At 71.5% G+C, this 114,762-nt stretch carries 100 protein-coding genes, 2 tRNA genes, 5 pseudogenes and 1 riboswitch (1 of these 108 only partly in view); of the genes and pseudogenes, 55 read left to right on the forward strand and 52 right to left on the reverse strand.

Annotated elements, in window-relative coordinates:
* Positions 1-97: 97 nt before the first annotated feature.
* From QSK30_RS19320 to QSK30_RS19330, 4 genes and pseudogenes are all read right to left on the reverse strand, one after another.
* Positions 98-1,372 (reverse strand): annotated as a pseudogene (locus tag QSK30_RS19320) (IS30 family transposase).
* A pseudogene (locus QSK30_RS19325) lies at positions 1,300-2,034 on the reverse strand (IS3 family transposase); the annotation flags it as partial. The pseudogenes QSK30_RS19320 and QSK30_RS19325, both read right to left, overlap by 73 nt.
* Before the next feature lie 122 nt (positions 2,035-2,156).
* Positions 2,157-2,378, reverse strand: a pseudogene (locus QSK30_RS36930) (transposase); the annotation flags it as partial.
* Between the two features lie 109 nt (positions 2,379-2,487).
* Positions 2,488-4,827, reverse strand: a complete 2,340-nt coding sequence (locus tag QSK30_RS19330) for a DEAD/DEAH box helicase (protein WP_285504607.1) — start codon at positions 4,825-4,827, stop codon at positions 2,488-2,490.
* Between the two features lie 255 nt (positions 4,828-5,082).
* Here QSK30_RS19330 and QSK30_RS19335 point away from each other — a divergent pair, with 255 nt between their 5' ends.
* The 7 genes from QSK30_RS19335 (at position 5,083) to QSK30_RS19365 (ending at position 15,741) form a co-directional block, all read left to right on the forward strand.
* Complete coding sequence (locus tag QSK30_RS19335; protein ID WP_285504608.1) at positions 5,083-7,380, forward strand: sodium-translocating pyrophosphatase; 2,298 nt, start codon at positions 5,083-5,085, stop codon at positions 7,378-7,380.
* A gap of 146 nt (positions 7,381-7,526) precedes the next feature.
* Entirely contained in the window at positions 7,527-8,168 is a 642-nt protein-coding gene (locus tag QSK30_RS19340; RefSeq protein ID WP_285504609.1) for a hypothetical protein, read from the forward strand.
* Between the two features lie 11 nt (positions 8,169-8,179).
* Positions 8,180-8,695, forward strand: a complete 516-nt coding sequence (locus tag QSK30_RS19345) for a hypothetical protein (RefSeq protein ID WP_285504610.1) — start codon at positions 8,180-8,182, stop codon at positions 8,693-8,695.
* Between the two features lie 53 nt (positions 8,696-8,748).
* Positions 8,749-9,345 (forward strand): hypothetical protein, encoded by a 597-nt coding sequence (locus QSK30_RS19350; RefSeq protein WP_285504611.1) that lies wholly within the window; start codon positions 8,749-8,751, stop codon positions 9,343-9,345.
* Between the two features lie 139 nt (positions 9,346-9,484).
* The gene (gene topA, locus QSK30_RS19355) at positions 9,485-12,271 is read left to right on the forward strand and encodes a type I DNA topoisomerase (protein ID WP_285504612.1); all 2,787 of its coding nucleotides are present in this window, start codon (positions 9,485-9,487) and stop codon (positions 12,269-12,271) included.
* Between the two features lie 231 nt (positions 12,272-12,502).
* Entirely contained in the window at positions 12,503-14,557 is a 2,055-nt protein-coding gene (locus tag QSK30_RS19360; RefSeq protein ID WP_502871854.1) for a bifunctional MFS transporter/dTMP kinase, read from the forward strand.
* Positions 14,554-15,741 (forward strand): DNA polymerase III subunit delta', encoded by a 1,188-nt coding sequence (locus QSK30_RS19365; RefSeq protein WP_285504613.1) that lies wholly within the window; start codon positions 14,554-14,556, stop codon positions 15,739-15,741. Before QSK30_RS19360 ends, QSK30_RS19365 begins: the two co-directional genes overlap by 4 nt.
* A gap of 766 nt (positions 15,742-16,507) precedes the next feature.
* Here the strand turns inward: QSK30_RS19365 and QSK30_RS19370 are convergent.
* On the reverse strand, positions 16,508-18,145 hold the full coding sequence (locus QSK30_RS19370) for a hypothetical protein (RefSeq protein ID WP_285504615.1): 1,638 nt from the start codon (positions 18,143-18,145) through the stop codon (positions 16,508-16,510).
* Positions 18,146-18,245: 100 nt separating this feature from the next.
* Between QSK30_RS19370 and QSK30_RS19375 the strand changes: the two genes are divergently transcribed.
* The 3 genes from QSK30_RS19375 (at position 18,246) to QSK30_RS19385 (ending at position 19,566) form a co-directional block, all read left to right on the forward strand.
* Positions 18,246-18,322, forward strand: a tRNA-Thr gene (locus tag QSK30_RS19375).
* 146 nt (positions 18,323-18,468) lie between these two features.
* A complete protein-coding gene (locus QSK30_RS19380) occupies positions 18,469-19,098 on the forward strand; it encodes an MSMEG_1061 family FMN-dependent PPOX-type flavoprotein (protein ID WP_285504617.1) in 630 nt (209 codons plus the stop codon).
* Between the two features lie 33 nt (positions 19,099-19,131).
* Complete coding sequence (locus QSK30_RS19385; protein WP_285504619.1) at positions 19,132-19,566, forward strand: hypothetical protein; 435 nt, start codon at positions 19,132-19,134, stop codon at positions 19,564-19,566.
* 3 nt (positions 19,567-19,569) lie between these two features.
* On the opposite strand, the gene QSK30_RS19390 is transcribed toward QSK30_RS19385, so the two are convergent.
* The 5 genes from QSK30_RS19390 to QSK30_RS19410 all read right to left on the reverse strand — a co-directional run bounded on the left by QSK30_RS19390 (position 19,570) and on the right by QSK30_RS19410 (position 24,079).
* On the reverse strand, positions 19,570-20,310 hold the full coding sequence (locus QSK30_RS19390; protein WP_285504621.1) for a thermonuclease family protein: 741 nt from the start codon (positions 20,308-20,310) through the stop codon (positions 19,570-19,572).
* A gap of 103 nt (positions 20,311-20,413) precedes the next feature.
* The gene (gene phnE, locus QSK30_RS19395; RefSeq protein WP_285504622.1) at positions 20,414-21,226 is read right to left on the reverse strand and encodes a phosphonate ABC transporter, permease protein PhnE; all 813 of its coding nucleotides are present in this window, start codon (positions 21,224-21,226) and stop codon (positions 20,414-20,416) included.
* Complete coding sequence (locus tag QSK30_RS19400; protein ID WP_285504624.1) at positions 21,223-21,996, reverse strand: phosphonate ABC transporter ATP-binding protein; 774 nt, start codon at positions 21,994-21,996, stop codon at positions 21,223-21,225. The genes phnE and QSK30_RS19400 overlap by 4 nt, the downstream gene beginning before the upstream one ends.
* Before the next feature lie 53 nt (positions 21,997-22,049).
* On the reverse strand, positions 22,050-22,949 hold the full coding sequence (locus tag QSK30_RS19405) for a phosphate/phosphite/phosphonate ABC transporter substrate-binding protein (protein WP_285504626.1): 900 nt from the start codon (positions 22,947-22,949) through the stop codon (positions 22,050-22,052).
* A gap of 11 nt (positions 22,950-22,960) precedes the next feature.
* Complete coding sequence (locus QSK30_RS19410) at positions 22,961-24,079, reverse strand: TIGR03364 family FAD-dependent oxidoreductase (protein ID WP_285504627.1); 1,119 nt, start codon at positions 24,077-24,079, stop codon at positions 22,961-22,963.
* A 145-nt stretch (positions 24,080-24,224) separates the two neighbouring features.
* On the opposite strand from QSK30_RS19410, the gene QSK30_RS19415 reads away from it, so the two are divergent.
* Both QSK30_RS19415 and QSK30_RS19420 read left to right on the forward strand, forming a co-directional pair.
* A complete protein-coding gene (locus QSK30_RS19415) occupies positions 24,225-24,971 on the forward strand; it encodes a GntR family transcriptional regulator (RefSeq protein WP_285504629.1) in 747 nt (248 codons plus the stop codon).
* Positions 24,968-25,627, forward strand: coding sequence for a phosphonatase-like hydrolase (locus QSK30_RS19420; RefSeq protein WP_285504631.1), 660 nt, complete (start codon positions 24,968-24,970; stop codon positions 25,625-25,627). Before QSK30_RS19415 ends, QSK30_RS19420 begins: the two co-directional genes overlap by 4 nt.
* 717 nt (positions 25,628-26,344) lie before the next feature.
* Here QSK30_RS19420 and QSK30_RS19425 read toward each other — a convergent pair.
* Together QSK30_RS19425 and QSK30_RS19430 are read right to left on the reverse strand one after the other, a co-directional pair.
* Positions 26,345-28,075, reverse strand: a complete 1,731-nt coding sequence (locus QSK30_RS19425) for a serine/threonine-protein kinase (protein WP_285504632.1) — start codon at positions 28,073-28,075, stop codon at positions 26,345-26,347.
* Complete coding sequence (locus QSK30_RS19430) at positions 28,072-28,911, reverse strand: hypothetical protein (RefSeq protein ID WP_285504634.1); 840 nt, start codon at positions 28,909-28,911, stop codon at positions 28,072-28,074. Before QSK30_RS19430 ends, QSK30_RS19425 begins: the two co-directional genes overlap by 4 nt.
* A 136-nt stretch (positions 28,912-29,047) precedes the next feature.
* Here QSK30_RS19430 and QSK30_RS19435 point away from each other — a divergent pair, with 136 nt between their 5' ends.
* Entirely contained in the window at positions 29,048-29,986 is a 939-nt protein-coding gene (locus QSK30_RS19435; protein ID WP_285504636.1) for a hypothetical protein, read from the forward strand.
* Here QSK30_RS19435 and QSK30_RS19440 read toward each other — a convergent pair.
* A complete protein-coding gene (locus QSK30_RS19440; protein ID WP_285504638.1) occupies positions 29,969-30,955 on the reverse strand; it encodes a TIGR03617 family F420-dependent LLM class oxidoreductase in 987 nt (328 codons plus the stop codon). The genes QSK30_RS19435 and QSK30_RS19440 overlap by 18 nt on opposite strands.
* 24 nt (positions 30,956-30,979) lie before the next feature.
* Between QSK30_RS19440 and QSK30_RS19445 the strand changes: the two genes are divergently transcribed.
* The 3 genes from QSK30_RS19445 to QSK30_RS19455 all read left to right on the forward strand — a co-directional run bounded on the left by QSK30_RS19445 (position 30,980) and on the right by QSK30_RS19455 (position 34,078).
* Positions 30,980-31,558 carry a gamma carbonic anhydrase family protein gene (locus tag QSK30_RS19445; RefSeq protein WP_285504640.1) on the forward strand — a complete coding sequence of 193 codons (579 nt, stop codon included), beginning with the start codon at positions 30,980-30,982 and terminating at the stop codon, positions 31,556-31,558.
* Between the two features lie 177 nt (positions 31,559-31,735).
* Positions 31,736-32,737, forward strand: coding sequence for a LysR family transcriptional regulator (locus tag QSK30_RS19450; protein WP_285504641.1), 1,002 nt, complete (start codon positions 31,736-31,738; stop codon positions 32,735-32,737).
* 228 nt (positions 32,738-32,965) lie between these two features.
* Entirely contained in the window at positions 32,966-34,078 is a 1,113-nt protein-coding gene (locus tag QSK30_RS19455; RefSeq protein WP_285504642.1) for a transporter substrate-binding domain-containing protein, read from the forward strand.
* Between the two features lie 4 nt (positions 34,079-34,082).
* Here the strand turns inward: QSK30_RS19455 and QSK30_RS19460 are convergent, their stop codons facing one another.
* Complete coding sequence (locus tag QSK30_RS19460; protein ID WP_285504644.1) at positions 34,083-34,535, reverse strand: DUF4442 domain-containing protein; 453 nt, start codon at positions 34,533-34,535, stop codon at positions 34,083-34,085.
* 49 nt (positions 34,536-34,584) lie between these two features.
* Positions 34,585-34,674: riboswitch (ZMP/ZTP riboswitch) on the forward strand.
* Between the two features lie 30 nt (positions 34,675-34,704).
* Between QSK30_RS19460 and glyA the strand changes: the two genes are divergently transcribed.
* From glyA to QSK30_RS19475, 3 genes are all read left to right on the forward strand, one after another.
* Positions 34,705-35,958 carry a serine hydroxymethyltransferase gene (gene glyA, locus QSK30_RS19465; RefSeq protein ID WP_285504646.1) on the forward strand — a complete coding sequence of 418 codons (1,254 nt, stop codon included), beginning with the start codon at positions 34,705-34,707 and terminating at the stop codon, positions 35,956-35,958.
* 160 nt (positions 35,959-36,118) lie between these two features.
* Positions 36,119-36,646 carry a MarR family winged helix-turn-helix transcriptional regulator gene (locus QSK30_RS19470; protein WP_285504648.1) on the forward strand — a complete coding sequence of 176 codons (528 nt, stop codon included), beginning with the start codon at positions 36,119-36,121 and terminating at the stop codon, positions 36,644-36,646.
* Positions 36,646-38,307 carry an MDR family MFS transporter gene (locus QSK30_RS19475; protein WP_285504649.1) on the forward strand — a complete coding sequence of 554 codons (1,662 nt, stop codon included), beginning with the start codon at positions 36,646-36,648 and terminating at the stop codon, positions 38,305-38,307. The genes QSK30_RS19470 and QSK30_RS19475 overlap by 1 nt, the downstream gene beginning before the upstream one ends.
* Before the next feature lie 67 nt (positions 38,308-38,374).
* On the opposite strand, the gene QSK30_RS19480 is transcribed toward QSK30_RS19475, so the two are convergent.
* Positions 38,375-39,190 (reverse strand): intradiol ring-cleavage dioxygenase, encoded by an 816-nt coding sequence (locus QSK30_RS19480; RefSeq protein WP_285504650.1) that lies wholly within the window; start codon positions 39,188-39,190, stop codon positions 38,375-38,377.
* Between the two features lie 84 nt (positions 39,191-39,274).
* Between QSK30_RS19480 and QSK30_RS19485 the strand changes: the two genes are divergently transcribed.
* Positions 39,275-39,943, forward strand: coding sequence for an SMI1/KNR4 family protein (locus tag QSK30_RS19485; protein ID WP_285504651.1), 669 nt, complete (start codon positions 39,275-39,277; stop codon positions 39,941-39,943).
* Between the two features lie 88 nt (positions 39,944-40,031).
* Here the strand turns inward: QSK30_RS19485 and QSK30_RS19490 are convergent, their stop codons facing one another.
* The 3 genes from QSK30_RS19490 to QSK30_RS19500 form a co-directional block, all read right to left on the reverse strand.
* The gene (locus QSK30_RS19490; RefSeq protein ID WP_285504653.1) at positions 40,032-40,529 is read right to left on the reverse strand and encodes an inorganic diphosphatase; all 498 of its coding nucleotides are present in this window, start codon (positions 40,527-40,529) and stop codon (positions 40,032-40,034) included.
* 328 nt (positions 40,530-40,857) lie between these two features.
* Positions 40,858-42,201: a hypothetical protein gene (locus QSK30_RS19495; protein WP_285504654.1), complete on the reverse strand. Its 1,344-nt coding sequence runs from the start codon at positions 42,199-42,201 to the stop codon at positions 40,858-40,860.
* Positions 42,202-42,309: 108 nt separating this feature from the next.
* Positions 42,310-42,615: a hypothetical protein gene (locus QSK30_RS19500; RefSeq protein WP_285504656.1), complete on the reverse strand. Its 306-nt coding sequence runs from the start codon at positions 42,613-42,615 to the stop codon at positions 42,310-42,312.
* A gap of 75 nt (positions 42,616-42,690) precedes the next feature.
* Between QSK30_RS19500 and dacB the strand changes: the two genes are divergently transcribed.
* From dacB to QSK30_RS19585, 17 genes and pseudogenes are all read left to right on the forward strand, one after another.
* On the forward strand, positions 42,691-44,280 hold the full coding sequence (dacB, locus tag QSK30_RS19505; protein ID WP_285504658.1) for a D-alanyl-D-alanine carboxypeptidase/D-alanyl-D-alanine endopeptidase: 1,590 nt from the start codon (positions 42,691-42,693) through the stop codon (positions 44,278-44,280).
* 30 nt (positions 44,281-44,310) lie between these two features.
* The gene (locus QSK30_RS19510; protein WP_285504659.1) at positions 44,311-45,390 is read left to right on the forward strand and encodes an Rv3626c family coenzyme F420 biosynthesis-associated protein; all 1,080 of its coding nucleotides are present in this window, start codon (positions 44,311-44,313) and stop codon (positions 45,388-45,390) included.
* Positions 45,387-46,346, forward strand: coding sequence for a tRNA lysidine(34) synthetase TilS (gene tilS, locus QSK30_RS19515; protein ID WP_285504660.1), 960 nt, complete (start codon positions 45,387-45,389; stop codon positions 46,344-46,346). The genes QSK30_RS19510 and tilS overlap by 4 nt, the downstream gene beginning before the upstream one ends.
* A gap of 10 nt (positions 46,347-46,356) precedes the next feature.
* Positions 46,357-46,905, forward strand: coding sequence for a hypoxanthine phosphoribosyltransferase (hpt, locus tag QSK30_RS19520; RefSeq protein ID WP_285504661.1), 549 nt, complete (start codon positions 46,357-46,359; stop codon positions 46,903-46,905).
* Positions 46,906-47,132: 227 nt separating this feature from the next.
* Positions 47,133-49,469, forward strand: a complete 2,337-nt coding sequence (gene ftsH, locus QSK30_RS19525) for an ATP-dependent zinc metalloprotease FtsH (protein ID WP_285504663.1) — start codon at positions 47,133-47,135, stop codon at positions 49,467-49,469.
* A gap of 43 nt (positions 49,470-49,512) precedes the next feature.
* Positions 49,513-49,788 (forward strand): annotated as a pseudogene (locus tag QSK30_RS19530) (GTP cyclohydrolase I); the annotation flags it as partial.
* 489 nt (positions 49,789-50,277) lie between these two features.
* Positions 50,278-50,625 (forward strand): annotated as a pseudogene (gene folE / locus QSK30_RS19535) (GTP cyclohydrolase I); the annotation flags it as partial.
* Positions 50,622-51,452 (forward strand): dihydropteroate synthase, encoded by an 831-nt coding sequence (gene folP, locus QSK30_RS19540; protein WP_285504682.1) that lies wholly within the window; start codon positions 50,622-50,624, stop codon positions 51,450-51,452. The pseudogene folE and the gene folP, both read left to right, overlap by 4 nt.
* On the forward strand, positions 51,452-51,817 hold the full coding sequence (folB, locus tag QSK30_RS19545; protein WP_285504683.1) for a dihydroneopterin aldolase: 366 nt from the start codon (positions 51,452-51,454) through the stop codon (positions 51,815-51,817). The genes folP and folB overlap by 1 nt, the downstream gene beginning before the upstream one ends.
* Positions 51,814-52,299: a 2-amino-4-hydroxy-6-hydroxymethyldihydropteridine diphosphokinase gene (gene folK, locus QSK30_RS19550; RefSeq protein ID WP_285504684.1), complete on the forward strand. Its 486-nt coding sequence runs from the start codon at positions 51,814-51,816 to the stop codon at positions 52,297-52,299. Before folB ends, folK begins: the two co-directional genes overlap by 4 nt.
* Positions 52,296-52,760 carry a DUF3180 domain-containing protein gene (locus QSK30_RS19555; protein WP_285504686.1) on the forward strand — a complete coding sequence of 155 codons (465 nt, stop codon included), beginning with the start codon at positions 52,296-52,298 and terminating at the stop codon, positions 52,758-52,760. Before folK ends, QSK30_RS19555 begins: the two co-directional genes overlap by 4 nt.
* A 56-nt stretch (positions 52,761-52,816) precedes the next feature.
* Positions 52,817-54,688: a DUF6779 domain-containing protein gene (locus QSK30_RS19560; protein WP_285504687.1), complete on the forward strand. Its 1,872-nt coding sequence runs from the start codon at positions 52,817-52,819 to the stop codon at positions 54,686-54,688.
* A gap of 36 nt (positions 54,689-54,724) precedes the next feature.
* Positions 54,725-55,876 carry a PrsW family intramembrane metalloprotease gene (locus QSK30_RS19565; RefSeq protein ID WP_285504688.1) on the forward strand — a complete coding sequence of 384 codons (1,152 nt, stop codon included), beginning with the start codon at positions 54,725-54,727 and terminating at the stop codon, positions 55,874-55,876.
* Between the two features lie 198 nt (positions 55,877-56,074).
* On the forward strand, positions 56,075-56,965 hold the full coding sequence (locus QSK30_RS19570) for a Rossmann-like and DUF2520 domain-containing protein (protein WP_285504689.1): 891 nt from the start codon (positions 56,075-56,077) through the stop codon (positions 56,963-56,965).
* Positions 56,962-57,849, forward strand: coding sequence for a pantoate--beta-alanine ligase (panC, locus tag QSK30_RS19575; RefSeq protein ID WP_285504690.1), 888 nt, complete (start codon positions 56,962-56,964; stop codon positions 57,847-57,849). Before QSK30_RS19570 ends, panC begins: the two co-directional genes overlap by 4 nt.
* A 12-nt stretch (positions 57,850-57,861) precedes the next feature.
* Positions 57,862-58,347: an aspartate 1-decarboxylase gene (gene panD / locus QSK30_RS19580; protein ID WP_285504692.1), complete on the forward strand. Its 486-nt coding sequence runs from the start codon at positions 57,862-57,864 to the stop codon at positions 58,345-58,347.
* 7 nt (positions 58,348-58,354) lie between these two features.
* Positions 58,355-59,131, forward strand: a complete 777-nt coding sequence (locus tag QSK30_RS19585; RefSeq protein ID WP_285504693.1) for a type III pantothenate kinase — start codon at positions 58,355-58,357, stop codon at positions 59,129-59,131.
* 8 nt (positions 59,132-59,139) lie between these two features.
* Here QSK30_RS19585 and QSK30_RS19590 read toward each other — a convergent pair whose 3' ends face one another.
* Positions 59,140-59,889: a class I SAM-dependent methyltransferase gene (locus QSK30_RS19590; protein ID WP_285504694.1), complete on the reverse strand. Its 750-nt coding sequence runs from the start codon at positions 59,887-59,889 to the stop codon at positions 59,140-59,142.
* Positions 59,890-60,016: 127 nt separating this feature from the next.
* Here QSK30_RS19590 and lysS point away from each other — a divergent pair, with 127 nt between their 5' ends.
* On the forward strand, positions 60,017-61,471 hold the full coding sequence (gene lysS, locus QSK30_RS19595; protein WP_285504787.1) for a lysine--tRNA ligase: 1,455 nt from the start codon (positions 60,017-60,019) through the stop codon (positions 61,469-61,471).
* Positions 61,472-61,605: 134 nt separating this feature from the next.
* Positions 61,606-61,953 (forward strand): histone-like nucleoid-structuring protein Lsr2, encoded by a 348-nt coding sequence (locus QSK30_RS19600; RefSeq protein ID WP_285504696.1) that lies wholly within the window; start codon positions 61,606-61,608, stop codon positions 61,951-61,953.
* Positions 61,954-62,156: 203 nt separating this feature from the next.
* Here QSK30_RS19600 and QSK30_RS19605 read toward each other — a convergent pair whose 3' ends face one another.
* Entirely contained in the window at positions 62,157-62,996 is an 840-nt protein-coding gene (locus tag QSK30_RS19605) for a (2Fe-2S)-binding protein (protein ID WP_285504698.1), read from the reverse strand.
* A 376-nt stretch (positions 62,997-63,372) separates the two neighbouring features.
* Between QSK30_RS19605 and QSK30_RS19610 the strand changes: the two genes are divergently transcribed.
* On the forward strand, positions 63,373-65,946 hold the full coding sequence (locus tag QSK30_RS19610; protein WP_285504700.1) for an ATP-dependent Clp protease ATP-binding subunit: 2,574 nt from the start codon (positions 63,373-63,375) through the stop codon (positions 65,944-65,946).
* Positions 65,947-66,042: 96 nt separating this feature from the next.
* Here the strand turns inward: QSK30_RS19610 and QSK30_RS19615 are convergent, their stop codons facing one another.
* Genes QSK30_RS19615 through QSK30_RS19625 form a run of 3 tightly spaced genes read right to left on the reverse strand, consistent with a single transcriptional unit; the run spans position 66,043 to position 67,365 of the window.
* Positions 66,043-66,237, reverse strand: a complete 195-nt coding sequence (locus QSK30_RS19615) for a DUF397 domain-containing protein (RefSeq protein ID WP_285504702.1) — start codon at positions 66,235-66,237, stop codon at positions 66,043-66,045.
* 24 nt (positions 66,238-66,261) lie between these two features.
* A complete protein-coding gene (locus QSK30_RS19620) occupies positions 66,262-66,456 on the reverse strand; it encodes a DUF397 domain-containing protein (protein WP_285504704.1) in 195 nt (64 codons plus the stop codon).
* Between the two features lie 24 nt (positions 66,457-66,480).
* Entirely contained in the window at positions 66,481-67,365 is an 885-nt protein-coding gene (locus QSK30_RS19625; RefSeq protein ID WP_285504705.1) for a helix-turn-helix domain-containing protein, read from the reverse strand.
* Positions 67,366-67,491: 126 nt separating this feature from the next.
* On the opposite strand from QSK30_RS19625, the gene QSK30_RS19630 reads away from it, so the two are divergent.
* Both QSK30_RS19630 and QSK30_RS19635 read left to right on the forward strand, forming a co-directional pair.
* Positions 67,492-67,797 (forward strand): hypothetical protein, encoded by a 306-nt coding sequence (locus tag QSK30_RS19630; protein ID WP_285504707.1) that lies wholly within the window; start codon positions 67,492-67,494, stop codon positions 67,795-67,797.
* A gap of 91 nt (positions 67,798-67,888) precedes the next feature.
* A complete protein-coding gene (locus QSK30_RS19635; RefSeq protein ID WP_285504709.1) occupies positions 67,889-71,059 on the forward strand; it encodes an AfsR/SARP family transcriptional regulator in 3,171 nt (1,056 codons plus the stop codon).
* 81 nt (positions 71,060-71,140) lie between these two features.
* On the opposite strand, the gene QSK30_RS19640 is transcribed toward QSK30_RS19635, so the two are convergent.
* Entirely contained in the window at positions 71,141-71,938 is a 798-nt protein-coding gene (locus tag QSK30_RS19640) for an ABC transporter permease (protein ID WP_285504710.1), read from the reverse strand.
* A complete protein-coding gene (locus tag QSK30_RS19645; protein WP_285504712.1) occupies positions 71,935-72,894 on the reverse strand; it encodes an ATP-binding cassette domain-containing protein in 960 nt (319 codons plus the stop codon). The genes QSK30_RS19640 and QSK30_RS19645 overlap by 4 nt, the downstream gene beginning before the upstream one ends.
* A gap of 125 nt (positions 72,895-73,019) precedes the next feature.
* Here QSK30_RS19645 and QSK30_RS19650 point away from each other — a divergent pair, with 125 nt between their 5' ends.
* Together QSK30_RS19650 and QSK30_RS19655 are read left to right on the forward strand one after the other, a co-directional pair.
* The gene (locus tag QSK30_RS19650; RefSeq protein ID WP_285504713.1) at positions 73,020-73,229 is read left to right on the forward strand and encodes a hypothetical protein; all 210 of its coding nucleotides are present in this window, start codon (positions 73,020-73,022) and stop codon (positions 73,227-73,229) included.
* Positions 73,222-74,232, forward strand: a complete 1,011-nt coding sequence (locus tag QSK30_RS19655; protein WP_285504715.1) for an endonuclease/exonuclease/phosphatase family protein — start codon at positions 73,222-73,224, stop codon at positions 74,230-74,232. Before QSK30_RS19650 ends, QSK30_RS19655 begins: the two co-directional genes overlap by 8 nt.
* Before the next feature lie 600 nt (positions 74,233-74,832).
* On the opposite strand, the gene QSK30_RS19660 is transcribed toward QSK30_RS19655, so the two are convergent.
* Genes QSK30_RS19660 through QSK30_RS19670 form a run of 3 tightly spaced genes read right to left on the reverse strand, consistent with a single transcriptional unit; the run spans position 74,833 to position 77,384 of the window.
* A complete protein-coding gene (locus QSK30_RS19660) occupies positions 74,833-75,630 on the reverse strand; it encodes an SIR2 family NAD-dependent protein deacylase (protein WP_285504717.1) in 798 nt (265 codons plus the stop codon).
* Positions 75,627-75,935: an antibiotic biosynthesis monooxygenase family protein gene (locus QSK30_RS19665; protein ID WP_285504718.1), complete on the reverse strand. Its 309-nt coding sequence runs from the start codon at positions 75,933-75,935 to the stop codon at positions 75,627-75,629. The genes QSK30_RS19660 and QSK30_RS19665 overlap by 4 nt, the downstream gene beginning before the upstream one ends.
* A gap of 9 nt (positions 75,936-75,944) precedes the next feature.
* Positions 75,945-77,384 (reverse strand): M1 family metallopeptidase, encoded by a 1,440-nt coding sequence (locus QSK30_RS19670; RefSeq protein ID WP_285504719.1) that lies wholly within the window; start codon positions 77,382-77,384, stop codon positions 75,945-75,947.
* 86 nt (positions 77,385-77,470) lie between these two features.
* On the opposite strand from QSK30_RS19670, the gene QSK30_RS19675 reads away from it, so the two are divergent.
* Positions 77,471-78,235: an alpha/beta fold hydrolase gene (locus QSK30_RS19675; RefSeq protein WP_285504721.1), complete on the forward strand. Its 765-nt coding sequence runs from the start codon at positions 77,471-77,473 to the stop codon at positions 78,233-78,235.
* Here QSK30_RS19675 and QSK30_RS19680 read toward each other — a convergent pair.
* The 3 genes from QSK30_RS19680 to QSK30_RS19690 are packed head-to-tail and all read right to left on the reverse strand — an operon-like array spanning position 78,232 to position 80,135.
* Positions 78,232-78,744 carry a 2'-5' RNA ligase family protein gene (locus QSK30_RS19680; protein WP_285504722.1) on the reverse strand — a complete coding sequence of 171 codons (513 nt, stop codon included), beginning with the start codon at positions 78,742-78,744 and terminating at the stop codon, positions 78,232-78,234. The two genes, QSK30_RS19675 and QSK30_RS19680, sit on opposite strands and share 4 nt — an antisense overlap.
* A gap of 23 nt (positions 78,745-78,767) precedes the next feature.
* Positions 78,768-79,634: an HhH-GPD family protein gene (locus QSK30_RS19685; RefSeq protein WP_285504724.1), complete on the reverse strand. Its 867-nt coding sequence runs from the start codon at positions 79,632-79,634 to the stop codon at positions 78,768-78,770.
* A 9-nt stretch (positions 79,635-79,643) separates the two neighbouring features.
* Positions 79,644-80,135, reverse strand: a complete 492-nt coding sequence (locus tag QSK30_RS19690; RefSeq protein ID WP_285504789.1) for a beta-class carbonic anhydrase — start codon at positions 80,133-80,135, stop codon at positions 79,644-79,646.
* Between the two features lie 175 nt (positions 80,136-80,310).
* Between QSK30_RS19690 and QSK30_RS19695 the strand changes: the two genes are divergently transcribed.
* Positions 80,311-81,039, forward strand: coding sequence for a hypothetical protein (locus QSK30_RS19695; protein WP_285504725.1), 729 nt, complete (start codon positions 80,311-80,313; stop codon positions 81,037-81,039).
* Positions 81,040-81,070: 31 nt separating this feature from the next.
* On the opposite strand, the gene QSK30_RS19700 is transcribed toward QSK30_RS19695, so the two are convergent.
* A complete protein-coding gene (locus tag QSK30_RS19700) occupies positions 81,071-82,171 on the reverse strand; it encodes a LacI family DNA-binding transcriptional regulator (protein WP_285504727.1) in 1,101 nt (366 codons plus the stop codon).
* A gap of 171 nt (positions 82,172-82,342) precedes the next feature.
* Between QSK30_RS19700 and QSK30_RS19705 the strand changes: the two genes are divergently transcribed.
* Genes QSK30_RS19705 through QSK30_RS19715 form a run of 3 tightly spaced genes read left to right on the forward strand, consistent with a single transcriptional unit; the run spans position 82,343 to position 85,034 of the window.
* A complete protein-coding gene (locus QSK30_RS19705) occupies positions 82,343-83,311 on the forward strand; it encodes a metal ABC transporter solute-binding protein, Zn/Mn family (RefSeq protein WP_285504728.1) in 969 nt (322 codons plus the stop codon).
* On the forward strand, positions 83,308-84,189 hold the full coding sequence (locus QSK30_RS19710; RefSeq protein ID WP_285504729.1) for a metal ABC transporter ATP-binding protein: 882 nt from the start codon (positions 83,308-83,310) through the stop codon (positions 84,187-84,189). The genes QSK30_RS19705 and QSK30_RS19710 overlap by 4 nt, the downstream gene beginning before the upstream one ends.
* Positions 84,189-85,034, forward strand: a complete 846-nt coding sequence (locus QSK30_RS19715; protein WP_285504731.1) for a metal ABC transporter permease — start codon at positions 84,189-84,191, stop codon at positions 85,032-85,034. Before QSK30_RS19710 ends, QSK30_RS19715 begins: the two co-directional genes overlap by 1 nt.
* On the opposite strand, the gene QSK30_RS19720 is transcribed toward QSK30_RS19715, so the two are convergent.
* The 8 genes from QSK30_RS19720 to QSK30_RS19755 form a co-directional block, all read right to left on the reverse strand.
* Complete coding sequence (locus tag QSK30_RS19720; RefSeq protein WP_285504732.1) at positions 85,021-86,250, reverse strand: DUF445 domain-containing protein; 1,230 nt, start codon at positions 86,248-86,250, stop codon at positions 85,021-85,023. The genes QSK30_RS19715 and QSK30_RS19720 overlap by 14 nt on opposite strands.
* Before the next feature lie 909 nt (positions 86,251-87,159).
* Positions 87,160-88,119 (reverse strand): 23S rRNA (guanosine(2251)-2'-O)-methyltransferase RlmB, encoded by a 960-nt coding sequence (rlmB, locus tag QSK30_RS19725; protein ID WP_285504734.1) that lies wholly within the window; start codon positions 88,117-88,119, stop codon positions 87,160-87,162.
* A gap of 1 nt (position 88,120) precedes the next feature.
* Positions 88,121-89,512, reverse strand: coding sequence for a cysteine--tRNA ligase (gene cysS, locus QSK30_RS19730; protein WP_285504736.1), 1,392 nt, complete (start codon positions 89,510-89,512; stop codon positions 88,121-88,123).
* A 102-nt stretch (positions 89,513-89,614) separates the two neighbouring features.
* Positions 89,615-90,307, reverse strand: a complete 693-nt coding sequence (locus QSK30_RS19735) for an HAD family hydrolase (protein ID WP_285504737.1) — start codon at positions 90,305-90,307, stop codon at positions 89,615-89,617.
* A gap of 17 nt (positions 90,308-90,324) precedes the next feature.
* Positions 90,325-90,720, reverse strand: a complete 396-nt coding sequence (locus QSK30_RS19740) for a PPOX class F420-dependent oxidoreductase (protein ID WP_285504739.1) — start codon at positions 90,718-90,720, stop codon at positions 90,325-90,327.
* Between the two features lie 100 nt (positions 90,721-90,820).
* A complete protein-coding gene (gene ispF, locus QSK30_RS19745; RefSeq protein ID WP_285504741.1) occupies positions 90,821-91,288 on the reverse strand; it encodes a 2-C-methyl-D-erythritol 2,4-cyclodiphosphate synthase in 468 nt (155 codons plus the stop codon).
* The gene (ispD, locus tag QSK30_RS19750) at positions 91,285-91,974 is read right to left on the reverse strand and encodes a 2-C-methyl-D-erythritol 4-phosphate cytidylyltransferase (protein ID WP_285504743.1); all 690 of its coding nucleotides are present in this window, start codon (positions 91,972-91,974) and stop codon (positions 91,285-91,287) included. Before ispD ends, ispF begins: the two co-directional genes overlap by 4 nt.
* 101 nt (positions 91,975-92,075) lie before the next feature.
* Positions 92,076-92,567, reverse strand: coding sequence for a CarD family transcriptional regulator (locus tag QSK30_RS19755; protein ID WP_285504744.1), 492 nt, complete (start codon positions 92,565-92,567; stop codon positions 92,076-92,078).
* A 317-nt stretch (positions 92,568-92,884) separates the two neighbouring features.
* Here QSK30_RS19755 and QSK30_RS19760 point away from each other — a divergent pair, with 317 nt between their 5' ends.
* Together QSK30_RS19760 and radA are read left to right on the forward strand one after the other, a co-directional pair.
* Positions 92,885-93,646: a copper chaperone PCu(A)C domain-containing protein gene (locus tag QSK30_RS19760; protein ID WP_285504746.1), complete on the forward strand. Its 762-nt coding sequence runs from the start codon at positions 92,885-92,887 to the stop codon at positions 93,644-93,646.
* Between the two features lie 77 nt (positions 93,647-93,723).
* Entirely contained in the window at positions 93,724-95,094 is a 1,371-nt protein-coding gene (gene radA / locus QSK30_RS19765) for a DNA repair protein RadA (protein WP_285504748.1), read from the forward strand.
* A 36-nt stretch (positions 95,095-95,130) separates the two neighbouring features.
* On the opposite strand, the gene QSK30_RS19770 is transcribed toward radA, so the two are convergent.
* From QSK30_RS19770 to QSK30_RS19795, 6 genes are read right to left on the reverse strand one after another with little or no spacing between them, the layout of a single operon-like run.
* On the reverse strand, positions 95,131-96,204 hold the full coding sequence (locus QSK30_RS19770; protein ID WP_285504750.1) for a hypothetical protein: 1,074 nt from the start codon (positions 96,202-96,204) through the stop codon (positions 95,131-95,133).
* Positions 96,201-96,761: an RNA polymerase sigma factor gene (locus QSK30_RS19775; protein ID WP_285504752.1), complete on the reverse strand. Its 561-nt coding sequence runs from the start codon at positions 96,759-96,761 to the stop codon at positions 96,201-96,203. Before QSK30_RS19775 ends, QSK30_RS19770 begins: the two co-directional genes overlap by 4 nt.
* Before the next feature lie 48 nt (positions 96,762-96,809).
* The gene (locus QSK30_RS19780; RefSeq protein WP_285504754.1) at positions 96,810-97,421 is read right to left on the reverse strand and encodes a hypothetical protein; all 612 of its coding nucleotides are present in this window, start codon (positions 97,419-97,421) and stop codon (positions 96,810-96,812) included.
* The gene (locus tag QSK30_RS19785) at positions 97,408-99,030 is read right to left on the reverse strand and encodes a substrate-binding domain-containing protein (RefSeq protein WP_285504755.1); all 1,623 of its coding nucleotides are present in this window, start codon (positions 99,028-99,030) and stop codon (positions 97,408-97,410) included. Before QSK30_RS19785 ends, QSK30_RS19780 begins: the two co-directional genes overlap by 14 nt.
* On the reverse strand, positions 99,027-100,190 hold the full coding sequence (locus QSK30_RS19790) for a toxic anion resistance protein (protein WP_285504756.1): 1,164 nt from the start codon (positions 100,188-100,190) through the stop codon (positions 99,027-99,029). The genes QSK30_RS19785 and QSK30_RS19790 overlap by 4 nt, the downstream gene beginning before the upstream one ends.
* Complete coding sequence (locus QSK30_RS19795; protein WP_285504757.1) at positions 100,187-101,263, reverse strand: hypothetical protein; 1,077 nt, start codon at positions 101,261-101,263, stop codon at positions 100,187-100,189. The genes QSK30_RS19790 and QSK30_RS19795 overlap by 4 nt, the downstream gene beginning before the upstream one ends.
* 125 nt (positions 101,264-101,388) lie before the next feature.
* On the opposite strand from QSK30_RS19795, the gene QSK30_RS19800 reads away from it, so the two are divergent.
* The gene (locus tag QSK30_RS19800) at positions 101,389-102,201 is read left to right on the forward strand and encodes an amidohydrolase family protein (RefSeq protein WP_285504759.1); all 813 of its coding nucleotides are present in this window, start codon (positions 101,389-101,391) and stop codon (positions 102,199-102,201) included.
* Here the strand turns inward: QSK30_RS19800 and QSK30_RS19805 are convergent.
* The 6 genes from QSK30_RS19805 to QSK30_RS19830 form a co-directional block, all read right to left on the reverse strand.
* Positions 102,194-102,916 (reverse strand): ESX secretion-associated protein EspG, encoded by a 723-nt coding sequence (locus QSK30_RS19805; protein WP_285504761.1) that lies wholly within the window; start codon positions 102,914-102,916, stop codon positions 102,194-102,196. The genes QSK30_RS19800 and QSK30_RS19805 overlap by 8 nt on opposite strands.
* Before the next feature lie 1,401 nt (positions 102,917-104,317).
* A complete protein-coding gene (locus tag QSK30_RS19810; protein ID WP_285504762.1) occupies positions 104,318-104,914 on the reverse strand; it encodes a DUF3558 domain-containing protein in 597 nt (198 codons plus the stop codon).
* A 2-nt stretch (positions 104,915-104,916) separates the two neighbouring features.
* Complete coding sequence (locus tag QSK30_RS19815; protein ID WP_285504763.1) at positions 104,917-105,321, reverse strand: hypothetical protein; 405 nt, start codon at positions 105,319-105,321, stop codon at positions 104,917-104,919.
* Positions 105,322-105,477: 156 nt separating this feature from the next.
* The gene (gene otsB, locus QSK30_RS19820) at positions 105,478-108,006 is read right to left on the reverse strand and encodes a trehalose-phosphatase (protein WP_285504765.1); all 2,529 of its coding nucleotides are present in this window, start codon (positions 108,004-108,006) and stop codon (positions 105,478-105,480) included.
* Positions 108,007-108,049: 43 nt separating this feature from the next.
* Positions 108,050-109,480, reverse strand: coding sequence for an alpha,alpha-trehalose-phosphate synthase (UDP-forming) (locus QSK30_RS19825; protein WP_285504767.1), 1,431 nt, complete (start codon positions 109,478-109,480; stop codon positions 108,050-108,052).
* A gap of 121 nt (positions 109,481-109,601) precedes the next feature.
* Positions 109,602-110,957, reverse strand: coding sequence for a threonine/serine exporter family protein (locus tag QSK30_RS19830; RefSeq protein WP_285504791.1), 1,356 nt, complete (start codon positions 110,955-110,957; stop codon positions 109,602-109,604).
* Between the two features lie 182 nt (positions 110,958-111,139).
* On the opposite strand from QSK30_RS19830, the gene QSK30_RS19835 reads away from it, so the two are divergent.
* The 3 genes from QSK30_RS19835 to QSK30_RS19845 form a co-directional block, all read left to right on the forward strand.
* Positions 111,140-111,212, forward strand: a tRNA-Thr gene (locus tag QSK30_RS19835).
* Positions 111,213-111,763: 551 nt separating this feature from the next.
* The gene (locus tag QSK30_RS19840) at positions 111,764-112,516 is read left to right on the forward strand and encodes a PP2C family protein-serine/threonine phosphatase (protein WP_285504769.1); all 753 of its coding nucleotides are present in this window, start codon (positions 111,764-111,766) and stop codon (positions 112,514-112,516) included.
* Between the two features lie 244 nt (positions 112,517-112,760).
* A protein-coding gene (locus QSK30_RS19845) for an Ig-like domain-containing protein (protein WP_285504770.1) crosses the window boundary here: on the forward strand, positions 112,761-114,762 show its 5' end (the start). The gene runs 4,163 nt beyond the window's last position; 2,002 of the gene's 6,165 nt are visible here — the first part of the coding sequence; it begins with the start codon at positions 112,761-112,763; the stop codon falls past the right edge of the window.

Here is a 114,762-nt window from a genome sequence, read left to right on the forward strand (position 1 = left end):
CCCTTGCGCGCGACAGCGACGACATCGTCGCGGAACTCCCTGGGGTATGGCTTGGGCACAGAGACATCCTTCCAGCGAGGACGCGAGCCCTCACAGGTCAGGTGTCAACCAATCTCGGAGCAGTCCCGACGGTCTCGAGGTCTTCAGCTGACCAGCGCGACAGGTCGGTGTCTTTGGGGAAGTACTGCCGTAGCAGGCCGTTGGTGTTCTCGTTCGTCGGGCGCTGCCAAGGTGAGTGCGGGTCGGCGAAGAACACCCGCGTCCCGGTCTCCAACGCGAACTGCGCATGGCTCGAAAGCTCCTTCCCGCGATCCCATGTCACGGTCTTGCGCAGTTGCTCGGGCAGATGGGTGATCGACGCGGCCAGCGCCGCGTTCATCGCGAGAGCCCCGTAGCCGCCGAGCGAGGGCCCGTTCTTCACCGGTGGTTTCTCGCCCCAGCCCTCCAACCGCGGGAAGTGCACCAGAAGCGTGGACCTGCTGCGCTCGACAATGGTGCCGATTGCCGACCTGCCCGTCCCGATGATCAAGTCCCCTTCCCAGTGGCCGGGGACGGCTCGGTCCTCGGCCTCGGCGGGGCGCTCGCTGAGGACGACATCGGCGGTGATGTGTCCCTGCGGCTTGTTCCGCGACCGGGCCCTAGGCTCTCGCAGCGCTCGACCCGTGCGCAGACACGTGACCAGTTCACGCTTGAGCGCGCCACGCCCCTCGATGAACAGGGACTCCTAGATCGCCTCGTGGCTGATGCGCATGGACTCATCATCGGGGAAGTCGACCTTCAGACGATGCGCGATCTGCTCCGGACTCCACGCTGTCGACCAGCGCCTGTCTTGACGATGGGGCTTGTTCAACCCCCTCCACGGCGGTGTCTCGGGGCCCGCGACGACCGTGCCGTCAGGGCGACGGACATCGCCGGCAAGCCGGTCCTGCACGTACTCACGCAACCGCTTGTCACTCGCCAGCTTCGCCGTCTTCGGGCGCTTGGCTGCCTGCTGTGCCTTCCACTGCGCCACCACGGCGCGGTAGACCGGCTTGCCACCCCTGGTCGCGGCATTGCGCCGCAGCTCACGAGATACGGTCCCAGGGTCGCGGCCGATCGTGCGGGCGATCTCACGCACACCCTTGCCCTGAGCCCTCAGCAGCCCGATCTCTTCCCTCTCAACAAACGACAAGTACCGGCCAGCGGGATCGTCGAGGCTCAGCGGCGTCATCCCGCCAGCGTGTCGAAACCAGCGGATCCCGACCGGTGACGACACGCCGACTCCCTCCGCGGCTTGGACCGTCGTGACCCCGGAAGCGATCAGCCGCCAGAAATCCCGCTGAACCGCTCGCGACGGCTCCGGCCGCCCCGGTGAGCGCATCGGCGCCCGCATCGCCCTGTCCGCAGCCCACTGACGTCGAGCCCCGTTCGGTGCCTGCGGCACCTGTTTCCTCGGCCATCCCATCCAACACCTCCGTCATCGAGGTGTTGCGACGACCAGTTGAACTCACCTTGTGTGCCGCGGTCGGTGTGGAAGATCGCGTCGTCGTCGGTCAGATCGCGTCGGACGGCGAGGTCGAGGGCGTCGCGGACCAGTTGGGCGCGCCTGTGCTCCGCCATGGAGTGTCCGATGACCTCGCGGTTGTGCAGGCCGATCACCGTGGCCGGGTAGAGCCAGCCCTCCCGCGTGGGCAGGTAGGTGATGTCCCCGACCAGCCGCCGGCCCGGCGCCGGGGAGGTGAAGTCACGACCGGTCAGGTCCGGAATCGGCACCGGCACGACATCGGGTCTGGTCAAAGACCTGCGCTGTCTGCGGGTGAGACCGGCCACCCCGTGCTCGCGCATGACCCGCGAGACCCGTTTGTGGTTCACCCGCCGGCCGCGGCGGCGCAGCGCGACGACGATCCGCGGACGCCCATACGCGCCCCGGTGACCCGCGTGGACCTCGCCGATCTCGGCGGCCAACCCCTCGTCGTCCGCGGCCCGCTCCGCCCTGGCCAACCACTCGTGGAAGCCCGGACGCCGCACGCCCAGGACCCTGCACAGCCGGGCGACGCCGAAGACGGCGGTGTTCGGAGATGAACCGGTAGCTGCGGGTCAACGACCGATCCCTTGGCAAAACACGCGGCCGCCTTGCGCAGGATCTCCTTCTCCAACCCCAACTCGGCCACCCGCTTTCGCAGTTCCCGCAGCTCCTGGCGCTCGTCGGCCGACACACCGCCCGCCGGCGCAGCGGCCCGGTCCTGTTCGTCGGTGCGGACCCAGTTACGCAGGGTCTCGTGGTTCACCCCCAGCTCACGGGCGACCCGCCGCAACGGCCGATCCGACGAACGGACCAGCGCGACGGCGTCCCTGCGGAACAGCTCGGGGTACCTCGACTTGCCTGACACGGGGAACATCCTTCCCCAGACCGCTGTCTGGGATCAGGGCGTCCGATTCAAGGGGACAACCTCAGTTTGTCTTGGTGGGACTGCCATCCCATCGAGGAATCGGTTGGTGGGTGCGGTGTCAGCGCTCTTGCCGCTGTCGCAGGGCGGTCAGGGTGGTGGTGAGGACCTTGATGGCGCCGTCCTTGTCCAGGGGCTCGTTCCCGTTGCCGCACTTGGGGCTCTGGACGCAGGACGGGCAGCCGCTCGGGCACTCGCAGGCCGCGATCGCCTGGCGGGTGGCGTGCAGCCAGGGGATCAGGGCCGCGTGGCCCCGGTCGGCGAAGCCCGCGCCGCCGGGGTGGCCGTCGTGGACGAAGATGGTGGGGGCGCCGGTGTCGGGGTGCAGGGCTGTGGAGACACCGCCGATGTCCCAGCGGTCGCAGGTGGCGAACAGCGGCAGCAGGCCGATCGCCGCGTGCTCGGCCGCGTGCAGGGCGCCGGGGACCGCGCCCGCGTCCACGCCCGCCGCCGCCAGGGCGGCCGGGGGGATCGTGTACCAGACCGCTCGGGTGTGCAGCGTTTGCTCGGGGAGGTCGAGGGGGATCTGGTCCAGGACCTCGCCCGAGGGGAGCCTGCGAAGGTAGCCGACCACCTGGGAGGTGACTGCCACCTCACCCAAGCAGACCTGGATCTCCCCGCCGGTCGCGGTCGGGTAGCCGGCGCTGGACAGGGTCGAGAGGACCGAGATGTCCACGACCTCGCGCGGTGAGGTGGACCAGTCCGGGTTCTCCGCGTGCACGAGCGCCAGGCCCGCCGCCAGGTCGAGTTCGTCTACCACGTAGGACTTCCCCTGGTGCAGGTACAGCGCGCCCGGGTGCACCGACGAGCACGCGCTGCCCGGGTTGACCGTGCCCAGCATCCGCGCGGAGTCGGCCTCCACCACCGCGATCTGGTCGCCGCCCGAGCCCCGGATGTCGACCTGGCTGTGCGGGCGGTCGCGGGACGTCCAGTACCAGCCCGTCGGCCTCCGGCGCAGGACACCGTCGGCCACCAGGTCGTCGAGCACCGCCTCGGCGCCGTCGCCGAACGCCGCGAGGCAGGACGGGGTGAGCGGCAGCTCGGCCGCCGCGCACGCCAACTGGGGGGCGAGCACGTACGGGTTGCCGGGGTCGATGACCGTCGCCTCGATCGGCTTGTCCAGCACCGCGGCCGGGTGGTGCACCAGGTAGGTGTCCAGCGGGTCGTCGCGGGCCACGAACACCACCAGGGCGCCGTCGCCGGCCCGGCCCGCGCGGCCCGCCTGCTGCCAGAACGACGCCAGTGTGCCCGGGAACCCGGCGACCACCACCGCGTCCAGGCCTGCGATGTCCACGCCCAGTTCCAACGCGTTCGTGCTGGCCACGCCCAGCAGCGAGCCCGAGGCCAGGGCGTGTTCGAGGGCGCGGCGCTCCTCCGGGAGGAAGCCCGACCGGTAGGCCGCGACCCGGGCGCCGAGGTCCGGGTCGACCTCGTCGAGGATCCGGCGGGCGCCCATCGCGGTGAGCTCCGCGCCGAGCCGGGAGCGGACGAACGCCAGCGAGCGGGCGCCCTCGATCACCAGGTCGGCCAGGATGCGGGCGGTCTCCGCGCCCGCCGAGCGGCGCACCGGGGCGCCGTTCTCGCCGGACAGCTCGGTGAGCGGCGGTTCCCACAGCGCCACCGTGCGGGCCCCGCGCGGGGAGGCGTCCTCGGTGACCGCCGCACAGTCCACACCGGACAGTCGGGACGCCGAGGTGGCCGGGTCGGACACCGTGGCCGAGGCGAGCACGAACACCGGGTCGGCGCCGTAGCGCGCGGCGACCCGGCGCAGCCTGCGCAGCAGCAGCGCGACGTGCGAGCCGAAGACACCGCGGTAGGAGTGGCACTCGTCGACGACGACGTAGCGGAGCCTGCGCAGGAACGTGGTCCAGCGGCCGTGCGCGGGCAGGATCCCGCGATGGAGCATGTCGGGGTTGGTGAACACCCAGCGCCCGTGGGCGCGGACCCAGTCGCGCTCGGCCATCGGGGTGTCGCCGTCGTAGCTCGCCGCGCGCAGCTCGGACAGCTCCAGCGCGCGGACCGAGCGGAGTTGGTCGGCGCCCAGTGCCTTGGTGGGCGAGAGGTACAGCGCGGTCGCCCGCGGGTCCTCGGTCAGCGCCGTCACGACCGGGAGCTGGTAGGCCAACGACTTGCCGGACGCCGTACCGGTGGCGATCACCACGCTGCGCCCGGCGTGGGCGTGCTCGGCCGCCTCGACCTGGTGGGCCCACGGCGCGGCCACCCCGCTGGCGGCGAACGCCTCGCGGACGGACGCGGGCGCCCAAGCGGGCCAGGCGACGATGGTGGCCGCGCGCTCCGGCAACTGGGCCACGTGGGTCAGCGGGTTCTCGCCGCTGGGCACCCCCGCCAGCACCCGTCCGAGCAGCACGGCACCACGGTCGGTCGCCGCGTCGACACTCACCCGGCGAGCTTCGCACACCGCACCGACAGCCCCGGCACCCGGCAAAATGATCATGAGATATCGGTCACAGTCCGCCCGCGTAACGTCACCCACCGTGCACGGTATGGGACGGCTCGCGTATGTGATCCGCTTTACCAATAGACTCCGCCGACATCCCACCGATTGTGGTGGCGCACACGCGAAAACGGGGTCGGTAGACGTCGTCTGGTAATGGCGGATGTCGGCGCTGTAACAGGCAGATCATCAGGAGGACGGATGTCCGGGCAGTTCCTCGCGGAGGGCCTGACGCTCACCGGCGGGGACCGCGGTGTAGTCGCCGTGGTCGCCGTGATCGCCCTCGCCGCTCTTGCCGTCGGCTATGTGCTGCTCAAGGAGGTCTTGGCCGCGGGCCAGGGCACCGTGAAGATGCAGGACATCGCCAAGGCGGTCCAAGAGGGTGCTGCGGCTTATCTGAAACGGCAGCGAAACACACTTCTCATCTTCGGTACAGCCGTGTTCCTGCTGCTGTTCCTGCTACCCGCCGACAGCTTGGGCGAGCGGGTAGGCCGGTCCCTGTTCTTCTTGGTGGGCGCGGTCTTCTCGTTCACCATCGGGTACCTGGGCATGTGGCTGGCCACCCAGGCCAACCTGCGGGTCGCCGCCGCGGCCAACGAGGACGGCGGTCGGGAGAAGGCCACCCGCATCGCGTTCCGCACCGGCGGCGCGGTCGGCATGGCCACCGTCGGCCTCGGCCTCTTCGGCGCGGCGATCGTCGTGCTGGTCTACACCGGCACCGCGCCCAAGGTGCTGGAGGGCTTCGGCTTCGGCGCCGCGCTGATCGCGATGTTCATGCGCGTCGGCGGCGGCATCTTCACCAAGGCCGCCGACGTCGGCGCCGACCTGGTCGGCAAGGTCGAGCAGGGCATCCCCGAGGACGACCCGCGCAACGCCGCGACCATCGCCGACAACGTGGGCGACAACGTCGGCGACTGCGCGGGCATGGCGGCCGACCTGTTCGAGTCCTACGCGGTGACCCTGGTCGCCGCGCTCATCCTGGGCAGCACCGCGTTCGGCTCGGCCGGGCTGCTGTTCCCGCTGATCGTCCCCGCCCTCGGCGTGATCACCGCGATCCTCGGTGTCTACATCACCAAGGCCCGCCCGGGAGAGGGCGGCCTGGCCGCGATCAACCGGTCGTTCTACATCTCCGCGCTGGTCTCGGCCGTGTTGTGCACCGCGGCCTCGTTCATCTTCCTGCCCGGTTCGTTCTCCGAGCTGACCGGCAGCACCCAGACCGCCGAGCCGGGCAGCCCGGCGGTGATCGCCGCCATCGCGGTGATCATCGGCATCGTGCTGGCAGGCGTGATCCTTTGGCTCACCGGCTACTACACCGGCACCGAGCACAAGCCGGTCCAGGAGGTCGGCAAGACCTCGCTGACCGGTGCGGCCACGGTGATCCTGTCCGGCATCTCGGTGGGTTTCGAGTCGGCGGTCTACACCGCGATCGTCATCGGCGGTGCCGTCTACGGCGCGTTCCTGCTCTCCGGCTCGGTGGTCGTGGCGCTGTTCGCCATCGCGCTGGCGGGCTGCGGCCTGCTCACCACCGTCGGCGTGATCGTGGCCATGGACACCTTCGGCCCGGTCTCGGACAACGCCCAGGGCATCGCCGAGATGTCCGGTGACGTCACCGAGGAGGGCGCGCGGATCCTGACCGAGCTCGACGCGGTCGGCAACACCACCAAGGCGATCACCAAGGGCATCGCGATCGCCACCGCGGTGCTCGCCGCGACCGCGCTGTTCGGCTCCTACCAGGACGCGATCGGCAAGGCGCTGGCCAAGGTCGGCAAGACGGCCGAGGACGGCGGCAACGCCTTCCTCTACCTGGTCTTCAGCCCGAACGTGCTGGTCGGCATCGTGATCGGCGCGGCGGTCGTGTTCATGTTCTCCGGACTCGCGGTCAACGCGGTCACCCGCGCGGCGGGCGCCATCGTCTTCGAGGTGCGCCGCCAGTTCCGCGAGATCCCCGGGATCATGGAGGGCACCGCCAAGCCGGAGTACGGCAAGGTCGTCGACATCTGCACCCGCGACTCGCTGCGCGAGCTGGCCACCCCCGGCCTGCTCGCGGTGCTCGCCCCGATCGCGGTCGGCTTCGGCCTCGGGGTCGGCCCGCTCGCGGGCTACCTCGCGGGTGCGATCGCCACCGGCACGCTGATGGCGGTCTTCCTCGCCAACTCCGGTGGCGCGTGGGACAACGCGAAGAAGCTCGTCGAGGACGGCAACCACGGCGGCAAGGGCTCCGACGCGCACGCGGCGACGGTCATCGGCGACACCGTCGGCGACCCGTTCAAGGACACCGCGGGCCCGGCGATCAACCCGCTGATCAAGGTGATGAACCTGGTCTCGGTGCTGATCGCCCCGGCGATCGTCACGTTCTCGGTCGGCGCCGACGCCTCCACCGGGCTGCGGGTCGGCATCGCGGTCGTGGCGCTGGTGCTGATCATCGCCGCGGTCGTGATCTCCAAGCGGCGCGGCACGGCGATCACCGACACCCCGGCCGAGGCCAAGGCCAACGCCTGATCCGCACGCTCGTGCCCGACGACGAGGCCGGTCCCGCGCACAGCGGGACCGGCCTCGTCCGGTCCGCGGTCCACTTGCCGCCTGTGCGAGCATCGTGACCATCGCCCGGCTGGTCCCGGGACAACCAATTGCAAGGAGAAGTCGACATGCTCCGTCGTCTCGTCGCGGTCACCGCGACGGCCAGTGCCCTCACCCTCGCCCTGGCGGGCTGCGGTGGCGGCAACTCCGGGACGGGCAGCAGTTCGTCCGGTGCCGCGCCCGCCTCGACCACCGCGAGCTCCGCGGGTGGCGCCAACGCCGGCGCCGTCGCGTGGGCGGAGAAGGTCTGCTCCACGGTCGCCCCGCAGGTGGCCCAGCTGAGCCAGGCGCCCAACCTCGACCCGAGCGACCCGGTGAAGGCCAAGACGAACCTGGACGCCTACTTCGACAAGCAGATCAGCGCGCTCGACACCATGGCGAGCGGGTTCCAGTCCGCGGGCGCCCCGCCGGTCGCCGACGGCGACCAGCTGGTGGAGAAGGCCACCGCGGGCATCAAGCAGGCCAAGACGGTCGTGGAGAGCGCCAAGACCGAGCTGGCGAGCGTCGACACCTCGACCCCCGAGGCGTTCCAGGCCGGCTTCGTCAAGGTCGCGGAGAACCTGCAGAAGCTCTCCGAGAGCGACGACCCGACCGCCTCGCTCAAGGGCAACCAGGAGCTGGACGCGGCCTTCCAGCAGGCGCCGACCTGCAAGAAGCTCGACGGCGACGCGGGCGCCTCGGCGTCCAACAGCAGCTCCCCGACCTCCTGAGCCGATCCGCGTTGACCGTGGCCGCGGCGGGCCTCGTGCTCGCCGCGGCGTGCACGGCCGCGCCCGAGCCCGACGCGCGGACCAAGACCGCGTGGGCCGATCGGGTGTGCGGCGTCGTGGTCGCGGCGGAGGCGGCGCTCGCCGCCCCGCCGCCCGCGTTGGACCCCGCCGACCCGGCGGCGCTCAGGACGGCGCTCAGCGGCTACCTGGGTGGCCTTTCCGACAGCCTGAGCACCGCGGTGAGCGCCTTCTCTTCCTTAAGGCCCGCTCCCATCGAGGGCGGCGATCGCATCGTGCAGATCGCCGAGGAGACCTACCGCGGGCTGCGGGCACCGCTCTCCGAGGCCAAGACGGCGCTGGACGGCAGCACCGCCCCCGATGTCGTCGCCCAGGCGGTCGCCGAGGTGGCCCCGAAACTGGCCGCCCTCGACCTCACCCAGCCGCTCGCGGGAACGGCGGGCACGGAATTCACCCGATGGGCCGAATCCGCGCCGCAGTGCGCACGACTGCCCTCGTTGCGTGGCTGAACCGATTCCGCGGCGCTTTACGGTGATCGAACCCCTGTTCTATTCTGGCCGCCGTGGCGCAGCAGATGTCCTTCTTCTCCGCTGAGGCTTGCCACCCGCGGGTCGCCGACCTCGCGGGCCTGCTGTGCGGGCCCGGTCAGGCGGTGGTGTTCGCCAAGGCCACCGCCCGGCTCACCCTGCCGCTCACCGCCTCCTGGCGGGCCAACGCCCTGGTCAAGGCTTGTGCCGAGCGCGGCGTCGGGACCGGGCTGGACACCGTGGACGGGCTGCTGCTGCGCACCGCCTTCCGGGTGGACCTCGCCCCGCTCGCCGCCCAGTGGACGCGCGGTGCGGCCAAGGCGGTGCCCCGGGATTTCACCCCTGATGGGGCAGTTCTGCGAATGTGGGTTTTGGCCGCCGGGCACTGGGCCGACGGCGCCTACCTGCTGCCCCTCGACCCGGCCGCGCCGCAGACCCACCAACCACTCCTCGACTCCCTCGCGCAGTGCGGTCTACCTGCGACTATGTCCGCCACAGCGGAGGCGGGGCCCGCCCTGCGGATCACCGGTCGGCGCAGGCTCGCGCGGCTGCTCGAACTGGTCGGACGACCCGCCGGAACGGGCTGCGCGGACCAGTGGCCGGCCGTTTCGCGGATGCGCGTCGTGTCCTGAGCGTGCTACTGGTGGAAAAAGGGCATACTTCGTCGGCTGATCCGCCGGGCGGGGCAACCTGGGATAGGGCGTTCCCGGCACGGCGTGCACACTGACAGGCTGATGCGGGACGGACACGGGGTAAAGAGAGCGGGATAGCGTGGCAGGCTCGGCTGGGACGAAGAGGAACGGCAGCGGCACCGACGGTGCCGAGCCACGTCGGCTCGTGATCGTCGAGTCGCCTGCGAAGGCGCGCAAGATCGCCTCCTACCTGGGCCGGAACTTCGTCGTCGAGTCATCCCGCGGCCACATCCGCGACCTGCCGCGCAAGGCGGCCGAGGTGCCCGAGAAGTACAAGGGCGAGTCGTGGTCCAACCTCGGGGTCAACGTCGACAACGGTTTCGAGCCCATCTACATCGTCACCCCGGACAAGAAGGCCACCGTCACCGAGCTGCGCGGCCTGCTCAAGGACGTCGACGAGCTCTACCTCGCCACGGACGGCGACCGCGAGGGCGAGGCCATCGCCTGGCACCTGCTCGAGGCGCTCAAGCCCAAGGTGCCGGTGCGCCGGATGGTCTTCCACGAGATCACCGAGTCGGCCATCATCGCCGCCGCGCAGAACACCCGCGACCTCGACCGCGACCTGGTCGACGCCCAGGAGACCCGGCGGATCCTCGACCGGCTCTACGGCTACGAGGTCAGCCCGGTGCTGTGGAAGAAGGTCATGCCGCGGCTCTCGGCGGGCCGCGTGCAGTCGGTGGCGACCCGGATCGTGGTGCAGCGCGAGCGCGAGCGGATGGCGTTCGTCGCGGCGGGCTACTGGGACATCTCGGCGACCATGGACGCGGGCGAGACCGCCGAGCCGCCCACCTTCGGCTCCCGGCTGCTCTCGGTCGACGGCACCCGCCTGGCCACCGGCCGCGACTTCGGCCAGGACGGCAAGCTCAAGGCCGGTGCCGAGGTCCTCCTGCTCGAGGAGGCCGAGGCCCGTCGCCTGATGGAGGCCCTGCAGGGCGCCGCGCTCACCGTCTCCAGCGTCGAGGAGAAGCCGTACACCCGCAAGCCGTACGCGCCGTTCATGACCTCCACGCTGCAGCAGGAGGCGGGCCGCAAGCTGCGCTTCGGCTCCGACCGCACGATGCGCACCGCGCAGCGGCTCTACGAGAACGGCTACATCACCTACATGCGAACCGACAGCACCACGCTGTCGGAGACGGCCATCCAGGCGGCGCGCTCGCAGGCCACCGACCTCTACGGCCCGCAGTTCGTGCACCCGACCCCGCGGCAGTACACCCGCAAGGTCAAGAACGCCCAGGAGGCGCACGAGGCGATCCGCCCGGCCGGTGAGGTCTTCCGCACCCCGGGCCAGGTCGCCAAGGAGCTCGAGGCCGACGAGTTCCGCCTGTACGAGCTGATCTGGCAGCGCACCATCGCCTCCCAGATGGCCGACGTGCGCGGTACCACGATGACCGTGCGGATCACCGGCAACGCCGCCAGCGGCGAGGACTGCGTGTTCTCCTCCTCCGGCCGCACGATCACCTTCCCCGGCTTCCTGCGCGCCTACGTCGAGGCGGTCGACTCCGAGGCCGGTGGCGAGGCCGACGACGCCGAGCGCAGGCTGCCGATCCTGACCAAGGGCCAGCCGGTCACCGCGACCCAGCTCTCCGCCGACGGGCACACCACCAGCCCGCCGCCGCGCTACAGCGAGCCGAGCCTGGTCAAGGCGCTGGAGGAGCTGGGCATCGGCCGCCCGTCCACCTACGCCTCGATCATCAACACCATCCAGGACCGCGGCTACGTGTGGAAGAAGGGCTCCGCGCTGGTCCCGTCGTGGATCGCCTTCTCGGTGATCGGCCTGCTCGAGCAGCACTTCGAGCGGCTGGTCGACTACGACTTCACCGCCGCGATGGAGGAGGAGCTCGACGGCATCGCCGCGGGCACCCAGCAGCGCACGAACTGGCTCTCCGGCTTCTACTTCGGCGGCGAGGTCGGCCCCGAGGGCTCGGTCGGCCGCTCCGGTGGGCTCAAGAAGCTGGTCGGCTCCGGGGTCGAGCACATCGACGCCAAGGAGGTGAACTCCATCCAGGTGTTCACCGACGCCGAGGACCGCCCGGTCGTGGTGCGCGTCGGCCGGTACGGGCCTTACCTGGAGCGCGAGGTCGACGGCGTGGCGCAGCGGGCGAACCTGCCCGAGGACCTCGCCCCCGACGAGCTCACCGTGGAGATCGCCGAGAAGCTGTTCTCCACCCCGATGGAGGGCCGCTCGCTGGGCACCGACCCGGTGACCGGGCACGAGATCGTGGCCAAGGAGGGCCGGTTCGGGCCCTACGTCACCGAGGTCCTGCCCGAGGTCGAGGAGCCCGCGCCGGTCGAGGGTGCCAAGAAGACCCGGGCGAAGGCCCCGGCCAAGCCCAAGCCGCGCACCGGCTCGCTGTTCAAGTCGATGACGCTGGACACCGTCGACCTCGACGACGCGCTCAAGCTGCTGTCGCTGCCGCGCGTGGTCGGTGTCGACCCGTCCAACAACGAGGAGATCACCGCGCAGAACGGGCGCTACGGCCCCTACCTCAAGCGCGGCACCGACTCCCGGTCGCTGACCAGCGAGGACCAGATCTTCACCATCGGCCTCGAGGACGCGCTCAAGGTCTACGCCGAGCCCAAGAAGCGGGGTCGGCAGGCCGCCGCGGCCGCGCCGCCGCTGCGCGAGATCGGCAACGACCCGGTGTCCGGCAAGCCGATGGTGATCAAGGACGGCCGGTTCGGCCCGTACGTCACCGACGGCGAGACGAACGCGTCCCTGCGCAAGGCCGACAACGTCGAGACGCTCACCGACGAGCGCGCGGCGGAGCTGCTGGCCGAGAAGCGCGCCAAGGGCCCGGCCCCCAAGCGGGCCGCCCCGGTCCGCCGCAAGGCACCCGCCAAGAAGACTCCCGCCAAGTCGAAGTGAGCACCCGGCCGGGTCGGCGGTCGACTCGGCCAGGTCACCTCCTGTCACGCGTTCCCCGGTTCCGCCTGGCTAGCCTGGACACCGTCGGCACGAGATACACCCGTTCCGGGTAACTCGGGTCGTCCTTGTTGGCGGGCTGTGACCGGGTGGGTGCTTGCCGTGCGCCACCCGGATGACCAGGTCGTAATCGCTTCCCGGTTACGCTGGACGTGGTGACCGCGTGGAAGGTGGGTGGGGGGCCTGAACGGGAACGGCAGGGCCGGTGCCGAGGCGCCGAAGGGGTCCGAGGGGTCGATGACCCACCGGGCGCGCAGCGTGCTGTCCATCAGGCCGTTCCGCAGGCTCTGGGGTGTCACCTACCTGTGCAGCGTCGGTGACTGGCTCTCGCTGCTGGCGCTCGCGGGCCTGGCGTCCAAGCTGACCGAGGACTACAAGGCGCAGAGCTTCGCCTTCGCCGGTGTGGTGCTCACCCAACTGCTCCCGGGGCTGCTCTTCGCGCCGCTGGGCGGCCTGTTCGCCGACCGGTTCGACCGGCGCAAGGTGATGGTCTTCGCCGACATCGCGCGCTGCGGGTTGTTCCTCTCGATCGCCATCGTCGGCTCGCCGTGGTGGCTGTTCGCGGGCAACTTCCTGGTCGGCTGCTGCGCGCTGCTGTGGATCCCGTCCAAGGACGCCGCGGTCCCGAACCTGCTGCGCAGGCCCGACCAGGTGGAGACGGCCAACCAGCTCGGCATGGTGATGACCTACGGCATCGCGGTCATCAGCGGCGCGGGCCTCTACGCGGCCATCACCGGCATCGCCACCAACCTCAACCTGCAGCCCGACGACTCGGGCATGGGGGTGGCCAAGGTCATCCTGATGATCAACGGCCTGCTCTACCTGAGCAGCGCGATCATCGTCGCCACCCGGATCCCGGAGCTGTCCCGGCGCGTCGTCAGCGCCACGGAGCAGGGGGAGGAGGCGGCCAAGACCGGCATCATGGCGATGATCCGGGACGCTGGCCGGTTCGTGCGCACCACCCCGATAGTGCGCGGCCTGCTGATCGGCATGGTCGGCGCGTTCGCCGCCGCGGGCGCGCTGGTCGGCTCGGCCCAGCTCTACGCCAACAGCCTCGGCGGCGGCGATGGCGCGTTCGGCCTGCTGTTCGTCGCGCTGTTCATCGGCCTGGCGACCGGCATGGGGACCGCGCCCAAGCTCGCCCTGCGGCTGCCGCGCAACCGGCTCTTCGGCATCGCGATCGTGGTCGCGGGCATCGCGCAGCTGCTGGTCGCGCTGTCCCCGCACCTGGCCGTCTCGCTGATCACCGTGGCCGTGCTCGGCGCGGGCGCGGGCATCGCGTTCCTGACCGGCGTGACGATCATCGGCACCCAGGTCGAGGACGCCATCCGGGGCCGGATCAACGCGATCTACCAGTCCCTGATGAAGATCATCCTGGCCGGCGCGATGGCGCTGACGCCGGTGCTGGTCGGCCTGGTCCAGCCGCACAACATCACCCTGTTCGGCCGGGTGATGATCGTCGACGGCACCCGCCCGGTGCTGCTCGGCGCGGGCGTGCTGGCCGCGCTGGTCGGGATACTGGCCTACCGCCAGATGGACGACCGGCGCTCCGAGACGATCGTGTCCGACCTGCTGGCCGCGATCCGCCGCAAGCCGCGCCGCAGCACCGGGATGCTCATCGCGGTCGAGGGCGACACCCACCTCGACACCTCCACCCAGGCCGAACTGCTCGCCGACTGGCTGCGCGCCTCCGGCAAGAAGGAGGTCCTGCTCGCCACCGACCCGGCCCTCGACGACGTCCGGCTGCGCACCGTGCTCGTGGACGCCGGCCTCTCCAGCGCCCGCGCGCACGCGCTGGTCGCCGCGGCGGTCCGGGCCGACCTGGTAGAACGGCAGATCCAGCCCGCGCTGGACCGGGGCGCACTGGTGGTGATGGAGCGGTTCATCGACAGCCCGCTCGCCCACCTCTCGGTCGCCGCGGGCCTGGACCCGGCCGAGCTCGAGGGCCTGGCCGACTGGGCCACGGTACGGCTGCGGCCGGACATCACGATCCTGCTCGACCGCGACCCCAGCACCCTGCAACCGCGCGCGGGCAGCGCGGAGCATCATTGGCACGTGCAGAGCGTGCTCACCGACATGGCCGCCGCCGACCCCGACCGCTACGTGGTCGTCGACGGCGACGGCAGCCCCGAGGGCGTCCACGACCGGGTCCGCCTGGCCGTGCAGACCACCATGGCGGGCCGCAAGCTGGCCAGGCTGGAGCCGGTGCCCGCCGAGGCGGGCTCATGACGGTCTGGTCCCAGCTGGTCGGCCAGCCCGACGCGGTGGAGGTCCTGCACACCGCGGCCAAGGCGGCCGCCAACCTGGTCGACGGCACCGGCACGGCAGCGGGCATGACCCACGCCTGGCTGTTCACCGGCCCCCCGGGCTCCGGCCGCTCGGTCGCCGCCCGCGCCTTCGCGGCCGCACTGGAGTGCACCACCGGCGACGCAGGCTGCGGTCAGTGCCAGGGCTGCCACACCGCGATGTCCGGCACTCACGCGGATGTCCGGATGGTGGTCCCCGAGGGCCTGTCGATCTCGGTGGCCGAGATGCGCGCGCTGGTCCAGACCTCAGCCCGCCGCCCGACCGGCGGCCGCTGGCAGGTCGTCGTGATCACCGACGCCGACCGCCTGACCGAAGGCGCCGCCAACGCCCTGCTCAAGGCAGTCGAGGAACCACCACCGCGCACGGTTTTCCTGTTGTGCGCCCCCTCCGACCACCCCGACGACGTCTCCGTGACGATCCGTTCCCGCTGCCGGGTGATCGCCCTGCGCACCCCCGCACCACCGGCCATCGCCGAGGTCCTGCAACTACGCGACCGCATCGACGCGGACACCGCGAAATGGGCAGCCTCTGTCTGCGGCGGCCACGTAGGCCGAGCCCGCCGCCTCGCCACCGACCCAGCCGCCCGCGAACGCCGGGACAAGGTCCTCCGAATCCCGATCAACCTCCGCAGACTCTCCGACGTCTTCGACGCGGCCGACGACCTGGTCAAGGCAGCCGAAACAGACGCCACCGAAGTCAGCGGCTCACGCGACGAAGCCGAGAAGGACGCGCTGAAGACGGCGATGGGCGCAGGAGGCACGGGCAAGGGAACCGCCTCGGCGACCCGGGGAACGGCCGGAGCCATCAAGGAACTGGAACGCCGCCAGAAGTCCCGAGCCACCCGAACCCAGCGCGACGCACTGGACCTGGCCCTGGTCGACCTGGCCGGCTTCTATCGAGACGTGCTGGTCACAGCCTCCGGCGCACCTGCGGCACTGAACCACCCGGACCACGCGGAAAGCTCCGGCCAGGCAGCGGAACGCTGGACACCGGAGTCGGCACTGCGCAGGTTGGAAGCGGTCCTGGACTGCCGTGAGGCGATTGAGCTGAACGTCAAGCCGAGGATCGCGATAGAAGCGATGGTCACCCAGCTGTACATGGGCTGACCGAACTCCGCTGGAACGCAAAAGAAGATTCCCGACTCGCTGACACGTAACAGGATCCCGCCCCCGCTGGTACCGCAGCGGTGAGGCCGACCCCGCTGGAACGCAAGTCCCGTTACGGATGCTCGATCTAGTGGACTTGCTTCGTGTGGGGGGAGAGTGCCGCTAAACTTGCCGTGGGTGGGGATGCCCTTACCCTGCCCTTTTCTCTCCACCGCGGTGCTCTAGGGGCCCCGCACGAAGCGAGTTCACTAGATCGAGCCCCCGTCTTTTCCTCGGGCAGCCCAAGCGATGAGCCGCCGAAGACGGTCGACCGTAGGTCGGTGTGCGGCACACCCCACGAGCTGCCCGAGTAAGAGCGGGGCTCGATTGGCTGGACTGCCTTCGCGTGGGGCCCCTAGAGCACCGCGGTGGGGAAAAGCGTGGGGTGAAGGGCATCCCCACCACAGGTCAAGTTTAGCGGTGCTCTCCCCCCACACGAAGGCAGTCCACCCAATCGAGCACAAACGTAACGGGTGTTGCGTACCAGCGGGCTCAGCATTTAGAGATTGGAAAGATTGAGGGCAAAGATAAGGGCAAGGGGTGGGGGGTGGGAAATGCGGGAAAAGAGGAGTGCGGGAAAGGGGAGTGGGAAGGAAGGGCGAAGCGGGAAAAGGGGAGGTGTGGGAAGGGGGGCGGTGGGAGGGAATGGGAGCGGCCCTTGTCCGTTGGTGGACAAGGGCCGCTGGTGATCAGGTTTGGGTGCCGGGGGCGCCCGGGTGTCGGTTGGTTAGCTGGTTGCCTTCGGCTTTGTCCGGGCCGTGGCGGGCCGGCGGCGGTTGGGGAGTGCGGCCACCAGGACGACCCCCACCAGCAGCATCGCCGTGCCGGTCCAGAAGATCGGCACGGCCTGGTAGGCCGCGTTGGTGTAAGCCAGTGGCGGCGGGGTCGCCTTGCCCTGCGGTGCCGGTGCGGGTGGGTTGACCGGCTGTTGTGTCGCCGTCCCGCAGATCACTCCGCCGGTTGGTGCGTAGGCCCGGGCGACCTGTTCGCCCAGGGAGACCTGGGCCAGTGCGGAGGGCAGGTTGGGCAGGCCCAGTGCGTCGGTGGGGAGGATCTGGAGGTCGAGCATGCGTGCGGTGGCGCCCAGTTGGAAGCCCTTGAAGGGCTGGGTGGACTCTTCGCTCTTCTGGTTGAGGCCGGCGACCGAGAGGCGGATGACGCCCAGGTCCAGCTTCTTCAGGCCGTTCGCCAGTGCGTCCTGCAGGCCCTGGCCACCTGCCAGGAGGCCGCCGATGATCGGGAGCTTGTCCAGGCCGGGGACGGCGGTGCCGGTGGGCAGTGGGATGCCGATCGGGATGTCCAGTTTCGGGTTGGCGGCGTCGAGTCGGCCGAGGCTCTTGCCGCCCTGGACGACGTCGAGGACCGGTGCCGTGTACTGGACCGTGGAGGTCGCCTTGTCGCCGGTGGAGGTGACCGTCAGGGTTGGCTGGCTGACGACGTTGATCGATACCTCGAAGGGGGTGCCCGCGAGCAGCTTGACGGCTGCCACCTGCATGGTGGAGACGGACTGGACCGCCTTGTTGGGGGAGCCCGGGATGTCGACGAGCCGGACCACCGAGCGGGCCGAGAGGGTGTTCGGCAGGCTCAGGAGGGAGCCGGTGGTGCTTCCCTGGCCGCCGAGTACGCCGCCGAGGGTGCTCAGTGGGCCGGTCAGGCCCTTGAGGCCGTCGATGATCGCCAGGTCACCGGCGTTGTCGAGGTTGGGGGCGTCGAAGACACCGGTCAGGTCGGTCACGCCGGGCAGGGTCGGGATGGCGTTGAGCGCCGACAGGCTGGCCAGCTCGGTCGACGCGTCGGAGATGGTGTTGACGCACGGTCCGAGGGTGTCGCTCCACTGCGCCTGCACGCGCCCGTTGAGCACACCGGCCTTGACCAGTGTGTCCAGCGGCGACGACGGCGGGTTGATACCGCCGGTGCGCGGTTCGGCGTTGTTCGGGGGTGCGGTCTGCGCGAGCGCGCCCGGCGTCTGCGGGCTCGCGCCCTGCACGGCGATGCCGCCGGGGGAGGCCTGCGCGATCGACTTCTCGAAGGCCAGGTAGGCCTCGGAGTTCGCCTGCGCGCTGGCCAGCCCGAACCCGAGCTCCACGGCCGACTGCTTGGGCAGCTTGTCCTCGGCCCCCGGGATGATCGACTTGGTCGGTGCCGAGTTCGGCAGCAGCCGGACCACCGCCAGGCCGGTGCCGGCGTCGGCGACCGCGTGCCCGAGCGGCTGCGGGCCGACCGGTGCGGACGGGGGCGGGGCCGTCGGGCTGGCGGGTGGCGGTACCGGCGTCGTGGGCACCTGGGCCGCCGCGGGGCCCGCGGCCAACACCAGCACGGAAGCCACCGCGGGCACCGCCAGCACGGCGGGCAGACGTCGCTGCATCGTCGGGGTCCTCCTCGTCACGCAGTTCGCTACCAACCAGTAAACGACGCGGGCCCCTGCTGGTGACGCGGGGGTACCCGGTATAGTGGTTCTCGGTCACGCCGCCTTAGCTCAGTCGGCCAGAGCGGTTCACTCGTAATGAACAGGTCAAGGGTTCGATTCCCTTAGGCGGCTCCACCGTAGACGCAGGTCAGGCCCCGTCCAACCACTGGTTGGACGGGGCCTGACGTGTTCGCGGGGCTGGCCCCAGTGGCGGATCCGGTCCTGCGGGGGTGGCGGGAAATACCAGGCCAGGGGGGCGGGGGCGCCGGTAGCGTGCGGGCGTGAACCTCTTCGCTGACGCCATCACCACCGAGGCCGGGTTGCGGGACATCTACGAGGCGCCGGGGCCGAGGGCGGATGCGAAGGTCATCTCGGCCGTGGACGAGTTGGCGCGCGAGTTCGTGGCCTGCTCGACGATGTTGTTCATCGCGAGTTTCGACGCCGACGGCCGGTGCGACGTCACCCCGCGCGGTGGGGCCGCCGGGTTCGTGACGGTGCTGGACACCGGTGAGGTGGTCGTGCCGGACGCCACCGGGAACAAGCGGATCGACACCTTCCGCAACGTCGTGCAGACCGGGCGGGTCGGGTTGATCTTCCTGATCCCGGGCCGGGGGCAGACGTTGCGGGTCAACGGTCGGGCCTGCGTTTCCGCCCGTCCTGAGCTGCTGGAAACCCTTACCGCCGTAGGGAAGCCGCCGCGGGCGGCGTTGGTGGTGGAGCCGGACGAGGTGTACACGCACTGCCCCAAGGCCTTCGTGCGGTCCGGGCTCTGGAAGCCCGACACCTGGCCGGACGCCGTCGCGCAGCCGGACCCGGCGGAGATCGCGCACGCGCACATCGGTGACCCGTCGATCACCGTCGAGGAGATCCGGCAGGACCAGGTCGACAGCCTGCTGTACCGGCTGGCCTAGTCGCGAAACCTGGTTTCCAGCAATACTGGGAAGATGAGCGACATCGAATACGTGCGCATGGTCGCCGAGACCGTGCTCGCGCGGCTCGGCGACCAGGCGGCCGAGTGGCGGCTGCTGTCGGTCGGGGAGGCGCCGGAGCGGGTGTCGCCGTTCCCACTCCCCAAGCCGTTCGGGGATCTACCCCCGTCGCGTGAGCTCCGAGCGACTGTCATGTGGAAGGCGACCGCGACCGGGGCGGCGACCGTGGGCTACTACAACTTCTCCCTCGACGTCCCCGTCCCGCTGGCCGTCGCCGCGATGGCCGACCAGATCCAGGACCACGCGATCGAGGAGAGCTGGGGCGCGGCGCTGCCACCGTGCCCGGACCACCAGCACCCGTTGAGCGTCACCACGATCGACGGCGTCGTCTCCTGGGCGTGCCCGAAAGACCCGCAACACCACTGCGAACCGCTGTTGCCGCGCACCTGAGCATCAGGTGTCGCAAGCGATCCCGTCCTTGTCGCGGTCGAGGGCCGCGCGGTAGCCGGGCTCGCCCCGGTGCATGGGTGCCGCGCCCGCCTTCTTGGCCTCGGCGCAGGACTTGTAGTACGCGCCGCCCTGTTCTGTTGGCGCGGCAACGGGTTCCTCGACCGGTGCCGGTGCTGGCGGCGGGGGCACGACGGGCACCAGCGGTTGGACGGCGCGCTTCGTGGTCACCGGCGTGCTGTCCGAACCGGAGCACGGTGCTCCCCAAAGGCCGAGGGCGGCGGTTTGCGCCACCTGCTGGGCGTCGGTCAACGTCAGCGAAGCCACCGCCGTGGTCTTGGCCATTCCCTTGCTGATGGCCGAAAGTGCGAAGTCCGTTCCGTCCGCGAGTGTCAGGTTACCGACATCGGACAGGTAGACCTGTTGTCCCGCAAGGATTCCGCGCGCGTACTCCTGTGCTGCGGCCTGCCAGCACTCACCGGGAGCCGCGAGGCCGGCCACCACCACCTTCTTGCCCGCCGAGGTCAGGACGGTTCGGGCATCGACGACCTCCGACACCGTGGCTTTCGCCGGCGCGGTTGGTGTCGGCGTCGTGGTCGTGGTGGTCGGCTCCGCGGTTGTGGTCGAGACGGCGGGCGGTGCGCTGCCCACCGGCTCGGCCGCCGTCCGGTCGGTGGCGGCACAGCCCCCGAGCAACGCCAGGCACAGCAGTGACGTGCCCGCCACGGTGGTTCTCCGCGTCGCCATGGGGCTCCCTCCGAACCGGACGGTGTGGGGGGTGCATCGGTGCGTCGGTCACCAAGTGTTACTTGAACATTTAGTAGTCACTCGATCGTCGCAACGTCATCCCTCAATCGCTGAGACGCCGCCGGACCGCGGCGCTGAGCAGGTCGACCGCGACGACGAGCACCAGGACCATCAGGATGTAGGTCGCCATCTGGTCGAACTCGAACAGCTGGATCGACTGGTTGATCAGGAACTCGACCCCGCCCGCGCCGACCAGCCCGAGCACCAGCGACGAGCGCACGTTCACGTCGAACCGGTAGAGCAGCAGACCGACCAGCGACGGCACCACCGCGGGCAGCACCGCGTTCGCCAGCACCTGGACCGCACCGGCGCCGGACACCCGCAGCGCGTCGGCCGGGCCGCTGTCGATCTCGTCCACCGCCTCGGACCAGAGCTTGCCCATCACCCCGACGTTGTGGCAGACCAGCGCGAGCACGCCGGCGAACGGGCCCAGCCCGACCGCGGTGACGAACACCAGGGCGAACACCACGTCCGGCACCGCACGCAGAAACGACATCACCGAGCGCGATAGCTGATACACGACCGGGTGTCGCCCACGTGTGCCGAGGACCGCCAGGACCAAAGCGCCCGGAACGGACAGCGTGGTGCCGAGGAGGCCGATCGCGAGCGTGGTCAGACAGGCTTCCAGGCCGGGTTGGACGACCTCGTCCCAGTCCAGGTCCGGCGGCAGGGCCTCGCCGAGGAAGCGGGCCATCCCGCGCCAGCCGTCGACCAGCGCGCCCGGTGACACCTCGGTCGCCTGCCAGGCCAGCACGTGCGCCGCGCCGAGCACGACCGCGATCACCGCCACGGCCACGTACAGCGGCTTGCGCGCGCGGGCGGGCACCGGGCGGCGGGGGCGCTCGGTCGCGGTCACGCTTCCTCCACTCGGTCCGGCGCGTACAGCGCCTCGATGTCCGAATCGGACAGTGTGGTTCCCCTGCAAGACAACCGGATCTCGCCACCGAGCAGCCCGAGCACCCGATCGGCGTGCCGCCGCGCGAGCTCGGGCTGGTGCAGCACCGCGGCGACGGCGAGACCGTCGCGGTGGGCGAGCTCGGCGAGCAGCGCCATCACCTGCGTCGCCGCGGCCGGGTCGAGCGCGGAGACCGGCTCGTCGGCCAGCAGCACCTTCGCGCCCTGGCAGAGCGCCCGCGCCACGGCGACCCGCTGCTGCTGCCCGCCCGACAGGCGGCCCGCCCGGTCGTGCGCGCGGTCGGCGAGACCCACCCTGTCCAGACAGGCCATCGCGTGTTCACGCAGCTCGCGCGGGAACAGCGCGGGCGCGAGCGAGCGGGACAGCGGCAGTCCCGCCAGCCCGCCCGCGCACACGTTGTCCAGCGCGCTGCGCCTGCGCACCAGGTGGATCTGCTGGAACACCATCGCCGCGGTCCGCCGCGACCGGGCGAGTTCGGTGCCGCTCAGGCCCTTCAGCGACTTCCCCCGGAGGGTGATCTCGCCGCCGTCCGGCTCGGTCAGCCCGATGACGCAGCGCAGCGCGGTGGACTTGCCGGAACCGTTGGTGCCCAACAAGACCACGAGTTCACCCGCGGCCACCGCGAAGTCGACCCCGGCGAGCACGGTGCGGCCGCCGTAGGACTTGCGCAGTCCGCGCACGGACAGCCCGGAGTCCAGGCTGGTGGTCATGGCGCTCCCCATCCAAGGTCGTGTCGGCTGGTGTTCGGGGGACCCGTCGCGGGTCAGACGTCGCCCTCGGTCAGGCCCAGGGTGTCGGCCAGGTCGAAGAGGGGCTGGTAGGTGGACTTGTCCACGGCCACCATCGGGCCCGCCGGGTCCACGTCGAGGAGGGCGCCGACCTTGGCGACCTCGTCCGGCTTCAGCCCGAGCAGCGCCGCGCGCACGGCGTCCTTGAACCTGGCGTCCGTGCTGCCCGCCACGGTGATCGGATCGTTGGGGATCGGGTCGGAGGCCCAGATCTGGCGGAACCGCGACGCGTCGAACTTGCCCGCCGCGGTCGCCGTGGCGAGCTGCTGGGTGTTGATCTCGGCGGCGTCGACCTTGCCGTTGGTCAGGGCCAGCAGCGCCTCCGGGTGGCCGCCCGCGTAGTCCAGCTTCACCGACGCCTTGTCCAGGCCGACCTTCGCCAGCGCCGCCCGGGGGAGGGCGTCGCCGGAGGTGGAACCGGGCTCGGAGAGGGCGAGCGACTTGCCGCGCAGGTCGGCGAGGCTCTGCGCGGGGGAGTCCTTGGGGACGTAGATCCCGGCCTTGTAGCTGGTCAGCTTCCCCTGGGCGTCACCGAAGGAGGCGACCGGCTCGGCGTTGGCGCGGCGGTTGGCGAAGACGAAGCCGAGCGGGCCGAACTGGGCCAGTTCCAGCTTCCCGTTCTGCATGGCCAGCACCTCGGCCGAGTAGTCCTGCACGATCTGCAGCTTCACCGGGCAGTTCAGCCCGCGCTGCAGGGCGCCGGTGAGGACCTGGTAGGCCGGGGTCAGCTTGCCCGGGTCCTCGTAGGGCTCGATGCCAAATCTCACCTCGCCGTTCGGGCACGACGGGTTCCCTTGCGCCGCCGGGTTTTCCGAGCCGCCGCAGGCCGAGATGGCCAGGGCGGCGGCGGCGAGGACGATGGCGATGCGCTTCATGGTGGGGACTCCTAGCAGAGGTCGTCGAGGACGGCGGGGGCGAGGCCGAACGCGGTGGTCATGCCGATGCCGGAGGTCACCGAGACCACGCGGACACCGTCGAAGGGCTGTGCGACAAGGAAGTCCGTCTTGTCCGACGAGGCGTAGACGCCGCGCCAGCGCCGGCGGACGGACAGGGTGGGGACGCCGAGCAGGCGGGCGGTCTCCCGCAGGACCGCGTCGCCGGTGGACTCGTCGTCGAACGGGTCGTGGGTGTGGCCGTAGTGGTGCGTGTCGCCGATGACGAGGTCGCCGTCGGGGCGCTGGGTGAACATCAGGTTCATCGCCACGTCGAGCAGATCCGGGTGCTCGCGGGCGAACCGCTGCCGCACGGCGTCGGCCGACGGGCACGCCAGCAGACCGTCGTAGCGCAGCATCGAGAGTCCGGAGAGGACGGCCGGGCCGAACACCGCTGAGTCTGGTGTGGACACTTGCAGCATCCGCAGCAGGCACCGCTGCACGCCTGCCTCCTCGGCGACGTCGGGCAGCAGCCGGTCGACGTCGTGGCCGACCGCCACCACGACCCGGTCGGCGGTGACCGTGCCGCGCGTCGTGCGCACCTCGCCCGGGCCGACCCCGGTCACCGTGGTGCGCCAGCGGAAGTTGACACCGTGCGCGGCCAGCCACGCGGCGATGGCGGGCACTGCCTCCCGCGGGTCGACGCGCAGGTCCAGCGGCAGCCACGCACCGCTGCTGACCTCGTCGGACACCAGCGGCAGCCGGGCCCGCACGCCCGCCGCGTCGAGCAGTTCGACCTGGTCACCGCGCTGCGCGGCGAACTCCGCTAGCACCGCGACCTCGTCCTCGGCCCGCGCGGCCACGACCGTGCCCGCCTCCGACACCCAGAACCCCGCCTTGGCCGCCAGCGCCAGCCACCGCTCGCGGGCCCGCAGGCCGTACTCCAGCGCACGGCCGTGCTGCGCGGTGAGGCAGATGTGGCCGAAGTTGCGCACCGAGGCACCCACGGCCCGCTCGTCGCGGTCGAGGACCACCACGTCGAGACCGCGGTCGACGGCCTCCGCCGCGTGCGCCAGGCCGACGATGCCCGCGCCGACCACGGCGAGGTCCACGTGCCGGGAGGGGGTTGTCATGGCACAGAAGGTGCGGCTTGGCGCGCGGTGATCGCAAGGTTTGCACGGCACTTGTTTGGACAAGTTTCCACGTTGTTCATCCAGCTCAACGCGAACAGCGGGACAACTTGACAGCGGGTACCCGGGCACTCGTATGGTCAAGTATGTGACCCCACCGCTGCACCTGCGGGTGGCCGACGACCTGCGTGGCCGGATCAGTCGCGGCCAGCTGCCGGTCGGCGCCGCCCTGCCGTCCGAGGCCCAGCTCTGCGAGGAGTTCGCCGCCTCCCGCGGCACGGTACGACAGGCGCTCGCCGCGCTGCGCAACGAGGGCCTGATCGGCGGTGGCCAGGGCAAACCGCCGGTCGTACGGCAGAGTGCGGTCGCCCAGCCGTTCGAGACCTTCCTGTCGTTCACCCGGTGGGCCCGGCAGATGGGCCGGGTACCGGGACAGCGCACCGTCGAGATCGCCCGCCGCGGCGCCAGCCCGGTCGCCGCCGACGCCCTGGGTGTCGACGAGGGCACCCCGGTGGTGGAGGTCCTGCGACTGCGCCTGCTCGACGGCATCCCGACCATGCTCGAGCGCAGCAGTTTCATCGAGCCGGTAGGCAGACTGCTGTTCGACTTCGACGCCGACGGCGGATCGATCTACGAGCACCTGCTCAGCCGCGGCATCGACCTGCGCGCCGCCCGGCACACCATCGACGCCATCGCCGCCACCACCACGGACGCGAACCTGCTCACCATCACCGAAGGCGCACCGCTGCTGCGCGAACGCCGCCGCGCCACCGACGCCGCCGGCACCACAGTCGAATACGGCGACGACCGGTACCGACCCGACCTGGTCACCTTCACCATCGACAACGTCCAGGCGGGTCGAGTGAGCCCGCACATCCTCAAGGAGACCTCGTGACCATCGACCTCGTCGCCCTCGACATGGCCGGCACCACCGTCCAGGAGGGCGGCGCTGTCTACCGGGCACTGGCCGACGCCGTCACCGCAGCCTCCGGCGCACTGGTCCCGGCCGCCGCCATCCACCGCTGGATGGGCGCGGACAAGCGCGAGGCCATCGCCGCCCTGCTCGCCGGCGCACCTGCCGAAGTGGACACCGTGTTCGACGACTTCCGTACCCGACTGGCCGCCGCCTACGAGGCCGACCCACCCACCGCACTGCCCGGCGTCGAAGCCGCCCTGGCTGAGCTACGCGCCCATGGCACCAAGGTCGCCCTCACCACGGGCTTCTCCCGCGACATCGCCGAAGACCTGCTCACCCGCCTGGACTGGAAGATCGGCGACACCATCGACGCCCTGATCACCGTGGACGAAGTAGCAGCGGGCCGACCCGCGCCGTACATGATCTTCCGCGCGATGGAGGCCACCGGCACGCACACCACCAACACAGTCCTGACGGCGGGCGACACGGTGCTCGACCTGCGCGCGGGCACGAACGCTGGTGCCCGGTACGTCGTAGGAGTGCTTACCGGTTCTCAAGACGCCGAGACACTCGGCCGAGAACGACACACGCACCTACTGCCCTCAGTCGCCGACATCCCCCTACTCCCGGGATAATGCAGAGGCAACGCTTCTAATCCCTAATCCCTAATCTTTCAATCTCTAAATGCCGAGCCCGCTGGTACGCAACGCCCGTTACGTTTGTGCTCGATTGGGTGGACTGCCTTCGTGTGGGGGGAGGCGACCGCTAAACTTGACCTGTGGTGGGGATGCCCTTCTCCCCACGCTTTTTCCCCACGCGGTCGCCTAGGGGCCCCACGCGAAGGCAGTCCAGCCAATCGAGCCCTGCTCTTACTCGGGCAGCTCATGGGATGTGCTGCCCTGGGGTCGACGCCACGGGTGGCTCGTAGACATGGGCTGCCCGAGGAAAAGACGGGGGCTCGATCTAGTGAACTCGCTTCGTGCGGGGCCCCTAGAGCACCGCGGTGGAGAGAAAAGGGCAGGTAAGGGCATCCCCACCCACGGCAAGTTTAGCGGCACTCTCCCCCCACACGAAGCGAGTCCACTAGATCGAGCATCCGTAACGGGACTCGCTTTCCAGCGGGGTCGGCCTCACCGCTGCGGCTTGCTGGGGGACGGGACTCACTTGGGTGCCAGCAGGGTCGACCTATCCGCTGCGGTACCAGCGGGGGCTGGGATGCTGTTGCGCACCAGCGGCGGGCGGGCTTTCGCTGCGGTTTGGTGGTGGTGGCGGCGTTCGGGTGCGTTCCAGCGGGCTCGGGATTCTTTGTGTTCTGGTGGCCGAGTAGTGCACCGCCAATTTGAGCGCAGGCCCTATCCCCGCAGTCTGCGCCTTGCCGACCAGGAAGTCGCCAGGACGAAGCCGCATGCCGCGATCGCCCCAATGATCGCGCAGGTCACCCCATATCCCACCGCCGGTTCGCGGACAGTCGCCGTGGAGATGAACAGCCACAGGCAGGCACCGAACAGCGCCCCCAACGGAACAGCGGCGAATGGTGCGGCTGGGCGGCGGAAGCCTCGGCGCAGTGCGCGCATCAGTGACTCGACGTAGGCCAAGGCGAACAGGCCGATCAGCAGGCTGCCTGCGCCCATCACGCTGGCCAGTGGGTGCTCGGTGCGGACCGTGAACTGTTCGGCGGCTTGGGGCCCGATCTGTACCTCGCCGGTCACGGCGCCGCCGACGACCCAGCGGAGTAGGGGGTTGGGCTTGATCGTGGTCTGGAAGGTGCCGTCGGCTTCCGGGGTGACGCCGGGGACGATCATCCGGCCGAGCAGGACGCCGCCCGCGCGGACGGCGAACTGCACCTGCACCTCGCCGTTGGCTTTGCCCGCGACTGTGAACGGCTTGCTGAAGTCCAAGGTCACCGGCGCGTCCGCGGTCTGGCCGTCCAGCACGAGGGTCGAGGGTGGGTGGCGCAGCGTCGAAGGGGCCAGGAAGGCGACCACGATCAGCGTGACTACCGCGATCGCCGCCACGATGCCCGGCCACAGTGGGGACGGGCCGGTCGGGCGCATCAGTTCGCTGGCCGGGCGCAGCTGCTTGCCGCGGAAGTCGGCGGGCTCCAGCGTGCGGGTGCCCTCGCTGGTCATCGCCCGGATCGGTGGGGTGATCACGGTCGGCGCGTCCGGCTGGCGGCTCATCTGCTGTGAGATCGACCCGGTGACCCGTGGTGCCAAGTGGACCGGAACCGCCGAGCGCTCCAGCCAACCCGCGCCGAACACCACCGTGGCTGCGGTGCTCAGGTCGATGGCGAACGCCTCGGCGTCGCGGTAGCGCTGCATCGGCTCGCGCGCCAGGCTGCGCATCACGACCGAGGCCAGCGGCTCGGGCACCCTGGGCAGCGGGGCCGGGTCGCTGAAGATCCGCTGCCGCATCATGCTCACCGCGCCGCGGGTGCGGTCGTAGGGGAGTTCGCCGCAGAGCAGTTCGTAGAGGACTGTCCCAGCCGAATAGACGTCGGCCGCGGGCGTGAGCGCGTTGCCCATCGCCTGCTCGGGTGCGATGTAGGCGGGCGTGCCCAGCACTTCGCCCGCGTGCGTCATCATCGTCGCGCCCTCGCTGACCACCTGGGCGATGCCGAAGTCGGCGACCTTCATCACCCCCGCCGAGGTGAAGAGCAGGTTCTTCGGCTTGACGTCGAGGTGCAGCACGCCCGCCGCGTGCGCGGCGTGCAGTCCGCCGAGCATCGCCAGCGCGATCGCGCACGACTGCTCACCGGTCAGCCCGGCGCCGTGGAAGCGGCTGTGCACGGTGCCGCCGTCGAGCTTCTCCATCACCAGCAGGTTGTCCCGGCCGGTCTGCACGTAGTCGTAGACCGGCACGATGTGCGGGTGGTCCAGGCTGGCCAGCACCCGTGCCTCGCGGTCGAACCGCGCGTTGACGTCCGGGTCGCCGACCAGGTCGGCGGGCAGCTGCTTGATCGCCACGTGCCTGCCCAGGGACCGGTGCACGCCCTCGAACACCACCCCCATGCCGCCGGAGCCGATCTTCTGGCCGACGCTGTACTGCGGCAGTGCCGCGGCGAGCCCGGCGGGCGCGGTCATCCAGGCCACCTCTGGGTGTTGCGTTGGGTGCGCTGGTCGACGGTCTCGCCATCGATCAGCTGCGTGGTCATGCCGACGGTGTGGCCGTCGGCGGGCACCTCGGGCGCGGGCGGCACCGGGTGCGGGGTCAGGAAGCCGAGCACCATAGCGATCGCCGCGGCGCCGAGCACGATCGGGATCTCCACCTCGGGCTCGGGCGGCACCAGCCGCAGCACCGACAGCGTCACCACCGCGACCAGCCCGGTGCCGAAGCCCGCGGGCAGGAACCGCAGCGAGCGGCGGAACCGGTTCGGCGAGAGGCGGTGCCGGGCGAGACCGATGAGGACGGTCGCCCAGATGAGCGCGGTGAGCCCGAGCATCACCAGGCCGAACACGCCGTAGACCGACCACACCGTGCCGCGCACGTCGGCGACCGTGCTGGCGGTGCCGAGCACCTGGCGGTCCTCGGAGAGCAGCTCCACCGAAGTCGGCAGCAGGCCGATGGCCTGGCCCTCCAGGTCGCGCACGTCGAGCGGGAACGTCCGCACGACCCGCGAACCGGCCGGGACGTCGAACGGGAGGGTGGTGTCGTAGGCGAAGAAGGTCAGCGCGAGCGCCACCCCGGAGATCCGCACCAGCTGGACCTTCTGCGGCTTGGTGCCCCGGTTCACCGCCGTGATCGAGACCTCGGCGGGCTTGGTCGGGACCAGCTCGACGGTGCGGTCGGTGATGTCCTGACCGTCCAGGGTAACCGTCACCCTGAGTGGATCGTCGGCGTCCTGGGCGGCTGCGGGGGTCGCACCGAGGACCAACGCGGCGGTCACGAGGGCAACCGCGGCGGCGATGAGACGTCCCATGGGTAAAACTCCTGGTTGAGCAGGGCCCGATCGAGGCGGAATGCTACAGCGAGTCGGTGCTCATCCGGAGCGTTCCGGCTGACCGGGGTAATGAACAGGGGTAGGGGTCGTGCGCACTGTTGGACGCTTAGCGGGCTTGGTCGTTGCGGCGGCCGCCGGGTTCCTCGTTCTCGTGCCCGCGACACCGGCCGCCGCGCAGTCGGTGCTCAGCCTGGGCATCAGCCCGACCTCCGGGCCCGCGGGCAGTTCTTTCACGATCACGTGGACGCTCGCCTCGCCGCGCTACTGCAGCTCGATCAACTTCAGCTGGTCGCTGGGCACCATCCCGTCGGTGACCACCGGTGGCAAGAGCACCGGGACCATCCGGGTCACCGCGCCCGCCACGGCCAAGCCCGCCACCTACCCGATCAACGCCGTGTGCGGCGGCGACTACGGCGCGATCACCCGGTTCACCGTCACGACCACGCCGACCACGACCACCACGGTCCCGCCGACCACCACGACGCGACCCCCGACGACCACCACGACGCCGCCGGTCACCACTGTCCCGCCGGTCACCACGACGACGCGCCCGCCGGTCACCACCACCACGACGACCCGCCCCGGGGTCACCACGACCACGACCCCGCCGACGACCACGACGACCGGGACCACCCCGCCGACCACGACGGACACCACGACCACCACGCCGCTACCGACGCTGACCACCACGCCCACGGTGATCACCGACGAGAAGCCGGTCGAGGGTGGCCTCAAGCTCGACCGCAAGAGCATCCGCCCGGGTGACCCGCTGTCGGCCTCGGGCCAGGGGTGCGAGCCCAACCGGACGGTGCTGTTGACCTCCAGCGGCGAGAAGGTCGGCGCGACCACGTCGGACAGCACCGGCGGGTTCACCGCGAAGGTGGAGTTCAGCAAGGTCAAGCCCGGTCGGCACACCGTCACCGCCGACTGCGGCGTGGTGCTCACCGGCGCCGTCGACCAGCTCGTCACCAGCTCGACCGGCGGGAACTCCACGACCCTGGTCGTGCTGGTGTTCTTCGTGCTCGCCGGGGCGGCGCTAATCCGGGTCGCCTAGGGCGGCGGCCACCGGTGGCGTGACGGTCATCCGGCTCGCCACGTCGCCGTAGCGCCGCCTGATCTCCGCGGCTGCTGCCGCGGGGGAGCCCACGACGGCGAAGGTGTTCAGCACGTCGTCGTCGATCAACGCGGTCATCTCGTCCCACTGTCCGCGTTTGGACAGTGCGTTGAGGTCGTCCTGCAGCTCGCCCCAGCCGTGCAGCTCAAGAACACCGCGGTAGGCGGGAGTGGAACCGTAGAACGCGATCTGCTTGCGAACCTCGGTTATCGCACCCGCCAGCTCAGCCTCGGTAGTTCCACTTGCGACGAATGACGGTCCACTGATCTCGAAGCCGTCGAGTGTCTTACCCACCTTGGCGCGACCGCGTTTCACCGCCGGTAGCGTTACCTCGCGCAGGTAGCGCTCAGTGGAAAAGCCATGGCAGAGCAGGCCGTCTGCGACCTCCCCGGCCACTTCGGTCATCCGCTCGCCCACGGCCGCGAGGAAGATCGGCGGGTTGCCGTGCGTGTTCGGGCCGGGGTTGAAGAACGGCGTCATGAGCGTGTGCGTGTAGTACTCGCCGAGGAAGCGCAGCCGCTCACCGGTCTCGAACGCCTCCCAGATGGCCCGCACGGCCAGCACGAACTCACGCATCCGGGCCGCGGGCGCCGACCACGGCATCCCGAACCGCTTGGTGATGTGCGGCTTGACCTGCGACCCCAGCCCGAGGACGAACCGACCGCCGGAGAGCAGCTGCAGGTCGTTGGCCTGCACCGCCACCGTCATCGGGTTGCGCGCGAAGGCCACCGCGATCCCGGTGACCACCTCGATCCGCTCGGTCCGCTCGGCCGCGACGGCCGCCCCGATGAACGGGTCGATCTGGGTCTCGGCGATCCACGCGCCGTCGTACCCGGCCCGTTCGGCGGTGGCCACCGCGTCGGCGGCCTCGGTAACGGTCGCGGCGTAGCCGCCGGAGTCGAGCCTCATACGAGCCGAGATTACTGTGGGGCGATGCCGATGTTCTCGTTCGAAGGCAAGATCCCCCGGGTCGATCCGGGGGCGTGGATCGCCCCGACCGCCACCCTGATCGGTGACGTGACGGTCGAGGCGGGGGCCTCGGTCTGGTACGGGGTGGTGATCCGCGCCGACTTCGGGCCGGTGGTGATCCGCGCGGGTGCCAACGTCCAGGACAACTCCGTCATCCACACCAACGTCAACGGCTGCGAGATCGGCCCGAACTCCACCATCGGCCACCTGTGCGTGGTGCACGACTGCACCGTCGGGGCCCAGGCGCTGATCGGCAACGGCGCCACGGTCCAGGACGGCGCCGTGATCGGCGAGCGCGCGCTGGTCGCGGCTGGTGCGATGGTGGGGCCCGGGAGCGAGATCCCGGCGGAGGTGGTGGCCATGGGCGTCCCGGCCAAGCGGCTGGTCCCGCTCGAGGGCACCCCGAAGATCTGGGTCGACCACAACGCCGCGATCTACCAGGAGCTCGCGCGCAGGCACTCGGTCGGGACACGAGAGGTAGGAACGCGAGAGATCGGCACGGAAGAGGTAGGAACTGAAGAGGTGGGAACGCGCGAGGTCTGAAGTGAAGCCGGTGCCCGGCACCGCCATGGGTGGGCAGTGCCGGGCACCGGAAGTCTGGACCTCGAGGGTTGTGCCCCCGGTGTCTGCGCGCTCAGTGGCTGCGCGGGCGACCGGTACAAGAAAATATGCCGTGCTTCACTAGCCGCACCTCATCCGAACGGGGTATCAAGTTTCCTTATGGCCGAACTCGAGCTTCGACACCTGCGGGCGATCTGCGCGATCGCGGAGGAGGGCAGCGTGTCCAAGGCGGCCATCCGGCTCGGCGTGACCCAGCCCGCGCTCACCGCGCAGCTGCGGTCCATCGAGCGGCTGGTCGGCGGGGAGCTGTTCCGCCGCTCCTCCAACGGCAGCGTCCCCACCGAACTGGGACGCAGCGTGGTCCGCTCGGCCCGCGTGGTGCTGGAGGACATGTCGGCGCTGCTGGCCTCGGCGCGCACGCACACGCAGAACCCGCACGAGGCGCCACTGGTGGTGGCCTCCAGCCCGATGCTGTTCACCAGCGCGCTGATCGCCGAGCTGCGGGCCTGGATCCGCTGCTCGGAGCTGCGCACCGAGATCGACTCGTCCGGGCCGGCGCTGCTCGACCTGATCTCGTCCAAGCAGGCCGACCTGGCGGTGTTCGAGCGGTTCGAGGGCATGGAGCACCGCCAGCTGCGCGACGTCGAGGTGCGCACCATCGTCGAGGAGCCGCAGTTCGTCGCGTTCAGCTCGGACAGCCCGCTGGCCGTCCAGGAGGAGGTCGACCTCGCCGACCTGGCCAACCTGGACTGGGTCGTGCCACCACCGGACCAGGACACGATGCGGCTGGGCTTCCGCGAGGCCTGCGAGAAGGTCGGCTTCACCCCGCGGATCACCCACCACGTCACCGAGGGCCGCACCGCGATGGCCCTGGCCGCCGCGGGCGCGGTCTGCCTGGCCCAGCCCGCGTCGCTGAGCGGCCCGGGCTTCGTGATCCGCCCACTGCGCGGCGCCGTGCTGCGGCTCCCGGTGGTCCTGGTGATCCGACTCGACGGCGTCCTGGGCGGCCGCAAGCACGAGGTCTTCGCCTGCGTGGCGCATGCCTACCGGTCGATCGTCGACCGGAACCCGACGTACGCGCAGTGGTGGGCCGAGCACCCGGAGGCGCACACGGAGGTCGACGCCGCCCTTGCCCTACCGCGCCCCACCAGACCTTCCTGACCAGCGCTCACGCACTCCCGGTCCGACATCCTCAGTCAGACCGGCTGGACAGAACATTGACAGATCCCACTTCGAGCCCCTCGTCCACTGCCGGTCCGGCATTGTCGCCAGCGCGCCGTACGCCGCACGCCTGACCCGCCCGCCCGGTCCAACCAGGTAGCAGGCGACGCGCACCACCCGCTCCCGGCGGGTCGGTTCCCGACGGGTCGACCAGGTGGAGACGAGCACGTGTCCGAGCAAGCGGAACCGAGACCGACCGCGTCAGGCGCCCCCGTCGAGGCCGAGCACCCAGCTCCCAGCCTGGTGCGGGACATGTACTGGGTGGTGCCGCTGCTGTCGGCGACGCTCGTCGTGACGGTCATCTTCTTCTACGACCTGGGCTGGGGCGCCAGCGTCGCGCAAGTGCTCAGCTTCCCGTTGGGGGTCGCGGGATTCGTCGCCTCGCTCCTGGTGGTCCGCCACAAGGATCTCGTCGGACCGCTCGTGCGCAAGCCGAACCAGGCCCGCCGGGTGAGCGCGCTCGTCGCCGTCGCGGTCCTGCTCGCCGGATCGCTGACCGCGTTCGGGCTCTGGCGGTTCGGCGGCTGGGGTGGTTGGTCGGGCAAGGTCAGGATCGGGGTCAACGGTGAGCTCCCCGGGTGGAGTTTCCCCGGCGGCGGCCACGGTGACCTGGTCGGGTTCGACGTCGACGTCGCCAAGTCGCTCGGGAACGGGATGGACTTCGAGGCCGTGCTCGTCCCGCTCGGCACCGGTAGCCGGGAGGAGGCGCTGGACAGCGGTCTGGTGGACATGGTGGTGGCCAACTTCTCGATCACCGACGATCGGGAGAAGCTGTACGACTTCTCCGGCCCGTACTTCCAGGACAAGCCGGGCGTGATCCTGCACAAGGGCAAGCAGGCGCAGCGGATCGAGGACCTCAAGGGGTCGGTCGTCTGCGTCCCGGCCGGGGCCCGGGCCGCCGAGCGGTTCGGCGCGCAGCTGCCGGACCTGCAGGTGACGCCGGGAAACGGGCTGGCGGACTGCATGCAGAAGTTCTGCCTCGGGCGGGACGCGGTCACCGCGGTGTCCACCGACGCGGTGATCTTGCAGGCGTACCTGCCGAACTGGAGCTGTCGCGATCAGATCGATGGTGTCCAGGTGCTTCCCGGCGACGAGTACTACGGCGTCGGGCTGCCGCGGGACAGCTCGCCCGGGCTGTGCCGGGCGGTCAGCGACGCCCTGCGCCGGTTCGTCCAGCGTGGGTGGGACGACAGCTACGAGAAGCACCTGCACGGGATCGACAAGCGGGGCAGGCGGCCGAGCCTGCTCCCGAGCTCGCGGTGTGACGACCGCGAGAGCTGAGCGGTCAGGTCCGGTTTGGACGGAGGGTCCAGACGACGGTCATCTCGGCTGTGGTGACGCCCTCGGCGTTGCGGATGGTGCATTCGACGGTGAACTCCGGGCGGGTGCCCGCGTCCAGTTCAGCGACCACCTGCGCCGCCGGGCGGGTCAGCACGGCCTCGGCGGTGAGCGGGCCCAGGGCCAGCTTCTTGTAGCGGATCTCCGACCGCACGACCAGGGGCGTCGCCCGGCCCATCTCGGCGGCGAACGACGCCAGCCCGACCGCGCCCGAGGCGGTCTCGGCCAGGCCGAACACGACCGCCGCGTGCGGTCCGCCGACGTGGTTGCGCTGGCCCTCGACGTCGGGCAGCGAGCACACCACCCGGTCGGCGGCGATCTCGGTGAACTCCACGCCCGCGGTGGCGACCCACGGGACGGTCTTCTTCATCGCCTCGGCGACCCAGTCGAGAGTGCTCATGCGCGCCACATTACTCGTCGGTAACTTGCGGTCGTCAAGGTGTAGGATCTCCCCGAGTCGTGACTGGCGTGTGCGGGTGGACGTGAACCACCGGGGAGCGACGAGAGCGGATGCGGCGCCGGACGCCTGGGTGCCCCCGGCCTGCCGCCGCACGCTCTGAGAGGACGCCATGCACCAGCCCGCCATCCCGCACCTCGCCGCCGCCGACCCCGACGTCGCCGCCCTGGTCGAGGGCGAGGCCCGCCGCCAGTACGAGAAGGTCCGGCTGATCGCCTCGGAGAACTACGTCTCCGCCGCCGTGCTCGAGGCCACCGGCACCGTGCTGACCAACAAGTACTCCGAGGGCTACGCGGGCAAGCGCTACTACGAGGGCCAGCTGTACGTCGACCAGGTCGAGGCGCTGGCCATCGCGCGCGCCAAGGACCTCTTCGGGGTCGAGCACGCCAACGTCCAGCCCTACTCCGGCTCGCCCGCCAACCTGGCCATCTACCTCGCGCTGGTCAACCCCGGCGACAAGGTCATGGGCATGGCGCTGCCCGCGGGCGGCCACCTGACCCACGGCTGGGGCGTCTCGGCCACCGGCAAGTGGTTCGACGCGGTGCAGTACGGCGTCCGCAAGGACACCGGCCGGGTTGACCTGGACGAGGTGCGCGAGCTGGCGCTGGCCGAGCGGCCCAAGCTGATCTTCTGCGGGGGCACCGCGATCCCGCGCACGATCGACTTCGCCGGGTTCGCCGAGATCGCCCGCGAGGTCGACGCGGTGCTGGTGGCCGACATCGCGCACATCGCGGGCCTGGTCGCCGGCGGTGCCCACCCGTCGCCGGTCGGGCACGCGCAGATCATCTCCACCACCACGCACAAGACCCTGCGCGGCCCGCGCGGCGCGATGCTCATGTCCGACGCCCAGTACGCCAAGCCGCTGGACAAGGCGGTCTTCCCGGGGCTGCAGGGCGGTCCGCACAACCACACCACCGCGGCGATCGCGGTGGCCCTCGGCGAGGCGGCCCAGCCCGGCTTCCGCGACTACGCCGCGGCCATCGTGGCCAACGCGCGCGCCCTGGCCGAGGCGCTGGTCGAGCGCGGGTTCGACCTGGTCTCCGGCGGCACCGACAACCACCTGATCCTGGTCGACCTGGGCAACAAGGCGGTCGCGGGCAAGCCCGCGGCGCGCGCCCTCGACCGGGCGGGCATCGAGCTCAACTACAACTCGGTGCCGTTCGACCCGCGTAAGCCGTTCGACCCATCGGGCATCCGGCTCGGCACCGCGGCGATCACCACGCGTGGTCTCGGTGTCGACCAGATGCCACGTCTGGCGGAATGGATCGACCGGGCGATCGCTGCTGGTGACGAGGCCGAGACCGACGCGATCGCCGCCGAGGTCCGTGAGCTGCTCGCCGGGTACCCCATGCCTGGGTGGTCCTGACCTGCGGGAATAGTGGGAACGACCCCGGCGCTGGGAACGGTGCCGGGGTTTTTTTCACTGTGAGCGGGGTCGCAGGTTATTGGGTTGCGATCCGTCACCCGGTCGGCGCATGCTTGTATCGAACAACTAATTGGATGATGCAAGCAACTCGGGAGGTCCAGTGGTCGCGCCAGACATCGACGCCGCGGCAACCGGCCTCACCGCGCAGGACATCGAGCACGGGCAGCGGCTCGCCTCGGTCCTGTTCGCCTTCGGCAAGCAGCAAGCGACCATCGCCGCGCGGATGAGCAAGGTGGGGATCGACCGCTCATCGATCGTGCTGCTCAAGAACCTCGTGGCGCTGGGCCCCAGCCGCTCCAGCGCACTCGCCGAGGCCATCCACTCCGACCCGTCGACCGTGAGCCGCCAGGTGGCGACCCTGGTCAAGGACGGGCTGGTGGAACGACGCGCCGACCCCGAGGACGGCCGGGCCAGCCTGCTCGCCGTCACCGAGGCCGGGACCGCGCTGCTCACCGAGCAGCGCGCCCGGATGGCGCTGTCCCTCGCCCGCATGGTCAGCCACTGGGACCCCGCCGACCTGGACACCTTCGTGGTCCTGTTCGAGCGCTTCCTGGCCGACCACGCCAACTACCTGCCTACGTTCATCACCGAATGCGCGGCCTTCGCGCGTTCCGAAGGGGGAAAGTAATGTCAGCTCCGGTTTCGGATGCCGCACCCGGGCAGCTGAGTCACCGGCAGATCCTGACCGTGCTCTCCGGGCTCATGCTGGGCATGCTGCTCGCCGCGCTCGACCAGACGATCATGGCCTCGGCGATGAAGACGATCGCCGACCAGCTCAACGGCCAGACCATCCAGGCGTGGGCCACCACGGCCTACCTGATCACCGCCACGATCTCCACCCCGCTCTACGGCAAGCTCTCCGACATCTTCGGGCGCAAGCCGATGTACCTCACCGCCATCTCGTTCTTCCTGGTCGGCTCGGTCCTCTCCGGCATCGCGAACTCGATGTACGAGCTGGCCGCCTTCCGCGCCGTGCAGGGGCTGGGCGCCGGTGGCCTGATGTCGCTCGCGCTGGCGATCATCGCCGACATGGTGCCGCCGCGGGAGCGCAGCAAGTACCAGGGCTACTTCATGGCCGTCTGGGGTCTGTCCAGTGTGGCCGGTCCGGTCGTCGGCGGCGCCTTCGCCGGCATGGACCACTTCGCCGGTCTCGAGGGCTGGCGCTGGGTGTTCCTGCTCAACGTGCCGATCGGCATCGTCGCGCTGATCGTGGTCGCCCGCTACCTCAACGTCCCGCACCGCCGCGTGCCGCAGCGGGTGGACTACTGGGGCGCCATCGCGCTCACCATCGGCCTGGTGCCGCTGCTGATCGTGGCCGAGCAGGGTCGTGAGTGGGGCTGGGACTCCGGCCGCGCGCTGGCCATGTACGCCATCGGCGTGATCGGCCTGGCCGCGTTCATCTACATCGAGCGGAAGATGGGCGACGCCGCGCTGCTGCCGATGCGCCTGTTCCGCAGGCAGACCTTCGCGCTGACCAACGTGGTCAACTTCGTGATGGGTGTCGGCATGTTCGGCATGATGATGTCGCTGCCGCTCTACCTGCAGATCGTCAAGGGCGCCTCGCCCACCGAGTCCGGTCTGATGACGCTGCCGATGACCTTCGGCATCCTCGTCGCCGCGCTGGGCAGCGGGCAGCTGATCGCCAAGACCGGTCGCTACCGGATCTACCCGATCATCGGCCTGGGCGCGACCACGGTGGCGCTGTTCCTGTTCAGCCAGATCGGCGTCGACACCCCGGTGTGGTCGGTCATGCTGATCATGGTGCTGGCCGGCATCGGTCTCGGCCTGTGCATGCAGACCCTGATCCTGGCGATCCAGAACGACGTGCCGGTCAAGGACATGGGGGTGGCGACCTCCTCGGCCACCTTCTTCCGGTCCATCGGTGGCACCGTCGGCACCGCGGTCTTCCTCTCGATCCTGTTCAGCGTGGTCGGCGACCGGATCGCCGACGCGTTCGCCTCGGTCCGCACGGACCCGGCGTTCCTGGCCGCGCTGCAGGAGAACCCGCAGTTCGCCCAGAGCCTGGGCGGCGGCGCCGGGATCGACCTGAACAACACCGCGTTCCTCAACACGCTGGACCCGACCCTGGCCCGCCCGATCCTGAGTGGCTTCGCCAACTCGCTGGACACGGTGTTCCTGGTCGGCAGCCTGGTGACCCTGGTGGCGTTCGCGCTGATCTGGTTCCTCAAGGAGACCCCGCTGTCGGACAAGTCCGGCATCCAGCGGGCGGCCGACGAGCACGCCGCGACCGAGAAGGCCGAGGCCCCCGCTCCGGTGGCCATGCACTGACGGTCTCGCTGTCGAAGCGGCCCCGCACTCCTCTCGGAGTGCGGGGCCGTTTGTCTTGTCCGGACGGTCACACGCGGACGGTGAGGCTCGCGGTGTAGCCGCTCGTGCTGCCGGCGACCGCGGCGAGCTGGGTGTCGTGGCCGTCGCTGAACACGTTGTCCGTGTCCAAAGAGGACCGAGCGAGGTTGCGGACGCTCTGGCTGTACCCGTCGGTCGCGTACACCTTGGTGCAAACGTCCTCCGGTAGGGCCAACTGCGTCGTCTTGGTGGGGTTGCCCGCTTTCGTGGCCTCGACCAGGCTCGGGTAGACCTCGAAGTGGATGTGCGGCCACCGGCCGGAGTACGCGGCGGGGAAGATGCTCGTGAACGTGACTTTCCCTTGTGCGTCGGTCTCTTGCACGCCGCGCAGGTAGTTCTCGTTCGTGACGCCCTGGGAGTACAGCGAGTACTTGCCGTCGATGTCGCAGTGCCACAGGTAGACCGCCGCTCCCGACATGGCCGCGCAGCCCTTGCCCGAGTCGAGGATGGTGAGCTCGATCGTCAGCGGCACCCCCTTGGCGGTGGTGCTGGAGGTGCCGAAGCTGCTGCGGATGTCGCCGCGCACGATCCCGCTCTCGGTGAGCACGTTCGGCCCGTTCGACCCGTCGCCCGGGTAGGGGCCCGCGGTTTCCTGTGGGGTCTCTTCCCCGCAGGCAGCGGCCGCCCCGGTTGTCGTGGTGCCCGCGGCGGATGTCCCGGGCGGGCTCGACCCGGTCTGGTCCGCGGTGGCGCAGCCGGTGAGCACCGCGAGGCCGGTGCCGCCGAGCAGGGTGAGCAGGCGGCGCCTGCCGAGCGTGGCGAGGTCGAAGGCGAGCCCGCGGTCGTGATCGGCGATCTGAGTCATGTCACCCATGGTCGGACGATTGCCTGGGTGAGGGCTGTGCACTCGCTGTGTCATCCTGTTGGGCGACATCTCGGGGGGTGATCGATGCGCGTCGTGCTGGGGATCTTCACCGCTGGGGGACTGATCATCGCGCTCGCGCTGTCCATCGGGGTGGCGCGTGACCAGGCGCGACCGCCGACCCCGGCCACCAGCGCCACCGTCGCCCCGGCCCGGTGCGGGTCGGCGGACGGTCCCGTGACCCTCGCGCTGCCGCCCGCGGCGTTCGCCGAACGCGTCGAGGGCGCCTGGGCGCGGGTGGAGAACTGGCTGGTGAGCAACGCGCCCGCGACCGCGGCGGCGTGGAACCGGCCCGCCACCACAGCCGAGCTGATCACCCTGCAGCGCGACCTGGGCAGCCCGCTCCCGTCGGAGTTGGTGATCACCCTGACCCGGCACAACGGCGCGCGCGCCGACGGGTTCACCCTGCCGCCGTCGTACCGGCTCATGTCGGCGGGGGAGATCCTCACCACCGCCGTGGCCATGTGCGAGGAGGGCACCGACTGGCGCGCGGGCGACGTCCCGTTCGCCAAGGACGACAAGGGCGTGATCTACCTGCGCGGCGGCGGCCTCTACCGGTACCCGACCGGCCACCGGTACGCCGGGAACCTGGTCGAGCTGGTCGAACGAGCCGCGGACCGCCTCGAGGGCGGCAGCGAGAGCGACTACCGCCCGGACGTCGACGCCCTCGGCACGCTGCGCTGGGTCCACGAGTGACCGCGCGCCCCACGCCGGGACCCGGCGCGGGGCGTTGAGCCTGCCCGGTCAGTCACCGGGCACGGCTCGGCACACCGCCTGGGGCGGCTCAGTGCATCGTGAGACCGGACTCCTTGAGCCGGTCGTAGGACCGGTGGATCTCGGCCTCGGCCTCGGCCCGCCCGACCCAGCTCGCGCCCTCGACGCTCTTGCCCGGCTCCAGGTCCTTGTAGACCTCGAAGAAGTGCTGGATCTCCAGCCGGTGGTACTCGGCCAGGTGGTGGATGTCGCGCAGGTGCTCGGTGCGCGGGTCGTGCGACGGGACGCAGAGGACCTTGTCGTCCCCGCCCTTCTCGTCGGTCATCCGGAACATGCCGATCGCGCGGGAGCGGATCAGGCAGCCGGGGAACGTGGGCTCCTGCACGAGCACCAGCGCGTCGAGCGGGTCACCGTCCTCGCCCAGGGTGTTCTCCACGTAGCCGTAGTCGGCCGGGTACTGGGTCGCGGTGAAGAGGGTGCGGTCGAGCTTGATGCGCCCCGTCTCGTGGTCCATCTCGTACTTGTTGCGATTCCCCTTGGGGATCTCGATGGTGACGTCGAATTCCACGCCGTTCCTCGCTCCTCTTCGCCTTCTTCGCTACGCCACTAGTGTGGACCACGGCGTCTCCCCGGCCCGCACCGATACCGCGAGCGGGTGGTGTGACGTTCGCCAGCGGCCATGGGGAGGAACCGGCGTGCCCGAGCAGGACCCGACCGTCCGGCAAGATCGGGAAGCGCTCCCGCCGCAACCTGGTGACCAGGACAAACGTCTTACCGGTGTGCCCGACCACAACCCGGCATGGCCGACCGACGACGGCACCGGCTGGCCCACCGCGGACGACGACGAGACCACCCGCCCGAGCGGCGCCGAGCCACCCGTTGGTGCGGGCCCGGCGTTACGTGACGAGACCCACGTCCGGCGACCGGCCGACACGCCCGAACCCGGGTCCACCCGCTCGGGTGAACCTGGCGACGACGGCGAGACCACGGTCCGCGACCCGGCCCGCCCGACCGCCCGGGCTGAGCGCGGCGATGCCCGGGCCGGCGATGCTCGGGCCGGCGGTGTCCAGTCCGGTGGGCGCGGTGGTGTCGGACCGGGTGGTGCCGGGCGTGGCAGTGGACCCAGTGGAGTCCAGCCCGGCGGTGGACCGAGTGGGGTTCAGCCCGGCGGTGGACCGAGTGGGGTTCAGCCTGGCGGTGGACCGGGTGGAGTCCAGCCCGGCGGTGTCGGACCCAGCGGTGTCGGACCAGGCGGTGTCGAGGCCGGTGATCCGGAGCAGACCGTGCGCGGCTCTGCCCAGCGCCCGGAGCGCGTCGGGTCGGGCCAGGCGGACGCGGCCAAGGTCGACCAGCGACCGGTCCCCGGTGGCGACACCACCATTCCCGCGCCCAAACCGCAGGTCCGCGCGCCATCGGCGCCCGGCCGCCCGAACACACCGGGCCCGGCCGCAGGCGCTGCCAAGGTGCCACCCGGCCCGCCGCCCGCGGGCCGCCCGCCCGGCTCGGGAGCCGCTGTACCCGTGGGAACCCGCGTGCCCGGTGCCGCCCCGAACCAGGGGCCAGGCCGACCGGGAGACCCGAGCAGGCCACCTGCCCAGGGACCTCGTTCGGGCACCGCTGCCAACCCACTGGCTGCCAACCCACTGGCTGCCAACCCACCCGCCGTCGGCCCGCCGGGGGATCCCGCGCAGCACCCTGCCGCCGAACTCGGGCGTGGCCCGCGTCCCGCACAGGCTGGTGGCCCCGGCGACCAGACCCAGTCCTTCAAGGCTGGCGGCCCGCGCAGGCCACCGGGACATGGCGGCCCGAACCGGCCGCAGACCGGCGTTCTCGCCCAGCCGGGAGACCGGAACCGGCCCCCCACAGGTGTTCCCGGCCAGTCCGCCGACCCGAGCGGGCCGCCTGCTGGTGGTCCCGCTCTGCCTGGTGACCCGAGCCGGCCTGCCGCTGTTGCTCCCGGTCTGTCCGGTGATCCGAGCCGGCTGCCTGCCGGGGGCCCCGGCCTGTCTGGCGACTCCCATCGGCCTTCGGTCGGTGGGCCAAGCCGGCCCGGTGATCCGAGTCGGCTGCCTGCTGGAGGCCCTGCGCCGTCGGGTGATCCGAATCGGCCGCCTGCTGGTGGCCCCGGCCAGGCCGGTGATCCGAGCAGGCTGCCCGCAAGTGGCCTCGGCCTGTCTGGCGATGCCCATCGGCCTGCCGCTGGTGGCCCTGGCCAGGCCGGTGATCCGAACCGGCCGCACGCTGGTGGTACCGCGCAGCCTGGTGATCCGAATCGGCAGCCCGGTCAGCCGGGTGATCTCGACCGGTCGGCCGGCGGTGGTGCCGGCACCTCGAGAGATCCGAACCGGTCACCCGGTGGTGCGGGTCAGCCCGGTGGGCCGAATCGGCCGCCGGTCGGCGGTCTCGCTCAGGCGGGCCCGAACCGGCCGGGCGGCGGCCTCGGTCAGCCCGGAGCCGCCGGTCAGCCCAGTGGCCCTGGTCAGCCCAGTGGCCCTGGTCAACTCGGTGGTCCTGGTCAACTCAGTGGTGCCAACCAGGCGGGTGGTCCTGGTCAGGCCGGTGGTCCTGGCAGGCCCGGTGGTCCCGGCCAGGCCGGTGGCCCGAATCGGCCCGCCGGTCAGCCGGGTGGTCCGAATCGGCCCGGTGGGCCGCACACCGGTGCGCCGCTCGGCGGGCCGCAGCCTGGTGGATCGCAGCCTGGCGGGCCGAACCAGGGCAGGTCGGGGCAGGTGTCCGAGCGGACGCAGGTCATCAACGTCGCCGCCATCAGTCGGGAGCCGACTCCGGTCCGCCCGCTCGGCGCCGACGGTGTCGGCGCGCCCGGGCCGGTGTCCGGCAGACCGGACCAACCGCCCACCGCCCAACCCGCCGCCGCCCAACCCCCCACCTCGGCCACCCCGAGCGTCGGCACCCAGGAGCCCGGACCGCGCCGACGTCCGCGCAAGAGCCTGCTCACCGCGGCCGTCGTGGCGGTGATCCTCGGGCTCACCGCCGCCGTCATGTGGGTCCCCGGGCTCAAGGCCAAGCTCGGCATCACCCCCGCCGCGGTCGAGGTGGCTATCGCGCCGCCAGCGCCGCCGGTGCAGTTCACCCCGACGCTCAAGGGGCCGGGCGCGGACATCCCCGCGCCCACCGCCGCCGGGGTGGCGGCGGCGCTGGCCGGACCGGTGGCCGACCCGGCGCTGGGCACCCTCACCGGAACCGTCGTCGACCCGGCGACCAACCAGGTGCTCTTCGCCCAGAACGCCGAGACCACGCTCGTCCCCGCGTCCACCACCAAGGTGCTCACCACGGCCGCCGCGCTGCTCGCCCTGCCGCACGCCGCGCAGCTCTCCACAAAGGTCGTGGCGGGGGACAAGCCCGGCACCGTGATCATCGTCGGTGGCGGCGACCTCACCCTGTCCTCGCTGCCCGCGGGCAAGAACTCCGTCTACCCGGGCGCGGCCCACCTCGACGACCTGGTGAAGCAGGTGCAGGCGAGCGGGCCGGTGGACACCGTCCTGCTCGACCTCGGCCGCTACACCGGCGACAGCATCGCCAAGGGCTGGGACCCGCAGGACGTCGCGGGCGGCTACATCGCCCCGATGGTCCCGGCAATGCTCGACGGCGGTCGGGTCGACCCGACCAAGGCGGTCTCGCCGCGCTCGGCCAACCCGGCGCGCACGCTGGCCGACGAGTTCGCCAAGCGGATCGGGGCGACCGTGCCCGCCAAGGCCACCGCCACCGCGGCGCCCGGGGCGAAGGTGCTCGGGGAGGTGCGGTCGGCGCCGGTGGTGGAGCTGGTCGACAACGCCCTGCAGCGCTCGGACAACGTCCTCGCCGAGGCGCTCGCGCACGAGGTCGCCAAGGCCACCGGGCAGGAGACCTCGTTCTCCGGTGGCACCGCCGCGATCGTGAAGACGTTGCAGGACAACGGTTTTGACGTCAGCACGCTCAAGCTCAACGACGGCAGCGGGCTCTCCACGCTCAACCAGGTGTCCGCCGCGCTGCTCGCCGAGGTGCTCCGGGTCGCCGCCGCCCCCGACGGCAAGGACCCGCGCACGGTCAAGCTGCGGCCACTGCTCGGCGGCCTGCCGGTCGCGGGCGGCAGCGGCACCCTGGCGGGCCGCTACCAGGCGGCCCCCGCCGCCGACGGCAAGGGCTGGATCCGGGCCAAGACCGGCACGCTGTCGAACGTCAACTCGCTCGCCGGGGTCGTGCTGGACAAGGACGGCAGGTTGCTGGTGTTCGCCCTGATGTCGAACGGCGCGCAACCGGATGCCGCGCGTCCCGCGCTCGACGTCGTGGCGGCCACCCTGCGCCAATGCGGCTGCCGGTGAGATCACCTCTGCTCGGGTAGCGTCCACCGTGTGAACGCGACCGGGGCGGACGTGGCCAGGGCGGCGGGCGGGGTTGCGCCGGTCGACTGGGAGCTGGCTATCTCGACCGCGCGCAGGCTGGTCCGGCCCGGTCCGGCGGTCTCCCGCGAGGTCGCCGAGCACTCGGTGGCCCGGCTGCGCGAGATCACCGCCGAGGCCGAGTCGCACGTGCGCGAGGTCACCGGTCTCGGTGCGGGCCTGCCGCTGCTCGGCGGTGACGTGGTCGACCGCGAGCACTGGGTCGAGGCCGCCGCGCACAGCATCTCCGCGCTCACCGCGGGCGCGCTGCCGACCCGCCCGGGCAAGGTCGTCGGCGGGGTCCTGGCGAGCACCGCCGGGGTGCAGGTGGGCATGGTCCTGGCCTATCTGAGCAGCCGGGTGCTGGGGCAGTACGACCCGTTCGGCGGCGGTCCGGCGGGCAAGCTGCTCCTGGTCGCGCCCAACATCGTCGGCGCGCAGCAGGCGTTGGACGTGCCCGCGGAGGACTTCCGGATGTGGGTGTGCCTGCACGAGTGCACCCACCGGTTGCAGTTCACCGCGGTGCCGTGGCTGCGCGACTACTTCCAGGGCCAGGTCGGCACCTTCATCTCCGGGCTCGACGACCGCGCCAACAGCGCCGTCGCCCGGCTGCCCGAACTGCTCCGCGCGGCCAGGAGCAAGCCGGACCCGACCGCCTCCAGCGGACCGATGGGTCTGATGGAGCTGTTGCAGGCGCCCGAGCAGCGGGCCGTGTTCGACCGGCTCATCTCGATCTCCACCCTGCTGGAGGGGCACGCCGACCACGTCATGGACGCGGTGGGGCCGCTGGTGGTGCCCACCGTCTCGACCATCCGCGAGCGGTTCACCGTGCGCAGGCGCGGTGGCGGTGTGCTCGACCGCGTGCTGCGCAGCCTCTTGGGCGTGGACGCGAAGATGAAGCAGTACGCTGTCGGTGCCAAGTTCACCGCGCACGTGGTCGGCGAGGTGGGCATGGACGGCTTCAACACCGTGTGGGACTCGCCGGAAACGCTGCCGCTGCGCGCTGAGCTCAGCGACCCGCAGGCGTGGATCCGGCGCGTGCTCGACCGGTGAAACCCGCTCCAGCCGTCGCCGAGGTCCGGGTGGCAGTGCGTGATCTCTTAGCCGAAGCGCACCCGGTAGACCGCATCGCTGTCGCTGTCTCCGGTGGTGCGGACTCTCTTGCGCTAGCCGCCGCCGCACAGCACGTCGGCGCCAAGATGGATCTGCGCGTGGACGGCTTGATCGTCGACCACGGTCTGCAAGAGGGCTCCGCGAGCACCGCGGCGTGGGCCGCCGATCAGCTGACCGCACTGGGCCTGGCTGACGTACGCGTCCTGCGCGTTGTCGTAGACGGACCAGGTGGCGTGGAGGCCGCGGCACGACGCGCGCGCTACACCGCGCTCCGCGAGGCCGCGGGCGACACTTGGGTCTTTCTTGGTCACACCCGCGACGACCAAGCGGAGACCGTGCTGCTCGGCCTCGGTCGCGGGTCCGGGCCGCGCTCCATCGCCGGGATGCGGCCGCTGGACCACCCGTGGGCCCGCCCGCTGCTCGGTCTAGCCCGGACGACCACAGTGGCCGCCTGCGCCGCCCTCGGGCTCAAGCCCTGGCAGGACCCGCACAACCTCGACCCGCGCTTCACCCGGGTCCGGCTGCGCACGGAAGTGTTGCCACTGCTGGAAGACGTCCTCCAGGGCGGTGTCGCCGCCGCCCTCGCCCGCACCGGCGCGCAGCTGCGCGACGACCTCGCCGCGCTCGACGAGCTGGCCACCGACGCCTACCAGCGGGCCGCGGGCGGTGACGGTCTGGCAGTGTCCGAACTCACCCCGCTACCGGCCGCCGTGCGCCGCAGGGTGCTGCGGACGTGGCTGATTAAGGCAGGGGTGGCCGAGTTGACCGACGCCCACCTGCGTGCGGTGGACGAGCTGATCTCCGGCTGGCACGGCCAGCGCGGCATCGGCCTCCCCGGCGGCTTGGTGGCTCGCCGCGCGCATGGCAGGCTGAGCTGCGAGGGTCCGGAAACCTGAGAGGGGAACCGTGTACGACGGCGACATCGCCTCCGTGCTGATCACCGAGCAGCAGATCGACGAGAAGATCGCGGAGCTGGCCAAGCAGGTCGCGCACGACTACCCGGAGAACGGTTCCGACCTCGTCCTGGTCGGCGTGCTCAAGGGCGCGGTGATGTTCATGACCGACCTGGCCCGCGCGCTCCCGGTGCCGGTGCAGCTGGAGTTCATGGCGGTCAGCTCCTACGGGTCGGCCACCTCGTCCTCGGGCGTGGTGCGCATCCTCAAGGACCTCGACCGCGACATCGCCGGGCGCGACGTGCTCATCGTCGAGGACATCATCGACTCCGGGCTCACGCTGTCCTGGCTGCTGAAGAACCTCGCCTCGCGCGGGCCGCGCACCCTCGAGGTGTGCACCCTGCTGCGCAAGCCGGAGGCGGTCCGGGTCGACGTGCCGGTCAAGTACGTCGGCTTCGAGATCCCCAACGAGTTCGTGGTCGGCTACGGCCTCGACTTCGCCGAGCGCTACCGCGACCTGCCCTACATCGGCACGCTGGACCCCAGGGTCTACACCTCCTGAGGCGGCCCCGGGGCCCGTCCGGGGCCTCGGTGGGGGGCGCGGGAACCGTTCGGCGGTCCGGCGCGTTGTCCCCAATGCGCAGCTTCGCCGGACTTCGGTCGGTGAGGGTGCCAGCGCGGACGGTACTCTGGGCAGACCGGAGCTGCCTCGTCCGGCCGGGTAATGGGTCGTCATTGCCCTCACGTGCACGTCAGGGAGGGTGGAGGCCGCCTCGCGGCCGTAAGTGAATGGACCGCAAGCGCCTGCTTCGCAACCCGCTGCTGTGGATCCTGGCGGTGTTGCTGATCTATTTCGCCTTCAGCATGCTGTTCGACGACACGCGGGGCTACACCTCGGTGCCCACGTCGAAGGCCGTCGCCCAGATCCAAGCCGGCAACGTCAAGGTCGCCGAGCTCGGCGACAAGGAACAGCAGCTCAAGCTGACCCTGAACACCCCCATCGACCAGGACGGTCAGCAGGTCACCCAGATCCTGGCCCAGTACCCCGGTCAGGCGACCGCGCAGATCTACGAGGCGCTGGTCGCCAAGACCGGGACCGAGTTCAAGACCAACGTCACGCAGGACTCGTTCCTCACCCAGATCTTGATCTTCCTCATCCCGCTGGGCCTGCTGTTGCTGCTGCTCATGTGGATGATGAACAACGTCCAGGGTGGCGGCAACCGGGTGCTCAACTTCGGCAAGTCCAAGGCCAAGCAGTTGCCCAAGGACATGCCCAAGACCACCTTCGGCGACGTCGCCGGGGCCGACGAGGCGGTCGAGGAGCTCTACGAGATCAAGGACTTCCTGCAGAACCCGGCGCGCTACCAGGCCCTCGGCGCGAAGATCCCCAAGGGCGTGCTGCTCTACGGGCCGCCGGGAACCGGCAAGACGCTGCTCGCCAGGGCGGTCGCCGGTGAGGCCGGGGTGCCGTTCTACTCGATCTCGGGTTCGGACTTCGTCGAGATGTTCGTCGGTGTCGGCGCCTCCCGGGTCCGCGACCTGTTCGAGACGGCCAAGCAGAACTCGCCGTGCATCATCTTCGTCGACGAGATCGACGCGGTCGGCCGCCAGCGCGGCGCGGGCCTCGGCGGTGGGCACGACGAGCGCGAGCAGACGCTCAACCAGCTGCTCGTGGAGATGGACGGGTTCGACGCCCGCGGCGGCATCATCCTGATCGCGGCCACCAACCGGCCGGACATCCTGGACCCGGCGCTGCTGCGCCCGGGCCGGTTCGACCGGCAGATCCCGGTGTCCGCGCCCGACCTGACCGGCCGCAAGAAGATTCTGCAGGTGCACTCCAAGGGCAAGCCGATGGCGCCCGACGCCGACCTGGCCAGCCTGGCCAAGCGCACCGTCGGCATGTCCGGCGCCGACCTGGCCAACGTCCTCAACGAGGCCGCGCTGCTCACCGCCCGCCAGGGTGGTTCGCTGATCGACGGCGCCGCCCTGGAGGAGTCGGTCGACCGGGTCATCGGCGGGCCCGCCCGCAAGAGCCGGATCATCTCCGACAAGGAGAAGAAGATCACGGCCTACCACGAGGGCGGCCACGCGCTCGCCGCGTGGGCGATGCCCGACCTGGAGCCGGTCTACAAGCTCACCATCCTGCCCCGCGGCCGCACCGGTGGGCACGCGCTGGTCGTCCCCGAGGACGACAAGCAGCTGATGACCCGCTCGGAGATGATCGCCCGGCTGGTGTTCGCCCTCGGCGGCCGCTCGGCCGAGGAGCTGGTGTTCCACGAGCCGACCACCGGCGCGTCCAGCGACATCGACCAGGCCACCAAGATCGCCAAGGCGATGGTCACCGAGTACGGCATGAGTGCCCGGCTCGGCGCGGTCCGCTACGGCCAGGACCAGGGCGACCCGTTCCTGGGCCGGTCGATGGGCCACGGCGCGGACTACTCGCTCGAGGTGGCGCACGAGATCGACGAGGAGGTGCGCAAGCTCATCGAGGCCGCGCACACCGAGGCGTGGGACGTGCTCAACACCTACCGCGACGTCCTCGACGACCTGGTCGTGGAGCTGCTGGAGAAGGAGACGCTCACCCGCAAGGACCTCGAGCGGATCTTCTCCAAGGTGGAGAAGCGGCCCCGGATCACCGCGTTCAACGACTTCGGTGAGCGCACGCCGTCGGACAAGCCGCCGATCAAGACCCTGCGCGAGCAGGCCCTCGAGCGCGGCGAGACCTGGCCGGAGGACGCCAAGCCCGAGCCGGTGCCCACACCGGTGGCGGCGATCCCGGGCACGGGCGACCTGCCCGGCGGTCCGCCGCGGACCAACCCGCAGCTGCCCCCGGTCAACGGGGCGGGCCCCAACGGCACGCCCCCGCCCTACGGCAGCCCGCCGCCCTACGGCGCGCAGCCGCCGCCCTACGGCGGCCAGTCGACCGGCAGGCACTCGGGTCCGCCGCACTACGGCGCCCCGCCCGGGTGGACCCCGGCGACCACGCCGGGCCAGTCCGGCGGTCCGCACCAGTCCTGGCAGCCGACCTGGGGTGAGCGCCAGAACGAGGCGCAGCAGCCCGGTGACCGGTCGGGTGCTCCCAAGGACTGGGATCAGGACTCCGGTGGGCGCGGCAACGGTTCCTGATGCGATGGTGGCGGCGACGTGCCGCGACGATCCGGAGGTACCGATGACGACCAGCCGCAACGGGGCCGGGACGGAATCCGTCCCGGCCCCGGGCTTTGACCGGGACCGCGCCGAGCGGGCCATCCGCGAGCTGCTCCTCGCCTGCGGCGAGGACCCCGACCGCGACGGTCTACTGGAGACCCCCGCCCGGGTGGCCCGGGCCTACGCCGAGCTGTTCGCCGGCCTCTACACCGAGCCGGACACGGTGCTGGACAAGACCTTCGACGAGAGCCACGACGAGCTCGTCCTGGTCACCGACATCCCGATGTACTCCACCTGCGTGCCCGCCGACCAGCCGGTGGACGCCGTCGACGGCCCGCGCGCGGCCGCCGACGTCCGGCCCGGCGATCTGCTGTGGACACTCGCGGGTGGACGGTTGGCGCCGACCACGGTGATCGGCGTCACCGCCAAGCGCTCCCGCGAGCTGGTCGAGGTGCGCACCACCGCGGGCGCGTTCACCGTCACCGCCGACCACCCGCTGGCCACCTCGGCCGGGTGGCGGGAGGCCGGGGACGTCGCGGGCGCGCACCTGGAGTGGACCGGCTCGGCCGCGCCCACCCGGGAGTTCGTCACCGCCGGAGCCGGTCCGGCCGACCGGGGCGACTGGCTGCTCCGGCATGGTTTCGCCCCCGAGCACACCACCACCCTCGGGCAGTCGCGGTGGGTGCGGGTGGAGTCGGTGCGCCCGGTCGCGGCCGCGGACACCGTCTACAGCCTCACCTGCGACCCGCACCCGACCTTCCTGGTCGCCGGGCACCTCACGCACAACTGCGAGCACCACCTGGTGCCCTTCCACGGCCACGCGCACGTCGGCTACATCCCCAACGCGCAGGGCCGGGTCACCGGGCTGTCCAAGCTGGCCCGCCTGGTCGACCTCTACGCCAAGCGCCCGCAGGTCCAGGAGCGGCTCACCTCGCAGGTCGCCGACGCGCTGATGCGCAAGCTGGAGCCGCGCGGGGTGATCGTGGTCATCGAGGCCGAGCACCTGTGCATGGCCATGCGCGGCATCCGCAAGCCGGGCGCGCGCACCACCACCTCGGCGCTGCGCGGCATCCTCAAGTCCTCGCCGTCCTCGCGCGCGGAGGCCATCCAGCTGATCAACGGGCGCAGCCGGTGACCCTGCTGCCCCAACCCGGCCGGTGCGCGGTGGTCGGTGTGCTCAACGTGACCCCGGACTCGTTCTCCGACGGCGGTCGCTACCTCGGCCACGACGACGCGGTCGGGCACGGCGTCGCGCTCTGGACCGAGGGCGCAGACCTGGTCGACGTGGGCGGCGAGTCCACCCGGCCGGGGGCCGAGCGGGTCGACGCCGACTCCGAGATCGCCCGGGTCGTGCCGGTGATCCGCGACCTGGTGTCCGCCGGCGTGCTGGTCAGCGTCGACACCACCCGCGCCCGGGTGGCCGAGGCCGCGGTGGCCGCGGGCGCCGCGGTGATCAACGACGTCTCCGGCGGGCTCGCCGACCCGGACATGGTCAGCGTGGCCGCCGACACCGGGGTGCCCTGGATCCTGATGCACTGGCGCGGGCACAGCCGGGACATGCAGACCCTGGCCGACTACGTCGACGTGGTGGCCGAGGTGCGCGCCGAGCTGTCCGCGCAGGTCGACGCGGCCCTGCGGGCGGGTGTGCGGGCCGAGGCGATCGCGCTCGACCCGGGCCTGGGCTTCGCCAAGACCGGCGCGCACAACTGGGCGCTGCTGCGCGACCTCGACGCCCTGCTGGAGCTGGGTTTCCCGGTGTTGGTGGGGGCCTCGCGCAAGCGGTTCCTGGGCAGGCTGCTCGCGGGCGAGGACGGCACGCCGCGCTCGCCCAGCGGTCGGGAGGACGCCACGGCGGCCATCTCCGCGCTGGTCGCGGCGGCGGGAGCTTGGGGGGTGCGGGTGCACGACGTGCGGCGCTCGCTCGACGCGGTGGCCGTCGCGGCCGCGATGACAGGAGGCTGATGACCGACCGGATCACGCTGACCGGCCTGCGGGTGCGCGGCAACCACGGCGTCTTCGCCCACGAGAAGCGCGACGGGCAGGAGTTCGTGGTCGACATCACGCTGTGGATCGACCTGCGCGAGGCCGCGGCCACCGACGACCTGCGGCACACCGTGCACTACGGCGAGCTCGCCGAGCGGGCCGCCGCGGTGCTGGCGGGCCCGTCGCGGGACCTGATCGAGACCGTCGCCGCCGAGATCGCCGACGCGGAGATGGCCGACGAGCGGGTGCACGCCGTCGAGGTCACCCTGCACAAGCCGAGCGCGCCCATCCCGCTGACCTTCGCCGACGTGGCGGTCACCGTGCGCCGGTCGCGCCGCCGGTGAGCCGCGCCGTGCTGTCCATCGGCTCGAACCTCGGCGACCGGTTGGCGAACCTGCGGGTGGCCGTCGACGGCCTCGCCGACGTGCTGGTCGCGGTGTCCCCGGTGTACGAGACGGCCGCCTGGGGCGTCACCGACCAGCCGGACTTCCTCAACGCCGTGCTGGTGGTCGAGGACGAGGGCACCGACGCCTGGGGGTGGCTGCGCCGCGGCCAGGCGCTGGAGGAACGGGCCGGGCGAGTCCGGCTGGAGCACTGGGGCCCGCGCACGCTGGACGTGGACGTGGTCACCGTCGACGGCGTCCGCAGCGACGACCCCGAGCTGCTGCTCCCGCACCCCGGCACGCACGAGCGGGCCACGGTCCTGGTGCCGTGGCTGGACATCGACCCGGCGGCCGAGGTGCCCGGCCGGGGTCCGGCGGCGGCGCTGCTGGCCGGGCTGGACACCGCCGGTGTGCGCAGGCGCGACGACCTGGAGCTGCGATGAGGTTCACCAAGCCCCGCGACCTGCTGCCCGCCGGGGCGATCGGCGCGGTCGTGGTGTACCTGGCGCTACGGCTGCTCTACGGGCAGCTGCGGCCGCTGCCCACGCTGGCGGGCATCACTCTGCTGGTGCTGGCGATCGTCGAGGTGGCGTTCGGGTTCGCCCTGCGCGCGCGGATCCGGGGCGCCGAGGGCAGGCCGGTGCAGCCGCTCACCGCGGCCAGGGCGGTGGCGCTGGCCAAGGCGTCCTCGCTGCTCGGCGCGATCATGCTGGGCGCCTGGCTGGGCGTGCTCGGCTTCGTGCTGCCGAAGAGCGCACAGGTCGACGCGGCGAAGCACGACGTCAGCGCGGGCGTGGTCGGGGCGATCTGCGCGGCCGTGCTGATCGGCGCGGCGCTGTGGCTGGAGTCCTGCTGCCGGACCCCGGAGGACCCCGACGAGCGGCCCCGCGAGGGATCGCGGTGAAAGATCTGATCCCGCGTTTGGTCTCGCCGAGATAACGAACCGGTACGGTGTGCCCCATGACCGGCCGGAACGACTCCTTCCAGCTGCGCGGCGCCTCCGGGGCGCGCGTGCTGCTGATCGCCGCCTTAGCCCTGGCCCTGGCGTCCACCGCCGTGCTCGTGCTCAGCGACTCGTTGCGCTGGATGCGGCTGGGCGTGGTGGCGGCGCTGTGGGCCGCGCTGGCCGGTGCGTTCCTCGCGGCCCGGTACCGCAGGCAGGTGGCCGACCGCGCGGAGGAGGCGGCCGAACTGCACCAGGTCTACGAGCTGGAGCTGGAGCGCGAGGTCTCCGCCCGGCGCGAGTTCGAGCTGGAGATGGTGGCCGAGACCCGGCGCAAGGTCGAGGAGCGGACCGACGACGACCTCAGCGAGCTGCGCGAGGAGCTGCGGGCGCTGCGGCAGAACCTGGAGGTCCTGCTCGGCGGTGAGGTGCTGGTGGAGCGGTTCGCGCTGCACGCCGAGGCCACCCGGATGCGCGGGATCGCCGAGGACCGGGCCATCCCGGCGCGTTCGGGCAACCAGGTCCGCCGGATCGCGGCGGCCCAGCAGCCCGCCGCGGCCCAACCGGCGGCACCCCAGCCAGTCGTGGCCCAGTCCGTGCAGCAGCCGGTCGCGCCGAAACCGGTGGTCCAGAAGCCGCTGGGGGAGCCGCAGACCGAGCTGATCGAGCGGGTCAGCCGGGCCGAGCCCGTGCGCCGGGCCCCCGAGCCGTGGCTGGCCGACGAGGACCCCGACCGGATCGACCCGCGTTGGACCCCGTCCTGGGAGTCCGGCAGGCACCCTGTGCCGGGCACCCGCACCAGCCAGGGGATGGCGATCCCGGGCCAGTCGTCGGCGCAGCGCCAGCGGCCGGTCGCCAAGGCCGTCACCCGGGTGCAGCCGGTCGCCCGGGCGCTGCCCGACCTGTCCCACGCCGACGCCAGACCCGTGCCCGCCGAGGCGCGCGGCTCAGCCCCGGCCCGGTCGGGTCAACGGCCGGTCGAGGAGGCGCAGACCCCGGGCGCGGTCCAGCGCAGGCAGGCGGGCCACGACGCGCCGCGGCGGCAGCCGGGCCCCCAGCCGAGCCAAGAGATGCCCGTACCGGCCCGCAGGCCAGCGGCGGCGGGGATGAGCCAGGAGATGCGACGCCCGCCCGCGCAAGGGCCGCAGCAGGGCCAGCGGTCCCCGGCGCAGGAGATGCCCGGCCGCCCGGCCCAGGACGTAGCGCGAGCACAGGTAAGCCAAGAGATGCCGGTAGCGGCGCGCAGGCCCAATGGACAAGAGACCGGCCACGACCGGCGCGCGGTGGCCGCGCAGGCGAGTCAGGAAATGCCCGCGCCCCCGCGTAGGCCCGGTGTGCAAGAGGTGGCCGCCCGTGAGCGTGCGCAGGTGAGCCAGGAGATGCCCGCGGCGGCGCGCCCGAACCAGCGCCCCCAGCAGAGGCCCCCGGTGAACCGGCCGCCGCAGGCGAGCCAAGAGATGCCGATCCCGCAAGAGCCGGTGCGGCGCCAAGAGGCCGTGCCCGGTGCGGTGCAACGGGTCAAGACCACCGATCCCGTCGTCCCTGGTGCCGTGCAGCGCGCTCCCGCGCAACCCGCGCCACGTGGCCGGGCGGCCGAGCGGACTGAGGCCGCGATGGCACCGGTCGCCCCGCCCGAGCCCGAGGGCGGTCGTCGGCGCGCGCTCACCGGCACGTTCCCGCCGGTGAGCGCCCAGCAGGCCCGCACCCCCGAGCCGGAGGACGACGGCGGCGGCAGGCGTCGGCGCGCCGAGGGCACGCCCGCCTGGCACGAGCAGATCGAGGCCGAGGACACCGGGTCGCACGCGTCCGGCAAGTCGGTCAACGAGCTGCTCGCCGCGCACGGCGGGGCCGCGGGCCCGCGCAGGCGCAGGCGCCGCGACGAGGACTGACCGCCGCGCGCGGCCGTCGCCCTAAGATCACTACCCGTGTCTGAACCACCCGTGCAGCGGCACACGCCCCGCAGGTTCACCGTGCTGCTCCCGATCGCGGGACTGGTGCTGCTCGCCTGCTGCGGTCTCGTCCTGCTCGCGCTGAGCACCGCCCGGGTCGGGCTGGTCGCCGAGCTGGTCGGGGTCGGTGCCGCGCTGCTGCCGGTCGGCCCGGTCGTGGCCGCGTTCCTCTGGGTCGACCGCTGGGAGCCCGAGCCCGCCCGGTTGCTCTGGCTGGCCTTCGGCTGGGGCGCCTGCGGTGCGGCGATCACCGCGCTGCTGATCAACAACACCGCCGAGACAGTGGGCGACCTGCTGCTCGGCAAGGGCAACGGGGACAAGATCAGCGCGCTGGTGTCGGCGCCGCTGTTCGAGGAGGCGGCCAAGGGCGCGTTCGTCCTGGGCATTCTGCTGTTCCTGCGCTCGGAGTTCGACGGCGTGATCGACGGGATCGTCTACGCCGGACTGGTCGCCGCCGGGTTCGCCTTCACCGAGAACATCTACTACTTCGGCCGCGCGTTCGCCGAGTACGGCCTGGGCGACAGCACCTCGCCGGGGGTGGTGGCCGCGTTCATCCTGCGCGGGTTGCTCGCGCCGTTCACCCACCCGCTGTTCACCGTGATGATCGGCATCGGCGTCGGTCTCGCGGCGCGCGCGACCAAGAAGCGCACCCGGGTGCTCGCGCCGTTGCTGGGCTACCTGACCGCGGTCTTGCTACACGCGCTGTGGAACGGGTCGGCCACGCTCGGTTCGGCGTCGACGTTCCTGACGGTGTACTTCCTGGTGATGGTCCCGCTCTTCGGCGTGGTGGTGTACTTCGTGCACTGGCACCGCAAGCGCGAGCAGCGCGTCGTCGCGGCGGGGCTACCCGCCATGGTCGAGGCCAACTGGATCGTGGCGTCCGAAGTGGAGCTGCTGGGCAGCCTCGAAGGCCGCAAGAAGTGGCGCAAGCGCGTGCGGGAGCTGTCCGGCCGGGAAGCCGCGGACGCCGTCGGGGACTACCAGTCCGCGGTCTCCGAGCTGGCCTTCTTCTGGCACGCGATGGGAAACGGCACCGCGGGATCCGACGCGCCGGAGCGGGAGGCCCAGCTGATCACCGGGCTGCGCGCTTCCCGCCGCCGCGCGGTAGAAGCCGCCCGGGTTTCTTAGCCCGTTCGGGGCGGTGAAGCTGGTCACCCGGACCGTCGCCGCACGAGCGGTGACGGCTACTCTCGCGGCGTCGTCTGGTACCCGCGCCGTTGCGGGACTGGAACGGGGTAGGGAGAGCTTGACCATGGCCTATTCGATGGCCCACTCGATGGCCTGTTCACGGGTTTCGTCGCTCGCACGGCCGGTTTGGGGACCGCGGTGAACCGTCCCGCGCGGCTGGCCGTCGGGGTCGTGTCGGCGGGTCGGGTCGGAGCCGTCCTCGGCGCCGCGCTCGACCGGGCCGGGCACACCGTCACCGCCACGTCCGCCGTCTCCCGGGAATCCCTCCGGCGCGCCGAAGAGCTGCTGCCCGACGCTGCCGTGCTGCCCCCCGACGAGGTGGCCAAGAACGCCGACCTGGTCCTGCTCGCCCTCCCGGACGACGCGCTGGCCGGGATGGTCCGCGGCCTCGTCGCCGCGGGCGCCATCCGGCCCGGGCAGATCGTCGTGCACACCTCCGGCGCGCACGGCGTCGACGTGCTCGGTCCCGTCACCGACCACGGCGCCCTCGGGCTCGCCCTGCACCCGGTGATGACCTTCACCGGCCGCCCCGAGGACCTGCAGCGGATCGTCGCGTGCAGCTTCGGGGTCACCGCCGCCGACGGCGACGAAGTCGCCTGGAACGTCGCCGAGGCGCTGGTCGTGGAGATGGGCGCCGAGCCGGTCCGGGTGCCCGAGGCGGCCCGCCCGCTCTACCACACCGCCCTCGCGCACGGCGCGAACCACCTGGTCACCCTGGTCGGCGAGTGCGCCGACCTGCTGCGCCAGTCGGGCATCGGCACCCCCGAGCGGCTGCTCGGCCCGCTGCTGTCCGCCGCGCTGGACAACGCGCTGCGCCACGGCGACCGCGCGCTCACCGGGCCGGTGGCCCGGGGCGACGTGGGCACCGTCCGCAAGCACGTCACCGTGCTCACCGAGCACGCCCCGCACATGCTCCCCGCCTACCGCGCCCTGGCCGCGCGCACCGCCCGGCGGGCGGTGGACTCCGGTCTGCTGCGCGCCGACCTGGTGCCCGAGGTCGAGGCCGCCATCGAGGAAGAGACCCCATGACGACCCGCTTCACCGCCGGGAAGCTGCACGTGCACACCGACCCGGAGCAGCTGGGCAAGGTCACCCGGGCGCTGCGCGCGACCGGGCGCAAGATCGCCTTCGTGCCCACCATGGGCGCGCTGCACGAGGGCCACCGCGAGCTGCTGAGCCGGGCCAGGCGGATCCCGAACACCGTGCTGGTGACCTCGATCTTCGTCAACCCGCTGCAGTTCGGCCCGGGCGAGGACTACGACCGCTACCCGCGCCCGCTCGAGGCCGACCTGGCGGTGTGCGAGGCGGAACGGGTCGAGCTGGTCTTCACCCCGGAGCGGGAGGCGCTCTACCCGCCGGGTGCGCAGGTCACCGTCCACCCCGGACCGCTGGGTGACGAGCTGGAGGGCGCCGCCCGGCCCGGGCACTTCGCGGGCGTGCTCACCGTGGTGGCGAAGCTGTTCAACATCGTCCGGCCGGACTTCGCGCTCTTCGGCGAGAAGGACTTCCAGCAACTGGTCCTGATCAAGAAGATGGTCCGCGACCTGGACCTGGAGGTCAACGTCATCGGGGTGCCGACGGTGCGGGAGCGCGACGGGCTGGCCCGTTCGTCCCGCAACGCCTACCTCGACGCTGACCAGCGCAACGCCGCGGTAGCGCTATCGGCCGCTCTTGTCGCAGGTGCGCACTGGGGCCAGGGCGGCGAAGGAGCCGTTCTGGCCGCCGCCCGCGAGGTCTTGGCGGGCACCCCCGAACTCGAGGTCGACTACCTGGCGCTGCGCGACCCGGAACTCGGCCCGGCCCCCGAGCAGGGGGAGGCCCGGCTGCTGGTCGCCGCCACGCTCGGGCGCACCCGGCTCATCGACAACGTTCCCGTGCTGCTCGGCACGGCGTCCCTCGGACAGCACGGTTAAGGAAGGTCCGCGATGTTTCGCACGATGCTCAAGTCGAAGATCCACCGCGCCACCGTCACCCAGGCCGACCTGCACTACGTCGGCTCGGTGACCATCGACCCGCTCCTGCTCGAGGCCGCCGACCTGCTGCCCGGCGAGCAGGTCGCGATCGTCGACATCACCAACGGCGCCCGGCTGGAGACCTACGTCATCGAGGGCGAGCGGGGCAGCGGGGTGATCGGCATCAACGGCGCCGCCGCGCACCTAGTGCACCCCGGCGACCTGGTCATCCTGATCTCCTACGGCCTGATGGACTCCGCCGAGGCGGCCGCCTACCAGCCCAAGGTCGTCTTCGTCGACGCGGAGAACTCGGTGGTGCACCACGGCACCGACGCGGGCCACGCCCCGGCGGGCTCCGGCCTGCTCAGCGGCGCGGTCACCGCCGAGGCGCCCGCCGACCCGCCCGCCGAGACCGTCGACGCGGCCAAGCTGGACGCGCTGCTCGCGCACGAGAGCTGAGCCCGCGGTGCTGCTCACCATCGATGTCGGCAACACCAACATCGCCCTCGGGCTGCACCGCGACGCCGAGCTGGTGCGGGACTGGCGGATGCGCACCGACGCCCGGATCACCGCCGACGAGCTGGCGCTGACCATGCGCGGCCTGCTCGGCGAGCACGCGGGCGGGGTCAGCGGCGTGGCGGCTCTGTCGACGGTGCCCGCGGTGCTGCGCGAGCTGCGGGTGTTGCTCGGCCGGTACTACCCGCGGGCGCACCGGGTGATCGTCGAGCCCGGGGTGCGCACGGGTGTGCCGCTGCTGGTGGACAACCCGAAGGAGGTGGGCGCCGACCGGATCATCAACACCCTGGCCGCGCACCACCTCTACGGCACCGCCTGCGTGGTGGTCGACTTCGGCACCTCGACCAACATCGACGTGATCTCGGCCAAGGGGGAGTTCCTCGGCGGGGTGTTCATGCCCGGCATCGAGATCTCGGTGGACGCGCTGGCCGCCCGGGCCGCCGCGCTGCGCAAGGTGGAGATGGTCCGGCCGCGCTCGGTGATCGGCAAGAACACCGTCGAGTGCCTCCAGTCGGGCATCATGTTCGGCTTCGCGGGCCAGGTGGACGGCTTGGTGCACCGGATCGTGCGCGAGCTGGAGCGCACCGGTCACACCGGCCCGGTCACCGTGATCGCCACCGGCGGGCTGGCCCCGCTGGTGGTCGACGAGGCCGAGACCGTCGACCACCACCGCCCCGACCTCACCCTGCTGGGCCTGCGGCTGGTCTTCGAGCGCAACAGCCGCTAGCCGCACCCTCAGTCGTGGCGCTTGAACGCGCGGGCCACCTCGGTGATCAGCGGTCGGTCGAAATCGCCCTGGGAGGTCTCCGGCCGGGACCAGAGGAAGGTGCGGATGCGGTCGAACACCTTGGCCCGCTCGGCCTCGTCGACCACGATCAGCTGCGAGTGGGTGCCCAGGGTGGCCAGCATGGACTCCACCGTCCGCCGCTGGACGTGCCGGAAGGTGGCCCGCTCCGGCTCGGTGAGCCCGGGGTGGCGCGGCTCGTGGTCCTGGATGTCGGAGCGCAGCTGCCCGACGCTGGTCTTGCTCAGCTCGCCCAGCTCGGCGACCCACGGCACCGAGGTGTCGTCGTAGTTCCACAGCGCGCCGAACACCCCGCCCGGGCGCAGCACCCGGACGATCTCGCCCAGCGCCGCCGGGTTGTCGAACCAGTGGAACGCCTGGCCGGCGAGCACCGCGTCGAACGAGCCGTCCGGGAACGGGATCTGCTCGGCGGTGCCCTTGAGCGCGGCCACGTCGGGCAGCAGCCGGGACAGCTCGGCGCGCATGGCGTCGTCCGGCTCGACCGCGGTCACCTCGAGGCCGAAGGCCAGCAGCGTCTCGGTGAGCCGCCCGGTGCCCGCCGCCAGGTCGAGCACCCGGGTGCTCTCGCCGACGACCCACTCGACGGCCTCCTCGGCGTACCCGGGGCGGTGCCGGGCATAGGCGGCCGCATTGCTTCCGAAAGAACTGGCCCGCCTGGCGAACAACTCCGGCTCGTGCATGAATCAACCGTAGCCATAGCGCCGGTGGATACCGGGTTGGGCCACCCCAGTGCATCTCCGTACCCTTTGGCCCGTGAACGACGAGCGCGTGCCCGACTCCCCGACCGATGACGACCTGCCCGAGCAGATGCGCGTCCGCCGGGAGAAGCGGGCCCGGCTGCTCGCCGCCGGAGTCGACCCGTACCCGGTCGAAGTGCCGCGCACGCACACCCTGGCCCAGGTCCGGGCGTCCTATTCCGAGCTGGCCCCGGACACCGCGACCGGTGACCGGGTGGCGGTGACCGGTCGGGTCATGTTCATCCGCAACACCGGCAAGCTGTGCTTCGCCACGCTGCGCGAGGGCGACGGAACCGAACTGCAGGCGATGCTGAGCCTGAACAAGGTCGGCGAGGACGCGCTTTCCGCGTGGAAGGCCGATGTCGATCTTGGGGACCACGTATTCGTCGCCGGTGAGGTCATCACCTCGCGCCGCGGCGAGTTGTCCGTTCTGGCCGACGAGTGGCGATTGGCGGCGAAGTCGCTGCGCCCGCTGCCGGTCGCGCACAAGGAGCTCGCCGAGGAAACGCGGATTCGGCAGCGCTATGTCGACCTGATCCTGCGCCAGCAGGCCCGGGAGACGGTGCGCAACCGGGCCGCTGTGGTGCGGTCGTTGCGTGAGAGTTTTCACTCCCGGGGTTTCACCGAGGTGGAGACCCCGATGCTGCAGACCATGCACGGCGGCGCCACCGCGCGCCCCTTCGCCACCCACTCCAACGCCCTGGACGCGGAACTCTTCCTGCGCATCGCCCCGGAGCTGTATCTGAAGCGCTGCGTGGTGGGCGGTCTGGAGAAGGTCTTCGAGATCAACCGCAACTTCCGCAACGAGGGCAGCGATTCCTCGCATTCGCCGGAGTTCGCGATGCTGGAGTACTACGAGGCCTACGCCACCTACGACTCCAACGCGGTGATGACCCGCGAGCTCATCCAGGAGGCCGCGCTGGCGGCGTTCGGCTCGCTCACCGTCACGCTGGCCGACGGCACCGACTACGACCTGTCCGGTGAGTGGACCACGCTGACCATGTACGGGTCGCTGTCCGACGCCCTCGGCGAGGAGGTCACCCCGGAAACCCCCGTCGACGTGCTGCGCAAGCACGCCGACGCGCACGGTGCGGAGCTCGACCCCAAGCTCGGCCACGGCAAGCTCATCGAGGAGCTGTGGGAGCACCTGGTCGGCAACGACCTCTACGCCCCCACCTTCGTCCGCGATTTCCCCATCGAGACCTCGCCGCTGACCCGCCAGCACCGCTCGCGGCCCGGGGTGGCCGAAAAGTGGGATCTGTACGTGCGCGGTTTCGAGCTGGCCACCGGTTACTCCGAACTGGTGGACCCGGTGGTGGAACGCGAACGCCTGGAGGATCAGGCCCGACTGGGTGCCGCCGGTGACGACGAGGCCATGCAGCTCGATGAGGACTTTCTGCGTGCGCTGGAGTACGGAATGCCACCGAGTGGTGGGGTGGGAATGGGTGTTGACCGCCTGTTGATGGCGCTCACCGGTCTCGGGATCCGGGAGACCATCCTCTTCCCGCAGGTTCGGCCCGAATGACCCGTTCGGGTATCTGGCACTAACGCAATCGTCGGGATTTGCGCTAGCCTGCCCGTGGCAGTTTTTCCACAGGTGGCCGCGACGCTCATTGAGCTGGCACGCCGGCAGGCACATTCAAGCCCGAGGAGGCGCATATGGCGCAGAAGGTCACCGTCTCGCTGGTCGACGACCTCGATGGTTCCGAGGCCGAGGAGACCGTCGAGTTCGGTTTGGACGGCGCGTCATACCAGATCGATCTGTCCGGCGACAATGCGGAGAAGCTGCGCGACATCCTGGCCGACTTCGTCGACCACGCGCGCCGGTCCGGCGGCCGCAAGCGCCAGCCGGGCAAGGTCGCGCCGGGTCGCCCCCCGCGCACCGCGTCGGCCGACCGCGAGCAGAACCAGGCCATTCGCGAGTGGGCGCGCAAGCAGGGCATGAAGGTCTCCGACCGGGGTCGAATCCCGTCCGAGGTTCTCGACGCGTACAACGAGCAGGCCTGAGGCCCGCTGGATTCGGGGCTGCCGGCTCAGGTCGGCAGCCCCTTGCGTTTTCCGTGATCATTTGTTATCCGCCACCCGCTGTGCGCGGGTGGTCGCGAAAAGAGTTCATTGCCGTCGAGATTGTGGCGCAATCACGCCGGCGTCTCCTCCGGGCCGGGTGAACCGCGGTCCGCTTTCGGCGGCCAATCAAGCACCCGATCCGGTTAATTCGACGATTTGCGGCCCAGTCGCGGGCAGCTCTGGCAGACGCCCTGGCCCTCGGCGAGCAGGTAGTGGAAGCAGCAGCTCTCCCGGCGCCGGGTCCAGGTGGTCGGGCCCGCCGGGTCGGCCACCGGGCGCAGTGTCGAGGCCGAGGTGAACGGCGTCGGACCCGGGCCGAGGACCAGCGCGGCGTCGAGCACGCCGCCGCCCTCGTCGCCGCCGTAGCGGCCCGCCAGCCACAGCGAGTTGTCCAGCACGTCGGTGGCCGCGGCCCACAGCATCCGCTTGCCCAGCCGCACCTGCGGCTCGTACACCGCGACGAACCGCGCGGCGTGCGCGGCGAACCGGCCACGCAGGATCGAGGCCAGCGCGTGCTCGTCGGGCACGACCGTGGCCGAGGCGGTGCCCGCTGCCGGGTCGTCGGGCAGGCAGGCGAAGCGCGGCGAGAGCACCGCGACCGCGGCCGGGTGCGGGCGTGGCTCGGCCATCCGGAACGCGAGGTCGGCCGGGGCCAGCGAGGGCACCCGGCGCTCGTGGTGGAACAGCAGGCCCGCGACGTAGCCGGGCACCGAGAGGTACCAGGTCATCACGTACCCGGCGGTAGTCCTATCGGGTGAATCCGCATAACGGTCTTCCAACCAGCCCGCCAGCCCGGCGCGCCACTCGGCGAAGGCGTGCGGGCGGGACAGGAACTCGGCGCAGCCGATCCACCCGGACGAGTCGGTCGGCAGGCCGTAGCGCACCTCGGTGCGGGCCTGCCGGGCGTTCACTCGGGGGAGTGAATCCGCGAGGAAGCCCTGGCGGTCTCGGGCGCCGGCCCGCAGGCGGTATCCGGCTGTCATCGCCGCTCACCCACCGCCTTACGGGTGCACTCGTTGGGCCACACGGGTGCCTCCTCCCTGGATCCTCTGCTAACTGAGGCTTGCCTTACCTTACCCAGTGTGCCTGACGAACGCCTGTCACGGGGGTGTCCGTTAATCCCACACGTGTGGGTGGCGGATGTGTTCGCGCTCAGCGGACAGGCCATCTCTTGCGGAATCCGACTGCCGACCCGCACGTTGGGGTAGACGTAAGGATCACGGGACGGCAGGCACGACCGGGTTGGGTCGCGAGTGGCACTGAGAGCCGCGGCCGGGCCTACTACAGTGGTCCTACGGTGCTGAATCCACGCGAAGGACGTGGAGAAGGGCCGCCGGCGCAGCAGTCGAGGGAGTGCGAATGTTCGAGAGGTTCACCGACCGCGCGAGGCGGGTGGTCGTTCTGGCTCAGGAAGAGGCCAGGATGCTCAACCACAACTACATCGGCACCGAGCACATCCTCTTGGGCTTGATCCACGAGGGTGAGGGTGTCGCGGCCAAGGCGCTCGAGTCGTTGGGGATCGCGCTGGAGGGGGTGCGCCAGCAGGTCGAGGAGATCATCGGCCAGGGCCAGCACGCCCCGTCCGGGCACATTCCCTTCACGCCCCGGGCGAAGAAGGTCCTGGAGCTCTCGCTGCGCGAGGCGCTGCAGCTCGGGCACAACTACATCGGCACGGAGCACATCCTGCTCGGCCTGATCCGCGAGGGCGAGGGCGTGGCCGCCCAGGTGCTGGTCAAGCTCGGCGCCGACCTCAACCGGGTCCGCCAGCAGGTCCTGCAGCTCCTGTCGGGCTACCAGACCAGCAAGGAGTCCACCGAGACCGGTGGCCGCGGCGAGGGCACCCCCTCGTCCTCGCTGGTGCTCGACCAGTTCGGCCGCAACCTCACCGCCTCGGCGCGCGAGGGCAAGCTCGACCCGGTGATCGGTCGCACCAAGGAGATCGAGCGGGTCATGCAGGTGCTGTCGCGGCGCACCAAGAACAACCCCGTCCTGATCGGTGAGCCCGGCGTCGGCAAGACCGCCGTGGTCGAGGGCCTGGCCCAGATGGTGGTCAAGGGCGAGGTGCCCGAGACGCTCAAGGACAAGCAGCTCTACACCCTGGACCTGGGCTCCCTGGTCGCCGGTTCGCGCTACCGCGGCGACTTCGAGGAGCGGCTGAAGAAGGTCCTCAAGGAGATCAAGACCCGCGGCGACATCATCCTGTTCATCGACGAGATCCACACGTTGGTGGGCGCGGGTGCGGCCGAGGGCGCGATCGACGCCGCGAGCATCCTCAAGCCGATGCTGGCCCGTGGTGAGCTGCAGACCATCGGCGCCACCACGCTCGACGAGTACCGCAAGTACGTCGAGAAGGACCCCGCCCTGGAGCGCCGGTTCCAGCCGATCCAGGTCGGCGAGCCGTCCCTCGAGCACACCATCGAGATCCTCAAGGGCCTGCGCGACCGCTACGAGGCCCACCACCGGGTCACCATCACCGACGCCGCCCTGGTGGCCGCGGCCACGCTGGCCGACCGGTACATCAACGACCGGTTCCTGCCGGACAAGGCGATCGACCTGATCGACGAGGCGGGCGCGCGGATGCGCATCCGCCGGATGACCGCGCCGCCGGACCTGCGCGAGTTCGACGAGAAGATCGCCGACGTCCGCCGGGACAAGGAGTCCGCGATAGACGCGCAGGACTTCGAGCGGGCCGCCAAGCTGCGCGACAACGAGAAGCAGCTGCTCTCGCAGAAGGCCGAGCGGGAGAAGCAGTGGAAGGACGGCGACCTCGACGTCGTCGCCGAGGTCGACGACGAGCAGATCGCCGAGGTGCTGGCGAACTGGACCGGCATCCCGGTGTTCAAGCTGACCGAGGAGGAGACCTCCCGGCTGCTGCGCATGGAGGACGAGCTGCACAAGCGGATCATCGGCCAGGAGGACGCCGTCAAGGCCGTCTCCCAGGCGATCCGCCGCACCCGCGCGGGCCTCAAGGACCCGAAGCGGCCGTCGGGCTCGTTCATCTTCGCCGGCCCGTCGGGTGTCGGTAAGACCGAGCTGTCCAAGGCCCTGGCGAACTTCCTGTTCGGCGAGGACGACGCCCTGATCCAGATCGACATGGGCGAGTTCCACGACCGCTACACCGCCAGCAGGCTCTTCGGTGCCCCTCCCGGGTACGTGGGCTACGAGGAGGGCGGGCAGCTCACCGAGAAGGTGCGCCGCAAGCCGTTCTCCGTGGTGCTGTTCGACGAGATCGAGAAGGCTCACCAGGAGGTCTACAACACCCTCCTGCAGGTCCTCGAGGACGGCCGCCTGACCGATGGCCAGGGCCGGACGGTGGACTTCAAGAACACCGTCATCATCTTCACCTCGAACCTGGGCACCCAGGACATCTCCAAGGCCGTGGGCCTCGGGTTCACCTCCGGCAACGACCAGGGGTCGAACTACGAGCGGATGAAGAACAAGGTCAACGACGAGCTCAAGAAGCACTTCCGACCGGAGTTCCTCAACCGCATCGACGACATCATCGTGTTCCACCAGCTCACCGAGCCGCAGATCATCACCATGGTGGACCTGATGATCAACCGCGTCGAGACCCAGCTGCGGAACAAGGACATGGCCATCGAGCTCACCGAGCGCGCCAAGCTCCTGCTGGCCAAGCGCGGCTTCGACCCGGTGCTCGGCGCCCGGCCGCTGCGCCGCACGATCCAGCGCGAGATCGAGGACCAGCTCTCGGAGAAGATCCTGTTCGGCGAGATCGAGCCGGGCCAGATCATCATCACCGACGTCGAGGGCTGGGACGGCGAAGAGGCCAACGCGGACAAGGCGCACTTCACCTTCCGCGGCGAGCCGAAGCCGACCAAGGTCCCGGACGTTCCGCCGGTAGAGCTGACGGCCTCCGCCAGCCCGACCAAGTCGGAGGGCGACGAGGGTTCGTCGGCCGAGGAAGCGGTCTGAGCCAGGCGGCCTGACCTAGGCGGTCTGACTAGCTAGTCGGACGAAGGCGGTCTCCCCACGGGGAGGCCGCCTTCGCCGTTTCCGGGCCCTGGCCGGTCAGCGCTCGGAGGTGATGCTGCGCAGCAGGGCAGTCATCCCGGCCACCGACAGCGAGATGCGGGCGTCCGGGTTCTTGCTGTCGCGCAGGGCATAGCCATTGCCGAACTGGGCGGCCTCGACACAATCGCCGCCCCCGGTACCGCCATCGCCGGAGAGACTGCTCTTGCGCCAGTTCGCATTGTCCTGGGCCATGGGGAGCGCCTTTCTGGGCGGTGATCAGCGGTTGGCGAAGGTGCTTAGCAATGCGGCCATGCCTGCTGCGGGCAGTGGCAGGCTGGCGGCGGGGTTTTTGCTGTCGCGCAGGGCATAGCGGTCGTCGTTGAGCCGGGCTGCTTCGACGCAGTCGCCGCCGCCGGTACCGCCGCTGCCGGAAAAGCTGCTCTTGCGCCAGGTCACGCTGTCCTTGGCCACGGTGGATTCTCCTCTCGGTGGGGATCAGTCGTAAGTCTTCCCGGTGCTCTTGATCCACGCCAGCGAGTCAACAGGTGAGAGGGCGGAGTCAGTGAGGATGCCCCACCGTTCGATGCAGGTCCGAACCTCGGTGCGATCTTCGATGAAGACCGCACCGCCCGGGCCCTCCGTGTAGCCCACGTCCGGGATCGGGTCCGGCATGGTGAGGATCGAGTATGAGCCGTCCAGTGCGGGGCTTGCGCCGACCGACCTCGGCAGCACCTGGATGGTGGTGTGCTCGGCTTCTGCCGCGTCGATCAGCCTGGCCAGCTGCCCACGCATGACCGAGGGTGTGCCGATGGGTCGTTCCAGCACGGTCTCGTCGAGGATCACGTGGTACCGCAGCGGTTCTGGGCGGGTCAGCACTCGCTGGCGCGCGGCGCGGGCGAGCACCCTGCGCTCCACCAGTTCGTGTGCCATGCCCGGGTTCGCGCCGATGACCAGGGCGCGGGTGTAGTCCGGCGTTTGCAGCAGGCCCGGGACCACCATGGTCTCCAACTGCCGCCGGGCGATCAGGGCCGCTTCGACGTTGAGCAAGCCGTGGAAGTCCTCGGGGAGGTCTTTGCGGATGCCCAGCCAGTAGCCGCGTTCGTCCGCTCGGGCGGCGAGGCCGAGGATCCACTCCCGGACGTCCGGGTCGGTCACGTCGTAGACGTCCAGCAGGCGTTCGACGTCGTAGTCCTTCACGCCCTGCTCGCGCTTCTCGATCCGGCTGACCTTGGAGCGGGACCACTTCCCGCCCCGGTCCTGCAGCCTCTCCACTACCTCGTCCAGGGTGAACCCGCTGCGGTCGCGCAGCTGCTTGAGCGTCTCGGTGAGCTGCCACCGCCGCACGGTCGCGTTGACGACCGGGTTCTCCTGCCTCGACACCGCACTCACCGTTCCTTCGAACGTGTGAAAAATGGGATTCCCGCTTTTATTGCACAGGATGTCGCGTCACTCTAGCTCTTACCGCCGGTGACCGCATCGGCACCACCCGTGAGAACTGGAGCACCCATGATCGACTTGGCCGTGGAGACCACCCCCGAGTTCGACCCTGAGCTGCGCGACCTGGTCGCCGACGCCGCGCCCCGGCTCTTCGCCGTGGTCCGCGAGCCCGACAACGGCGAGGACGCGGCGATCACCGCCTGGGGCATGGCCTTCACCGACGGCGTCGAGGTGATCGGCGTGGACAACCCCGTGCGGCTGTCCATGAGCACCCCGGAACGCGCCTGCGACCTGCTCGCCGACGACGACAGCACCACCTGGCTCATCTGGTCGGACGACACCGGCCAGCCGCAGCCCGAACCCGGCGCTGTCTGACGCATCACCTCCGGCCACCTGCGCCGCAGGCCGCGCGCCGCCTTGCGCGGTCCGCCGACACCGGGCGCGGCTGTTCTGGGAAGCTGTGCTGGTGCAGGTGGCGTTGCTCGGCCCGCTTCGGCTCGCCAATGGTGACGGGGCCGTCGTCGAGCTGGGCGGGGCCCGGTTGCGGATGCTGCTGGCCCGGCTCGCCCTCGACGCGGGGCGGGTCGTGCCGACCGCCGCGCTGATCGACGGGTTGTGGGGTGAGGATCCGCCCGCCGACGCCACCAACGCCTTGCAGTCCCTCGTTTCGCGGCTGCGCCGCGGGCTTCGTCCGGAGGCCGATGGTCTGGTCGAGTCGCACCCGACCGGGTACCGGTTGCTGGTCAGCCAGGACGACGTCGACGTGCACCGGTTCGAGCGGTTGGCCGCGCAGGGGCGGGCCGCCTTGACCGACGGTCGGCTGGCCGAGGCCACCGACAAGCTGCGCACCGCCCTCGACCTCTGGCACGGCCCGGCGCTCGCCGGGCTCGACGACGCGCCGTTCGCGGCGGGGGCGGTCACCCGGCTCAGTGAGTTGCGGGCGGCGGCGGTGGAGGACCGGCTCGACGCCGACGTGCGGTCCGGGCGGCACACCGAGGTCATCGCCGAGCTGCGCACCCTGGTGGCCGAGCAGCCGCTGCGCGAGCGGCCCGCCGCCCTGCTGGTGCGGGCCCTGTTCCTCGCGGGCAGGCAGGCGGACGCGCTGGCCGTCTACGAGCGGGTCCGGGCAACGCTGGCCGACGAGCTCGGCGTGGAGCCCTCGCCCGAGCTGCGCGACCTGCACCTGGCCGTGCTGCGCGGGGAGATCGAGGCCCCGCCCACCCGGCACGTCACCGCCGCGCTGACCAGCTTCGTCGGCAGGCGGGCCGAGCTGGCCGAGGTGTCCCGGCTGCTCGGCGGCACCCGCCTGGTGACCCTCGTCGGGCCCGGTGGCGCGGGCAAGACCCGGTTGTCCACCGAGGTCGTGGCCGCCCAGGACGGTCAGTCCTGGTTCGTCGAGCTGGCCGGCGTCCGCGCGACCGACGACGTCCCGGCCGCCGCGCTGGCCGCGCTCGGGGTGCGGGAGACCAGGCTGATGGACAACCCGGGCACCGGGCCGCGGGTCAGCAACGCGCTCGACCGGCTGGCCGACGTGCTCGGCACCCAGCGCTGCGTGCTGGTGCTGGACAACTGCGAGCACCTGATCGAGGCGGCCGCCACGCTGGCCGACAGCCTGCTCGCCCGCTGCCCCCGGCTGCGGGTGCTGGCCACCAGCCGGGAGCCGTTGGCGATCACCGGCGAGGTCGTCTTCCCGGTCGGCCCGCTGGGGCTGCCGGCCGACGACGCGCCCGCCGCCGAGGTGGCGGGCACCGAGGCGGTCCGGCTCTTCGCCGACCGGGCCGAGTCCGCCGCGCCCGGGTTCCGGGTCGACGGCGACCACGCGGCCACCGTCGCCGAGATCTGCCGCAGGCTCGACGGCCTGCCGCTGGCCCTCGAGCTCGCCGCCGCCCGGCTGCGGTCGATGACCGTCGGGCAGATCGCCGAACGCCTCGACGACCGGTTCCGCCTGCTCACCGGCGGCAGCCGCACCTCCCTGCCACGCCACCGCACGCTGCGCGCCGTGGTCGAGTGGAGCTGGGACCTGCTGGAGAAGCCCGAGCGGGTGCTGGCCGCCCGGCTCTCCATGTTCCCGGCGGCGGCCACCGCCGAGGCGGTGGCCGCGGTCGCGGCCGACGACGACCTGCTCCCCGCCGCGGACGTCGTCTACGTGCTGGCGTCGCTGGTGGAGAAGTCCATCGTGGTCGCCGCCGAGGGCCGCGACGGCCAGGTGCGCTACCGGATGCTGGAGACCGTGCGCGCCTACGCCGCCGAGCGGCACGCCGAGTCGGGGGAGACCGAGCGGGTCCGCGATCGCTACTGCCGCTACTTCCTGGCCTTCCTGCAGGAGGCCGAGCCGCACCTGCGCGGGCCGGAACAGGTCGGGTGGCTGGCCAGGATCACCGCCGACCACGAGAACATGCTGGCCGCCGTCCGGCACGCGATCGGCGCGGCCGACGCCGACCTGGCGCACCGGCTGGCCGTGGGTGCCACCTGGTTCTGGATGGTCGCCGGGCAGCAGCGCGAGGCGATGAAGGTGGTCACCGAGGTCGTGGCGCTGCCGGGGCCCGCGCCCGCGCACGCCCGGGCCACCCTGCGCGCGCTGGCGGCTTTCGCCGAGGCGGGCGGGATCCCCGACCGCGAGGTCGTGCGCGAGCTGCGCGCCGACCTCGCCGCCACCGACGCCATCTCGCACTACCCGATGATGGCCATGGTCGAGCCGCTGCTCGCCGCGTTCTCCGGTGACATGGCGGACGCGCTGGCCAACGTGGCCAGGATGATCGACCACCCGGACCCGTGGGCCCGCGCGCTGGCGCTGCTCGGCCAGGCGTTCCTGCAGGAGAACCAGGGCGACCTGGCCGAGGCGGAGGTGGCGGTGGAGGCGGCGCTCACCCGGTTCCGCGAGCTGGGCGACCGCTGGGGCCAGGCGATGGCCATCGGCCAGGTGTCCGAGCGGCGGTCGCTGCGCGGGGACCACGTCGGCGCGATCGAGGCCAACGAGGAGGCCGTGCGCCTGGTCAGCGAACTGGGCGCGGTGGACGAGCTGCCCGGCAGCCTGGGCAGGCTGGCGATCCAGCGCGGCCGGGCGGGCGACCTCGCGGGCGCCGAGCGCGACGCCCGTGAGGCGCTCCGGATCGCCGAGCGGTCCGGCAACGTGGAGAACCGCGCGGTCCTGCTCGCCTGGCTGTCCACCATCCTGCGCCAGCGCGGCGACCTGCCCGCCGCCCGTGCCGTGCTCAACGCGGGGGAGGCCGCGCTGACCGCGCTGCCCGGTAGGCCGCCGCACTGGCTCACGCTGTACGCGACCGCCGGTGCCCAGCTCTCGATCGCCGAGGGCCACCCGGAGTTCGCCCTGTCCGCGCTCAGCGAGGCGTTGGCCGCGATCGCGAGCATCCCGGACATGCCGATCGCGGGAACACTCGGCGAGGTCACCGCCCAGGTGCTCTTCGCCCGGGGCGACGCGATGGGCGCGGCCCGGCTGCTCGGGGTCGCCGCGGCCGTGCGGGGTGCGCCGGACCTGGGCAACCCCGAACTGGTGGAGTTGACGTCCAAGATGGACGAACTGCTGGGTGCGGACGGCCGCGTGGCCGCGTACGAGTCCGGCATGGCCTTGCCGCGCACGGCGGCGTTGGCCGAGCTGAGCCGGATCCTGGGGAACTGAGGGCGAGCGTAAGTCCACTGTGGACTGCAAACCGGAAGGTCCCCGCCCACCGGTGGTGGACGGGGACCCGAGCGGCTCGGCTCAGCCGACGCGCCTGCGGTAGGCGCGCAGGGCCAGCGGGAAGAACACCGCGGCGATGGCGATGGCCCAGAGGAAGGCCCAGGCGGCGTCGCCGACCCAGTCGCCGCCCAGCAGGAGACCGCGGCCCGCGTTGGTCAGGTGGGTGACCGGGTTGATGTCCACCCAGGCCTGCAGCCAGCCCGGCATGGTGCTCGAGCTGACGAACACGTTGCTGCCGAAGGTCAGCGGGAAGACGAAGGCGACCAGCGTGCCCGGCACCGCCTGCGGGCTCTTCACCAGCATCCCGACGAACACCGACACCCAGCACAGGCACAGTCCGAACGCGATCATCAGCGCGATCGCGATCAGGAACCGGCCCGGGTCGGTCTGCACCCGGAAGCCCATGATGGTGGCCACCACGAACAGCACGGTCAGCGTGGTCACGAACCGCACGACGTCGCCGAGGACGGCCCCGATCAGCGGCGCCGACCGGGCGATCGGCATGCTGCGGAACCGGTCGAACACGCCCTTGGTGATGTCGGTGTTGAGCGCCATGCCGGTGCCCAGGCTGGCGAAGGCGATGTTCTGCACCATCAGGCCGGGCAGCAGCACCTGCAGGTAGGCGTCCGAGCTGCCCTGCAGGGCGCCGCCGAACAGGTAGACGAACAGCAGCAGGAAGATGATCGGCTGCAGGGTGACGTCGAGCAGCGACTCCGGGTTCTTCCGGATCTTGATGATCGCCCGGCCCGCGAGCGCGAGACCGTGCCGCACGGCCAGTCCCGGGCCGACGTGGGTGAGCGGTGGCGTGGCCGTGGTCATGCCAGGCTCCCTTCGTGGACCGGGGCGGTGTGCCCGGTGAGGGTCAGGAACACCTCATCGAGGCTGGGCAGGCGCAGGGCGAGCTCGTCGGCGGTGATGCCGACCTCGTCGAGCCTGCGGACCAGGGTGGAGAGCAGCAGCGGGTTGTCCACCGGCACGCTGAGCACGCCGTTGTCGGCGTCGACGAGCGGCTCGGTGTCGGTCAGGTCGCGCAGGATCCCGGCCACGGCGGGCACGTCCACCGCCAGCGTCGGGCGCACCTGCAGGCTCTGGCCGCCGGTGCGGCGCTTGAGCTCGTGCGGGGTGCCGGTGGCGATGACCTTGCCGTGGTCGATCACCGTGATCAGGTCGGCCAGCTGGTCGGCCTCCTCCAGGTACTGCGTGGTCAGCAGCACCGTGACCCCGTCGTCGACCAGGGCCCGGACGGTGCCCCACACCTCGTTGCGGCTGTGCGGGTCCAGACCGGTGGTCGGCTCGTCCAGGTAGAGCACGTCCGGCCGACCGACCAGGCTCGCGGCCAGGTCGGCACGACGGCGCATGCCACCGGAGTAGGTCTTGATCGACCGGCTCGCGGCGTCGGACAGCTCGAACTTGGCCAGCAGCTCGGCGGCCCTGGCCTTGGCGGCGGCCTTGGACAGGCCGAGCAGCTTGCCGATCAGCACCAGGTTCTCGGTGCCGGACAGGTCCTCGTCGATCGAGGCGTACTGCCCGGTGAGGCCGATCACCCCGCGGACCGCGGTGGCGTCCTTGACCACGTCGTAGCCACCGACCCGAGCCCACCCCTCGTCGGCTCGGAGCAGCGTCGCCAGGACGCGCACCGCGGTCGTCTTGCCGGCGCCGTTCGGCCCGAGCACGCCCAGGATCTTGCCGGTCGGCACGGCCAGGTCCACCCCGTCGAGCGCGAGCGTGGAGCCGAACCGCTTGACCAAGCCCTCGGCCTCGATTGCGTAAGACATGTACCCCCTCCTTCTCGTTCGCCTAAGAGACTCGCGGGCCGCGCTGTCAGCGCCAGCACACGCCACTGTCAGCCCTGTGGACAATTGACAGCGGTTCGCACTGACTGTCAGGCATCCTTGGGCACATGGGCTTGGTGGAGGATCCATTCGACTGGCGGTTGACCAAGGACGGCCAACTGCACGTCGCCCGAGGTGGTCGGGTGGTCACCACGCTGCGCGGCAAGGCTGCGGCCGCGCTGCTGGCCAAGCTCGAGCGGACCGACGCCGAGGGCGCGCAGCAGCTGCTCGCCCGGGCCACCGGCAACTACAAGCGGGGGAACGAACGCCGTGGCTGAGTCCCCAATCCTCTTCCGGGACTACGAGCCCGAGGAAGCACTCCCACCGCGCAAGCGGCGCAGGCGCGGCGTCACGGTGTTCCTGACGCTGCTGGTCCTGCCGGTGCTCGCGATGTGCGTGCTGCGACTGGGCGGGATCGACGGCAACTGGCTGACCGTGGCCGCCCTGGCGGCGATGCCCTACTTCGCCGGCTACGGCCTGGTGGTCACCCTGCTGTCCCTGGTCCTGCGCAGGCGCCTGTTGACGCTGGTCAGCCTGGTCTTGAGCCTGTCCCTGGCGGTCGTGCTGGTCCCCCGAATCCTCCCCGACGGCGACCCGATCCCACCGGGCCAACGCGTCCGCCTGCTCTCGGCCAACCTGCGCCTGGGCCAAGCCGACACCGCCACCGTGCTCCGCCTGGTCCGCGACGCGCGGGTCGACGTGCTCACCCTGCAAGAGCTGACCCCAGCAGCCCTGGACGCACTGGACGCGGCAGGGATCGAGCAACTGCTGCCCTACCGAGTCGTGCGGACATCACCGGGCGGCGCAGGCGGCGGAATCCTGGCGAGAGTCCCACTGCGACAGATCGTGCTGATCGACGACACGTCGTTCGAACAGCCCGCCGCCGTGCTGGACCTGTCGGGAGCGGTGGACCTCGAGGTGGTCGCCATCCACATCGCACCACCGGTGACGGGGGACGCGCAGCGGAAGAAGTGGCAACACGAACTGGGGCTCGTCCCAAGCCCGGACTCACGCGGCAGACCCCGGGTGCTGGCGGGCGACTTCAACGCAACCTTGGACCACCGGGCCCTGACCTCGTTGATCGACAAGGGGTATTCGGACGCCGCCGAGCTGACGGGGGAGGCCATGCGGCCAACCTGGTCCCACGCTCCGTTCGGGCCGCCGGTCACGATCGACCATGTGCTGGTGGACCGGAGGATCGGGGCCACTTCGGCGGCGGTCTACGACCTGCCGGGCAGCGACCACAACGCCCTCTTCACCGAACTGGCCTTACCGCGCTAATGCTGAAGTCGGCCGTTTGCTCAGGTGCTCGGTTTGCGCTGCCAGCCGTTTTGTCCGGGGAGGCGCTAGCGGTGCCGCCCGGCGCTTACTTGGTGGGGCATGCTCGATGGGCTGGAGTGGCTTTGTTTGGGGCCCCTAAGAAAAGAGGCGCCGTGGGTAGAGCGGGTGGGAAAGGGATACCCACCGCCTGGGCCAGGCTAGCGCCTCTTTTCTCCCCAAACAAAGCCACTCCAGCCCATCGAGCACTTGGGCGGGAAGGTGGCAGTTGGGAGGGGTTCGGGCAGGGCCGGGCAGACTGAAGGAAGAGAGGAGGGGAATCCACCTCTCTTTGTCTCTTCCAATAATCGCACTGGCTGGAACCGGCGGCCCCGCTACGGAAGTGCTCGATCTAGTGGACTCCCTTTGTGTGGGGGGAGGTGACCGCTAAACTTGCCTCAGTGGTGGGGATGCCCTTCACCCCACGCTCTTTCCCCACGCGGTCGCCTAGGGGCCTCGCGCAAAGGGAGTTCGCTAGATCGAGCGCCCTCTTACTTGGGTAACCTGTAATGCCTACGCTCCCGACACAGGACGTAGCCCATACAGGCTGAACACGGAGAGAGTTCAGAGCCGCTTCTGGATCTCCGTCAACGCTTCCACCGCGCCCATCGCCAAGGCCACACCTCGACCATGACGGATCTCAGGCTCGCGCGGGTTGATGCGGATCAAGTTCCCCGTGGCCGCGCTCGCCAGTTCCGCGTGTCGTCGAACCGTCGGGATCGCCGTGCCCGCGCCGATTTCCAGTACCACCAGGTTCCGGCCCCGCAACGACCGGCGCCATTCCGATAGTGCGTCCAGGTCCGCCTGGCTGCGGTCCGGTACCCAGTGCGCGTCCCCGAACATCAGGATGTTCGGCCGGGCCAGTGCCCCGCAACTCTCGCAGGTGGGCAGCCCGCCGACGGCACGCATCGTTTCCGGGTCGACCTCCACGTCCACCGTCGCCGCCCATACCGCGCGGCGGCACGGCAGTGTGCACTGCAAGTGGTGGATTGAGCCGTGGACCTCGGCTACGTCAGCGAAACCCGCCAACTGGAACTGGCCGTCCACATTGGACGTGAAGGCGCGGGCGCCCCAGTCCCGCAGGATCGCGAAACCCGCGTGCGGGATCGTGTTCCGGTACAGCGCGAGCCGGTGTCCGTAGAAGCCCCAGGCCAGTTCTGGGTCTTCCACGAAGTGCACCGGGTCGGCCAGTTCCTCGAACCGCAGGCCGAGTCGCTCGTACGGTGGGTATGCCCGCCAGAATCCTGCGCCGCCGCGGAAGTCCGGGAGGCCGGAGTCGACGCCCATGCCTGCTCCGGCGCACACCAGGACCGCGTCCGCGCCGGCCACCAGTTCGGCCGCGCGGTCTAACCCGTCGCTCACTCCCGAGGTGCCGCGCTCTGCACGACCTCGAACTCCAGCAGGCTGGAGCCGGAGCCGACCGGCTTGGCGCGTTCGCCGGAGTGGGCCTCGCGGGCGGAGCCGTTGACCCAGGCCTGAAAGTGCTCCTCGGTCTCCCATCGGGTGTAGACGAAGTACCGGGTCTCGCCCGCCGTCGGCCGCAGCAGTTCGAAGCCGAGGAAGCCGGGCTCCCCGTCGACCGCGCCCAGCCGCGCGGCGAAGCGCTTCTCCAGTTCGGGGCCGGAGCCCTCGGGGACCTCGATCGCGTTGATCTTCACGACTGCCATGGGGCCAGCCTACTTGCGCAGCGACCCCGGGTAGAGCAGGTCCTCGGCCGGTTTGTCCGCTTGGTGGAACCAGGCCTGCAAGAACGCGCTCTGGTCGTGCCCGGAGACCTCGTTGACCATGGCCGTGAACTCCGCCCAGGACGCGTTGCCGTCGCGGTGGGTCTGGGTCCACTTCTTGAGCAGCGTGTCGAACCTCTCCTCGCCCAGCTGCCTGCGCAGGGCGTGCACGGCGAGTTGGCCCTTGTCGTAGACCGCCGTGAACTCGTTGCCCGGGCCCATGTCGACCAGTCGGCGCTTCCAGAACTTGTCCGAGGCCCTGGCCACCTCGGTGCGGAAGGTCGCGTCGAGGTCCTCGCCCTCCTTCTCCCGCCACAGCCACTGCGCGTAGGAGGCGAAGCACTCGTTCAGGCAGACGTCCGACCACCGTTCGAGGGACACGCTGTCGCCGAACCACTGGTGGGCCTGCTCGTGCACGATCACGTCCAGGTCGGCCCACTTGGCGTAGGTGGGCCTGCCCTGGGTCTCCAGCGAGAACCCGATGCTCTCGTTGAGGAAGATCCCGCCCGCCGCGCTCTGCGGGTACGGGCCGAACTTGCCCGCCAGGAACGCCAGCACCTCGGGCACCCGGGCCTCGACCCGCCGCTTGTCCTGCGCGCCGGGGGCGTAGGCGTTGACGACCGGGGTCCCGTCGGGCAGCGCCGACCGCTCGAAGGTCCACCGGTCGATGCCGACCGTGGTCAGGTACGGCGCGATCCGGTTCGGCTCCACCCAGGTGTAGGTGGTCCAGCCGCCCTCGGTCTTGGCGGGTTCCTCGCGGCCGTTGGAAATCACGCTCCAGCCGTCCGGGACCCGCGCGGCCAGCCGGAAGGTGGCCTTGTCCGAGGGGTGGTCGTTCACCGGGTACCAGCTCGACGCCGAGTGCGGCTCGCCCGCGGCGAAGGCGCCACCGGACTTGGCGATCTGCCAGCCGCCCGCGCCAAGCGTGCTGTCCTTGTCCGCGGTGGGGACGCCCGTGTAGCGCACCCGGGTGCGGAACGTCGCGCCCTTGGTCAGCGGTGCGGCCGGGGTGATCACCAGTTCGTGCTCGCCGTCGCGGGTCGTCGCGGCCCGCCCGCCGTCGACGTCCACTTCGGACACGTCGAAGCCGGTCAGGTCCAGGTTGTACCGGGACAGTGCCGCGGTCGCGGTGGCCACCACGGTGGTGTCGCCCATCAGCTGCCGGGTCGCCGGGTCGTAGCTGATGGACACCTCGTACGCGGTGACGTCGTAGCCGCCGTTGCCGTCGTCGGGGTAGTACGGGTCGCCGATGCCGGGCGAGCCCACCCCCCACGGCGCGGGCTCGTTCGACTTGCTGAACTTCCCCGTCTCGTCCCCCGCGCTCGTGCAGGCGGTGAACATCGTGGCCGTGAGCAGCACGCACACGACTCGGACGGGGGCGACCCGGGGCATCGCGACAACTCCAAGCTGGTTCGGGGGCGGCCCCATCATGGTCGCCCGGCTGTGTAGCCCGGGTTCGTTCGGGCAGACTCAGGCCCATGAGCAGGCCGGACGTGGTCACCTTCGGCGGCGACGGCCCGCCGATCCTGCTGCTGCACGCGCTGATGGGCCGCGCGTCGACCTGGTGGCCGGTCGCCCGCTGGCTCACCGCCTACGGCCGGGTCGTCGGCCTGGACGCCCGCGGCCACGGCCGCAGCCCGTTCCGGGGCGGTCAGTGGCGCACCCCCGACTTCGTCGCCGACGCCCGGGAACTGCTCGACGACTTCGGCGAGCCCGCGGTCGTGATCGGACACTCCATGGGCGGCCTGCACGCCATCGCACTCGCCGCCGAGCACCCCGACGCGGTGCGCGGGATCGTGGTCGAGGACGTCGGGATCGACCTGCGTGGACGCACTGTGGACGGTTGGCGCTCGCTGTTCGACGCCTGGCCGGTGCCGTTCCCGTCGCTGGGCCACGTGCGCGCGTTCTTCGGCCCGGCGGGCGACTACTTCGCCGAGTGCGTCGAGGAACGCGCCGACGGCTACCACCTGCTGGCCGGCCCGGACGAGCTGTTCGACGTCGCCGCGGAGTGGGGCGAACGGGACTACTGGGACCTGGTGGAACGGGTCCGCTGCCCGGTGCTGGCGGTGGAGGCCGAGTTCTCGGTGATGCCCGCCGGGCAGCAGGCGCAGATCCCGCTGCGCGCACCCGGCGGCGGGACGCACCTCGTGGTGTCCGGCAGCGGCCACCTCATCCACGACTCCGCGCCCGAGACCTACCGGGGCGCGGTCGAGGCGTTCCTATCCGGGTTGCTGGGCCGCTAGAGGTCGACCAGGACCTCGACCTCGTGCGACGCGGTGTCCAAGATCGCGACCTGCCGGGCCCGCGCCTGGATCGACCCGACCGGGAAGAGGGCCTGGAAGCCGCGGACGATGTCGTCGTCGGGCACCCCGTGCAGCAGCGTGCAGTGCGGCACCCACGAGCCGGGCAGGTAGTAGCTGTTCGGGTGACGGACCTTCCCCGCGAGCACGTCGTGCACGGCCGAGTGCACCGCGAGCAGCTCCCCGTCGGTGACCGCGCCCAGCATGAGCACGTTCTCGCTGGTGGAGAAGGTCGACAGGGCGTGCAGCCACAGGTTGGGGACGGCGAGCAGCTTGAGGTCCGCCTTGAGCGCCGCCCGGGTTTTCTTCGGGATCTCCGCGGCCATCCCGAACGTCACGTGCGGCGGGAACTTCCGCGCGGACGGGAGTCCAGCGGCGTCGAGCCGGTCGAGCAGGTCCGTGACGGCCCGCTCCGCCTGCCGGTCGAACAGCACCACAACACCCTGCGCCATGTCGCGAGCCTCTCAGGACCGGGTCAGTGTTCGCCGGGCAGGGCGAAGCGCCCGTCAGAGGTCTGCTCCACCAGCCCGTCGGAGAGCAGTGAGTGCAGGCACCGGTCGCGTTGCCCGGCGTCGCTCCAGACCAGGTCGAGCTTGCCCTTCGCGGCGGGCTCGTTCGTCCCCCGCAGCACGTCGAGCAGCAGGCCCCGGACCTGGCGGTCGGTGCCCGCGAACCGCTGGACGGCCTTGGCCGGGCCCGCGTAGGCGGGCCGACCCGCGCGCTGCCAGGCGCACTGGTCGAGCACCGGGCAGTCCACGCACTTGGGCGCCCGAGCGGTGCACACGATCGCGCCCAGCTCCATCAGCGCCGCCGACGCCCGAGCGGCCCGGGCGGGCTCGATCGGCAGCAGCACCTCGACGTCGTCCATGTCCCGGGTGACCGAGGGCGGCCCGGCGTCACCGGCACCGTGCACCGCGCGGGCGACGACCCGGCGGACGTTGGTGTCCACGACGGGGCAGCGCTGGCCGTAGGCGAACGCGGCGACCGCGCGGGCGGTGTAGGCGCCGATGCCGGGCAGCGCCAGCAGCGTGTCCACATCGGACGGGACCACGTCGCCGTGGTCGCTCGCGATCACCGCCGCGGCGGCGTGCAGGCGCAGCGCCCGGCGCGGGTAGCCGAGCTTGCCCCAGGCGCGCACCACCTCGCCCTGCGTCTGCGCGGCCAGCGCCGACGGCACTGGCCAGCGCGCCATCCAGGACAGCCAGATCGGCTCCACCCGGGCGACCGGGGTCTGCTGCAGCATGATCTCGCTGACCAGCACGCCCCACCCGGTGGTGCCGGGGCGGCGCCAGGCGAGGTCGCGGGCGTTGGCGTCGAACCAGTCGAGGAGCGAATCGATCACCCGGCGAGGTTAGTCGACCTCGGTGAGCGCGGCGGTCTGCACGTCGTAGACGAACCCGCGCACGTTGCCGATGTAGGGCACGAACGGGCTGCGCCGGACCCGCTCCACCGACTGCTTCACGCTGTCCTTGACCTCGCGGAACGCCTCGACGGCCCAGGTCGGCCGCAGGCCGGTGTCGGCCTCGAGGTCGGCCCGGAACTCGTCGTCGGTGAAGGTCGAGAGGCCGCACGAGGTGTGCTGCATGACGATCACCTCGCGGGTCTTGAGCTTGCGCTGGCTGATCGAGAGCGAGCGGATCACGTCGTCGGTGACGATCCCCCCGGCGTTGCGCAGGATGTGCGCCTCGCCGTGCACGAGACCGAACACGTCGAACACCTTGATCCGGGCGTCCATGCAGGTCACCACGGCCAGGTGCAGGCTGGGCACCGGGGTGGGGACCTCGGGGGCGCCGTGGTCGGGCCCGTCGATGTGGCGCTGCAGCAGGTCGTCGATGGCGGTCACGGCGGCCTCCGGTGATTCGGACATTCCTGGCCCTCATTGGACCTGTCTTGCCAGTTGCCAGACAAGGGTACTTTGACGAAGCTCACTGATCGTGTTGTTGAGCGAGCGGACAACCCCCGATTGAGCGAAAGTGTCGACCACCGCGGACGGCACCGCCGGAGCTACCGTTCTGCGGATGATCGACCCGAACGAGCCGCGGCCCCGAGCCGTCTACCTGCGCCGACGACTGCTGGCGGTCGGCGGGTCCGCGGTGGCCGTGGTCGTGCTCATCTGGATCATCGGCGGGCTGCTCGGCACCGACGAGGGAATCCCGGTGGTCGGGGCGGGCGCCCGGCCCACGTCCAGCAGCGCACCGCCGACGATCGAGTTCGGCACCCCGGGCACCAGTTCCACCGCCCCCAGCTCCCAGACCTCGAGTGAGCTGCCGTCGGCCACGCCCACCAGCACCGCGCCCGCCGCGCCGCCGACTGTGCCGCCCACCACGACCACGCCGCCACCGGACCCGAACCTGCCATGCCCGGACGCCGCGGTCGTGGTCACCGCCGAGATGGAGCCCACCGCCGTCCGGGTGGGCCAAAGGCCGCTGCTGCGGTTGGTCGTGACCAACGGCGGACCGGTGCCGTGCACCCGCGACATCGGCCGGGCCCAGCGCGAGCTGGTGATCACCAGCCCGGACGGCGCCACGCGGCTGTGGTCGAGCAACGACTGCACCCCGGCCAAGGGCGAGCAGCGGCAGGTGTTGGCGCCGGGGGAGCGGCAGGCGTTCGACGTGCGCTGGGCGGGCCGCACGTCGGCCAAGGGCTGCCCGGTCAAGCGCAGTGCGGTGGCCCCCGGCGACTACCTGGTCACCGGCCGACTCGGTGAGCTGGCGGGCAAACCGGTGCCGTTCACGATCAAGCCCTGACCGCGCGCGGTCGCTGGATTCGTCCGCCCGGTCAGGGGCCGAACCAGCGTTCCTCGGCGGTGCGCGGCGGGGCGGCCGTGGACCCGAGCACCAGCTCGGTGTCCAGGGTGATCTGCCGCGGCCGGGTCGGGTCGACGGAGGCCAGCAGCAGCTTCCCGGCGGCTCGGCCCTTCTCCAGGACCGGTTGCCGCACCGTGGTGAGCCCCACCCGGTCGGCGTCGGTGATGCCGTCGAAGCCGGTGACGGTGAGGTCCTGCGGCACCCGCAGCCCGCGGCGTCTGGCCTCGGTGAGAGCGCCCAGGGCGAGGATGTCCGAGGTGCAGATCAGGGCAGTGACCTCGGGATCGGCGTCGAGCAGCTGCGCGGCGGCGGACGCGCCGCTGGCCACGCTGTGGTCGAAGCGCTCCACCACCGGTACGCGCTTCCAGTCGACCCCGACCGCGCTGAAGGAGTCCTCCAGGCCGGCGAGCCGGGCCCGCTGCACGTGGAAGTGCGCGTTGTGGGCGCGCTCGACGGTGGCGAAGCCGTCGTTGCGGTCGCGGGCGAGCCGCATGCAGACCACGCCGACCCGGCGGTGGCCCAGGGCGATCAGCCGGTCGGCGAGCACGGTGATCGCGGCCCGGTCGTCGATGCCGACCCGGTCGACGCCCTCGACGTGCGGCTGGTCGGCGACCACGGTGGGCACCGGCCGGGACAGCACCGCGGCCAGGTGCGGGTCGTCGTCGGGCACCGAGTACACGACGAACCCGTCCACGCCCGCGCGGTGCACGGCGGCGACGTCCTCGCGCTCCGGGTTGACCGGGACGAGGTGCAGACCCTGGCCCGCGCCCTCGCACGCGAGGGCGAGCCCCTCGAGGAAGCCGAGGGCTGCTGGGTCCCGGAAGGCGTAAGAGAGGTTCTCGGTCAGCAGCAGGCCGACGGCCCCCGCCTTGCGGGTGCGCAGGGACCGCGCGACCGGGTCCGGACCGGGGTAGCCGAGGCGCCGCGCGGTCTCCAGGACCCGCCTGCGCAGCTCGGGGGAGAGCTGGTCAGGCCGGTTGTACGCGTTGGAGACGGTGGTCCGGGAGACCCCGAGTTCCGCCGCCAGCGACGCGAGGGTCGCCGGGCGTCGCACATGCATAGACCGCGCCATGGATTGACCGTAACGGTTCAGAACCAATTGCAGAAGTCCGGCCGGTAGTCGGCCCCCCGGTTGGTCTCACCCGGTCGGGTTAACGCTAACGGCGTCCGTGACGTAGGCTGAAAGCGACAACGGTTTCCATTGTCGTGCGGAAGGCGACCACGACCCCCTCGGGAGTGCCCCATGACCTCGCGTCCCACCCGGTCCGCAACCGCGGCTGCCCTGGTCGGCGCGCTGACCCTGATCGGTGCCTCGGCGTGTGGCGGGTCACCCGGCCAGGCCGGTGCCGACGGCCGGATCGCCGTCGTGGCCTCGACGAACGTGTGGGCCAGCGTGGCGCGCGCGGTCGGCGGTGACGCGGTGTCGGTCACCGCCATCCTGAGCGACCCCGGCGCCGACCCGCACGGCTACGAGGCCAAGCCCGCCGACGCCGTCGCGTTCGACAACGTCAAGGTCGTGCTGTCCAACGGCGGCGGCTACGACGACTTCTTCACCGGCCTCGCCGACACCGCGGGCGCGAACGCGCGCAAGATCGTCGCCTTCGAGCTCGCGGGCAAGGGCGACTCGGGCGGGCAGCACCAGTCCAGTGAGCCGGTCCCGAACGAGGCCGCGCACGAGCCCGCGGTCAACGAGCACGTCTGGTACGACCTGGACACCGTCCACCGGGTCGCCGACAAGCTGGTCGACGAGCTGAGCGCGGTCGCCCCGGACAAGCGCGACGTGTTCCGGACCAACGCCGCCACCTTCGCCCACGGCCTCGACGACATCGCCGCCAAGGCCGCGGGCATCGGCCGGGCCAAGCCGGGCGCCAAGGTGGTGGCCACCGAACCGGTCGCGGCCTACCTGCTGGCGACCGCGGGCCTGTCGGACGCGACCCCGGAGGAGTTCTCCGAGGCCATCGAGGAGGAGTCCGACCCGTCGGCCGCCGCGGTCGCCAAGACCGACGCGCTGGTCACCGACAAGGAGGTCGCCGTGGTCGTCTACAACAGCCAGACCGAGACCCCGGTGACCAAGCAGCTCAAGGACAAGGCCGTGGCCGCGGGCGTGCCGGTGGTCGGTGTGACCGAGACGCTGCCACCCGGCGCGACCGACTATCTTGCCTGGATGACCACTCAGGTGGATGACCTCGCGCGGGCCGTGGCGGCCGCGTGAGCACCCCCGCCGTCGCGCTGTCGGGCGCCCGGCTCGCCTACGGCGACCGGGTGCTGTGGGCCGGGCTCGACCTGGAGATCGCCCCCGGCGAGTTCGTCGCCGTGCTCGGGCCCAACGGTTCCGGCAAGACCAGCCTGATGCGGGTCCTGCTGGGACTGCAACGGCTGAGCGCGGGCACGGTCCGGGTGGCGGGTTCCCCGCCCGGGCGCGGCAACCGGCACATCGGCTACATCCCGCAGCAGCGGGCCCTCGACCCGACGGTCGCCGTGCGCGGGCGCGACCTGGTCGGTTTCGGCTACGACGGGCACACCTGGGGACTCGGGCTGCGCGGGATCGGCGAGCGCAGGCGCCGGGTGGACGCGGCCCTGGCCGCCGTGGGCGCGACGGCCTACGCCGAGCGCCCGGTCGGCCTGCTCTCCGGCGGTGAGCAGCAGCGGCTCCGGGTGGCCCAGGCCCTGGTCGGCGACCCCAGCGTGCTGCTCTGCGACGAGCCGCTGCTCTCCCTCGACCTGGCCCACCAGCGCGCGGTCAGCGAGCTCATCGACGGCCACCGGCGGGCCAACGACAGCGCGGTCCTGTTCGTCACGCACGAGATCAACCCGGTGCTGCCGCTGGTCGACCGGGTGCTCTACCTGGTCGACGGCAAGTTCCGGATCGGGTCGCCGGACGAGGTCATGACGACGGAGACGCTGAGCGAGCTCTACGGCACCGAGGTCGCGGTCGTGCGGGTGCGCGGCCAGATCCACGTCGTCGGCACGCACAGCGAGCTGTGCGAGGACACCGCGCACCACGGAACCACGCCGCTGCCCGGCGCCACTGCCCACCACGGCGCTGCTGGGCACCACGGCGTCACTGGGCACCACTTGGCGGACCACTGATGGACAAGCTCTTCGACTTCGAGCTGACCGCCCGGCTGCTCGGCTACGACTTCGTGCTCACCGCGCTGCTGGTCGCCAGCGTGCTCGGCCTGCTGGCGGGCGTGCTCGGGCCGCTGATCGTCAGCCGGAACATGGCGTTCTCGGTGCACGGCACCAGCGAACTGGCGCTCACCGGCGGCGCGGCGGCGCTGCTGCTGGGCTGGGACGTCGGCAACGGCGCGCTCGCCGGGGCGATCGTGGCCGCGCTGGTGCTGGGGCTGCTGTCGCGGCGGAGTTCGGACTACGACTCGGTGATCGGCGTGGTGCTCGCCTTCGGGCTGGGCCTGGGCGTGCTGATGCTGTGGCTCTACAAGGGCCGCGCGTCGAACAAGTTCGGCCTGCTCACCGGGCAGATCGTCGGGCAGGACTTCGCGAGCGTCGCCCTGCTGAGCGGGTGCGCGATCGTGGTGCTGGGGCTGCTCGCGGCGCTCTACCGGCCGCTGCTGTTCGCCAGCGTCGACCCCGAGGTCGCCAAGGCGCGCGGGGTGCCGACGACGGCGCTGGCCCTGGTGTTCGCCGTGATGGTGGGCGCGGCGACGGCCTTGGGCGTGCGCACGGTCGGGTCGCTGCTGGTGCTCGCGCTGATGGTGACGCCCGCCGCGGCGGCCTGCCGGATCACCGCGAGCCCGCTGCGCGCGACCCTGCTGGCGGTGCTGTTCGCCGAGGTGTCGGCGGTCGGCGGGATCATCCTGTCGCTGGCCCCGGGCGCGCCGGTGAGCGCCTTCGTCACCGCTATCTCGTTCTTGATCTACCTGGTGTGCTGGGTCGTGAGCCGGGCCAGGCGCACCCGGGTCAGTGCAGCATGAGGATCGCCTGCAGGTGACCGACCAGCGCCCCGATCACCGCACCGACGGCGATGAGCTTCCACTCGTCCTGCCGGAACGCGGGACGCAAGAGGCCCTCGTACTCCTCGCGGGATAGCTCGTTCATCTTGGCGGCGATGGTGTTGCCGATGTCGAGCGCCTCGCGCGCGTACGGCTCGGCGTAGAGGGCCGTGCTGGTCAACCGGGTCATCGCCTTGTCGGCGGCGTCGTGCTTCATCTCCTGGAACCGGCGCGTGCCCACAGCCACCGCGACGAACGGCTTGGCGATGCTGGCCTGCTCGTCGACGCTCTTCTGCACGTGCCGCTGGATCATGGCCAGCAACCGGTCGGACTTCGGACCGCGCAGGATCCCGTCGACGATGTTCGGCACCGTCATCACCTCCCGGGCGATCAGGTCGCCGTACTGCCGCGCCACCTCGGCCCGACGGCGCTGGAAGACCCCCTGGAACGGGACCAGGCCGAAGAGCCGAGTGCGCTCGCGCGGGAAGAACACCAGCTTGATGGCCAGCCAGTCGGTGAACCAGCCGATGGCCGCGCCGAAGATCGGCAGCACCAGCGGCTCACGGGTGAGCGCCCAGACAGCGGTCTGCACCAGACCGAGGACGAACCCGAAGTAGATGCCGCAGCGGGCGATGAACGCCATCTCCGGCCGCGAGATGTCCCGCACGAGCCGGACCAGCAACTCCTTGTCCCGCTCCAGCGCGGATACGGCGACCTGCTGGACGTCGAGCACCTCACCGATGTTGGCCCGGATCTCGGCCATCACCTTGCGGACCAGGGCCGGACTGCCCGCTTGGACCTGCTTGATGATCAGGTCCTGGGCCAGGATCGGCAACATCTCCCACAACTGCGGGTGGTGCTTCTCCAGCACCTCCCGCGCGATCTCGTCGACCGTGACCAGCAACGGCCCTTGGATCTGCCGCGCCACCTCGTCGGGGTCCAGCCGCTCGACGATCTCCCTCGGGTCCACCAGCCTGCTGGTGATCAACTCAGCGGACACCCGGATCATCCGCGCCGAATTGCGCGGGACAACCCCCTGCCACCCGAGGAACGGCTCAACCAGCCCGACGAAGCGCAGTGGCCGGAACATCATCTCGATGGCCACCCGCTTGGTGACGTAGCCGATGACAGCCGCCACGAACGGCATCGAGACGTACACCGGCCAGTGGCGGGCGAAGTCGTCGAGGAACCCGGACACACGCCCACCCCCTCTTCTTGACTGGGTAGTAGGTTAGTGCAGGCGAAGCGGGACCCGCAGTTCACCCACCAGGAACCCGACGACCGCCCCGGCGGGGATCTCCTGGGTGATCATGCAAGAGCTCCCAACCCCGCTGGCACGTAACAGGATCCCCGCCCGCTGGTACCGCAGTGGATAGGCCGACCTCGCTGGCACGCAGAAGAGCCTCGTCCTCCAGCAAACTGCAGTGGATAGGCCGAGCCCGCTGGCACGCAGAAGGGCCCCGTCCTCCAGCAAACCGCAGTGGATAGGCCGACCCCACCGACAAGCAGAAGGGCCCCGTCCCCCAGCAAACCGCAGCGGATAGGCCGACCCCGCTGGTACGCAAGTCCCGTTACGAATGCTCGATCTAGTGGACTCGCTTCGTGTGGGGGAGGAGTACCGCTAAACTTGCCGGTGGTGGGGAATGCCCTTCACCCGCCCTTTTTTCACCACCGCGGTGCTCTAGGGGCCCCGCGCGAAGTGAGTTCACTAGATCGAGCCCCCATCTTTTCCTCGGGCAGCCCCAACGACGAGCCGCCAACAAGGTCGACCGTAGGTCGGCGTGCGGCACACCCTCCGAGCTGCCCAAGTAAAGCGGAGGCTCGATCGGGTGGAATGCCTTCGCGCGGGGCCCCTAGAGCACCGCGGTGGGGAAAAAGCGTGGGGTGAAGGGCATCCCCACCACACGGCAAGTTTAGCGGTACTCTCCCCCCACACGAAGGCATTCCACCCAATCGAGCACTGGCGTAGCGGGTGTTGCGTACCAGCGGGCTCGGGTTTTAGAAATTGAAGGAATAGAGGAATAGGGACTGAGAAATAGGGGTGGAGATTGGAGGCTGTGGATTGAAGACTGTGGATCGGGAGGTGGGTGAGGATCGGAGTTTTTGGTTAGATCCTGCCTGCGATCCTTCGCCTTCTAGCCACCTCTGCCAAGACCACTCCCGCCGCCACCGACGCGTTGAGTGATTCCACGCCCGCTGACATCGGAATGGACACTGTGGCGTCGCAGGTTTCCTTGACCAGTCTGGTCAGGCCCCTGCCCTCGGAGCCGACGACGACCACCAGTGGTGAGGTCGCCAGTTCCAGGCCGTCCAGTTCCATCGAGCCGTCCGCGTCCAGGCCCACGATCATCAGGCCCTCGTCGGCGAACGCGCGCAGCTGTCGGGTCAGGTTGGTGGCGATGGCTACCGGGATCTTGGCCGCTGTGCCCGCGCTCGTTCGCCAGGCCACGGCCGTGATGCCCGCGCTGCGTCGCTGGGGCAGTAGGACGCCGTTCGCGCCGAAGGCCGCTGCTGAGCGGATGACCGCGCCGAGGTTGCGGGGGTCGGTGACGCCGTCCAGGGCGACGATCAGTGGGGGGTCGTCGGTGCTGGCCGCTGCTTCCAGCAGGTCGTCCGGGTGCGCGTACTCGTACGGCGGGACTTGGAGGGCCAGGCCCTGGTGCATGGCGCCGGTGGTGAGCCGGTCGAGTTCGAGCCGGGAGACCTCCAGGACCGAGATGCCCCGGTCGGCCGCCAGTTGGACCGACTCGGCGACGCGTTCGTCGGCCTCGATGCCGAGTGCGACGTAGAGCGCGGTCGAGGGGACCCCGGCGCGCAGGCACTCGACCACCGGGTTGCGGCCGGCCACCAGTTCGTTGGTCGGCTTGTCCTTGCTCGATCGGCCCTGGGTGCGCTTGGCTGCCGCGTTCGACTTGCGGTAGGCGTGGTGGCCGGGGCGCTCCTCGGCCTTGGGCGTGGGGCCCTTGCCCTCCAGTGCCTTGCGCCGTTGTCCGCCGGAGCCGACGACGGCGCCCTTCTTGGAGCCCGGCTTGCGCATCGCGCCCTGGCGCCGTGAGTTCCCTGCCACGTCAGCTGTCCTTCAGTGTCCACAATGGACCGCCGGGGGTGTCCTCGACGGCGACGCCCGCGATGAGCAGGCGGTCTCGAATGGCGTCGGCCAGGGCGAAGTCCCGATCCGCCCGGGCGCGCTGGCGCTCTTCGAGGAGGTCTTCGACGAGGGCGTCGAGCGCCTGTCGCAGGCCGGTGTCGGCGTTGGACTTGTCCTGCCACTGCGGTGACAGCGGGTCCAACCCGAGCACGCCGGTCATGCCGCGCACCGCCGAGGCGGCTTGGCGTGCGCCTTCTTCGTCGTTGGCGTCCAGCGCGGTGTTACCGGCGCGGACCGCGTTGTGCACCGCGGCGAGTGCCGCCGGGGTGGCCAGGTCGTCGTCCATGGCGGCGGCGAACTCCGGGCCCGGGTCGCCGGGGGTGACCACGCCGGTGCGCTGGGCCACCTTGTGCACGAAGTGCTCGACGCGCTGGTAGGCCCGCACCGACTCGGACAGTGCCGCCTCGGAGTACTCGATCATCGACCGGTAGTGCGGGCCGGCCAGGTAGTAGCGGAGCTCCTGGGCGCGCACGCGGCTGAGCATCTCCGGGATCGACACCGTGTTGCCCAGGGACTTGGCCATCTTCTCGCCGCTGAGGGTGACCCACGCGTTGTGCATCCAGTAGCGGGCGAAGCCGTCGCCCGCCGCGCGGGACTGGGCCTGCTCGTTCTCGTGGTGCGGGAACACCAGGTCCAGACCGCCGCCGTGCACGTCGAACTGCGGGCCCAGGTAGGCGCGCGCCATCGCCGAGCACTCCAGGTGCCAGCCCGGCCTGCCCTCGCCCCACGGCGTCGGCCAAGACGGCTCGCCCGGCTTGCTGGCCTTCCATAGCGTGAAGTCGCGCGGGTCGCGCTTGCACTGCGCCAGCGTCTCGCCCTGCTGCACGTCGTCGAGCTTCGCGCCGGAGAGCTCGCCGTAGGCGGGGTAGGACGACACCGAGAAGTAGACGTCGCCGCCCGCCGGGTACGCGTGGCCGCGGTCGATCAGCTCGCGCATCATCTCGACCATCTGGGTGACGTGGCCGGTGGCCCGCGGCGCGATCGACGGCGGCAGGCAGCCCAGCACGTCGTAGGCCTCGTTGAAGGCGCGCTCGTGCGTGGCCGCCCACTCCCACCACGGCCTGCCCGCGTCGGCGGCCTTGACCAGGATCTTGTCGTCGATGTCGGTGATGTTGCGGACCAGCCGCACGTCGGAACCCTGGTGGGTCAGCCACCGGCGCATCACGTCGAAGTTCAGGCCGCTGCGCACGTGCCCGATGTGCGGGATGCCCTGCACGGTGGCGCCGCAGACGTAGATGGTGGTGACCCCTGGCGTCAGCGGCGTGAACTCACGCAGGCTGCGGCTTGCGCTGTCGAAGATGTGCAGGGGCACGGGGATCTCCTGGTGGGAGCACAGCATTTACTGGGGAAATGGTACGGGTAACGCAGAGGTCACTCGTGCCAGGATTGACTAACGGCGTGCTCTTGGCTTATCTCAGCCCGCTATGCCATGCGCGCGCAACGCGCCGAGCAGCGCGTCGGGGCGGCTCGCGGTCGCCTGCGGCTCCACCCGCTCGAACCGACAGCCCACCCGGACGGCGGCGCCGTCGGCCTCGGCGCTGTCGCCGATCATCAGGGTGTCCGCCGGCTCGACACCGATCCGCTCGCAGGCGAGCTCGAACAGCTTCGGGTCCGGCTTGACCAGGCCCTCGGCGTAGGAGAGCACGAACTCCCCGACCAGGTCGGCCAGACCGTGCGCGGCGAAGGTCGGGCGGATGTCCCAGGCGATGTTGCTGACCACGGCCACCGGGAGACCGCGCTCGCGCAGCAGCCGCAGCGCGGCGCCGGTGTCCGGGTACGGCTGCCACGACCCGGGCGCCAGCATCACGTCGTAGAGCAGGGCGGGCATCCCGTCGGCCAGCCCGATGGCCGGGGCGGACAGCGACGCCTCGTAGGCCGACCGGTGCACCTCGGGGTCGAGGTCGCGGCGGTGCCAGTCCTCGTGCAGCTCGGCGGGCAGGTGCTCCGGCACACCGGTCGGCACGGTCATCACGGCCAGCAGCTCGGCGTAGCGGTCGGCGTCCAGGGCGGCACCGTCGCGCAGGCGCAGCCCGGACACGCTCGCGGCACCCGGCTCCAGGCGGAACAGGGTGCCCGAGAAGTCCAGCAGGACGCCGCGGATGGCCACGGCGTCCACGCTAGAGGTCAGGCCGCGTTGCCCGTGACCCGCTCCGGAGTGATGCGCGCCACAACCCGCACGTCGTCCGGGCCGTCGGAGGTGTAGGGCTTGCCCACGTACTTCAGCGACAGCTCGTTGATCAGCTCCTTGCCGCCCTCCTCGGTGAGCTGGACGACGCCGCGGACCTCGACGTAGTTGTACGGGTTGGCGATGTCGAAGACGCTCAGGCTGACCCGGGGGTCGGCGCGGAGGTTCTTCTCCTTCTGGCGGCCGACCACGGTCGACAGCAGCACGTCGTCACCGTCGAGCCGGGCCCACAGGACCGAGGTCTGCGGGCTGCCGTCGGCGTTGAGCGTGGCCAGGGTGACGTAGTTCTTGCCCTCGAAGAGGGCCCGGGCGTTCGCGGATAGTGAAGATCCCATGGTCGAAACATAGATCCGACCGGCTCGCCGCGCCCACCATCCCGCCGACCGGGACCTGGTCGACGCCCGCGTCCGGACTAGGCCGACGCCCGCGTCCGGACTAGTCGGCGGCGAGCAGCAGCGCGGTCGCCACCGCGGCGATGCCCTCACCGCGGCCGGTCAGCCCGAGCCCGTCGGTGGTGGTGCCGGAGACCGACACCGGGCCGCCGACCGCCGCGGACAGCACCGCCTGCGCCTCGGCCCGGCGCTTGCCGATCTTCGGGTTGGTGCCGATCACCTGCACCGCGGCGTTGGCCACCCGGTAGCCCGCCGCCTCGACCCGGGTGCGCACCTCGGCCAGCAGCGTCGCGCCGTGCGCGCCCGCCCAGCGCGGGTCGCCGGTGCCGAACACCGCGCCCAGGTCGCCCAGGCCCGCGGCGGACAGCAGCGCGTCGCAGAGGGCGTGCGCGGCCACGTCACCGTCGGAGTGCCCCGCGCAGCCGTCGACGCCGGGCCAGAGCAGACCGGCCAGCCAGCAGTCCCGGCCTACTTCGATCGGGTGAACATCGGTGCCGATTCCCACCCTCACGAGACCTCCACGGCGGACAGCACGGCCTCGGCGATGGCCAGGTCGAAGGGGGTTGTGACTTTCATCGCATAGGGATGTCCCGGCACGGTGGCCACCGGGACGCCCAGCTTCTCGACCAGCCCCGCGTCGTCGGTCGCGGAGTCGCCAGCCGCCGCGTATGCCCTGGTCAGAGTGGCCGCGTCGAAGCCCTGGGGGGTCTGGACGATGCGCAGCGCCGCCCGGTCGGGGGTGGCCAGGACAACGCCCGCCGCGTCGACCTGCTTGACGGTGTCAGCCATCGGCAGCACCGGGATCACCGCGGGCGCGCCCGCCAGCACAGCGTCGACGACGGCCTGGATGACCTGCGGCGGGGTGAACGCGCGCGCCGCGTCGTGGACCAGCACCACGCGGGCGTCCGGGACGGCGGTGAGCGCGTGCCGAAGAGCGCGGCGCACGGAGTCGGTGCGGTCGGCACCACCGGGGACGACATCGGCGGGCAAGCCCGCGTCGGCCAGCAGCTTCGCGGTGGACTCGACCTCGGCGGGGGGCGCCGCAACGACGACATGCCGCACGCAACCTGCGGTGAGCAGGCCGCGCACGGCATGTGCCAGTAGAGCGCTCCCGCGAACGGGGACCAGTGCTTTGGGCACGCCGAAGCCCAGGCGTTCACCCCTACCTGCGGCAGGCACGATGGCCACCGTGTTCATGGCCTGTTCACTGCCTGTCCGGGACCCGGGGCGGTCCCACTGCGGTGTCATGCATGTCTCAATCGGGCCGATCCGCCCGGTGGCCCGGTCGGACGTGCGCCTCAGACGGTTGCGGTTGCCAGGACCTCGTCGAGCAGGACCTCGGCCTTGTCCTCGTCGGTGCCCTCGGCCAGCGCCAGCTCGCTGACCAGTATCTGCCGCGCCTTGGCCAGCATCCGCTTCTCGCCTGCGGACAGCCCGCGGTCCTTCTCCCGCCGCCAGAGGTCTCGCACCACTTCGGCCACCTTGTTGACGTCGCCGGAGGCGAGCTTCTCCAGGTTGGCCTTGTACCGACGCGACCAGTTGGTCGGCTCCTCGGTGTGTGGCGCGCGCAGCACGTCGAACACGCGGTTGAGACCCTCTTGGCCCACGACGTCCCGCACGCCGACGATCTCGGCGTTGTCTGCGGGGACGCGAACCGTGAGGTCACCCTGCGCGACCTTGAGGACGAGGTACTTCTTCTCCTCGCCCTTGATCGTGCGGGTCTCGATCGCTTCGATGAGTGCGGCACCGTGGTGCGGGTAGACGACGGTCTCTCCGACCTTGAAAACCATGTGTCCTCTGCCCCTTTCGCTGCCTCCATCTTAACACGGGTCGCACGGTCTAGGAGATGGACCTGTGAACCGTCTACGCAGGTCAAAGGCCACATCAGGGAACGGGCAGGGGTTGACAAGAGCTCTTTGCGCGTACTCAGCCCCCATTGCGCTCGGCGGTGGGCGGAAGTCGATCAGCGAGTCGATCTCATCCACAGTGGACGTGATTCCCCCGACACCGCGCGCGCGATTGTCCGACCACGCGCGGACCCGATCTATTGCGCGGGCTAGGCTTCCGGCCGGTAGGTGGAATGTCCGCTAGCGACGCAGGAGCCCCCGTGAGTCGTGCACAGCAGAACCCGGTCGCCCGGCAGCGCCTGGTCCCGACCGCTCTGGGTCTCGGCCTGGTGGCCGCGCTCGGCGTCGCCGGGTGCAGTGCGGGGCAGATCACCCAGACCGATTCGCAGCTGCCCGCGGTGAACGGCGCGCTCGCCCAGGCGGGCCCGATCGGCCTGCGCGACGCGATGCTCGCCTACCCGGTCAAGGGCTACTACGCCGAGGGCACCGACGCCCCGCTGGTGCTCGCGATCGTCAACGCCGGTGGCTCCGACGACAAGCTCGTCGAGGTCACCTCCACCGTCTCGGCCGAGGTCGAGGTCGAGGGCGACACCGCGCTGCCCGGCGGCACCGCGCTCACCGTCGGCAAGCCCGGCGAGGAGGCGGAGGCGCCCAAGTCCAGCGCGGCCACCACGCCGACGCCGACCGCCTCGATCACCTCGTCCGCGGCGCCCAGCTCCGGCGCGCCCTCGAGCGCCTCCTCGGCTCCCGGGTCCAGCTCGGCCGCGTCGTCGTCCGCGTCGTCCTCGTCGGCGGCCAGCTCGGCCCCCGGGACCTCGGTCACGCCGACCTCGACCAGCGCGCCCACCTCGACCTCGGCGAAGGTCACCCTGGGCAAGCTGGAGATCGTGCTCAAGTCGGTCCGCGCGCGGCTCGACCCGGGCAAGACCATCCCGGTCACCTTCGTCTTCGAGAAGGCCGGTGCGGTCACCATCGAGCTGCCGATCGCGGCGCCGAACGGTCCCCGCGAGAGCGAGCACTGAGCGACCGGTCGCGGGGCCGCGGAACCCGGGGCGCCCGCGTCCCCGGCTCTGTCGGTGCCCGGCCGTAGCGTGCCCCCGTGGCCACCAAGACCTCGCCCAAGCTGAACTACCGCTGCGCCGAGTGCGGGCACGCGGTGGCCAAGTGGTTCGGCCGCTGCCCGGAGTGCCAGGCGTGGGGCAGCCTCGAAGAGGTCGGCGCACCCCGGGTCAAGATCGCGGCGGGCGCGCCCAGCTCGCCCGCGCGGCCGATCGCCGAAGTGGACGTCGAGTCCGCGAAAGCCCGCCCCACCGGCGTTTCCGAGCTGGACCGGGTGCTCGGCGGCGGGCTGGTGCCCGGCGCGGTGGTGCTGCTCGCCGGTGAGCCCGGGGTCGGCAAGTCCACCCTGCTGCTCGAGGTCGCCTACCAGTGGGCCGCGCTGGACGGGGACCAGGGGCCGACGCTCTACGTCACCGGCGAGGAGTCCGCGGGCCAGGTGCGGCTGCGGGCCGAGCGCACCGGGAACGTGCACGGGTCGATGTTCTTGGCCGCCGAGAGCGATGTGGCGGCGATCCTGGGCCACGTGGACGCCGTCGGGCCTGGGCTGCTGGTGGTCGACTCGGTGCAGACGATGTCCTCGCCCGCGGTGGACAGCGCGCCGGGCGGGGTCACCCAGGTGCGCGCGGTCACCGCGGCGCTGGTGGCGCTGGCCAAGGAGCGCGGGCTGCCGGTGCTGCTGGTCGGCCACGTCACCAAGGACGGCTCCATCGCGGGGCCGCGGGTGCTCGAGCACCTGGTCGACGTGGTGCTGCACTTCGAGGGCGACCGGCACTCGGCGCTGCGGATGCTGCGCGGGGTGAAGAACCGGTTCGGCCCGGCTGACGAGGTGGGCTGCTTCGAGCTGGTGGACCGCGGCATCGTCGGCGTGCCGGACCCGTCGGGGCTCTTCCTCAACCGACGCGACGCGGGCGTGGCGGGCACCGCGGTCACGGTGGCGATGGAGGGCAAGCGACCGCTGCTGGGCGAGGTGCAGGCGCTGGTGGCCAAGTCCGCATTGGGCACACCGCGCCGGGCAGTGTCCGGTTTGGACTCGTCGCGGGTGGCGATGGTGTTGGCAGTACTGGAAAGGCGCGGTGGCATCCGGTTGGGTGACGCCGACGTGTTCGCCGCGACGGTCGGTGGGATGAAGATCGCCGAGCCCGCCGCCGACCTCGCGGTCGCGCTGTCGGTGGCCACGGCGGCGCGCGACGTCGCGCTGCCGCCCGACCTCGTGGTGCTCGGTGAGGTCGGGCTGGCGGGCGAGGTCCGCCGGGTGAGCGGCGTCCGGCTCCGGCTGGCCGAGGCGATGCGCCTGGGGTTCACCAAGGCGCTGGTGCCGGTCGACTCCGGTGAGGTGCCGGACGGGATCGAGGTGCGGGTGGTCACCGACCTCGGGTCGGCGATGAACAACCTCCAGGTCCTGCGGGCCTGACCGGGGAGGCCGCCCCCAGGTCGGCCTCCCCGGTGCTCACGCCCCCGGGCGGGTGCCCTGGGTCGGGACGACGGCCTCGGTGACCGCCGTGGTGGTGAAGGCCTGGTCGGCGGTGAAGCCGTTGAAGGGCCGCGTCGCCACGTTGCGGTCGCCGATCACCCGGGCGGTCGCGGGATCGATCAGCAGGTCGTGCCGGTAGTCCGCGTCCGGGGACCAGCCGACCGACACGGCCGGGCGGCCGTCGGCGGTCTGCTGGCTCGGCAGCACCGTCACCGAGTCGAGGTAGCCCAGGGTGCGCAGCAGCACCGACCGCTGCGCGGCCGTGGCCCACGGGCTGCGCAGCAGGTCGATCAGGTAGGCGGCCGCCTTGGTCGCCGGTGCCTCGGTGGTGCCGAACTGCGTCCGCAGGCTCGCGTAGACCGCGGCGGGGTCCGCGGCGAGCCCGTTGAGGCGGGCGATCAGGACGCCGTCGAACTGCTCGGCGGTGCCGCGCTCGGTGCTGTGGCCGCCCTCCGGGGCGCCCTGGATCGTGCCGGTGGAGTTGACCTCGAGCAGCCACTGGCCCTGTGCGAGGTCCGTCGGCACCCAGTACTCACGGGTGGCGGTGCCGCCGGGCCCGCCGTCGAGGCCGTCCTGGGTCCCGGCCAGCCGCACGTACCGGAACTGGCCCGCGGGCACCACCAGGTCCGTGCCCGGGGTCGTGATCAGGTCGGCGGCCGGGTTGACCGGCTGCGCGGGCTGCGGCGGCAGCTCGTAGGTGCTGACCGGGGTCGGCACCGTGGAGGTGGCGGGGTCCGCCGTGCGCGCGGTGCTCACGCGCTGTGCTCCCGGGGTCGTCGTGGGCTGCTGGTCCTGGGTGATGAAGACCCCCGCGGCGAGCACCGCGACCGCCGCGGCGGCCACCAGCCAGGGCGCGGCCCGGCGTGGCGGGCTGCGGTCGGCGCGGGTGCCGAGCGGGATCACGACGGCCTCGCGCTCGGTGATCGGTTCCGGTGCCCCGGCGGGCTCGATCCGGGCGGCCAGGCGGTCGCGGCCCCTGGTGAAGGCGTGCTCGGTCATCTCCGGGGTGTCGGCGCGGAAGTCGGCCAACAGGTCGTCGAGGTCGGTCATGCGGGGTTCTCCTTCGTCAGGTGGCCGCGCAGCGCGGTGCGGGCGCGGTGGAGCCGGGTGCGGACGGTGGCCTGGTTGACGGTGAGCGCGTCCGCGACCTCCTTGGGCGTCAAACCCGCCCAGGCCACCAGGAGCAGCACGTCCCGGTCGACCGGGCGCAGGTCCGCCAGCGCCGCGCCCAGCCGGGTGGCCTGCGCGGCGGCGTCGACCCGGGCGGCGGCCGCGGTGTCGAGCGGGTCGCCCTGCTCGGCTTGCGAGCCGGACCGGGTCATCGCGCGCAGGCCGCGGACCTCGTCGCGGGCGTGCCTGCGCGCGAGGTTCGTCGCGATGCCGTAGAGCCAGGCCCGCACCCCCGCCCGCGCGGGGCGGTAGTCGGCACGGCGTTCCCAGGCGATCAGGAAGGTCTCGGCCACGAGGTCGTCGGCGGTCGCGGTGTCGAGCCGCCGCGCCAGGTATCGGTGCAGCTCGCGGGCGTGTGCGTCGTAGAGGCGGGTGAGGGCCGGGCCCGCGCCGGAACCGCTGAGGTCCGGGCGGTCACCGGTGTCCCGCGGTGTCATGCTCGCCATCGTCACACCGGTAGTTGCCCGAAGTGCCCGATCGCGTTCTCAGTCCTGGTTGCGGTCGCGCAGGTAGCGGGTGTGGTCCGACGACCGGCGCAGGTCGTCGGCGAAGAACGCCGAGGCGACCGACTCCGCGTCGGCCTCCAGCAGCTCCAGCTGGGCGGTGAGCTCCTCGGCGGCGGTTGGGGTGCCCGAGTTGACCTTCTTGGCCACCGCGAACCACCACGGCAGGTTCAGGTAGGTCTCCACCGCGAGCGGCACGTCGACCCGGACCAGGCGGGTGGTGCCGTGTGCGGCCTCCGGGTCGGCGGCCAGCTCGGCGGGCCGGGTCAGCACCGCGCTCAGGATCTCGGCGACGCGCTCCAGGCGCGGCAGGGCGCCCTCGGGCATCCGGTCGGCTTGGGCGCGGACCTTCGCCAGCAGCGCGTCGAGGTCGGCGCGCAGCCGGGACGCCTCGGCGTTGGGGTCGGTGGCCAGGTGCACCTTCTCCGGCGGCGCGGCCAGCGCGCCCACCAGGTACAGGCCCACGACGACGAGCAGCCACAGGTTCCCGGCCACGCCGAACAGGTGCAGCACGACACCGACCAGGCCACCGACGCAGCCGACCAGGTTCTTGGTGGAGCCGAGGTAGCGGCCGAACCGCTTACTGGTAGCCACGGATCTCCCGGAACACCTGCTGCAGACCGGCGCCGCGGGCGTCGAAGACCTTGCCGCCGGTCTGCTGGGCCAGCCCGTTCATCTCGTCCGCGCTGCCCTCGCCGAACAGCACCGGGAAGACGGGCACCCGCCGCAACTCAGCCGGGCGGCCCGCCTGGTCGCGCTCGAAGTCGGCGTAGTCGCGGCCGCTGGTGTTCTCGCCGTCGGTCATCAGCACGATCGAGGTGAACCGCTCGCCCAGCGGGTCGCGGGCGAGCAGGTCGTAGGCCTTGTCCAGGCTGTCGTAGATGGCCGTGCCGCCGTTCGCGCTGAGCCCCTGGGCGGTCGACTTGATCTTGGCGAGCTCGCCCGCCTGGTCCTTCTCCGGCACGGTGAACGCGATCGGCGCGGCCGGGGTGGTGCTGAACGGGATGAAGGTGACCTCCTCGCGCCCGTGGAACCGGCGGTACTTCCCGACCAGGTCGTCGCTCGCGCCGGTCAGGCCGACCAGGGCCGAGCGCAGGGCGTCGATCCGCTCACCGGCCATCGAGCCGGAGGTGTCGAGCACGTAGACGGTGCGCGAGGGGCGGCGGATCTGGTCGAAGTAGGCCGAGAGCAGCGCGTCGAAGGACTCCTGGCTAGCCGGGAAGGGCAGTTCCACCGGGTTCTGGCCGCCGAACTCGGGCGCCAGGTCGACGCCGGGGACGCCGGGCCTGCGGTGGGTCTGCGCCATGATGTCGCGCTGCACGTCAGGGGTGCGCAGGTAGTCGCTGAGCCGCTGGTGGTCGTGGCGGGCGTCGTCGCCCGCGGTGGACAGCAGGGTGAGCGGGTAGTCGGCGGTGACCACGCCGTCGCTGGGGTAGACCAGCGACAGCGGCTCGGGGAGCTTGCCGGAGGCGTTGAGGCTGAGCAGCACCGACTCGTAGTTGACCAGGCCGTCGATCTTCGCGCCGGGGTCGGTGCCGGTGGCGCGGCGCTGGTAGGCGTCCGAGAGCCAGCCGGAGGAGCCCGCGCTCATCGCCTGCGCGGTGAAGAACTTCTTCAGCTCGGGGGTGACCGCGGCGACCTGTTCGGCGCTGATCGCGGTGCCCGAGCCCGCCAGCGCCGAGGCGACGCCCACGAGCGCGGAGAAGCCCGAGTTCGACGCGGACGGGTCGGTCATGCCGTAGCTGAACGACCTGCTCTCCGCGGCCTTGGCGATGTCCGCCCAGGCGACCGGCTTCCCGGCCCAGCCCAGGGAGTCCACTTTGGACTTGGTCAGGCCGAGCACCACCGGGGAGCTCATGATCTTCGACGCGTTGCCCAGCCTGCGGGCCGCCTCCGGCAGGGCCTGCAGGTAGCGGTTGGAGGAGAACCACACCGCGTCGTAGGCCTGGTCGGCGGCGCCCGCGGCCAGGGTCTGGGCGCCCTCGATGGTGCCGGAGAAGGTGAACTCGACCCGGACGCCGGTGGCCTGCGCGGCGCGGTCGAGGACCGGCTGCAGGTCGGCCAGCTCGCTGCCCGCCAGGATGCGCAGCTTGCCCGCCTGCGGTGGGCTGGGCGTGCCGCCCGCGCTGTCGTCGGAGCAGCCCGCGAGCAGCCCGGCGCCGGTGACCAGCGCCAGCACCCCCGCGATGAACCTGGTGGTCATGCCTCTCCCGTGATCTCGGTGGCGTGCGAGCGCCGCAGGTGGTCCTCGGCGCGGCGCAGCTCGCCGGTGAGCGCGGCGACCGTAGTGGCCATGCTCTGCGTGGCGCCCGCGCGGAACTCGTCGACGGCGTCGATGGCGCGGTAGATCTGGTCGAACGATTCCTTGATCGTGGCCACGCCGACCGCGGGGTCGGTGCTCGCCTTGCGGATCTCGTCGGTCTGCAGCGCCAGCAGGTCGGCGTTGGTGCGGATCAAGCCCTCGGTGGTGCCGCGCAGGGCGGCCACCTCGTCGAGCACATCGCGCTGGTTGGCCAGCGCCCCGCTGACCACCAGGGCGATGCGCAACGCGGAGACGGTCGTCGAGCACGCCCGCTCGACACCGCGGATCAGCTCGTCGTTGTTGCGGCGCAACAGGTCCAGCGCGAGGTAGCCCTGCGCGCTGACCGCCAGCTGGGTCAGGATGTCCTGGTGCCGCTGGCGAACCGGGTGCAGCACGTCGGCGCGCAGCGAGTTCGCCGCGGCCGGGTCGGCGTAGTCGAGCACGCCCGCCTGCCGCTCGACCGCGGTGTCGAGCGCCTTGGCGAACGCGGCGGACTCCGAGAGCCGGGACATGTTCTCCCACAGCCGGGCGCGCTCGCCCTTGATCGCCGCGTTGTCCCGGCGCAGCTGGTCCTGGCGGGTGCGCAGGTCGACCACCAGCAGGTTCACCGGGGTGTTGGCCGCGCGGTAGCGGTCGAGCAGGCGCTTGGCCTGGTTGCCCATCGGGATCAGGCCGAGCAGCTTGCGCTGGGTGGTCGGCAGGCCGCCGGGGTCGAGCTCGGTGACCGCGCGGCGCAGCTCGGCCAGGCTGGTGGTGATCCGCTGCTCCGGGCCCGGTCGGCGACCCTGCGCCCCGGCGAGCGCGTCGACGGAGCGGTCGAGCAGGCCACCGGCGATGGTGGCCGCGACGCGCATGTCCGCTTCCCCCACGGAAAGCAGCTCGTCGACCTTGTCGGTGAAGCCGGGGGAGCGCGGGTCGAGCGCGCTGAGCTCGGCGGAGAACCGCTCGGCGCGCTCGGCGGCGGCGACCCGGGTCTGGTCGTCGAGCGGGATCAGCCCGGCGGCCCGTTCGACCGGTACCGGCTCGACCGGGTCGGGCGGGGTCAGCGCGAGCTCGCTCACCGGTACTGCTTCCCGATCACGTCCAGCATCCGCTCGAGCGTCTCGTAGCTCGGCGGCTCCACGACGTCGACCAGGTCGGCCGGGGCGGTGAGCTTGCGCTCGGCCACGACCTGCTGGAACGCCTTGGGGTCGCTGGTGCGGAAGCCGAACTCGGCGGCCAGCCGGACCAGGTCCGGGTCGCTGGTCAGCAGCCTGCCGACCTGGTCGCCCTGGCCCTTGAGCGGCACCAGGGTGTGCTTGGACAGCACGGTCGGCGCCGGGTAGAGCAGGCGCATCGCCGGCCGGGTGTCGCCGCGCACCTGGCGGTCGAGGAACTGCGACTCGTAGATCAGGACCATCGGGGTCTTGCCCATCCCGGCGGCGAGGTAGTCCTCGAACGGGCCCTCGGTGCTGCTCTGGGTGTAACCCTGGTCCAGGAACAGCTTGCCCATCGCCGGGAGGACCTTGGCCTCGGCCTCGGGGGAGCTGACGACCGCGTTGCCGTTGGCCACGAAGGACACCGCCGCGAGGTACATCGCCGCGGAGTTCGAGTCGCGCGGGTCGGTGGTGGTGATCAGCACGTTCTTGCGTGCCGGGTAGGTGGTGTTGCCGGGCAGCTGGTCCCACCGGCTGGCGCTGAGCTCCAGGTACGCGGCCAGGTCGATCACCTCGTAGTCGCCGGGGCCCTTGCGGACGGCGCCGCGCCCGCGCAGCAGCTCGACGATCGGCTCGAAGGTGGCGACCGCCATCGGCGAGAAGAACGGCGTGTAGACGGTGGTGACCTTCTTGTCCCGCTGGATCCGCTGGGCGGCGGGGGAGGAGGACGGGAAGGCGAAGTCGTAGGGCGCGAGGTCGACGGTGGTGGCGATCTGCCGCGAGCCCGCCGAGTCCAGCTCGACCCGCAGGCCGTGCTTGGCGAACGCGGCGACCACCCGCTGGTCGGCGAAGTAGGCCGCCTTCTCCGAACCGCCGACGCCACGCACGGTAGTTAAAGCGCCCGCTTCCGGGGTGTCGTCACCCGATCCAATGATGATCGCGACGACCACGGCGGCCAGCAGTACCACGGCCAAACCTATGCTGACCTGACGTTTCATTCGATCCCTCCACCTCAGGATCCTGGTGCCCCAACGCCACCTAGGACGCCGTTTCACTCGATCGTGACGTGAAGCCTGGGTGAACGGTCGGCGACTTCCGGGGTGCCCGCGGGCATGATGGGGTGGTGGCCATCGATGCGTGGATGCAGCACCCGACCCTGGCCTTCCTCGGCCACGACATGTTCGAGTCGCTGCGCCGGTGGACCGGGCAGCCGCTGCCGACCGCGGAGCTGCCGCTGGCGGTGACCACCATGGCGATGGACCAGGCCGACGTGCGGGTGGGGCTGGTCAGCGCGTGGCACGGCCCCGAGGGCGTCTTGATCGGCAACGACGAGGTGGCCGGTTTCGTGGCCGCCCACCCCGACCGGTTCGCCGGTGTCGCCGCCGTCGACCTGCTGCGGCCGGTGGCGGCGGTCCGCGAGCTGCGGCGGGCGATCACCGAGCTCGGCTTCGTCGCGCTGCGCGTGGTGCCGTGGCTGTGGGGGCTGCCGCCGGACGACCGGCGGTACTACCCGCTCTACGCGGCGTGCGTCGAGCTCGGGGTGCCGTTCTGCACCCAGGTCGGCCACACCGGGCCGCTGCGGTCCTCCGAACCCGGGCGGCCGATCCCGTACCTGGACCGGGTGGCGCTCGACTTCCCGGAGCTGACCATCGTCGCCGGGCACATCGGGTACCCGTGGACCGAGGAGATGATCTCGTTGGCGCGCAAGTACCCCAACGTGCACATCGACACCAGCGCGTACACGGTCCGGCGCTACCCGCCCGAGCTGGTGCGCTACCTGCGGGCGGACGGTCGGGAGAAGGTGTTGTGGGGCAGCAACTACCCGATGATCACGCCGATGCAAGCACTGTCCGATGTGGATGGTCTAGAGCTGGACGCCCCGGGCCTGGACCTGTTCCTGACCGGCAACGCGCGGCGGGTGTTCGGGCTCAAGTGAGCGCTCGGTGGGCGTCGTGCAGGCGGCGGGCCAGGGTGTCGCGGCTCGCTGGCGCGATGAGGACGCGGCCGTCGCGGAGGGTGGCGTTGAGCCAGCGGCCGTGCGTGGAGTCGGCGTAGCGCAGGGGGTGGGCGATCGCGTGCCTGCGGCCAGCGTCGTCGCGGACGGCGGTGTGGAGCTCGCCGCCCCCGGTGGTGGGCAGCGCGGCGATGCGGCGGGCCAGGTCCAGCTCCGGGGTGCTCCGCCGTGCCGGTGCGGTGATCCGGCTGGTGGGGGCGGTCGGGGTGATGGTGACGGAGGGGCCTTGTCCGGGCGGGACTTCCGGGACCTGGGCGGCCAGCCGCTCGGCGAGCTTGTCTGGTGTGGACTGTTTCAAGTGGACTTCCCGGTCCGTGCGGACCGCGAGTACGGCGTCGCGACCCGTCGAGGCCGCCAACACCCCGATCGTGCGGCCGTGGCTGGTGATCCAGCCGTAGAACTCGTTGTGCGGCGCGCACAGTAGGGCGAGGGTGGCGGCGAGGTCGGCATCCAGCCTGCCCCTGCGGTCGATGCCGCCCAGTTGGGCGAGTTCTTCGCGGGCGCGGTCATCGGCCTCTTCGTCGGCCTGCTTGGGGAGCCAGGTCGCGGGCGGGGCCAAGGCGACGTGCAGCTCGCCGATGCGGGCGGTGATCCGCGCCAGCGTGTCGACGGAGAGGACGATGGGTCTGTCGAGCACTTTTTTGTCTACCCCCCGATCACCGGCGGCGCGGTGATCTCGTCGGACCCGAACAGGCCCTCCGGGTCGTGTTCGAGCAGGTAGGCGGGCCGGGGGTACTCGACGTCATCCTCACCCGCGTGGCCACCACCGCCCCCCGCGAAGCCCGGTTCGCGCCCTGCCGCGCCCCGGCCCTGGCCCGCTCGTGGTCCACCGGTCTCACTCGCCCTGGGGCCGCCGGGTTCCCCCGCGCCTGTCCTGGGACCTCCGGTTTCACCTGCCCTGGGGCCTCCCCTTTCGCCCGCGCCTCCCCTCTCCCCGGCACCTGCCCTGGGACCACCGTGCTCGCCCGCTCCTGCCCTGGGCTCGCCGGCTCCTGCCCTGGGGCCGCCGGTGTCACCCGTGCGAGGTCCGGTGGGCGCACCTGGCCGGCGGCCGCCCGTTTCGCCTGCCCCGGGACCGCCGGCACGAGACCCAACCGGCCGGTTCGCCCCGGAGCCGCCTGCGTCGCCCGTGCGAGACCCGATGGGCCTCGTTGTCCCGGGGCCACCTGTCTCGCCCGGTCGAGCCCCGGGCGGCTGGCCTGTCCACGGCCCGGTTGTCCCGCCTGGTCCAGGTGTACCGCCCGATCCGCTCGGCCCGGTTGTCCCGCCCGGTCCGCTCGTCCCGGGGGTGTCGCCCCCTGGCCGCGGCACGACCGGTCCTGGTACCGGTGCCCGCGCGCCGGTGGTGGGACCGCCGCCCGACTCGACATTTGACGGGTGCGTGGTTGGTTGGCCGGGCCCGCCGTGCTCCCCGGCCTGCGGATAACTGCTGGTGTGCACCGGCTTCGGGTCCCAGTAGCCCCGCTCCCTGGGGTCTCCACCACCCACCTCGGTGGGCTGCTCCGGGCTCCCGATGACGATCTCGGCCTGGTCGGGGGTCAGGTTCCCGTACGTGCCGGGCATCGCACCCGCGTTGTAGGTGGAAGCGTCCTCATAGGACCGCATAACCGCCACGTTGTGCCCACTGACCGCGTTGTGCGCCCGCAGGTGCGCCTCGTAGCTCGTCGTGGCCCCACCGAAACTCGTCACGTTGTCCCAGAACCCCGGCTCCGCTGGCCGCTCCGGCACCGGCCGCACCGAGTTCTTCGCGTGGTCGAACGACTCCACCTGCCGATAGGTCAAGTCCTGCGCCACCCCCAACTCCGGCGACGCGAGCCGGTGCTCCACCACCAGCGGCCCGGCCCCCCGCTGCGCGGCCCCAGCGGCATCCCCCTGCCACGCCTCCTCCATCCGCCGCGTCAGGTCGACGATGTCGTGGGCGCACTCCTCGTACTCCTCGGCCGCGGCGCGCGTTAGTTCAGCTGCCCCGATGAGGCGCCCGCCACCCGGACCGTTGTGGAAGTTGTCGTAGATGTCCTGACCCGACATCCCTGCCATGTCATGCCCCCCGCATGGTCTTGATAGCGAGTTCCGCCATGTTCTTGATCTTGCTGCAAGCTTCCCCGCCGGACCCGCCGCTCGCCCCCACCCGGAAGGTCAGGTCGTCGCGGATACCGACCACCAGGTTGCAGAAGCCGTCGGCGCGGTCATCTGTGCCGTCTTCGAAGACCCCGGGATAGCCGCTCACCGTAGTCGGCTCCCAGTACGCGGCGAAGTCCGCGATGGTGGCATTGGCCCGGTAGGTGTCAGCCAGTCCCCTGGCATTGGACGCGAGCCAACCGAACACGTAGTTCTCGCGGCCATCCTTGCTGTCCCAGTCGCAGTAAGGATCTTTGCTGTCCAAGCTGGAGGCGCTGCCTTCGCGCTCCCAGCCCAATCCCGTCGACTGGGCTTCGGTGAGGACGGCACAGGGACTCTTGCGGAACTCTCGTGGGTCGATCGGGTCGCTGACCCTCGGGGCGCCATAGGTCTCGTCTTCCCTGGCACTTGTCGACGTAGTCGAAGTGCTCGGCACGGCTCTGCCGGGCTCAGAGCAGGCCGCCAGCAGAGACGTGGCGGCGAACAGGACCAGGAGGCGCGTCGACGGTCGTGGCATGCTCAGCCTCCGCCTGTCAGTCGAAGCGCGGCCGCGTTGTGCTGCTCGGTGTTCTCGTACGCCTGCCGTGCGGCGACGAGCTTGTCTATATAAGCGGTCGCGTACTTGCGCATGGCGACGTTGTGGTCGCGAGCCTGGTTGAGGCTGTGCACGGTCGCCTGGGCCTCCTTGCGACTCATCTCGTCGGCGGCGGGCGGCTCGATGAGGTCTCGCGCTTGCCGCAGCTTCTGACCCGTGGAATCGATCTTGTCGTGGATTACCTGCCACTGGGCGATCAGGGCGTCGAGTTCGGCGACGCTCGCCAGTTGGTACTGGCCGCCTCCGCCGCCGCCCGCGGCGAAGGGGGTCTGGGTTCCTGGCAGGACCTTGGCCACCGCCTCGTGCACCTGGGCGACGGTGACTTCCACGTCCAGTTGGTGTTCGACGTTCCCCGGCGGCTGGCCGTCTGGCATTGGTCCCCCGATCCGCGAACTTGTTGCGGACCGGAGCGTATCGACACCGTGGAGTCGGGCAGTCGCTTTCCGTTGAAATCCACCCGTGGGGGCCTGGGCCCCCGCGGGTGGTCAGGCGGACAGCAGTTGGGCGCAGCGGATCAGGCCCAGGTGGGAGTAGGCCTGGGGGTGGTTGCCCAGGGACCGCTCGGCGACCGGGTCGTACTCCTCGGGGAGCAGTCCGGTGGGGCCCGCGGCGTCGACGATCTGGGCGAACAGGTCTTCGGCCTCGGGGCGTCGGCCGGTCAGCAGGTAGGCCTCGATCATCCACGCCGCGCAGATGTGGAAGCCGCCCTCGTCGCCGGGGAGGCCGTCGTCGCGGTGGTAGCGGTAGACCGTGGAGCCGCTGCGGAGCTCGGCCTCGGTGGCGGTGACGGTGGCCTGGAAGCGCTCGTCGGTGGGGTCGATCAGGCCGACCATGCCGATCATCAGGGTGGCCGCGTCCAGGTCGGTGCCGTCGTAGGCCGTGGTGAACGAGCGGACCTCGTCGTTCCAGCCGCGGGTGAGGACGTCGGCCGCGATCTCCTCGCGCAGGGCCGCCCAGGCCGGGTCGGGCTCGCGGTCGTGGGCGGCGGCCAGCTTGAGCGCGCGGTCGATGGTGAGCCAGCACATGACCTTGGAGTACACGTGGTGGCGCGGGCGGTGCCGCTCCTCCCAGATGCCGTGGTCGGGCTCGTGCCAGCGCCGGGTGACCGCCTCCGCCATCGCCTGGACCATCGCCCAGTCGCTGTCCGAGAGCGCGCCCTTGGCCTCGGCCAGCGCGGCGACCAGGTCCACGACCGGGCCGAACACGTCGAGCTGGACCTGCTGGTTGGCCAGGTTGCCGACCCGCACCGGGCGGGAGCCCGCGTAGCCGGGGAGGGTGTCGATGACCGCCTCCGGGCCCAGGGTGGTGCCCGCGATCGTGTACAGCGGGTGCAGCCGCTCCGGGCCGGGGATGGTGGCCAGGACGCCGTGCACCCAGCCGAGGAAGGCCTCGGCCTCTGCGGTGGAACCCAGCGACACCAACGCCTTCGCCGTCATCGAGGCGTCGCGCAGCCAGCAGTAGCGGTAGTCCCAGTTGCGGATGCCGCCGATCTCCTCGGGCAGCGAGGTGGTGGCCGCGGCCATGATCGCGCCGGTCTCGCTGTGGCACAGGCCGCGCAGGGTGAGCGCGGAGCGGGCCACCAGGTCCTTCTCGACCGGCGGCAGCACCAGCGTGTCGAGCCAGTCGGTCCAGTACGCCGCAGCCATCGCCTTGCGGTCGACCTCGTTGACCGGGTGCTGGGACAGGTCGTCGGTGCCGCAGCGCAGCTCGAAGACGATCGGGGTGTCCGCGGTGGGCGTCACGACCGCGCGGGCCGAGTCGACCTGGCCGTCGGAGGTGATCTCCCAGGTGACGCCGGGGGCGCGCAGCGAGATCGGGTCGGACGTGCCGAGCACGCGCAGGCCGTCCTCGCTGGCCGCCAGGCGCACCTGGACCTGGCCGAACTCGGGGCGCGGCGCGAACTCCACGACGGCGGGCGAGCTGCCCGAGAGCACCCGGGTGAGGTCGGTGCGGTGCGGTGCGGCCTCGTGGTCGAGGTAGTCGGTGACCAGCAGGCCCGACCAGCGGGTCTCTACGGTCATCGTGCCGGGCAGGTAGCGCTGCCCGAGCGGGAGGCCGCCGCGCTCGGGGGCGACCGAGAAGTGACCCGCCGTGCGGCCGCCGAGCAGGTCGGCGAAGACCGCGGCCGAGTCCGGTTCCGGGTGGCACAGCCAGGTCAGCCGGGCGTCCGGGGTGACCAGGCCGACCGAGCGCTCGTTGGCCAGCATGGACAGCCGCTCGATGGGCGGGGCCTGGCCGCCGTAGAGCCAGCCGCGGCGCTGCTCGAGGACGAAGGCCAGCATGGTGGCGACCGAGACCGGGTCGTCGATCCGGTAGGCCGCCAGGCTCTCGCCGTCGCCGACCTTGATGCCCAGGTCCGGGCCCGCGATCCGGGCGAAGGCCTTCTCGTCGGTCACGTCGTCGCCGACGAAGATCGCCGCGGTGGCGCCGACCTGGTGGCGCAGTACGTCGAGGGCGTGGCCCTTGTCGGTCTGCACCACGGCCAGCTCGATCACCGCCTTGCCCTCGGTGACCTGCACGCCCTCCCAGTGGCACGGCCCGCCGCGGACCTTGTCGAGCACCAGGTTCGCCACGTCGGCCTCGGCCCGGCGCACGTGCACCGCGATGCTGGCGGGCTTGACCTCCAGGGCCACCCCCTCGGCGCCCTCGATCAGCCGCTCCAGCTCAGCCGCCACCCGGCGGTGCAGCTCCCGGGCGGTCGCGTCGAGCGCGTGCACGAAGCCCACGTCGAACTCCGAGCCGTGGCTGCCGACCAGGTGCACCTCCGAGGGCAGCCGGGACAGCGTCGCCAGGTCGCGCAGCGCCCGCCCGGAGATCACCGCCGTGGTCGTCTCGTGCAGCCCGGCCAGCGAGCGCAGCGCGCCCACCGACTCGGTGTGCGGGCGGGCTTTCTCCGGGTCTTCGACGATCGGCGCGAGCGTCCCGTCGTAGTCGCAGGCGACCAGCAGCCGGGGCGTGCGGGCTATCTGCACGATGGCGCGGCGCAGCTCGGCAGGGAGGGCCTCGGCGGTCAACGCCTTCTCCTTGGACTCTGGCAGGGTTCTTGGGGCGGTCTGCTCAGTGAGCGTGCTCGGGGTCCAACGCGTCGAGGAAGGAGCGAGCCCACCGGTCGACGTCGTGGGTCAGCACTTGTCGCCGCAGCGCGCGCATCCTACGGCGACCCTCGGCTGGATCGATCGTGAGGGCCGCGTGCATGGCGTTCTTGACCCCGTCCAGATCGTGCGGGTTCACCAGGAAGGCGCTGGTGAGTTCGGCCGCGGCGCCCGCGAACTCCGAGAGCACGAGCGCGCCGCCGAGGTCGTGCCTGCAGGCGACGTACTCCTTGCAGACCAGGTTCATGCCGTCGCGCACCGGCGTCACCAGCATGACGTCGGCGGCGGAGAAGAAGGCGGTCAGCTCGGCCCGCCCGACCGACTGGTGCAGGTAGTGCACGATCGGCCGCCCGACCCGGCCGAACTCGCCGTTGATCCGGCTGACCACCTGCTCGATGTCGCTGCGCATCCGCTGGTAGTGCTCGACCCGCTCCCGGCTGGGCGTGGCGAGCTGGACCATGACGACCTCGTCGGGGTCGACCCGGCCCTCGGACAGCAGCTCCTGCAGCGCGTAGAGGCGCAGGTCGATGCCCTTGGTGTAGTCGAGCCGGTCCACCCCGAGGATGACCTTCTTGGGGTTGCCCAGGTCCGAGCGGATCTGCTGGGTGCGCGCGACGGTCTCCCGCTTGCGCGAGAGCGCGTCCAGCCCGGCGGAGTCGATGGAGATCGGGAACGCGCCGACCCGGACCGCGCGGTCGCCGAGCTGGATGACGCCCGGCCGGGTGCGCACGCCGACCGCGCCCCGGGTCGGCTCCAGGCCGAGCAGGCGGCGGGCCAGCCAGAGGAAGTTCTGCGCGCCGCCGGGCCGGTGGAAGCCGACCAGGTCGGCGCCGAGCAGGCCGCGGACGATCTCGGCGCGCCAGGGCAGCTGCATGAACAGCTCGGTGGGCGGGAACGGGATGTGCAGGAAGAAGCCGATGCGCAGGTCCGGCCGCAGCTCGCGCAGGATCGCGGGCGCGAGCTGGAGCTGGTAGTCCTGGATCCACACGGTCGCGCCCTGGGCGGCGACCTTCGCGCACGCCTCGGCGAACCGGTGGTTGACCTTGACGTAGCTGTCCCACCAGCCGCGGTCGAAGACCGGGGGCGCGACGACGTCGTGGTAGAGCGGCCAGAGGGTGGCGTTGGAGAACCCCTCGTAGTAGTCGCGCACCTCGTCGGCGGTCAGCGCGACCGGGAAGAGCCGCAGGCCGTCCTCGGTGAACTCCTCGACGTCGACGTCGGGCACGCCGGGCCAGCCGACCCAAGCGCCGCTGTGGCTGCGCAGGAACGGGGCCAGCGCGCTGACCAGGCCGCCCGGGCTGTGCTTCCAGCGCTGCGAGCCGTCCGGGAGGCGCTCGAGGTCAACCGGCAACCGGTTGGCGGCCACGATGAAATCCGCGCCGTTGTCGCTGCTCACGCCTGCCGAGCCTCCTGTCGCACTGGCGGGTCCCCGCACCGAAGGCTAGTCATTCCCGGGCCCGCCCGCGTCCTGCGACCGGGGCCACCCGGACGTGGCGACTCTCACGCGACCGGGGGGTTTACTCCAGCCTGCGCTCGGTCGGGCGCAGTGGGCCGGACAGCCGGGGGCCGGACAGCCGCCGCCCGAGCCTGCCCAGACCGCTGCGGACCGGCTGGGCCAGGTACTCGCCGAGCACCACCCCGGCGGCCAGCGCGAGCGCGATGGCGGCGGCGAGCATGAGGGTGGGCAGGCCGCTGGTGCTGCGCTCGGCGGCGAGCGCGTAGACGGCGCGGTAGGTGGTAAGGCCGGGCAGCAGCGGCACCATCCCGGACACGGCCACCACGAGCGGCGGCATCCGCAGCCTGCGCGAGATCACCCCGCCCGCGAAGCCGATGACGACGGCAGCTCCTGCCGACGCGGCGATCGGACCCGCGCCCGCGAGGACCAGCGCGCCGTAACCCGCTGTGCCTACGCCTCCGGCGGCCGATGCGACTAAGAGGGCACGGGGAGTGGCGTAGCTGGCTAGCGCGAAGAGACCAGCGGCAGCTGCTCCGGCGATTGTCTGAACCGGTAGTCGAAGAGCGCTCGCGGGAAGAGGATCGCCAAGAGGCGTGTATGCCATGCCCAAGGAGGTGGCGATGTTGAGCGCCAACACGACGCCCCCGATGAGACCCGCGGTCATCAACGACGCTTCCATCGTGCGACCGGCCGCGGTGACGTTGTAGCCGGTGATCGCGTCTTGCACGGTGGACACGACTGACAGCCCGGACAAGAGCACGGTGATCGCCGCGGCGACAAGAACAGTTGGCCGCGCGGTGATGACTCCAGTGGCTAAGAGGGTCAGAGCAGCACCGGTAGCCAGTGCGCCGCCGACTACCTGCTGGAAGAAGAACGGCAGAGCGCGTTTGTTGAGTAACCGGCCCACCCGGTCGACGACGGCGGTGATCACCGCCGCGAACAGCGCCATGTCGGCGGCGCCCCCGATGAGCACGGTGACCGCAGCTGCCATGCCCGCGAACGCCGTAGTCGCTACCCATCGCGGGTAGGGGTGTGCGGCGGTGGTGATCTGCTCCAACTGCGCCTGCGCGTCCCGCACGGTGACCTGGTGCGCGGTGATCCGCCGCACCAACGTCTCGACGGCGGCCAAGCGCGTGTAGTCGAGGCCGCGCGACCGCACGACCCGCAGTGAGGTGATCGGCGGCTCCTCGGTCCCGCGCCTGCACGCGACGGTGATCGAGGTGAAGATGACGTCCACCTCGCAGTGCGGCAGCCCGTAGGCGTCCGACACGGCGATGATCGTGGCCGTGACGTCGGCCGCCCCGGCCCCGGACGCCATCTGCACCTCGCCGATCCGCAGCGCCAGGTCGAGCACGAGGTGCACCGTGCGCTCCTCGGGCAACGCGGGCCCATGCACCTGCTCCGCGGTCGGGCGCACCGGCGGGCCGCTGACCTGCCCGTTCGACGACCTGCCCCACCTGCGCCACCTGGCCCGACCGCTCGCCACTCCGTCTCCTCCCGGGTCATCCCATGTCTGTGCCGACGGTCGCCGATCATGGGGCACCCCGCAACCCCGGGCCTGTTCCCGCTTACGATGGTGAGGGCGTCCGCGGGCGCCACGCCGGCATAGCTCAATTGGCAGAGCACTCGCCTTGTAAGCGAAAGGTTCCGGGTTCGAGTCCCGGTGCCGGCTCATTCTTCGTTTGTCGGGTGGGTTCAGCCGCGCCTGGGTTTGGGGTGGGGCGGGCTTCCTGTCGCCGCGATCGTCTAACGCTGGGTGGGTGCTATCAAGGGCGCCTTCGGCGTCGCTGCGCGATTCCGCTGCGCTCCACCCTTGACAGCACCCACCCAGCGCTAGAGGCGGCCTGTATCAGGGAGCGGGGACGACTAAGCCACTGCGGGGGCGGCTTGCGTTGTCGGGTGGCGATGGGTGATGAGGGACGCGACTGGTGGCGGTGGCTGAGGGGGCGGCGGGCGACTGGCGGCTGGGTGGTGGGGGGACGCGACTGGTGGTGATGGCTGGGTGGCGGCGGGCGACTGGTGGCTGGGGTGGGCCGACGGGTGGGTGGGGACTGGCGGTTGGGGTCCCGATGCCTGGTCGCCGACGTGGGATTGAGGGGTGTGAGGGGGCGTAACGGACGAAAGGATCCGCGGTGGGGCGGGATTGCGCACACGTGACGTGCACCTCAGGTCTGTGCTGCGACGATGGGGGCGTCGACTGTCGATGGAGTGGGGGGTGCCCGGGTGAGCGGGGAGCCGACGATTCGGGCCGGGGCCGCGAGCGACGTGGGTCTGGTGCGGGCCGCCAATGAGGACAACTTCGTGTTGACCGGGACGGTCTTCGCGGTGGCCGACGGGATGGGTGGGCACGCGGCCGGGGACGTGGCCAGTGGGCTGGCCGTCGCCGGGTTGGCCCGGTTGGGGGCCGAGCAGGGGACGGTGCGGCCCGATGACGTGCGCAGGCACGTGATGCGGCTCAACGCCGACATCCTGGCGGCGGCGGCGCGCAACCCGGAGCAGGCGGGGATGGGGACGACGGTGACCGGGATCTGCCTGGTGGACTTCGCCGGGTCCGCGCACTGGGTGGTGTTCAACGTCGGCGACTCGCGGGTGTACCGGCTCGCCGACAAGGAGTTCGCGCAGTTGACCGTCGACCACTCCGAGGTCACCGAGCTGGTCGCGGCCGGTGAGCTGAGTCCGGCGGAGGCCGCCACGGACCCGCGGCGCAACGTGGTGACCAGGGCGTTGGGGGCGCCGGTCGCGCCGGAGCCGGACCTGCTCGTGTTCCCGCCCACCGTGGGGGACCGCTTCCTGCTGTGCTCCGACGGCCTCACCGGCGAGCTCGACGACGGCACCATCGCCGACATCCTGGCCGCCGAGCCCGACCCGCGGGCCGCCGCCGAGCGGCTGGTGCGGGCGGCCGTGGCGGCGGGTGGTCGGGACAACGTGACCGCGGTCGTGGTCGACCACGTCGCCGACGCGCCCGGAGTGTCCTAAGTAGACTCGATCTTAGGCCGATCGGCCTAGTCGGCCGGCGGAGTGGTCCACCACTGGCCCGTGCGCCCGCTGTGGTGTCACCCACAGCCGCGGCCGCGGGCCGGAATTCGCTTCCCGGGCCTACTCAGCGCCGCGCGCCGGCGATACCTTCACCTGGCGCGCCGGCGAGCGGGCGCTCTGCAACACCGGCACCGCCGGTGGCGATACGGCCGGTTGACGGCTCGGGGACTCTGGCAGGGGACACGTGGGTTTTCTCAGGCGACACCGCACGGCCATCGCGTCCTCGGTCGTGCTGGCGGTGGGTGCCACCGCGCTGGTGGCGTTCGCGCTCGCATCGACCGGGTACCCGGTGCGCCAGGTCGACCTCGACGACGGCGGCATCTGGGTGACCAGCGACCGGGACGGGCTGTTCGGCAGGCTGAACCGGCCCGCGGGCGCCCTCGACGCCGCCTTCTACCCGCCCGGTGGTACGCAGCAGACCTACCAGCTCGACATCGTCCAGGACGGTGCCGCGGTCGTCGCCCGGGACGCGATCACCGGCAGGCTGTTCCCGGTCGACGTGGCGCGTGCGGTGGCCCTGCCCGAGCAGGGGCTCTCGATCGCGGCCGAGACCAAGATCGCGATGGCCGGTGGCACGCTCGCCGCGCTGGACCCGAAGACCGGTCGGGTGTGGGCGACCCGGGTCGACACCCGCGCGGGCATGACCAACATGGGCACGTTGGACCCGAACAACGCCCCGGTCGCCGCGGTGGACGGCGTGGCGGACTTCGCCGTCGGGGTCGACGGCACCGTGCGCGTCGTGGCCGAGTCCGGCAAGACCGCGACGATCCGGCCGACGGAGGGCGACTTCGAGAACCCCGACTACGCCGCGCTGCCGCACCCGTTGCGCAGCGTGCAGGTGACCAGCGTCGGCGGTGACCTGGTCGTGCTCGACGCCGAGGCGGGCAAGGTCGTGCTCCCCGACGGTCGTGACATCGACGTCGGCGCGGACGAGCAGGCCCGGGTGCAGGTGCCGGGGCCGGGTTCGGACGTGGTGGTGCTGGCCACGTCGAAGGCGTTGATCACGGTCGGCATCGAGGGCGGCCAGGTCGGCACGCTGTCCGAGGTGGGTGCCGGCCCGCCCGCGGCGCCGGTGCGGCTGGGTGACTGCGTGCACGCCGCGTGGTCCAAGACCCCCTCCGGGTACGTCAGCTCCTGCTTCGGCGCCAAGGCCGCCCCGGGCGGGCTGCGCGACGAGCAGGCGCTGGTCAAGCCGGTGTTCCGGGTCAACCGGGGCGCGGTCGTGCTCAACGACCTGGCCACCGGCGCGGTGTGGGACCTGACCACGCGGCGCAAGGTCGACGACTGGTCCGCGGTCAAGCCGCCGCCGGTGCTGAACCCGAGCGACAAGACCAAGAACGACAAGAACACCGACGCGGCCAACGACAAGCCACCCAAGGCCGTGGACGACACGCTCGGCGCGCGGCCGGGCCGCACGACCGTGCTGCACGTGCTGGACAACGACTCCGACCCGGCGGGCAACATCCTGTCCATCTCGGCGATCACCGCCCCGGACAACCCGGCGGTCGCCCTGGCGGTGGCGCCGGACGGGCAGAGCGTGCAGGTCACCATGCCGGAGTCCGGGGTGAACACCCGGTTCAAGTACACAGTGGACGATGGCAAGGGGCTCAACGCCACCGCGTCGGTCAACGTCGAGTCGCGCGGTGCCGACGACAACAAGCCGCCGGAGCTGCGCGCGGGCTACAAGCCGCGCGAGTGGAGCGTGCCCTCCAGCGGCACGCTGTCGCTGCCCGCCCTCGGCGAGTGGCGCGACTTCGACGGCGACCCGATCGTGCTCGCCGACGCCAAGGTCGACGCGGGCGCGGTCACCACGACTCCCGCCGGTTTCGTGGAGTTCGCCGCCCCCAAGCAATCCGGCACGCAGAAGGTCGGGTACCGGGTCACCGACGGCCGTTCCGAACCCGTCCCGGGCACCGAGGCCGTCACCGTGCAGGAGCCCACCGCGACCAACGCCGTCGCCGCGGTCGCCGAGCCGGACGTGGCGCGCGGGCAGGTCGGCAGGCCGATCACCGTGCGCCCGCTGGAGAACGACCGCCCCGGCTCCGACCCGACCGACCCGGCCGCGCGGGTCCGGCTGGCGGGCGACCTCGCCGCGCCGCCCGGGGCCGCGGTGGTCACCGACCTCAAGACCGGGCTGGTGACCGTCACGGTGTCCCGCCCCGGCACGGTGTTCCTGGAGTACTCGG

This window comes from Actinokineospora sp. NBRC 105648 (genome assembly GCF_030269645.1).
In the GTDB taxonomy this organism is placed as follows: domain Bacteria; phylum Actinomycetota; class Actinomycetes; order Mycobacteriales; family Pseudonocardiaceae; genus Actinokineospora.

What these genes read in the sequence shown, in the direction of transcription:
- QSK30_RS19335 (WP_285504608.1), top strand. Translation starts at nt 5,083, where the DNA reads ATGTCCGGGCAGTTCCTCGCGGAGGGCCTGACGCTCACCGGCGGGGAC.
- QSK30_RS19340 (WP_285504609.1), top strand. Translation starts at nt 7,527, where the DNA reads ATGCTCCGTCGTCTCGTCGCGGTCACCGCGACGGCCAGTGCCCTCACC.
- QSK30_RS19365 (WP_285504613.1), top strand. Translation starts at nt 14,554, where the DNA reads ATGACGGTCTGGTCCCAGCTGGTCGGCCAGCCCGACGCGGTGGAGGTC.
- QSK30_RS19370 (WP_285504615.1), bottom strand. Translation starts at nt 18,145, where the DNA reads ATGCAGCGACGTCTGCCCGCCGTGCTGGCGGTGCCCGCGGTGGCTTCC.
- QSK30_RS19385 (WP_285504619.1), top strand. Translation starts at nt 19,132, where the DNA reads ATGAGCGACATCGAATACGTGCGCATGGTCGCCGAGACCGTGCTCGCG.
- QSK30_RS19390 (WP_285504621.1), bottom strand. Translation starts at nt 20,310, where the DNA reads ATGGCGACGCGGAGAACCACCGTGGCGGGCACGTCACTGCTGTGCCTG.
- QSK30_RS19400 (WP_285504624.1), bottom strand. Translation starts at nt 21,996, where the DNA reads ATGACCACCAGCCTGGACTCCGGGCTGTCCGTGCGCGGACTGCGCAAG.
- QSK30_RS19405 (WP_285504626.1), bottom strand. Translation starts at nt 22,949, where the DNA reads ATGAAGCGCATCGCCATCGTCCTCGCCGCCGCCGCCCTGGCCATCTCG.
- QSK30_RS19410 (WP_285504627.1), bottom strand. Translation starts at nt 24,079, where the DNA reads ATGACAACCCCCTCCCGGCACGTGGACCTCGCCGTGGTCGGCGCGGGC.
- QSK30_RS19425 (WP_285504632.1), bottom strand. Translation starts at nt 28,075, where the DNA reads ATGACCGCGCCCGCCGGGCTCGCCGCGGCACTGCCGCAGTACAGCGTC.
- QSK30_RS19430 (WP_285504634.1), bottom strand. Translation starts at nt 28,911, where the DNA reads ATGGGACGTCTCATCGCCGCCGCGGTTGCCCTCGTGACCGCCGCGTTG.
- QSK30_RS19440 (WP_285504638.1), bottom strand. Translation starts at nt 30,955, where the DNA reads ATGAGGCTCGACTCCGGCGGCTACGCCGCGACCGTTACCGAGGCCGCC.
- QSK30_RS19445 (WP_285504640.1), top strand. Translation starts at nt 30,980, where the DNA reads ATGCCGATGTTCTCGTTCGAAGGCAAGATCCCCCGGGTCGATCCGGGG.
- QSK30_RS19450 (WP_285504641.1), top strand. Translation starts at nt 31,736, where the DNA reads ATGGCCGAACTCGAGCTTCGACACCTGCGGGCGATCTGCGCGATCGCG.
- QSK30_RS19460 (WP_285504644.1), bottom strand. Translation starts at nt 34,535, where the DNA reads ATGAGCACTCTCGACTGGGTCGCCGAGGCGATGAAGAAGACCGTCCCG.
- glyA (WP_285504646.1), top strand. Translation starts at nt 34,705, where the DNA reads ATGCACCAGCCCGCCATCCCGCACCTCGCCGCCGCCGACCCCGACGTC.
- QSK30_RS19475 (WP_285504649.1), top strand. Translation starts at nt 36,646, where the DNA reads ATGTCAGCTCCGGTTTCGGATGCCGCACCCGGGCAGCTGAGTCACCGG.
- QSK30_RS19480 (WP_285504650.1), bottom strand. Translation starts at nt 39,190, where the DNA reads ATGACTCAGATCGCCGATCACGACCGCGGGCTCGCCTTCGACCTCGCC.
- QSK30_RS19485 (WP_285504651.1), top strand. Translation starts at nt 39,275, where the DNA reads ATGCGCGTCGTGCTGGGGATCTTCACCGCTGGGGGACTGATCATCGCG.
- ftsH (WP_285504663.1), top strand. Translation starts at nt 47,133, where the DNA reads ATGGACCGCAAGCGCCTGCTTCGCAACCCGCTGCTGTGGATCCTGGCG.
- folB (WP_285504683.1), top strand. Translation starts at nt 51,452, where the DNA reads ATGACCGACCGGATCACGCTGACCGGCCTGCGGGTGCGCGGCAACCAC.
- QSK30_RS19555 (WP_285504686.1), top strand. Translation starts at nt 52,296, where the DNA reads ATGAGGTTCACCAAGCCCCGCGACCTGCTGCCCGCCGGGGCGATCGGC.
- QSK30_RS19560 (WP_285504687.1), top strand. Translation starts at nt 52,817, where the DNA reads ATGACCGGCCGGAACGACTCCTTCCAGCTGCGCGGCGCCTCCGGGGCG.
- panC (WP_285504690.1), top strand. Translation starts at nt 56,962, where the DNA reads ATGACGACCCGCTTCACCGCCGGGAAGCTGCACGTGCACACCGACCCG.
- panD (WP_285504692.1), top strand. Translation starts at nt 57,862, where the DNA reads ATGTTTCGCACGATGCTCAAGTCGAAGATCCACCGCGCCACCGTCACC.
- QSK30_RS19590 (WP_285504694.1), bottom strand. Translation starts at nt 59,889, where the DNA reads ATGCACGAGCCGGAGTTGTTCGCCAGGCGGGCCAGTTCTTTCGGAAGC.
- lysS (WP_285504787.1), top strand. Translation starts at nt 60,017, where the DNA reads ATGCGCGTCCGCCGGGAGAAGCGGGCCCGGCTGCTCGCCGCCGGAGTC.
- QSK30_RS19600 (WP_285504696.1), top strand. Translation starts at nt 61,606, where the DNA reads ATGGCGCAGAAGGTCACCGTCTCGCTGGTCGACGACCTCGATGGTTCC.
- QSK30_RS19605 (WP_285504698.1), bottom strand. Translation starts at nt 62,996, where the DNA reads ATGACAGCCGGATACCGCCTGCGGGCCGGCGCCCGAGACCGCCAGGGC.
- QSK30_RS19610 (WP_285504700.1), top strand. Translation starts at nt 63,373, where the DNA reads ATGTTCGAGAGGTTCACCGACCGCGCGAGGCGGGTGGTCGTTCTGGCT.
- QSK30_RS19615 (WP_285504702.1), bottom strand. Translation starts at nt 66,237, where the DNA reads ATGGCCCAGGACAATGCGAACTGGCGCAAGAGCAGTCTCTCCGGCGAT.
- QSK30_RS19630 (WP_285504707.1), top strand. Translation starts at nt 67,492, where the DNA reads ATGATCGACTTGGCCGTGGAGACCACCCCCGAGTTCGACCCTGAGCTG.
- QSK30_RS19640 (WP_285504710.1), bottom strand. Translation starts at nt 71,938, where the DNA reads ATGACCACGGCCACGCCACCGCTCACCCACGTCGGCCCGGGACTGGCC.
- QSK30_RS19645 (WP_285504712.1), bottom strand. Translation starts at nt 72,894, where the DNA reads ATGTCTTACGCAATCGAGGCCGAGGGCTTGGTCAAGCGGTTCGGCTCC.
- QSK30_RS19650 (WP_285504713.1), top strand. Translation starts at nt 73,020, where the DNA reads ATGGGCTTGGTGGAGGATCCATTCGACTGGCGGTTGACCAAGGACGGC.
- QSK30_RS19665 (WP_285504718.1), bottom strand. Translation starts at nt 75,935, where the DNA reads ATGGCAGTCGTGAAGATCAACGCGATCGAGGTCCCCGAGGGCTCCGGC.
- QSK30_RS19670 (WP_285504719.1), bottom strand. Translation starts at nt 77,384, where the DNA reads ATGCCCCGGGTCGCCCCCGTCCGAGTCGTGTGCGTGCTGCTCACGGCC.
- QSK30_RS19675 (WP_285504721.1), top strand. Translation starts at nt 77,471, where the DNA reads ATGAGCAGGCCGGACGTGGTCACCTTCGGCGGCGACGGCCCGCCGATC.
- QSK30_RS19680 (WP_285504722.1), bottom strand. Translation starts at nt 78,744, where the DNA reads ATGGCGCAGGGTGTTGTGGTGCTGTTCGACCGGCAGGCGGAGCGGGCC.
- QSK30_RS19695 (WP_285504725.1), top strand. Translation starts at nt 80,311, where the DNA reads ATGATCGACCCGAACGAGCCGCGGCCCCGAGCCGTCTACCTGCGCCGA.
- QSK30_RS19700 (WP_285504727.1), bottom strand. Translation starts at nt 82,171, where the DNA reads ATGGCGCGGTCTATGCATGTGCGACGCCCGGCGACCCTCGCGTCGCTG.
- QSK30_RS19705 (WP_285504728.1), top strand. Translation starts at nt 82,343, where the DNA reads ATGACCTCGCGTCCCACCCGGTCCGCAACCGCGGCTGCCCTGGTCGGC.
- QSK30_RS19715 (WP_285504731.1), top strand. Translation starts at nt 84,189, where the DNA reads ATGGACAAGCTCTTCGACTTCGAGCTGACCGCCCGGCTGCTCGGCTAC.
- QSK30_RS19740 (WP_285504739.1), bottom strand. Translation starts at nt 90,720, where the DNA reads ATGGGATCTTCACTATCCGCGAACGCCCGGGCCCTCTTCGAGGGCAAG.
- ispD (WP_285504743.1), bottom strand. Translation starts at nt 91,974, where the DNA reads ATGAACACGGTGGCCATCGTGCCTGCCGCAGGTAGGGGTGAACGCCTG.
- QSK30_RS19755 (WP_285504744.1), bottom strand. Translation starts at nt 92,567, where the DNA reads ATGGTTTTCAAGGTCGGAGAGACCGTCGTCTACCCGCACCACGGTGCC.
- QSK30_RS19770 (WP_285504750.1), bottom strand. Translation starts at nt 96,204, where the DNA reads ATGACCGACCTCGACGACCTGTTGGCCGACTTCCGCGCCGACACCCCG.
- QSK30_RS19775 (WP_285504752.1), bottom strand. Translation starts at nt 96,761, where the DNA reads ATGACACCGCGGGACACCGGTGACCGCCCGGACCTCAGCGGTTCCGGC.
- QSK30_RS19785 (WP_285504755.1), bottom strand. Translation starts at nt 99,030, where the DNA reads ATGACCACCAGGTTCATCGCGGGGGTGCTGGCGCTGGTCACCGGCGCC.
- QSK30_RS19795 (WP_285504757.1), bottom strand. Translation starts at nt 101,263, where the DNA reads ATGAAACGTCAGGTCAGCATAGGTTTGGCCGTGGTACTGCTGGCCGCC.
- QSK30_RS19810 (WP_285504762.1), bottom strand. Translation starts at nt 104,914, where the DNA reads ATGCCACGACCGTCGACGCGCCTCCTGGTCCTGTTCGCCGCCACGTCT.